Origin of the sequence: Sutcliffiella horikoshii, from assembly GCF_008180725.1 — a bacterium.
GTDB classification, from domain to species: domain Bacteria; phylum Bacillota; class Bacilli; order Bacillales; family Bacillaceae_I; genus Sutcliffiella_A; species Sutcliffiella_A horikoshii_B.
On the sequence record NZ_VTEV01000006.1, the window covers coordinates 57,672 to 171,032 of the forward strand.

A 113,361-nucleotide genomic window follows, 5' to 3' on the forward strand; every position below is an offset into this window, starting at 1 on the left:
TTCGAACATGCCAAAAAAGAAATTCAATACATTAAGGATCACTTCTTACATGATACCTTCCTATCCTCCTATGGTGATGGGGACTGGGATGACACGCTGCAACCGGCAAATGCGCAGTTGAAACAATACATGGTATCAAGCTGGACCGTTTCCTTGACATACCAGGTGCTGAACACTCTTTCCAAAGCACTTGAGGAAGTATTAACAGAGGAAGCAGCAGAATTAAAGGCTTTGGCAAAAGGAATTGAAATCGACTTTAACAAATACATGCTTGCATCTGAAGTGATTCCTGGTTTCGTCTATATGGAAGATCAGGACAAGCCGGAATTGATGGTACACCCAGAAGATACAAAAACAGGCATACATTATCGTTTGCTGCCAATGACTCGAAGCATGATCAGTGAACTATTAACACCAGAACAAGCGAAAGCACACTATGACCTGATTAAGAAGGAATTGTACTGCCCAGACGGCGTGCGCCTTATGAACCGACCGGCGAACTATGCAGGTGGTGTCAGCACCCACTTTAAGCGTGCAGAACAAGCCGCTAACTTCGGGCGTGAGATCGGATTGCAATATGTGCACGCACATATCCGCTACGTGGAAGCGATGGCCAAGCTTGGGAAGACGGATGAAGTGTGGAAAGGTTTGAATACCATCAACCCAATCAATATCCAACAGGCAGTGCCGAACGCAGAACGCCGTCAAAGCAACGCCTACTTCAGCTCTTCTGACGGTCAGTTCAACAATCGTTATGAAGCACAAGAACAATTCGGAAAACTGCGCGATGGTTCTGTTAAAGTAAAAGGCGGATGGAGAATTTACTCTAGCGGACCTGGAATCTACATGAACCAACTAATATCCAACTGCCTTGGCATCCGTTTCCAAGCTGGAGACCTTGTAGTGGATCCTGTACTGCCAGCAGAACTTGACGGATTGCACTTTACCTATAAAGTAAATGGACACGATGTTCAGTTTGTTTACCATTTAGGTCAAGAGCAGAAGGAAGTTCGTGTAAATGGAAAAGCAGTGAAGGGAGCAGAAGTTTCCAACCGCTATCGTAACGGAGGATTTATCATCGGCAAGGAAGAGTTATCACAACTCCTGTTTGAAGGGGAAAATATAGTCGAGGTATTCATCTAAGTTTTTTTACCACAAAAAGGATAAAATAGGAAAATACCAATCTAATAATGAAATACGGCGTAGATTTAAGTGCGCCGTATTTCTTTGTGAGGAGAGAATAGCTTGAAAAAAGTGAAAGTGGGAGTCATCGGTACAGGTACGATCAGTGGAATTTATTTAGAAGCACCAACCAAATTTTCCATTTTGGACATTGTCGCAGTAGCGGATTTGAACTTGGAACGCGCAAAAGAAAAGGCAGCACAGTATAACGTGGAGAAAGTCTACACGGTCGATCAAATGCTGGCAGATCCGGAAATTGAAATGGTCATCAATCTGACCATTCCTAAAGCACACTATGACGTGACACTTGCTGCACTTGAAGCAGGAAAGCACGTATTTGTGGAAAAGCCATTGACGATAGAAGTCGAAGAAGGAAAAAAACTTTTAGAACTGGCTGAACAAAAAGGACTTCGTGTTGGTTGTGCACCAGATACGTTCCTAGGCGGTGCGCTGCAAACCTGCCGCAAACTTATTGATGAAGCCATTATTGGTAAACCGGTAGCTGCAACAGGTTTCATGCTTGGAGCGGGTCCTGAAGGCTGGCATCCTGCTCCTGACTTTTACTATCAAAAAGGCGGGGGGCCGATGTTTGACATGGGGCCATACTATTTAACGGCGTTCATTCACCTATTGGGACCAATTAAACGAGTGACAGGCTCCACCCAATCAGCTTTTGAAAAACGGACCGTGACAAGAGCAGAAGATTACGGACGCCAAATTGATGTGGAAATACCAACACATGTCACCGGCTTGCTAGACTTTGAAAATGAAGCGGTTGGAACATTGATTACAAGTTTTGATGTAATGGGTGGAACTCAGCTTCCTTGCATGGAAATCTACGGGACAAAGGGAACCTTAAGTGTTCCAGATCCGAATAATTTTGGCGGTGCAATACGAGTCCGAGAAATAGGGACGAACGACTTTAAGGTATTTCCACTGGAGTATGGTTACTCAGATAATAGTCGTGGAATTGGAGCGGCTGATATGGCCCATGCTATCAGAGCAGGCAGACAGCACAGGGCAAATGGACATATGGCCCTGCAGGTTCTAGAGGTAATGCATGCCATCCACGAATCTTCAGTGGAGGGAAAGCATATTTTAATAAAAATTAGTTGTTCTCGCCCAGAAATCCTGCCTTTTGGATTAAGTCAGGACAGGCAGGATTTATTTGAAAAGTAAGTAGGATATGCTTTTGATGAGCCCCTCTTTGGAAGCTATCAGCTATTGAATATTAAGACCGTTTACATTATGCTAGAGATAGGAGATTGAAACGTTTCGAACAGAAGCAGTTCACAGGCCATTTTTGGATATGTGTCCTGTCTCTATAAGGGGGTTAAGCAAGGTGGCAACAATTAAAGATGTGGCAAAGCTTGCAGGCGTGGCTGTTTCGACGGCGTCCTATGCACTCAACAATGTAAACAAGGTCAGTCCTGCTACGATGAAAAAAGTGCAAGAAGCCGCAAGAGAGCTAAACTATATGAAAAATGGCTTTGCGTCTGATTTAAAAAGAACAAAAACAAACACGATTGCACTCATTTTAAGAGATTTATCAGGTCCATTTTATTCCGAGCTAATTAAAGGGGTACAGGAAGTTACAACAGCTAATGGTTATGACCTGATAGCATGCAGCTCTGTTGGTGGTGCACAGTCAACCGCTGCCAAATTTCTAAAAGAAAAAAGGGTGGATGGCGCAATCATCCTTGCCCATAATATTACAAATGATATTATCTTAGAATCAGCCCGTGAAGGTTTCCCCATCGTCGTACTTGATCGAAAGATTAATCATAAGTTTGTGTATCAAGTGGAAGTAGACAATTTTCATGGCGGGTATGCGGCTACAGAATACTTGATTAATAAAGGGTATCGTGAAGTCGGGTATGTAAGCGGTCCGATGAATTCTCACGATAACCAAATGCGTTTTGACGGGTACATGGCTGCCCTGAAGGAACATGGAATTCAGTACCAAAATAAATGGAAGCTATCCGGTGATTTTACTCGTGAGGGTGGCTACCGAGCAACAAAAATGTTGATTGCACAACGCCAGCTCCCGGAAGCCATTTTCTATGCCAATGATGAAATGGCGATTGGCGGTCTGCAAGCTTTCAAAGAAAACAAAATCAGCGTACCGGACGATATTTCCATCATCGGGTATGATGATATTCAGATGGCTGAATATGTGAACCCGCCGCTCACGACGGTAAGGCAGCCCAAGTATGAGGTTGGTGCTTTAGCGGTGCATGTAGTATTCCAAGCTTTGGCCAAAGAGGATACAGTAGAAAATTACTATAACCTTTCTACCGAGATTGTGGAACGCAAGTCTGTGAAGTAAGGTAATAATGAAGTTATGGTTGTGGCCTTTCCTGTTTATGTGACGGGGAGGGCTTTTTTGATTGGTTGTTGAGGAGTTTGCCGGCTTTAAACGTAGTTTTTATTGTATATTGGTCATCGCTGATTAAATTTGGCCATCTCCACTACCCGTCTTTTGGGAGGATCGGCGTTTATCCATTGTAAATTGATTATATCCATTGTTCAGAGCCATTTATCCATTGTAAAAAATTTATATCCATTGTAAAAGTGATTTATCCATGTATACAACGAACTTATCCATTATTCCTCATTTCCATCACTTACACATCAGTGTATTTTCCCACGTCCCCAAACTTACTCCCAACCTTCACTCGAGAAGTCGGAATTTTACCATCTAGTTCGGACTTTAACATTGAAAACGCTTTATTATCCATTTATAATGTAGGAGAGTTCTCTAGGAACGTTGCACATATCCCAATATGGAAACGTTCCCACAAACATAACCATAGCAAATTAATAGAGTTAGAGATTTTACAAATATTAAAGTAAGTAACCTAGCTGATGATTGGAGCGAAAGGCGGAGACTCCAGCAGGGCCCCGCGGAAAGCGAAGCCTGGCGCGGAAATCAACAGCGGTGTAACCAAAATAGACTGCAAGCAAAGAAAGGAGCAACAACAATGATTAAAGTAACTGTATGGAATGAAAACCGACATGAACAAACAAACGAAAAAGTGAGAGAAGTATATCCAGAAGGTATCCACGGTGCCATCGCTTCCTTCCTGAAAGAAGAAAACTACGAAGTAAGAACCGCAACATTGGACGAACCAGAGCACGGACTAACCGAAGAAGTACTAAACAACACGGATGTTCTTTTATGGTGGGGCCATGTCGCGCATGACGATGTGAGCGATGAGATCGTTACTCGCGTGAAAAATAGAGTACTAGACGGAATGGGATTAATCGTTCTTCACTCTGGACACTTCTCTAAAATCTTCAAAACATTGATGGGTACAACTTGTGACCTGAAATGGAGAGAAGCGGACGAGAAAGAGCGCATCTGGGTAGTATCACCGGGCCATCCAATCGCAGAAGGAATCGGGGAGCACATCGATATCGAGCGTGAAGAAATGTATGGCGAGCACTTCGATATTCCAGATCCGGACGAGCTAGTATTTGTGAGCTGGTTTGAAGGCGGAGAGGTATTCCGCAGCGGTTGCACATACAAGCGCGGAAGAGGGAAAGTATTTTACTTCCGTCCAGGTCATGAAACTTACCCGACGTACTACCATGAAAAGGTACAAAAAGTCATCAAGAATGCCGTTAACTGGGCAAAACCAACAACAATCGGCGATGTATATTACGGAAATGCAAAACCATTAGAAGAAATCAAAAGCAAATAAGGGGGATAACAAAATGAAGAAATTACGAGTTGGAGTAGTAGGATGCGGAAGTATTGCAAAGCACCGTCATTTACCGGAGTACCATGCAAACCAGAATGTTGAGCTTGTTGCACTATGTGATGTCGTATTAGCACGCGCGGAGCAAGCTGTAGAAACATTTGGCGGAAAAGCATATGAAAGCTATCAAGAGATGATTGACCGTGAAGAATTGGACGTGGTGAGTGTATGCACACCGAACTACCTGCATGCCCCTGTATCTATCTATGCTTCGAAAGCTGGAGCGCATGTTTTATGTGAAAAGCCGATGGCAACGTCCAAAGAAGAAGCGGACGAAATGATTGCTGCTGCTAAAGCATCCGGCAAAAAACTGATGATCGCGCACAACCAACGTTTTGTTCCATCCCACCAAAAAGCAAAGCAGCTGATCGAAAGTGGCGAGGTAGGGAAAATTTACAGCTTCCGTACTGCATTCGGACACCCTGGACCAGAAGGCTGGAGTGTGGACGGAAAAGACAGCTGGTTCTTCCGTAAAGAAGAAGCATTTATCGGCGCTATGGGAGACCTTGGCGTACACAAGTCCGATTTATTGCGATATCTTTTAGGAGAAGAGATCGTGGAAGTTGGAGCGTTCATTGAAACTTCTGCAAAAGAAAACACAGATGTGGATGACACGGCAGTTTGTGCGCTAAGAACAGAAAACGGCATCGTTGGAACACTTGCTGCAAGCTGGTCTTACAAGCGTGAAGATAACTCCACGATCATCTATGCGGAAAAAGCAGTTCTTCGTTTAGAAGACGATCCGACTCACTCTTTAGTTGTACAATACGCAACAGGCGAAACAGTTCGCTATGAGTTAGGTAAAATTCAAAGCAATGATGCAGGCGGACAAACTGGTTCTCATGTAATCGATCATTTTGTAGCAAGCATCCTAGAAGACAAAGAAGTACTTGTCGACGGAAATGAAGGAAAGAACTCCTTAATGGTTATTTTGGGAGCGCTTGAATCTAACGAAACGAAGAAGATTGTCAACATCCAAAACGAATTGAATTAAGGAGAGTGAACACTAATGAAACTAGGCGTATTTACCGTCCTTTTTGCCAATAAACCTTTTACGGAAATGCTTGATTATGTGAAAGCGGCAGGTCTGGATGCAGTGGAAATCGGTACAGGCTGCTACCCTGGCAACAATCATTGTCCTTTGGATACTCTTTTAGAAGACGAAGGGGCACGCAATGCTTATATGGAGGAAATTCATTCCCGCGGTTTACAAATCAGTGCATTCAGCTGCCACGGTAATCCAATTTCACCGGATGAGGGTTTTGCAAAAGAATCTCATGAAACGTTGCTAAAAACAATTGACCTTGCTGCTTTAACAGGAGTTGAAGTGGTAAATTGTTTCTCCGGCGTTCCTGGTGACAGCGAAACAGCAAAAGCGCCAAACTGGCCTGTTGCACCTTGGCCAAATGAGTATGGCGACGTACTTACATGGCAGTGGGAGACAAAGCTTGTGCCTTACTGGAAGGAAGTAGGGAAGTATGCAGAAGAGCGTAACATCAAAATCGGTCTTGAACTGCACGGCGGATTCTTGGTGCATACGCCTCATACGATGCTGAAACTTCGTGAGCTAACGTCCTCTGCAATCGGCGCAAACCTGGATCCAAGCCATCTTTGGTGGCAAGGAATTGACCCTGTTGCAGCAATCAAAATTTTAGGAAAAGCTGGCGCGATCCATCATTTCCATGCAAAAGACACGTATATTGATCAAGATAATGTGAACATGTACGGCTTGACGGACATGCAGCCATATGGTGAAGTTCAAACGCGTGCATGGAGCTTCCGTTCCGTTGGTTGCGGACATAGTGTCCAAGAATGGTCCGACATGATGAGTGCATTGCGCACGTACGGGTATGATTATGTAGTCAGCATCGAGCACGAAGACCCAATCATGTCAATTGAAGAAGGCTTTGCACGTGCTGTGACAAACCTTCAATCTGTATTGATAAAAGAACAACCTGCTGATATGTGGTGGGTGTAAAAAATTAGTGGCCAAGGGTGAATAACTCTTGGTTGCTTTTGTTTGAATGATTAAATAATGATCTTTAAAGGGAGGAAAGTAGAGATGAAGCATAAGATAGCTGCACAACTATATACGGTTCGAGATTTGTTGGAAGAAGATTTTCCGGGAGTATTAAGAGAGTTGAAAGATATGGGGTATGCAGGGGTACAAATATCCGGTATGTTTGGACATGACCCAGAGGAAATCTTTTCATTAATGAAAGAACTGGGACTTAAAACAGCTGGGATGCATGTTGATATTAATAGTTTCCGAAATGATCTTCCGAAAGTACTAGAACAAGCTGAATTGTTTGAAACGAAAGACTTAATTCTTCCATACCTGGTAGAAGAAGATAGAAATGTAGAGAGCTATATTGCTTTAAAGGCTGAATTGAACGAAATTGCTAGAAAACTTCATAAAGATGGGTACCGCATTAGTTATCATAATCATGATTTTGAATTTGAGACAGAGATTGAAGGGAAAAATGCGTTGGAGTACCTATTAGATCCAACTGATGACAACCTGTTGTTAGCTGAACTAGATGTGTATTGGGTGAAAAAAGGTGGCAAAGAAATAGTAAGCTTTTTAGAGACGTATTCCAACAGAATGCCAATAATTCATCTTAAGGACATGGCAAAAGATGAGGAGCAATCCTTTGCGGAAGTAGGGAATGGCACCATTGATTTTGAACCTATTTTACGTTGGGGAGAAAGAAATGGAATTGAATGGTATGCGGTGGAACAGGATGTATGTCCAGGAAATCCGTTAGATAGTCTGAGAGTGAGCATAGAAAATCTCCACAAGTTAATAGACTCCATGAATGAATAAACGACAGTATATAAAAAGGGACCGGCTCCGGGTGTGGAGAACGGTCCTTTTTGTTTTTTAGAGTATTTTATGGTTGAGGAGTCTAATGAGAAATGGTAAGATAACAACTATAATATAAATAAATTTAATGAATTAATTAATTATTTTTTAAAGTGAGGTGCAATCAAAGTGAAATTACGTATTGGCATTGTAGGAACAGGACAGACAATAGGAGTTGCTACCGATCACCTTAAAGGAATACAGGCAGTTCCTCAATGGGACTTAACGGCCGTTTTTGATATCAATGAAGAAAACGCCAGAAGCTGGGTGGAGCGAAACGCTTTATCTTCGGGAATTATCTGCCAAAGTCTCAACTCTCTTCTAGATAAGGTAGACGCCATTACCATTTGTACAGATAATTTGTCTCACGGGGCTATTGCTCGGGAAGCGATAAAGCGCAAATTGCACGTACTATGTGAGAAGCCTCTTTCCATTAACTATTACGAATCCAAACTTTTGGCAGATGAAGCAGAAAGTGCAGGGATTATTCATTACATGGGAATGCAATATCGTTATCATCCTTATGCACAATTAATTAAGGAATTAATTCAATCAGGAGAGCTGGGGGATATTTTCTCCTATCGACATAAGCTTGGTGGGTCTAGAATCGGAAACCCAAATGTCGGCTTGGAATGGCGTATGAAAAAAGAGTATTCTGGCCCTGGTTCCGTAGCAGATTTCGGCACTCACCAAGTCGATTTGATTCAATTTTTCTTGTCGGATGTTTGTGGAGAAATTCAAGATGTACAGGCAGCCCTTGGGACATTCATCACTTCCCGTCAGACAGATGAAGGGAAACAAGCTGTAACAAATGATGATTTGGCATCGGTAGTTTTGCGAATGGAGAATGGGGCTATTTGCACGCTGAATAATTCCAGGTTACTGCCACAGGAAGGCGATGGATTAGAAATTGTGGGGACAAAAGGGGCCGTTTCCATGAATAAGGATGGAGAGGTATATTTTCGAACTCGAACAGAGAATGGCGGATGGGCTGATGAATTAATACATATGACATTCCAAGAAAGACATGTATTTCCGGGATTGGCTCGCGGGAAGCAATATGCTGAATTTTATGATGCGATCGTACAGGATAAGCCTCATGAGCTTTCTTTTGCTTATGGAGCGAAAGCGGCTAAAGTGATTGATGCGGCTGTATTGTCTAGTGAAAAAGGAGTAAGAGTGCCGCTTTTGGAAAACTGATGAACGTTTAATTGAATCAAAATAAATGAAGTGAGGGGATTTAATATGGAGAGAACAATCATACAGGAAAATCAGGTAAAACTTGCACCATTATTTCATCCAGAGGAAGGAAAGACAGTGATAACCCCACTCGGAAACGAGACAGGCTATTGGGCAGGAGCACCTACCATCCTTTTTGATGAGAAAGATGATACCTTTTACTTATATTATCGATTAAGAAATCCTCGTGGCCTGGGAGAAAATGAACGAGGTTTTGAGGTTAGAATCGCAAGCAGTAAAGATGGAGAGAGTTTTACGGATGTGTGGAGTTTGCATAAAAAACAATTAAATTCAAGTTCCATTGAACGATCTGCACTGGTTAAGGTAAAAGACAACCTCTATCGTCTTTACGTCAGCTATGTGGATTCAGTAGATAATCGCTGGAGAATTGATGTAGTTGAAGCGGAGACTCCGTTTTCATTTGATGTCAATAATCAAAAAAAAGTGTTAACAGCATCCGACTATCCAGGTGTAGAAGGTGTAAAAGATCCATATGTAGTGAAGCATGAAGATTTATACTATATGTATTTTGTGTACGCTAAAGGAATAGAGGATGCGGACTTAAGCAACATGCATAACACTGGCGACGTCCATAATACAGGATTGGCTGTTGCCCCGACTGGCCTTGCTGTAAGTACGGATGGTGTGAATTTTGAATGGAAGGATACGGTTTTACCTGTAAGTGAATCAGGGTGGGACCGCTATCAATCTCGACTTACTTCCATTATCCCTTATGAGGGTGCTTACACTGTACTTTGGGATGGGAGTATCGGCGTCGAACAGAACTATGAAGAAAAGCTAGCATTGGCATTAACGGTGGATTTAAAAACCTTTGCGAAAATAAATGTAAACGGCCCTGTTCTTGAAACAAACTTAAAGAAGGCGGTTCGTTATGTGGATGCCATCATTCACGAAGATCAGATATGGTATTATTATGAATACACAAGAGAAGACGGTGCTCATGAACTTCGTTTATGTAAGGTAAGGGTTTAATAGACTTTCATCCTGAAATGTTAAACTCAGACCGTCTCCATAAAGAGGAGAACGTAAGATGTCATTTATTGGCCAGAATACATTAAGAACCAAACAACTGAATAGAGCCTTAGTATTTCAAACATTACTGCGTTTTGAAGCACCAACAAGACAGGAAATAGCAGCCTTTACCAAGCTAACGCCTGCCACGATAACCAACATTATAAGCGAGTTGATGGCAGAAGGATTTGTGGTAGAACTTGGAACCGGTGTAAGTGACAGAAAAAGAGCGGGTCGCAAAACAGTGGTACTTGGGTTAAATGAAGAGGTAAAAAGGGTAGCAGCGATACACATCAGAAGTGACCGGGTTGAAATGGGCATTGTCACGTTAAAAGGGAATGTATTAACATCAACTAGCTTTTCTATTCCTGAAAAAATAAACCAGGTTGAGTTTGTTCGACTTCTAATCGATATGCTGCAAAGCTTCCTTCAAAAAAACCAAAGATTATCTGTAAGCTGTATTGGAATCGGATCGGTTGGCATAGTGGACTTCGACAATGGGATCATACTGGAAGCGGAGCATCTAGGGTGGGAAAATGTCAACCTGGCTTCCGAGCTTTCGGATATTTTTCATGTACCTGTATACCTTGATCATAATGTACGCGGAATGGCACTCGGTGAGAAGATGTTCGGTTCGTGCAAAAACCACTCAGACTTTATGAGTGTTTATATCGGGCAGGGAATAGGGGCAGGTTTATTCCTTAATGACCAACTTTACCGCAGTGAGTTGACCGGGGCCGGGGAAATTGGCCATATGACCTATCAGCCGGAAGGGATTGACTGCTGGTGTGGAAATAAAGGATGCTTGGAGAGATATGCATCTGAAGAGGCTCTTTTACATGCGGTAAATCTAGAATCGGTGAGCAGTATCATTAAGGCCAGTCAGAATGGGGATGCAAAAGTGAATCACGCTCTTATAGAGGCAGGAGAGCGGATTGCAATTGTTCTTACTTCATTCCTTAATATGTTTCACGTACAAAAAATAGTTATTGGCGGTGAACTGGCCAAAGCAGATTTACCTCTCATCCAAGAAATTAGAGAGAAAGTCAATACTCTATCTTTTTTAGCCAAAAAAAGAAAGGTAGAAATTGTCACATCCGACCTCGGGGAACATCAAGGGGTAATTGGTGCAGCAAGTGTTGCGTTATTATATGGAGTATTTACGGCAAATAAATAATAGGGGGAAGAGGGGAAGCAACGATGGATATCGGTTATCTTACGAATTCGTTAGTTCACCATGGTGTGAAAGATATAGATAAAATAGTTGAATGGTCTTTGAAACATGGTTTTCAACACTTGGAAATCGGTCCCAACATTCCCTTTGAACATTTAGAAAAAGTGGTTTTAGAAGGGCAGGTTAAAATTACCGCTCTAACTTATTGCCGCAACTTCTTAAGTGAAAATCCTGAAATTGCGAAGGGTCATCGTCTGGAATTAATAAGCCGAATCCAAAAAGCAGGCGAGCTGGGTATTCCAACAGTGGTAACGTCAACTGGTATTTCTATGATTGCAGAGGGGGATAAATACGATAGCTATGATGCTATCCGTCCCAAACCCGAATACAGTTTAGATAAAGTGGAAGGTTTTTTTGAAGAAATGGTGGCATTGGCGGAAAAATGCAATGTGAAGATTGCTTTTGAAAATTGTCCATTGATGGGGAATATCGCCATTTCACCTGAGCTGTTGAGCAGGTTGTTCGAAAGATTGGATTCGCCTAATGTTGGATTGACTTATGATCCTTCCCATCTAATCTGGCAGTTTATTGATCCTTACTCGCCTATTAAAGAGTTTGGCAACCGGATCTTTCATGTTCATGCCAAGGATACGGAGATTGATGAGGAGCGGTTGAAGCGAGTGGGATTCCTGACAGATTATAGCTGGTGGAGATATCGATTGCCTGGACACGGTGCACTGGATTGGAGAAAATTTATTTCCGAGCTTTTAGAAGCAGGATACGACGGTGTAGTCAGCATTGAACATGAGGATCCTATATGGGGCGGTAATTTGGAAAAAACCAAGGAAGGGTTGCTAATCGCCAAAGGGTATTTGGAGAAGCTCCCAGGATTGGTGAAAGTTTAATGATACAAAAAATAAAAGAGGAATCGATTGACATAATTCGATTCCTCTTTTTAGTGAGTAAAAATAGTTATACAAATCTAACCACTAGTTGATCATCCACTTTTGCATGTTTGTTGGAAGTTAACGTCACCATAGAACCTTCTTTATTCATGGTGTAATCATTGCTGTCCATAACCGTTCGATCAGTATTTAAGCAAATGGTATCGCTGCTCTGTGTTAAACGGAATTCGATGAAGTTATCCGAGACATTAAATATTTCTGCTGTTGAATAAACAATTGTAACTTCTGGATGATCCAAAGCAACGTTTATTGGCAACATCACGCCGTCTTTGCTTTGAAGGGTGAACTTGCGGCCTTCAAAAATTTTCTCATTATCTAAAGTAAGTTCGATCTCTTTATCAAATCCATCAAGATTTAGAATGTGTACAAATCGTTCATTCCCGTTTGAAACAGACGTGGAGAAGATCCCATGGTACTCACAGTCATGAGTCAAGCCAGCCACCGCACCAAGTTGCTCCAGGGCTGTTTTGAAAAGGTCGATATCGCAACGATATGCAGTCGCAAGTACGATAGCCCGACCTCCGCCAACCTTCGCATCAAACCCACACACATCATCCGATTCGGTGACACGCATGATAGCTTCGGCATTCGAACCAAGTTCAAATGTCTGGTTAAAATAAGTGCGAATTTCAGGACGCTCTGCTGCCCATCCGTCTGCTGTTAAAGACATAAAGTGACCATGCTCATTGAATGTCACTCCTAAGGGCTTCACACCTAGGGCATCAGCTAAAGCGGTAAAAGGTTTCCCTTCCATATCAAAGGTCGGTACTTCCCCGTAAAGAAGAATTCCTCCACCACGCTGCAAATACTCAACCAATTTCAGCTGGACTTCTTTGTCCATATAACGAGCAGAAGGCAGCACAAGTGTCTTGGTTACTTTTGGATCCAATTCTTTATTTTGTACATCTACGGAACTGAATCGGTAGCTTGCAAGCAACATCGCACGAGCAACGATCTCCCATGCACCTGCGCCGCGATGCATCGTAATATTATCGACAATTTCACGCATTTTCCTACTATCAGGATAGCGATATTCCGTCATGTAATAGTCTGGGATAAACGCGAAAGCCACAGAGTCTCGGTCCTCATCCATTGCTGCCAACTTGTCCCCGACTGACATCATTGTTTTGATGGAACGGGCCATGCGAGGAAAGGTGTAGTTGAGTTTACCCTCCGGATTGACCGGCGCTGCAAATCCGTGACGCTCTCCAGTGGAAGCAATACGTCCATTTCCGTCGCCTGCTGCTTCATCCATTTTATAGTTGTAGCCGCCGGTAAACAGGTAATAGTTAATGAGACGATTTCCCTGTGCGACACACATTCTAGTTTTAAAATCTGCGGCAGAAACATCATAACGGCCGCCATATGTTTCCCCGAAATTGCCGTCGCCACAGTTGAACTCGACGCTAGTCAAAGGCTGGTCCGGATTATGAACGGCGTCCATAAAACCATTGATCAAGTAAAGATCCTGGAATGATTCCATATCTAAGTCTCCAAAGTAGATATCAGAACCGGACATATAACCCTCACTTTGGGTATAAGACTCATAAAGTTGGGAGATGCCAATTGGATAAGTTAAGCCGCGGCCACCGCCTGATCCATGAATATTGACAATGAAAGGAATATCTTTTACACCGAACTCTTCGGCAAATTCACGCAAAATAGCGACATAGCGTGCAAATCGATCTCTCATATAGTGTCCCAGGTCACGCATTAGTTCCGCTGCATATTCTTCCTTTGGAGAGCGGATGCCAGTGATTCTGTCGGTTGCATCCTGCAAATTAACCGGATATCGTTCTTTTAATTCTGCCTCTTCATAGTTCTCGTTTAGCCAGCGAACAAAGTCCTCCATCAACTGCTCCGTCAAATCAGGACAGTTGCTGACCCAAGATAGCATCCCGATCTCATTATCAAGCTGTACCCCAATAATATTCCCGCAGTTTGTATGCAAACGTGGAGCAATGACTGCCATTACTGCCTCATACCACTTTTTTGTTTCTTTCAAGAAGTTTGGAGCCAGGTAATCGAGTGTTGGCGTAGTTGCTGCATTGCCATCCCAACCGACTGGGACAACTTCCGGGTGCTTTTCAGATACCCAATGAGGTATCCCTTCATTTTTCATTTCCGCCATGATGAACGGGCCTGGTCTGGCAAAAAAGTAAAGATCATTTTCGGCACAAAGGTCGATAAATGCACCCAAGTCCAATTCCGGTCGATTTCTGCCATCTAGATCTACCTGTCCTTCCACCGGCTCATGACAAAGCCATGGGATATATGTGGCAACAGCATTGCAACCTGCATCTTTTAATTTATTGATGCGATCCTGCCAATCGTTCCGTTCCAAACGGTAATAATGTATCTCTCCGCACATAACAAGCACGGGTTTGCCATCTATGAGTATCTGTTTATTTTTAATTTCAATCATGTCTCTCCATCCCCTTAAAGTAAAGTAGAAAAGCGCTTACAAAACACTTTAAATCGAAACGTTTCGCTAATTAATATACAAGAATAATCCTACCACAAATAGATGATTGTTGAAACGATTTTATTTACTGATGGTTCCTTTACTAATGGTATAGAAGAGAGGAAGCAACTCCATTCTACATAATAAGGAAGTAAAAGAATTGTAATTAAAAGGGTTGACAATATACCCTTAGGGGTATAATATATGAGCATAGACATTGTTACTACATTATTTTCAACAGGAGGTGCATGTCTGTTATGGAATACACAAACCAAATGAAGAATCGATTGAAACGTGCCGAAGGGCAAATCAGAGGAGTTCTTCATATGATGGAGCAAGGCGAAGATTGCCGAGATGTCGTATCTCAGTTAAATGCCGCTACCACTGCAATTGAACGTGCCATCGGCGTCATTGTTAGTACAAACTTGGAACAATGCGTTCGAGAAAATGTACTAAAAGGTGAAGAAACAAGTGAAATGGTTCAGCAAGCGGTTGATCTACTCATTAAAAGCAGATAGTAAAAAAAGTACTTGATAATATACCCTAAGTGGTATATTATAGTGTTATAGATACCCACTAGGGTATTTAAACATAGGGTTGCATCATATTTTTTTGCATGCTATTATACCCCTAAGGGTATTTAGAACAACCCAGTATTTTTTTTGAAGAAAAATATACCCTACCAGGTATAAAAACACTAACCATATTTTTTTAACTTACAATATACCCCTAGGGGTAACAATTATAGGAGGAATAAAACATGAATGTAAACAAAGTATTAGACGCAAAAGGATTAGCTTGCCCAATGCCATTGGTTAAAACGAAGAAAGCTTTAAATGAAGTGAACAGCGGTGAGATTTTAGAAGTTATCACTACAGACAAAGGTGCGAAAACGGATTTGGCTGCATGGTGCAAAGCAACCGGAAACGAGTTGTTGGACATGAAAGAAGAAAACGACGTATTTACTTTCTATATTAAAAAAGCGTAACGACAGATATAACAATAACCAAAAGGAGAGGATCTTTTCATGGAAAAGAAAAAAACAACGATAGTACTTTTCAGCGGTGATTATGACAAAGCGATGGCAGCTTATATTATTGCAAACGGTGCTGCAGCATATGATCACGAGGTAACAATTTTTCACACTTTCTGGGGCTTGAATGCACTTCGTAAAGAGGAGCTTGTTCCAGTCAAAAAGAACTTTATTGAAAAAATGTTCGGTAAAATGATGCCACGCGGAGCTAACAAGTTGCCATTATCTACGATGAACATGGCTGGCATGGGTCCGAAAATGATTAAAGGCATCATGAAAAAGCACAACGTTCAATCTTTACCAAGCTTGATCGAAATGGCAAAAGAACAGGATGTTAAGTTAGTCGGTTGCCAAATGACGGTAGACTTACTTGGCTTGAAGCATGAAGAAATGATCGACGGAATTGAGTACGCAGGGGTTGGCGCATATTTAGGCGATGCTTCTGAAGGTAATGTGAACTTATTCATCTAAAAGGAGTGTGGCTAGATGGAGTTTCTTCCTTATATTTTAATGGGGCTGGCAGTAGTCTTTCTAATCAGCAGAATGAAGCCGACTGCCGGCGTCCGTCAGATAACAACGGCTGAATTGAAACAAGAGTTAAACGATAAGAACAAACAGTTCATTGATGTGCGTACACCGATGGAATACAAAGGGAATCACATTCGACAGTTTCAGAATTTCCCATTGAACACTATTGGAAAAAGCATGAATAAACTTTCTAAAGACAAAGAGACGATTGTCATCTGCCAAAGCGGCATGCGCAGTAATGCTGCCGTCAAGCAATTGAAGAAAGCAGGATTCACGAAGCTTACGAATGTCAAAGGCGGTATGAACGCCTGGTAATACTAAATAGAAAAGGAGCTGTTATTTATGAAAGAGATTACACCACAAGAATTAGAAGCAAAGCTTGCTGCAGGCGAGCAGATATCTATCATTGATGTACGGGAAGCAGAGGAAGTAGCTGCAGGAAAGATTCCTCAAGCCGTGAACATTCCATTAAGTTTATTGGAGTTCCGCACGCAAGATATTGATAAGTCTAAAACACATTTCATGGTCTGCCGTTCAGGTGGAAGAAGTGGGAAAGCCTCTATGTTTTTGACAGCCCAAGGTTTTGACGTCATCAATATGGTTGGCGGAATACTTGAGTGGGAAGGTAATGTAGAATAATAGTTTTTCTAAAAAAGGAGATGATCTACTGATGAATGTAAATATGACTGTAGATGCGAAAGGCTTGGCATGTCCAATGCCGATCGTGCGTACAAAAAAGGCAATTGACCAGGTTGAATCTGGAGAAGTTTTAGAAGTACTTGCAACAGATAAAGGGTCTAAAGCGGATATTAAAGCATGGGCAGATAAAATCGGCCATCAATATTTAGGTACACTAGAAGAAGGCGATGTACTGAAGCATTATATCCGTAAAGCAAGATCAGAAGAGGAAAAAGAAGAACAAAACTATCCTCATGTTGCAACGAACGAAGAGTTGGTTGCGAAATTAGAAACAGGCATTACGGTATTAGATGTTCGTGAACCAGCCGAGTATGCATTCGGACACATTCCTGGTGCAGTATCCATACCATTAGGTGACTTAGAAGGTGGCATTACTGAATTAGACAAAGAAAAAGAAACATATGTAATTTGCCGTACTGGAAGCCGCAGTGATATGGCTGCACAGAAATTGACTGATTTAGGTTTTACGAATGTGAAAAATGTTATCCCAGGAATGAGCAAGTGGGAAGGTCCTACAGCTTAACGATTATATAAATTTTTTTAAAATAAATTATACCATAGGGGGTATTTATTCATGTTAAACGCAATGACTGCAAAAGATGTAACGAAAAAGATTTTGGCTAATGAATCATTATTTATTTTAGATGTGCGAAACGAAGATGCATTTGCTGATTGGAAGATTGAAGGCGCGTCTGTCGAGCATAAGAATGTACCTTACTTTGAGTTGATGGATGGCGTGGAAGAAATCCTAGACCAAATTCCATCTGAAAATGTTTTGGTAGTATGTGCAAAAGAAGGTTCTTCTATCTTTGTTGGTGAGATGTTAGTGGAAGCTGGTGTGAAAAATGTTTCTTACTTGCAAGGCGGAATGAAGGCTTGGAGTGAGTACTTGGAGCCAGTTAAGGTAGCAGATTTAACAGATGGCGGTACGTTGTGGCAGTTCGTTCGTATCGGAAAAGGCTGCTTAAGCTACCTTGTTGAATCTGATGGTTCTGCAATGATCATTGACTCCACACGTATGGTGGATCAATATATCTCATTTGCGGAAGCGAAAGGTTTAAAAGTGGTACATGTGGCTGACACGCACTTACACGCCGATCACATTTCCGGTGGACGCATGCTTCGTGAAGCAACGAATGCGACGTACTGGTTACCTCCAAAGGATGCAGAAGAAGTAACATTTGATTATGCAGCATTGGAAGACGGTGTGGAAATCACAGTTGGTACAACAAAGGTTGCTGTACAGGCGATTTACTCTCCGGGTCACACAATCGGAAGCACATCATTTGTCGTGGATAACCGTTTCTTGTTAAGTGGTGACATCTTGTTCGTAGAATCTATCGGTCGTCCGGACCTTGCTGGAAAAGCAGAGGACTGGGTAGCAGATCTACGCGAAACACTATACTCTCGCTATAAAGAGTTGTCTGATGATCTAGTTGTGTTACCAGCTCACTTTGGCACGATGTCCGAAGTTGGTGAAGGTGGGCTAGTGGCAGCTCGTCTAGGCGACTTGTTCAAAAACAACGCAGGCCTAAACATCGAAGACGAAGCGGAATTCCGCAAACTCGTTTCCGAAAACCTGCCACCACAACCAAACGCATACCAAGAAATCCGCCAACTAAACATGGGCAAAATCAACCCAACCGAAGACGAACAACGCGACATGGAAATCGGTCCAAACCGTTGCGCGGTGCATGGGTAAAAAATAATTGCGAAGAGGGGTCAGACCCTCAAAGGAATTCCGCCCTTCGTGTCGAAGGGCGGAAAAACATTTAAAAAAGTTAGAAGAGGGGTCAGACCCCTCTAGGAGTTTTGGCATTCATGTCGAAACCCCCTCAACCTAGAAGGAGGGATGCTTTGTGGAATTTGATATTCTGTGGCTTTTTGCTTTGTTTGCGATAGGCTTTGTTGGTTCGTTTGTGTCGGGGATGGTTGGTATTGGTGGTTCGATCATCAAGTATCCGATGCTTTTGTACATTCCACCGATGCTCGGTCTTACTGCGCTCACGGCTCATGAGGTGTCCGGAGTTAGTGCAGTTCAGGTGTTTTTCGCCACCATCTCAGGTGTATGGGCCTACCGCAAAGGTGGTTATCTAAATAAAGATCTAATCATTTATATGGGAGTAAGCATCCTGATTGGTAGTTTTATCGGAGGATATGGATCCCGCCTAATGAGCGCAGACGGTATTAACATGGTTTACGGTATTCTTGCACTTATAGCTGTTATTATGATGTTCGTTCCTAAAAAAGGCATTGATGACATACCGTTAGATCAAGTTACTTTCAATAAAACGCTGGCTGCGATTCTAGCGTTTATCGTCGGAATCGGGTCTGGTATTGTCGGAGCGGCAGGGGCATTCTTGCTTGTACCAATCATGCTTGTGGTACTTAAGATTCCTACACGTATGACAATCGCGTCTTCACTTGCAATTACCTTTATCTCCTCCATCGGAAGTACTGTCGGGAAGATCACGACTGGACAAGTACTGTTGGTACCAGCTATCGTCATGGTCATCGCGAGCATTATCGCAGCACCAATCGGCGCTAAGCTTGGACAGAAAATGAATACGAAAGTATTACAGTGGATTCTAGCACTATTAATTTTAGCAACCACTATCAAAATATGGTTAGATATAATCTAATAAATATGTAACATTAATCTATTCGAGACGAAAATAAAAACTCCTGTCGGGGTCTGACCCCGACAGGAGTTTTTTTCTACACCAAATTCCACCAATACAGAAGATTGCTGTTGTATAATAAAATCAACAACGTAAAAAGAAGGTTGCCTTAGTATGCTTGATACATTGATGTTTTTCTACGTGGTCGTACCGCTCGTCCACCTGATTCATGAGACAGGCCATGTGAGTATGGCAAAATTTCATAAAGTGAAAAAAACGGAGATCGGAATTGGCATCGGACCCAAGGTTGTAGATCTAAATTTAAAGGGTACTCAGATAAGGGTAAACATTATCCCGTTTTTGGGAGGCTACTCCAGAAATGACATGACAAGGGAGTTATCCCATAAAGAGATTGCCTGGATTTCTTTTGGTGGACCTCTATTTAACTTACTATCCGTCCTATTAGTGCTACCGTTTTGGACACCATTCCAGTTTTCCTTCTCTGCCTTATTCGTCTATTTCAGCCTCTGGATTGGTTTCGTCAATCTTATCCCTTTTAAACTAGGAGAAAAATGTTCTGACGGCTGGCAGATCGCATCTTCGCTAATCAAACTAGTAAAAAATAGATAGATTGGGAGTGAATTAATGAACTATTTTATCGTTACAGGCTCTTCTAAAGGGCTTGGAGAAGCTGCTGTGAAATTACTGCTAAAAGAAAACCATCATGTTATTTGTATTGCCAGAAGTGAAAATGTGGAGTTGGAACACGCAGCAAAAGAGAGTGGAGCAGAATTTACTTTTCTACAAGAGGATTTAAGCAAGCATGAACGAGTGACCGGGATTGTACAATATCTTTTATCTAAAATTGAGAAAGACGGTCAGGCAGAAGGGATTTATCTAATAAACAATGCCGGAATGGTAGATCCGATTAAGCCGGCTGGGAAAGCGGACGAGTCCACTATGACCAAGGCTGTTCACCTTAACCTTTTAACTCCAATGCTGATGACCAACGAATTTATCAGACTCACCGAAGATTGGGACTGCAAAAAGGTGATTGTCAATATTAGTTCTGGAGCTGCCAACCGCCCGATTCATGGATGGAATACTTATTGCACGACAAAGGCTGGGCTAGATATGTTCACGAAATCAGTAGGTCTGGAACAAAGCCAAGCTGCACATCCAACAAACATTCTCTCTTTTTCACCAGGAGTGATGGATACAGATATGCAAGGAGTCATCCGCAGCTCTGACAAAGAGGATTTTACCAATGTGGAGACATTCAAATCCTACCATGATGAAGGCCAATTAAGAAGTCCATTGTTCGTAGCCGAAAAAATGATTGAATTAATATTTTCAGGAATTAATGAAAACGGAAAAGTATATGATATAAAAGAATTTCTCTAAGAAGCGCACTTATCGGTGTGCTTTTTTTACAGATCCCACAATATTAATAAATAGTCCTTTTATTGAGAATGGTTTTCAAAATCATTGACACTTCCTGCTAATTCTCCTAAACTTATATATAGTAAAAAAATTTGATTACTTTACAAAACGAGAAATATATAACGAGAGGTGGAAGTAACATGAGCGCTTTAGAAACCCAGTCACTTACATTATCCTATGGTGAATCCATCATTATAGAGGAATTAGATCTAAAAATCCCTAAAGGGGAAATTACGGTCTTTATCGGTGGGAATGGCTGTGGGAAATCCACCTTGCTTCGTTCGCTTGCTCGTTTGTTAAAGCCTAGACAAGGAAATGTACTCCTCGAAGGAAAAGCAATTTCTGGTCAATCCACAAAAGACATTGCCAAAAAGCTTGCCATTCTTCCACAGGGGCCTACTTCTCCGGAAGGATTATCCGTACTTCAACTGGTCAAACAAGGCCGTTATCCTTATCAATCATGGTTAAAACAATGGTCTAAGCATGATGAAAAGTTAGTGTGGGATTCGCTCCGTGCAACAGGAATGGAGGAATTCGCAGAAAGAACAGTCGACTCACTTTCCGGTGGCCAACGTCAGCGTGCATGGATTGCGATGACGCTTGCACAAGAAACAGATGTCATCTTATTGGATGAGCCGACAACTTACTTAGATCTTACACATCAAATAGAGATTCTTGACCTACTTTTTGAATTAAACGAAAAAGAAAATCGTACTATCATAATGGTTCTTCATGATCTTAACCTTGCCTGTCGCTACGCACACCATTTAGTTGCAATCCGTGATAAACAGATTTATGCACAAGGGAAACCAGAGGAAGTAATCAACTGCGATCTTGTCAAAAATGTATTTGATATGAATTGCCAGGTAACAACTGACCCGCTATTTGGAACACCATTATGCATTCCTCATGGTCGCGGCAGGTGCTTGGTACCCAATCTGGAAAAACTAAGAGCGTGATCAGGATGAGCACACTTACTGAACAGGAATTTCGTTTCCTTGAAGAAAGCTGCCGTTTTGTAGCAGGCGAAGCAGAAGTCGAGGATACTATCTCACTACATTCTCTTATTTATAGCGGAACAGAATCTTATTTAACAAAGGTAAAGGCTGGGTTGGGCACGAATGAAATGGACGTTGCAGCGTCTCTTCTCATGAAAAGACTTGGGTTTCTTGCAGTAAACTGTTTACTTTCCATGACAGCATTTAACAAAACATTAAAAGTAGATCCAGCCAACATTTGGATTGATTCTTATGTGGAGAATGATGTGTGGCTACCTAAGCTTCGATATACTGAGGTTCAAGCAGTTAAAGTCACGAAGTTTGAAACGCGTGAGGAATGGAGAACTCAGCATTTTAATGAGCTTTTCAACGGAGTGTTTGCCCCGCTGATTCAACGTATGTCCAAAGAGGCAAAGGTATCCCGCCAAACACTATGGGAAAATGTCGTGCTCTATATCTACTGGATGTATGAGTCCATTCTTCCTAACCAGCAGTTGGATGCACCGTATCAAGAAGAAGATTTTACTAGCCTGCTGGAAGCGGACCCGGCGCTATTTGGGATGAAAAGAAACCCTGCAGCAATGTTCTACAAGCCGAAAACCTTTGTGGAACAGCACCAAGCTGAGATTAGAATGCGAACAACCTGCTGCTATTATTATAAAACCAACAGCGAAGGTACCCGTTGCTCAACCTGCCCATTGAATTGTAATGTGTGAGGGACTTCACTATATTGGAACAAAAGCTTGAGGGGAGGTTCTGCAGATGAACGAAAAACTCGACCAGCAACTGGACGGTTTATTAGAAAAGTACACGGAACTTCTTTTAGGGGAAGTGACTGAAGAGCACAAGGAAAATGTAAAAGCATGGGTGCTCTATACATACATCGCAAAATCAATGCCACCACTTGTCAAACATTGGAATGAGCAATATCCAGACGCAAAGCAAGATATGATGACATTGATTAAGGAAATCAAAGAATTAAATGACGCCCACCGTGCGAAAAGTGGGAAATAGGGAAGAGCCTTGGATTGCTATTGAGCAAATCAAGGCTCTATTACTTGTTTAGGAAATTGTTAGGTATTTCTTGATCGTGGGTGTTTAAGACCTCGGTGACGAGGAAAAAGGGGTAGAGAGGCCCTATCGGTGTGATGAAGACCTCATTGACGAGAAAAAAGGGGTAGAGAGGTCCTCATAGGTGTGATGAAGACCTCAGTGACGAGAAAAAAGGGGAAGAGAGGTTCTCATTAGTGTGATGAAGACCTAGGTGACGAGAAAAAAGAGGTAGAGAGGTCCTCATAGGTGTGAGGAAGACCTAGGTGACGAGAAAAAAGAGGTAGAGAGGTCCTCATAGGTGTGATGAAGACCTAGGTGACGAGAAAAAAGGGGTAGAGAGGTCTTCTCCGCACCGATTATGAAGGCCTAATTCAAATTGGGCAATTCACCCGAGGGAAATAAATGATTACAAACAAACGTCTTTATCCTCACTGACACCACGTGAACATCTATACCGAACTTCCGCCTTCTCCACATACCAAAAACCATTTTCTTTCAACATCGTGAGCTTTATATCGCTGCCCCCAACAGAATCATCGCGCATTCCATAACTCATGATATACCCTTCAGCGTTATTTTCATCCGACAGATCAATCCTAGTGTTTATCTCCCACACATCCATACCAAGTCCACTGCTTAATCCTACGTCCAATATCCATGCATTCATTAGCAACCCAGGAGCATCCCAAGTTTGATTGGTGTTACCCAAAGCTTGTTCATATTCTCCATCCCACTCCCGCCAATTTGTAACGCCTTTCTCCCAACCGTTCTCTTTTGCTAGCGAATCATCTATCACGTAATCCCAAAGCTGTGCATCCACATCTCTCCATAGAAGAGGGACTTGATCTTTAGGAATTGTGATAAATTCTCCAGTTGCACTTTCCGCAGGTGGTTGGGATAGTGTTTCTATCTCCATTTCTTTCTCTTCTAGTTGCGCATAGACTTCCGCTATTTCATTTTCCAACTCTGTGACTTTTTCTTGATGAACATCTGTATTAGAGCAACCGCTAAACAATACTCCTACTAAAAATAGAATGATTACACGTTTCACCCAATCCCCCCCTAAAAAAGCAATTTGTTTAATTTTACCACAAATAATTGGAGTAATTTACCTAAATTAAGAAGTTTCGGGTTTCGGAGAATATGCTGAAGGGTAGAGGGGAAGATACGTTTTTTTAAAGACCTTAATTGAACAAAAAAGCAACGAAAGATACCGAATTTCTTGGCCTCATTCGTCGCTTTATCACTTACTGCATCATCCCGTTATTTCCATATGGAAACTGGTTGGAGTACCCTTGGAACTGCTGGTATTCCTGTTGAAGCTTTGTCTGATCAGCCGGCTCTAGTCCGTACCACCCTTTTTGAAACATGACATTATAAAGCTCACGCTGACAATTTTGAGTTTCATTAAAAATCGCAAGCAGGTCCGTGTAGATTTGTTGGTTGCTTGCTTCATTTAAAGCAGTGCAATATGAATCAGTCATGTATTTTTCTGTAGCCAACATATCGTTGATGAAATCGCGCTCATTCATTTGTGGTGTCTTGGCAACCTGTGTTTCAGGATTCTGGATTTTTTGTTGGTTCATATAGGTTGTTCTCCTTTCTATTGTAATGGCTGCTGTTGCTGCATTTGGTTCTGACCCTGGATGTGCGTCAAAATCTTCTGGTAATGTCTCTGATGCATCTGGCCGGCTTTTTCAATCGCAGTGACGACTTCCTGGTCCTGGCATTGGCTTGCAAAAAAGTGCGCTTTCTTCATCGCAAGTAAATTCCAGGAAAGCATATCTGCAAAGTATAAAGAATCTTTTGTCGTTACCACGTTTGGCGGCTGTGGGTAATAGCCAGGCTGCTGAGTAGTATTTTGCTGTGGTTGCTGCTGTTGCATACAACGACCTCCTATCATAATCTATCAAATGTAGAGTAACCTTTTAGCAAAAAAATATGTACGCTTGTAAAATCTACTACACCCAGAATGGAGAATAAAGCGACAAAAATCAGCACTATTTCCCGACAAATAATTTGTATTCAAAAATTTGAAAAGATGATAAAATGAGGGTGTAATTTTATTTTTACACTCAATGAAAGCGTTTACTATAAATTTCAGAAAATAGAATAAAGCAATCGGAGAGGGACACCAAGATAAAGCGGGAGGAATATCAAATGGAACAAGTAATGCGCAATACATTTTTGTATCTATCCAAAAGCAAATCGTTAACCAAAATGGCAAGAAAGTACGGATTGCGTTTTGGAGCTGGACGTTTTGTCGCAGGGGAAAGAATTGATCAAGCGGTAAAATGTATCCAAGAGCTTAACGAAAAAGACCTTTGCGTCACCATTGACTATTTAGGTGAGTTTATTGATACGGAAAAAGAAGCGAATGAAATGGCAGACAACTCCATTGAAGCCATTCGAGCAATCGGTAACGAAAACCTTGATTCTCAATTGTCTTTGAAAATGACATCCATGGGACTTGATATCTCAGAAGAAGTTGTGATGAAGAACATGCGTAGAATCCTTGATGCAGCAAAGGAACACGGTGTATTTGTCACGATTGACATGGAAGACTATTCCCGCTGCGGGAAAACCATCGATGTATTCAAAAAGCTAAGAGAAGAGTATGACAATGTCGGCACTGTCATACAAGCTTATTTGTATAGAACGGTAAAAGACATGGAAGACCTAAATCAATACAACCCAAATCTTCGTTTAGTAAAAGGTGCATACAAAGAGTCACCAGAAGTTGCTTTCCCAGACAAAAAAGATGTAGATGATAACTTTAAGAAAATCATTGAAATGCATCTGTTAAACGGAAACTACACTGCTGTAGCTACGCATGACGATGCAATGATTGAATACACAAAAGAACTCGTGAAAAAACATGGCATTTCCAAAGATCAATTTGAATTCCAAATGCTCTACGGCATCCGCCCGGAACGCCAACTAGAACTTGTAAAAGAAGGCTACAAAATGCGCGTATATGTTCCATACGGTACAGACTGGTATGGGTATTTCATGCGCCGCCTAGCAGAACGCCCAGCAAACGTAGCGTTCGTATTAAAAGGAATCATCAAGAAATAAGAAGAGAGCGTGCGATATGCACGCTCTTTACGTTTATAGAATAAGTAATTATATATAATCCGGTTGATTTCCGTTCTAGGCGCTTTGCTTGCCTGTGGGCGGTCCGTGACCCTTCTCGGCTAGCCTACGGGGTCTCCACCTAGCGCTATCTCCCTTAGGAGTCTTCGCCTTTTGCTCCAATAAACAGCGGCTCGTAACCACTAACTAATGTTTTATGCAAAAGAAGGAACGGGCGTTTTTTGCCCGTTTTTTTCTTATAACATCAGTCTTGCATGTTCTGTTTCCCGTACTGCTGATTGTTGCTCGTCTTTTTGCCGCTATAGTCCATCTCCACAGTTGGACCTGCGTTTCCTTTTACACTCGCAGCACTTTTTGCTGCATGAGAAGGTTGTTTTTTCAACTTTGCCATAATGTCTCACCTCCACAACTACATTTTTCCCACACCAATCAGCTACATGCAGTATACATTAGAAAATAATATGGAAAATTGCTATTTATTTATTGCGAAAATTTTCAAAATACTTTATAGTTAAAACCAAGGGAACTCTTACAAAGGAGATATTTTTTTGCGGTAAAAATGAATGAGCATTCATTCAAAAAAACTGTTACTTACTTTTAAAACCAACTATCAAGGGGGAGGAAGAATGAAACAAAGTATTAAAAAGGCTGCTGTAATCGGATCAGGAGTTATGGGATCCGGCATTGCCGCACACTTAGCAAACATTGGAATTCCTACAATCTTGTTAGATATCGTACCTAACAAATTAACGAGTGAAGAAGAACAAAAAGGCTTAACACTCTCTGATAAAGCAATCCGAAACAAATTTACAAGCACAGCTTTACAAAAATTATTAAAACAAAAACCAGCTCCACTTACATCCAAATCTAATCTTGCTCTAATTGAAGCAGGAAATTTAGAAGACGACTTGGCAAAAATTGCGGATTGTGACTGGGTAATTGAAGTAATCGTTGAAAACCTAGAAATCAAAAAGCAACTTTTTGAAAAGGTAGATGCTCACCGCAAACCTGGAAGTATTATCAGCTCTAACACATCTGGTATTTCCATTGAAGCGATGGCGGAAGGACGATCTGAAGATTTCAAAAAGAATTTTCTAGGAACGCACTTCTTTAATCCACCGCGTTATTTAAAGTTGCTTGAAGTGATTCCGACAAAGGACACAAATCCAGAGGTTATCAGCTTCATGAAATCATTTGGTGAAGATGTATTAGGAAAAGGCATTGTTCTTGCAAAGGATACGCCAAATTTCATCGCAAACCGCATTGGAACGTATGGCTTACTTGTGACAGTGAATGAAATGCTTGAGGGCGGTTATAGTGTCGGGGAAGTGGATTCTGTCACAGGTCCAGCTATCGGCAGACCGAAAAGTGCAACATTCCGTACACTTGACGTTGTAGGGTTGGATACATTCATCCATGTAGCCAACAATGTTTACGAAAAAGTCGAGGGTAAGGAACAAGAAGTATTCCGGATCCCAGACTTTATGAACAAAATGAAGGAAAAAGGCTGGTTGGGCTCCAAGTCCGGTCAAGGCTTCTTCTTAAAACAAGGAAAAGAAATTTTGGAACTCAACCCAGAAACGTTGGAATATGAGCCACGTAAAAAGTTGAAAACTCCAGCTCTTGAAATGAGCAAACAAGCAAAAGGCTACAGTAACAAAATGAAAGCGCTTGTATATGCTGACGACCGCGCTGGAAACCTGATCTGGAGCATACTTGCACCAGTATTGAGCTATTCTGCTGAATTACTAGGTGAGATCGCTGATGATATCGTGGCAATTGACCAAGCGATGAAATGGGGCTTCGGCTGGGATCATGGACCATTTGAAACTTGGGATGCCATCGGTCTAGAACAGTCAGTCTTGAAAATGAAAGAAGACGGAATCCCGGTTCCAAAGTGGGTCGACGAAATGCTAGCAAACGGCCATCGTTCCTTCTACAAAAAAGATGGTGGAACAACCTTATTTTATGACAACGGCACTTACAAAGCGCTTGAAGTAAATCCAAAAGTAGTTCACTTGAAAACATTAAAAGAAACAAATGGTGTAATCAAGAAAAACTCTGGAGCAAGCTTAATCGACCTTGGGGACGATGTGGCATTACTTGAATTCCAATCACCAAATAATGCAATCGGGCTAGATATTATCCAAATGGTGAACTACGCGCTTGAAGAAGTAGATAAAAACTACAAAGGGCTTGTCATCGGAAACCAAGGAAAGAACTTCTGTGTAGGTGCTAACCTTGCAATGATTCTGATGGAAGCGCAAGACGACAATTATTTTGAAATAGACATGGTTGTAAAGCATTTCCAACAAGCCATGATGAAAATAAAATACAGCTCCAAACCGGTTGTGGCAGCGCCATTTGGCATGACACTCGGAGGAGGAACAGAAATTTGCCTACCAACAAGCCAATTACAGGCATCCAGCGAATCGTATATGGGCCTTGTAGAAGTCGGAGTTGGATTGATTCCTGGTGGTGGCGGAAACAAAGAGCTTTACATGAAGCACTTGAACAGCATGCCACAAGGACTTGAGTATGATTTGCAAAAAGTTGCGAACAAAGTATTTGAACAAATTGCAACCGCAAAAGTCTCTACTTCTGCAGCAGAAGCGAGAGACCTGCACTTATTGAACAACAAAGATCAAATCAGCTTCAACGGGGACCACTTAATTCATGATGCAAAGCAGGCGGTTACAAGCCTATATGATGCAGGTTATACAGCACCTGTTCGCAGAAAAGTCCCTGTCGTTGGGGAAACAGGCTATGCAACCTTAATGCTTGGTGCACACAATATGCAATACTCTGGATTCATTTCCGAGCACGACTTAAAAATTGCTAAGAAGCTTGCCTATGTTATCGCTGGCGGAAATGTACCGTTCGGAACAGAAGTAGATGAACAGTACCTACTAGACCTTGAACGCGAAGCATTCCTAAGCCTAGTTGGAGAAGCAAAATCCCAACAACGCATGCAACACATGCTTGTAAAAGGAAAGCCATTACGTAACTAAACCAATTTAATACAACAGCGGTGTTACAAACAGAATCTACTAAACTACTAGAAAAGCGAGGGGAGCATTTTGAAAGAAGCGGTTATTGTTGCTGGTGCAAGAACACCAGTCGGAAGATCAAGAAAAGGATCACTAGCTACAGTTCGACCAGATGATCTAGGGGCATTAGTAGTAAAAGAAACACTTAAACGAGCAGGCAACTATGATGGTCCAATCGATGACCTCATTTTCGGATGTGCGATGCCAGAAGCAGAACAAGGACTGAATATGGCAAGAAACATAGGAGGATTAGCTGGACTTCCATCAAGCGTACCTGCAATTACCATCAATAGATATTGCTCTTCAGGTTTACAAACCATTGCCTATGCAGCAGAGCGAATTATGCTTGGGCACTCTGAATCCATCATTGCCGGTGGAGCAGAATCCATGAGCATGGTGCCAATGGTCGGCCATACAGTAAGACCAAATGCACGCCTTGTTGACTCTGCACCAGAGTATTACATGGGAATGGGACACACAGCAGAACAAGTAGCAATGAAATACGGAGTGAGCCGTGAAGACCAGGATGCATTTGCTGTACGCAGTCATGAGCGTGCTGCAAGAGCAATTCAAGAAGGGAAATTCGTGGATGAAATCGTACCTGTCGATGTAACAATGCGCAAGGTTGGAGCCAACCACAAATTGCAAGAATCGACATTTACATTCAGCCAAGATGAAGGAGTAAGAGCTGGTACTTCCATGGAAGTATTAAGCAAACTGCGTCCGGCATTCAATGTCAAAGGCTCCGTAACAGCAGGAAACTCTTCTCAAACAAGTGACGGAGCAGCATCTGTTCTTGTCATGGAAAGAGAAAGAGCAGAAGCACTTGGACTAAAACCAATCGCTAAATTCCGATCTTTCGCAGTAGGCGGCGTGCCACCAGAAGTAATGGGAATCGGTCCGGTAGTAGCCATTCCTAAAGCACTTAAACTGGCAGGCTTGGAACTTTCCGATATCGGCTTACTTGAATTGAACGAAGCATTTGCATCCCAAGCAATCCAAGTCATGCGCGAACTAAACCTAGATGAAGACAAAGTGAACGTAAACGGCGGAGCAATCGCCCTTGGACACCCACTTGGATGCACAGGTTCCAAACTGACCCTGACCCTTCTACACGAAATGCAACGCCGCAACGAACAGTTCGGTATCGTCAGCATGTGTATCGGCGGCGGAATGGGCGCAGCAGGAGTATTCGAACTACTGGCTTAAATTTATTTATTATAAAATAACTTAGCTGTTGATTGTAGCACAGGGCGAAGACTCTTGAGGGAGATAGCGTTAGGTGGAGACCCCGCAACGAAGTGAGGAGGCTCCAGCAACGCCCCTAGGAAAGCGAAGCCCAGTGCGGAAATCAACAGCGGCGTAAAAGTGATTCTGATATAGTAACCAAACGGGAGGAAAACAAAATGTCAAACACATTAGAAAACATAATCAAAGGCGGAAGCTTCCTACTGGACGACATCGCCGCAGAAAAAGTCTTCACACCAGAAGACTTCTCAGACGAACACAAACTTATCGCCAAAACAACCGAAGAATTCGTCGTAAACGAAGTAGTTCCAAACCTAGAAGAAATCGAACACCATAACTTCGATATCTCCGTAAAACTTTTAAAAGAAGCAGGAGAACTGGGCCTATTAGGAGCAGACGTACAAGAAGAGTACGGCGGATTCGGACTTGATAAAATCAGTTCATCCCTAATCACAGAAAAATTCTCAAGAGCTGGCGGATTCTCCTTATCCTACGGAGCACACGTTGGAATCGGATCCCTTCCTATCGTTCTTTTCGGTAATGAAGACCAAAAACAAAAATACCTTCCAAAACTGTCTTCTGGTGAAATGCTTGCAGCATACGCATTAACAGAGCCAGGTTCCGGATCTGATGCTCTTGGTGCGAAAACGACTGCCAAGCTGAATGACGAAGGTACACATTATGTATTGAATGGGGAAAAACAGTGGATCACCAATGCAGGTTTTGCAGATGTATTTGTTGTTTATGCAAAAGTCGATGGTGAACACTTCTCCTCATTCATCGTAGAACGCGGCTTTGGTGGGGTTTCCACTGGACCGGAAGAAAAGAAAATGGGTATCAAAGGCTCTTCTACACGTACATTGATCTTGGAAGATGCATTAGTACCAAAAGAAAACCTTCTTGGTGAAATCGGACGCGGTCACGTAATCGCATTTAACATTCTTAACATCGGACGTTACAAATTGGCAGTTGGAACAGTTGGTGGATCTAAGCGTGGAATTGAGCTTGCAGCAACGTATGCAAACCAGCGCCAGCAGTTCAAAACACCTATCGCAAAATTCTCTCTTATCCAAGAGAAGCTTGCAAACATGGCAGTTAAAACATATGCAACGGAAAGCTCCGTTTACCGTACAGTCGGCCTTTTTGAAGACAGCATGGGCCGCCTGACGAAAGAAGAAGAGAAAGATCCTAATGCAGTGGCAAAAGCTGTTGCTGAATATGCGATCGAGTGTTCTTTAAATAAAGTGTTCGGTTCTGAAACACTTGACTATGTAGTGGATGAAGCAGTTCAAATTCATGGTGGATACGGCTTTATGGCAGAGTACGAAGTAGAAAGAATGTACCGCGACTCCCGTATCAACCGTATTTTCGAAGGAACAAACGAAATCAACCGTTTATTGGTACCAGGAACTTACCTGCGTAAAGCATTAAAAGGTGAACTTCCACTTATCCAAAAAGCGCAAAGCCTACAAGAAGAACTAATGATGCTTATGCCTGAAGAAGTTGGCGATGGAGTATTGGAGCAAGAGAAATACCTTGTGAAAAATGCAAAGAAAATTGCTATCTTAATGACTGGCCTTGTAGCTCAAAAGTACGGAAAAGCATTGGAAAGAGAACAAGAATTGCTTGTTAACATTGCTGATATCATCAGCAACGTTTATTCCATGGAATCCGCTGTATTACGTACGGAGAAAGCAATCGCAAAATCCGGCGAAGACAAAAACAAATTGAAAGTCCTTTATACGCAAGTATTCTGTCAAGAGGCGTTCAACCAAATTGAAGCAGATGCAAGAGAAACATTGGTAGCTGCTGAAACTGGGGATACACTTCGCATGATGATCTCAGCACTGCGCAAATTCACTCGCCACACACCAATCAACGTAGTTGCAAAGAAACGTGAAATTGCAGCTGTCGTATTGGATGCTCAAAAATATACTGTATGAGAATCGAAAGCCAGGCTCCTGTTTTAGGAAGTCTGGTTTTTTTATTTTTTATTGAAATACTATCTCATCAAAAAGGAAAATAGAAAAATACGTCGAATTATAGAAAATAGAGTGTGTTGAAAATTAGGCGCATGCTTTGTGTTATGCTACAATATATGAGTAAAATCATGTATGCTAAGGTGGTGCAAAAAGGTTATGGCAGTATCGTTTTATTGGTATCCTAAATGTGGCACATGCCGCAATGCTAAAAAGTGGCTTGAGGCTAATGGTGTAGCGGTAGAAGAAGTACATATTGTCGAAAATCCACCATCACGTGAAAAGTTAGAGGAGCTTTACAAGAAAAGCGGCCTAGAACTGAAAAAGTTTTTTAATACAAGCGGCATGAAGTATCGCGAGCTTGGATTGAAGGATAAAGTGAAAACAGCCTCCGAAAAGGAATTGCTTGATATTCTTGCAACGGATGGCATGCTGATTAAGCGCCCGATTACTACAGACGGCAGCAAAGTAACAGTTGGATTTAATGAAAAGCAGTTCGAAGAAACATGGAAATAGGACAGGCTCTCTTTTTAAATAGGCATGCCTATTAGAAGAGCTAAAAATAAACAAGTTTGATGGAGGGAATTATTGATGAGCACACCTAAAGATTTACGTTATTCCGAAGAGCATGAATGGGTAAAAGTTGAAGGAGAAAAAGTACGAGTGGGGATTACGCATTTTGCTCAATCCGAGCTTGGCGATATTGTGTTTGTTGAACTTCCTGAAGTTGGAGATGAAATCTCTGCAGATGAACCGTTTGGAAGTGTAGAATCTGTAAAAACAGTATCAGAACTATACGCTCCAATCAGTGGTAAAGTGGTTGAAGTTAACGAAGATTTAAATGACAGCCCTGAATTTGTTAATGAATCTCCATACGAAAAAGCATGGATGATTGTTGTGGAACCTGCAGATGCTGGTGAAGTAGACAAATTAATGACTGCTGAGCAATATGAGGAAATGACAAAAGAAGACTAATTATCTAGACGCGGGGCAACCTAACTTTAGTTAACTTTTACTAAAGAGGTGACCGTAAATGACGTTGGATAACAAAAGGTTGGATATCACTGACAGAGTAAACGGGAAGTTGACAAACCAAGGCTTTGAGCTTTATGTGGAAAACGAATCCATAGGTCAAGTAACGTTTACCGAGCAAGGCAACCAGTACGCCTTAAAAAATGGCTATGAACAAGAAGGAAGCAAGATCTTTCAACAAGTTTCAGTGCCTTCTGAAAAAGATGCCAAATATGTAGATTGCGACTACGAAAATGGATGGTGTTAACCATCGGTGGGGTTGGGACTCTTATTAGTTCCGCCCCTTTTTCTTATTAAATGACGCCCTTATTTCTAATTATATGTGTACATTACCGCTATTCGGAATAGTTATAGTATAAAGCAACTTCTCTTTATACATCTTTTAGAACAGGTGATGGATATGATTTTAATACATGAGGAAAAAATTATTATTGTAGAGGGTAAATCAGATAAAAAACGCGTTCAGGAAGTCATCAATGAACCAGTTCATATTATATGTACCAATGGCACGATCAGTGTCACAAAGCTTGATGAATTGATGGAAGATATTATGGATAAAGAAGTATATATTTTGGTGGATGCGGATAGTTCTGGTGAAAAATTGAGGAAGCTCTTTAAAAGGGAGTTTCCAGAGGCAGAGCATCTTTATATTGATAAAATGTATCGAGAAGTGGCCTCTGCTCCACATCACCATATAGCTACAGTGTTACTAAGTGCAAATATCGATATTCATGCAGAATACTTGTAATAAGATTTAATGAGGATGAGATCATGAGGGATTGGACCAAGGGAGAACTTTTACAAGAAATTAATGAAAATAAACTAAGTGTGGTTTATTTTTACACGCCTATGTGTGGGACCTGTCAGGTTGCCAAGCGTATGCTGGATGTGACGAAAGAGCTTTTCCCTCATCTTACCTTTGGGATGCTTGATGTGAATTATATTCAAGATCTTGCTATAAAGTGGGAAATTGAGAGCGTCCCTTGTTTGATGGTTTTCGAAAATGGGGAGATGAAGGAAAAAATTTATGCCTTCCGTTCGGTGGAATATTTATATGGACTCATTAAACAATATGACGGAAAGTAAAAATCTCAAAACACCCATTGTGGTGTTTTTTTGTTATTTAAAAATTATAAATAATTGAGCTGATGATAGACTTCAAAGTAATTCTTTATGGCCGTTATGAAGACCTCAGTGACAAGGAAAAAAGAGGAGCGAGGTCTTCATCGGCCGTATGAAGACCTCAGTGACGAGAAATCAGAAGGAGCGAGGTCCTCATCGCCTGTATGAAGACCTCGGTTACAAGGAAAAAGAAGGAGGGAGGTCTTCATCGCCCGTATGAAGACCTCAGTGACGAGAAATCAGGAGGAGTGAGGTCCTCATCGCCGGTATGAAGACCTCAGTGACGAGAAATCAGAAGGAGCGATGTCCTCATCGCCCGTATGAAGACCTCGGTGACGAGAAATCAGGAGGAGTGAGGTCCTCATCGCCCATATGAAGACCTCAGTGACGAGAAATCAGGATGAGTGAGGTCTTCATCGCCCGTATGAAGACCTCAGTGACGAGAAATCAGAAGGAGCGAGGTCCTCATCGCCTGTATGAAGACCTCGGTGACAAGGAAAAAGAAGGAGGGAGGTCTTCATCGCCCGTATGAAGACCTCAGTGACGAGAAATCAGGAGGAGTGAGGTCCTCATCGCCGGTATGAAGACCTCAGTGACGAGAAATCAGGAGGAGTGAGGTCCTCATCGCCTGTATGAAGACCTCAGTGACGAGAAATCAGAAGGAGTGAGGTCCTCATCGCCGGTATGAAGACCTCAGTGACGAGAAATCAGAAGGAGCGATGTCCTCATCGCCCGTATGAAGACCTCGGTGACAAGGAAAAAAGACGAGCGAGGTCCTCATCGCCAAAATGAAGCCCTTGGTGATATTCTTTCAGTGGCCCACTTCGTTGAGGAGTCTCCACTTTCCCTTCCTCCCACGGGCATCCTTGCTCCTTCCACTCCAATCAACAATGTAATTGCAAATATTTTTATAATTCTACAAAAACACCTATTGCCATTTTTCTGAAAAAGGAGTAAGTTTGTTTAGGGAGACGAAATATTTATTCAACAAACAAACGAGGGGTATATTTATGTTGAAGAATGCAAACTGGTTTCAGTCATTTATGCGGTATGATCATACTATCCAGAAGTTATTTATTGTTAATATCCTTACTCAAATAGGGCTTGGGATTTTTATGATTGTTTATAACTTTTATATAAGAGAACTTGGGTTTGCGGAGACGGTAAACGGGAATGTCATCGCAGCTTCATCATTAGCAGCAGCTATCATCTTAATTCCAGCGGGGATACTAAGTGATCGCATTGGCCGCAAGAAAATGATGCTTTTTGGTGTGTTTTTTAGTGGGATCTTTATGTTCTTAAGAAGTATATTCGAATTAGAATCACTGCTAATGATCAGTGCTTTTATTGCAGGAATAGCTATGGCCTTCATTCAAGTCACAGCAGTACCATGGCTTGCAGAAAGCTCAACAAAAGAACAGAGGGTTAAGCTTTTTAGCTATCACTTTGCGGTTATGATGGGAGCAAACGTTGTCGGGAATCTTTTGGGAGGATCATTAACGGATTTACTTTTACATGTTGTAGGACTTACCCCAGTTTGGAGTATTAGACTAACGCTTTTACTAGGAAGTTTCATATTCATGTTGGGAATCATTCCTTTGTGGAAAACCACGGAAGTACAACGGGAAAAAGAGACCAAAGCATTTACTTTTAAAAACTTCCAATCATCTATCCCAAAAGGACAATGGAAGCTCATTTTTGCTTTTTCTTTTGCATCCATTTTGATAGGGTTTGGATCTGGACTGGTCATTCCTTATTTAAACATGTATTTTGCAGATCGTTTTGGGACCTCCAATTCTACCATTGGAATTGTTCTATCACTAGGTCAGGCGGTGACTGCCGTTGCGATGATTATCGGACCAGCGGTTGTCAGGAGAGTAGGTGAGATGAGAGCGGTTGTTATTTTACAGCTTCTTTCCTTACCGTTCATGTTAATAACCGCATTCACTCAAATTTTTTGGCTTGCAGCTCTTGGGTTTTTATTTAGGCAGGCATTGATGAATGCGGCAAATCCAATTATTTCTTCAATGATGATGGAGAAGGTAGATAACTCTTTGAAGGGTTTTGCGAACTCCATAAATCAAATGGTCTTTTCACTCGGATGGGCAAGCATGGGTCCGGTTTCTATGACCATCGTTCTTTTATATGGAGAATATTGGGGATATTCGATTGTTTTCTCCATCACGGCTGTGCTTTATCTGACAAGTTCTATTTTCTTTTATTTAATGTTTAGGGAAAAAACGACGGCAACCTACCAAAAGGCTATGGTAAAGACATCATAGTCTGACATATTTCTCGGGAAATGAGGAACAGTTATCGAAAAATACGCGGTAATTGTTCTTTTTTTATTGCAGGGATTAGGCTGACAGGCAGGGAAATTAATAGAAAAGGGGGCTGGTTTGTAATGGTAATAGAGAACCTAGAAATGTTTCTTCTTAAAGCCAAAAGTAAGTCGCATGTAATGGAGATTTTGCCTTACTACAGTCTGCGCTGCTGTTTAGTGGCCCAAGGGGAGCGGTCGTTTTTTTCATTAAGTAAAAATAACGTACAAGTGGAACATGGTGCAACAGTGGCTGATGTTGTAATTGAGGGTTCTGCAGACGATATAATGGAGCTTCTAAATGGAACGAAAATGAGAGATGTGAAAGGTCTAGCATTTAAAGGCTCCTTTAGACATTTCTTGCTGATGGATTCCCTGTTTACTCTTGTAAATCGTTCAGAAAGAAAAGAAGTATCTTAAAGGAATTGTACTCGCCTATAACGAATTAGTGTATATAGATAGAGAGAAATTATAGGCGGTGTAGGGGTAGTGTATTATATTATTGTCAACGAGATGGCTGGTAACGGAAAAGGACTGCGAATGTGGAGAGAAACAGAAAAGCTCTTACAGGAGAATAGTGTACCTTATCAAGTCTCTTTTACTCAGTATGCAGGTCATGCCAGTGAATTATTAGAAAATGTAGAAGAGAATTTGGTCAAAGCTGTCATCGTAGTTGGTGGGGACGGTACCATTCATGAAGCGGTTAATAAATTGGTTTACAGTAAAGTGGCTCTAGGGATTGTTCCTGCCGGTTCTGGAAATGACTTGGCAAGAAGCCTTGGAGTCCCTTTTGATGTGGTAGGGGCTTTGGCTCGTATATTAAAGGGAACTCATCATCTAATAGATGTACCAAAAGTAGGTAAAGAGTATTATATATCGATTGCAGGGCTAGGGTTTGACGGTAAGGTGGCAGAAGTAACCAACCGCTCAAGATCCAAACGCTTCATGAATAAATTAGGCTTAGGCGGTTTGTCATATGTGCTGAATATTTTCAGAGTTCTTTTCACCTATCAACCATCTGATGTTACAGTGGAAGTAGATGGAAGGGTAAAAAAGTTTGAGGATGTTTGGTTGATAGCGGTTGCCAATCTCCCATATTATGGTGGGGGGATTATGATTTGCCCTGATGCCAGTGGAAATGATGGGGCATTGGATGTTTGTGTGGTTTCTGGTATCGGAAGATGGGAGTTATTATTTGTGTTTCCACTTGCTTTTAAAGGAAAACATATTAAACACCGAAAAGTCACAATGCTTAGAGGTGCGTCCATTAAAATAAGCCAGAATTCATCCATGGTCATGCAGTGTGACGGAGAAATTGTTCAGAATAGCACCACAGATTTTAGTATAAAAGAGAAAGCTTTAAAAATTTTTTAAAGGTAGGAAGAAAGTTTTTAATTGACAGGCTATTTATCACCGTGATACGATTACACTCGTTAATTCGAATTGCCCAAATACTTAATTTTAATTATATATGTTTATCTCTTATCGAGAGAGGTGGAGGGACGTGCCCGATGAAACCCGGCAACCGTCAACAAGGAATTGTTGAAATTGGTGCCAATTCACACAAAGCAATTTGCTTTGATAGATGAGAGAAAGGACTTTTCTCATTAAATCCTTTCTGCTCATCTTTGCAGAAAGGATTTTTTATTTTCAAAGAGTAAACAAACGTTTGATTAATCTTTATTGGGAAAGCTAAAACAAGGAATTGTAAGAAGGTAGGTGCGAGCATGATTTCACTTCAAGGTGTAAAAAAAGTTTTTAAAACGAAAAATGGATTAGTAACAGCTGTTGATAATATAGATTTATCCATTAACCAAGGGGAGATTTTCGGAGTTATCGGATACAGTGGAGCTGGGAAAAGTACACTGATTCGTATGCTAAATGGACTCGAAACTCCAACGGATGGAGTGGTGGATGTTGCAGGAAGAAATCTTGCCAAAGTAAAGGGCAAGGAACTGAGAGAAGCACGCCAGGAGATAAGTATGATCTTTCAGCACTTCAATTTATTATGGTCAAGGACGGTAAAGGAAAATATCGCGTTTCCACTTGAGATTGCAGGAGTAAGCAGGTCAGAGCGGAACAAACGAGTTGAAGAACTTATCAAGCTTGTAGGCTTAGAGGGAAGAGGAGACTCTTACCCGTCTCAACTAAGCGGAGGTCAAAAGCAACGTGTCGGAATTGCCAGAGCGCTTGCGAATAACCCGAAAGTGCTTTTATGTGATGAAGCGACTTCAGCTTTGGATCCGCAGACAACAGATTCTATCCTGGACCTCTTAGTCGATATCAATAAACGACTTTCTCTGACTATCGTTCTGATTACACATGAAATGCACGTTATCCGTAAAATCTGTCATCGAGTTGCGGTAATGGAAAATGGAAAGGTTGTGGAAAAGGGAGATGTTCTAAATGTATTCCGTAAGCCTGAGCAACCTATCACGAAACGCTTTGTCAAACAGGTGACAGAACCAGAAGACACGCAAGAAACCGTAGAACACTTGTTAGCGGAATATCCACAAGGAAAAGTAATTCAATTAACATTTGTAGGAACTTCGGCAGAACAACCTTTAATTACGAATTTGATTCGTAGATTCCCAATTGATGTGAACATTCTTCAAGGGAAAATCTCACAAACTCAAAATGGAGCATATGGCACGCTTTTTGTACACCTAGATGGGGAAGAAACGCAAGTACAAGAGGCATTGAGTTTTATCCGTGAGCAGCAAGTGGAGTTGGAGGTGATGACACATGCTTGAGAGAGTTAATTGGGATAAGATGTGGGAAGCAACCTTAGAAACTCTTTATATGAGCAGTATATCGGTTGTCGCTACGTTTATATTAGGAATTGTTTTAGGACTATTATTGTTTTTAACAGCAAAAGGAAACATATGGGAAAGTCGATTCGTTAATGGATTAGTTGCAGCGTTCGTAAATATTTTCCGTTCCATACCATTTGTCATTTTAATCTTTCTACTTATCCCTTTTACAAGGTTCATTATGGATACCATTATCGGTGCGAACGCAGCATTGCCGGCTCTAATCATAGGAGCAGCACCTTTTTATGCACGAATGGTGGAAATCGCATTACGTGAAATTGATAAAGGTGTCATTGAAGCAGCACGATCAATGGGCGCCAAAACTTCAGAAATCATCTGGAAAGTACTCCTTCCGGAATCGATGCCAGCATTGGTTTCCGGTATAACAGTAACAGCCATTGCCATTGTAAGTTACACAGCAATGGCAGGAATCATCGGTGCAGGTGGATTGGGTAACCTCGCATTCTTAGATGGGTTCCAGCGTAATAACTGGGAAGTAACACTAGTATGTACTGTCATCATCCTAATCATTGTATTTATCATCCAATTTATTGGAGATCTAATAACAAATAAACTAGACAAACGCTAAGAAAGAGGGGACGAATATTATGAAAAGAGTATTAAGTTTAGCTGTTGTATCATTGTTAGTACTAGTGCTTGCTGCATGTGGCGGCGGTGAAAAAGGTATTGAGGAAGGCAAGCTAGTGATAGGTGCATCAAATGTTCCTCATGCAGAAATCCTTGAAGAAGCAAAGCCAATTTTAGAGGAACAAGGCATTGAATTAGATATTCAAACATATACGGATTACATCATTCCGAACCAAGCTTTACGTGATAAAGACATTGACGCAAACTTCTTCCAGCATGAGCCATACTTGAAAAGTCAAATCGCAGAAAATGATTACAAATTTGTAAGTGCAGGCGGCGTTCACATTGAACCAATCGGTGTTTACTCACAAGAATATGACAGCTTGGAAGAACTTCCTGAAGGTGCAGAAATCTTAATGAGTAACTCTGTTGCCGACCATGGCCGTATCCTTGCAATGCTTGAAGAAAAAGGGCTTATTACGTTAAAAGAGGGTGTAGAAATTACATCTGCATCTGTTGATGATATCGATGAGAACCCGAAGAATCTTGAGTTCAACACTCAATTCGAAGCGGCTTTCCTACCGCAAGCATATTTGAATGGCGACGGAGATGCAGTACTGATTAACGGTAACTATGCACTTGGCGCTGACATCGATCCAGAAAAAGAAGCAATCGCTTTAGAATCAGGTGAAAACAATCCTTACGTAAACCTTATCGTTGTTCGTGAGGAAGATAAAGATAATGAACAAATCAAAGCATTAGTTGAAGTACTTCAATCTGATGAAATTAAAGCATTCATTGAAAAAGAATACAAAGGATCCGTGCTACCGGCAAAGGCATCTGACGAACAATAAGGCTTTCATGAATGACTCCGTACGATATTTGTGGTGCGGGGTTATTTTTTTTGTAATACTTGAATACTAACCTCCCCCCTAAACAAATACTAACTTTGTGAAAAATAAGGATGGGAGTTGTCTTCAATGGAACAACATTATGAGCCGAAAAACTATGCAGAAGCAGCACTTCATGATTATAAAGCGGGATTAGGAGTTTTCACAGAAAAGATGCCTGAACTTGCACACCACTATAACGAGTTTACAGAAGCTTGTTTTAAAGAGGGCGTACTCGATAAAAAGCAAAAGCAATTGATTGCACTTGGTGTCAGTGTGTATTCCCAAGATGAATATTGCATTGTTTATCACACAAAAGGTTGCTTAGATCAAGGTGCAACAGAGCAGGAGATCTTGGAAGTGTGCGGCGTAACAGCAGCATTCGGAGGCGGCGCGGCAATGAGTCAATCCGTGACATTGGTGCAGTCTTGTATAAGTGATTTTAATGAGTTGAAGCATTGATTTTGGAGAGTCTGACCTTTTGGGGTTGGGCTTTTTCCATTTACAGGATCCTATTAGCCTGGAGGCTATTGAAAAACCTATGAATTTTCTCATAGACTGTTTCTATACGCCCGAAGCTCTTTTGAATACTGGTGAAGTGACTAATAGAAGCGCTCTATACGCCCGAATGCCTACGAAAACCGGTTGAACTGTCTAATAGAAGCGCTCTATACGCCCGAATGCCCACGAAAACCGGTTGAACTGTCAAATAGAAGCGCTCTCTATTTCCGAAGGCCCTCGATATTAGGTTGAACAGTCCAATAGAATCAAATCCTATTCAACTTAACGCCTTAGAACATCAGGACAACCAGAACGCCCCAGCATTTCAGAGAAATAGTAAGCTTCCCATCAACCATCTTTCCTAACTCCGCTACACCCCTCAATATCCCCAGTAATCGCCTCATACCTCATTTGGATAAATTAACCACCCCTGTTATGATTAATAAAGTGTTTATTACAAATACTTTGAGGGTATCAGTAAAACTGGTACGAAAAATAAACACTTATAAATAGGAAGGGAATGGTTTATTATCCATCAGGTACATGTGAAGTACACAGGTGAAATGGAGAAGGCAATGTATCAAGCTTACGGTTTTGGTTATGAGGAGTACTCAAATAAGCTCTCGAAACTCATAGAAGTTGAACAAAAGCGAGAAAAGGATTACCAAAAAAGCTTGGAGATTGTCGAAGAAGTAGACCGTAATTTCCACCCATAAAACCTGCTCAGCAGCAAACTGTCAGGTTGACCATATAATTATAGAAGAAAAGGGTTCGTGTTATTCTCTAACAAAATGAGAATAATGCAGACCCTTTTTTGTTTTTTAAATATCCCCGGTTAATTGTAGTGCAAGTTATGAGACTCCGGCGGGAGGTAGAGGCAGGTTGAGACCCTGAAGCGTTGTGAGGAGGACCAAGCATCGCCCGTGGAAAGCGAATCACAGGAACGAAAATTAACAGGGAGTTAAACAAATAAAAAAATCCTCCCGAAAATTCGACTTTCCCCCCTCATATTCGTTATAATTTGAGGGTATCTTACACAAGGCGGAAAAGGTTGCTATCACTTTCTATTTGTTATAAGATTGTAATGAGAATAAAATGAGAATTAAAACAAGAATGTGTTTTCATATAGGAACACAAGAACATTGGAGGTTACAGTTATGGGTTCAACGTTAACGATTAAAGATTTACATGTATCCATTAATGATAAAGAGATTTTAAAGGGTGTAAATCTTGAAGTAAAAGGCGGAGAGATTCACGCAATCATGGGTCCTAACGGAACAGGAAAGTCAACGCTTTCTTCTGCAATCATGGGTCACCCTAAATATGAAGTAACAAGCGGAAGCATTACATTTGATGGTAAAGATGTTCTTGAAATGGAAGTGGATGAGCGCGCGCAAGTTGGCTTATTCCTTGCAATGCAATACCCAAGTGAGATCAGTGGTGTAACAAACGCGGACTTCTTGCGTTCTGCTATCAACGCTCGCCGTGAAGAGGGCGATGAGATTTCCCTAATGAAATTCATCCGTAAAATGGATAAAAACATGGATTTCTTAGAAATGGATCAAGCAATGGCACAGCGTTACCTAAACGAAGGGTTCTCTGGTGGGGAAAAGAAGCGTAACGAGATTCTTCAATTAATGATGATCGAGCCTAAGATCGCAATCCTTGATGAGATTGATTCTGGTCTTGATATCGATGCATTGAAAGTTGTTTCTAAAGGAATCAACGAAATGCGCGGAGACGACTTCGGTTGCCTTATCATCACTCACTACCAACGTTTATTGAACTACATCACTCCTGACCACGTTCACGTTATGATGCAAGGGCGCATTGTGAAGTCTGGTGGCAAGGAATTAGCGCAACGTCTAGAGGCAGAAGGTTACGATTGGATTAAGCAAGAACTAGGTATCGAAGACGAAACAGTCGGTCAAGAAGCGTAAGCAAGGAGGATTATCATGACGTTAGAGACGAAATTACCGTTTGATCAAGACTACCTCACTAACTACTCCAAAGAGTCAGGGGAGCCTCAGTGGCTGTTAGATCTTCGCTTACAAGCTTATTCCTTGGCAGAAGAGCTGCCATTACCTAAGCCTGATAAGACGAAGATTACAAACTGGAATTTTACAAACTTCCAAAAGCACACTGTAGAAACTTCCATTACTTCTTTGGATCAATTGCCTGAAGAGGTAAAGGCGTTAGTAGATGGAGAAAATATATATGTTCAAGTGGATAACACATCAGTGGTATCTACACTTAAAGAAGAATTAAAAGCACAAGGCGTTATCTTCACAGATATCATCACTGCTGCAAAAGAGCACAGTGACCTTGTGAAAAAGTACTTTATGCAAGACGGTGTTAAAGTTGATGAGCATAAGCTTTCGGCTTTACACGCTGCATTAATGAACGGCGGAGCATTCCTTTATGTACCGAAAAATGTTGTTATTGAAGAACCGATTCAAGCGATCTACCTTCAAGACCAAGCAGAAGCTGTGTTCAACCACGTATTAATTGTGGCAGAAGACAACAGTGCGGTTACTTATGTAGAGAACTATCTTTCTAACAATGATGGAGAAGGATCTATCTTCAATATCGTGACAGAGGTTATCGCTAACGGCAACTCTAAAGTGCAATACGGTGCTGTAGACAACCTTGGAAAAGGTGTAACAACTTATGTTAACCGTCGCGGAGTAGTTGGACGTGACGCAACACTTGAGTGGGCGCTTGGCCTTATGAATGATGGCGACACGATTTCTGAGAACGTAACAAACCTAATGGGTGACGGCTCTGTTGGAGATACAAAAACAGTAGTGGTTGGACGTGGAGAGCAAAAGCAAAACTTTACAACGAAGGTTGTACATTTTGGCAAAAACTCTGACGGTCAAATTCTTAAGCATGGCGTTATGAAAGACAGCGCAAGCTCTGTATTTAACGGTATCGGTAAAATTGAGCACGGTGCTTCTAAGTCTAATGCCGAGCAGGAATCTCGCGTGTTAATGCTTAGTGAAAAAGCTCGTGGGGACGCTAACCCGATTCTTCTAATCGACGAAGATGATGTAACAGCAGGACACGCAGCATCAGCGGGCCGCATCGATCCACTTCAGCTTTACTACCTGATGAGCCGCGGAATTTCCAAGAAAGAAGCGGAGCGCTTAGTAATCCACGGATTCTTGGCACCTGTAGTAAATCAATTGCCAATCGAAAAGGTTAAGAACCAGTTGATTGATGTAATTGAAAGGAAAGTGAAGTAATGAATATCCAGGAGATACGTCAGCAGTTTCCGATTTTGCATCAAGAGGTCAATGGAAATCCGCTTGTGTATCTGGATAGTGCTGCTACATCTCAAAAGCCGCTCGCGGTCATTGAGGCGTTGGAGAAGTACTATAAAGGGTATAACTCCAATGTTCATCGAGGAGTTCATACTTTAGGTACGAGAGCGACAGACGGTTACGAAGGTGCACGTGATAAGGTGAAGAACTTTATCAACGCAGCCCACAGAGAAGAAATAGTCTTTACTCGTGGAACAACGACCGCTCTGAACCTTGTAGCTGGCAGCTATGCACGCGCCAACCTGAAGGAAGGCGACGAAATAGTTATCACCTACATGGAGCATCATAGTAATATCATTCCATGGCAACAGGCGGCAAAAGCCACTGGCGCTACTTTAAAATATATCCCTTTAACCGAAGACGGAAGCCTGTCCTTGACAGATGTGGAAGCTACCATCACGGAAAACACGAAAATAGTTTCTGTGATGCAGGTTTCCAACGTATTAGGAACCATCAACCCGATTAAAGAGATTGCTGAGATTGCCCACCGCAATGGTGCAATCATGGTGGTTGACGGTGCTCAGAGTACTCCACACATGAAAGTGGACGTACAAGATTTAGACTGCGACTTCTTCGCACTGTCTGGTCATAAAATGGGTGCTCCAACGGGAATTGGTGCCCTTTACGGGAAAAAGCATCTGCTTGAGAACATGGAACCAATTGAGTTCGGTGGGGAAATGATCGACTTTGTCGGACTGCAGGAATCCACTTGGAAGGAGCTGCCTTGGAAGTTTGAAGGAGGTACCCCGATTATTGCGGGTGCCATCGGACTTGGCGCAGCAATTGACTTCCTGGAGCAGGTGGGAATGGACAATATCCTTGCCCATGAACATAAGCTTGCAGATTATGCGATGAACCGCATGTCCGAGATTGAAGGAATCACGATTTACGGTCCGCAAAAAAGAGCGGGACTTGTTACATTCAATATAGAAGACGTACATCCACATGATGTAGCTACAGTGCTGGATGCTGAAGGTATTGCTGTTCGTGCAGGACATCACTGTGCACAGCCATTAATGAAGTATCTAAACGTTTCTTCGACTGCACGTGCTAGTTTTTACCTGTACAACACAGAGGAAGAAATTGATAAGCTAGTAGCATCATTAGTGAAAACAAAGGAGTACTTTAGTAATGTCTTTTAACAATTTAGATACTCTCTATCGTCAAGTGATTATGGATCATTATAAAAATCCGCGTAACAAAGGGTCGATTGAGTCTGACAGCATCACTGTCGACATGAATAACCCTACATGCGGTGACCGCATCCACTTGACACTTCAAGTAGAAGATGGAAAAGTGAAGGATGCAAAGTTTGACGGCGAAGGATGCTCCATTTCCATGGCATCTGCATCCATGATGACCCAAGCAGTAAAAGGGTTAGAAGTGGAAAAAGCTTTAGAGCTATCCCAGATTTTTTATGATATTATGTTAGGCAAAGAGTATGACGACGAAGCGATGGACTTAGGGGACCTCGAAGCACTTCAAGGTGTGGCGAAGTTCCCGGCACGTATCAAATGTGCCACTCTTGCATGGAAAGCCATGGAAAAGGGAGTCAAATCGGAATAAGCAAGGCAAGATAGGGAGTGATAGTGCGGCAAAACAATGCTGCACTGTTGCTCACCTCTTGAATGGAGGGAATAAAAATGGCGAAAAAAATGCCTGAAATCGGCGATTACAAGTATGGTTTTAAGGACAAAGACGTTTCCATTTTCCGTTCCGGCCGTGGTCTTACGAAAGAGATCGTTGAAGAAATCTCTCGTATGAAGGAAGAGCCTCAATGGATGCTGGATTTCCGTCTTAAATCATTAGAACATTTCTATAACATGCCAATGCCACAATGGGGCGGCGATTTAAACAGCTTGAACTTTGATGAAATTACGTATTACGTAAAACCATCTGAGAAGTCTGAGCGTTCTTGGGATGAAGTACCTGAAGAGATCAAGCAGACGTTTGACAAATTAGGTATCCCTGAAGCAGAACAAAAATATCTTGCAGGTGTATCTGCTCAGTACGAATCTGAGGTTGTATACCACAACATGCAAGAAGACTTAGAAGATCTTGGTGTAGTGTTTAAAGACACAGACACAGCGTTAAAAGAAAATGAAGACATCTTCCGTGAGCACTGGGCGAAAGTAATTCCGCCAACAGACAACAAGTTCTCTGCATTGAACTCTGCAGTATGGTCTGGTGGATCTTTCATTTACGTTCCTAAAGGTGTTAAAGTGGAAACTCCACTTCAAGCATACTTCCGAATCAACTCTGAGAACATGGGTCAATTCGAACGTACGCTTATCATCGTAGACGAAGGCGCACACGTACACTATGTAGAAGGCTGTACAGCACCTGTTTATACAACAAACTCTCTTCACAGTGCGGTAGTAGAAATCATCATCAAAAAAGATGCATACTGCCGTTACACAACGATTCAAAACTGGGCGAACAACGTATACAACCTAGTAACGAAGCGTGCAGTGTGTGAAGAAAATGCGACAATGGAATGGATTGATGGTAACATCGGTTCCAAGTTAACAATGAAATACCCAGCGGTCATCCTTAAAGGAGAAGGCGCTCGTGGTATGACTCTATCCATCGCGTTAGCTGGTAAAGGGCAGCACCAGGATGCAGGTGCGAAAATGATTCACCTTGCACCAAACACGTCTTCTACTATCGTTTCTAAATCCATCTCCAAGCAAGGTGGTAAAGTAACATACCGTGGAATCGTACACTTTGGTAAAAAAGCATCCGGCGCACGCTCCAACATCGAGTGTGACACGTTAATCATGGATAACCAGTCAACTTCTGATACAATTCCTTACAACGAAGTGTTCAACGACAACGTTTCTCTTGAGCACGAAGCAAAGGTATCCAAAGTATCCGAAGAGCAACTGTTCTATCTAATGAGCCGTGGTCTATCTGAAGAAGAAGCAACAGAAATGATCGTAATGGGCTTCATCGAGCCATTCACAAAAGAACTACCAATGGAATACGCAGTAGAAATGAACCGTCTGATCAAGTTCGAGATGGAAGGTTCTATTGGGTAACATATAGTCATAAAAAAAACCTTGGCGTGCTTGCATGCCAAGGTTTTTTATTTATGGATAGCTATTTTGTTATTTGGCTTGATAGAGCCATTCCCCTTCACCCGCTTCAACGTCGCCACAATAAGAAAGCTGACAATCACTAGCAATAGCCAGGAACTGACCTTGCCTAAGTGGACAAGGCTCCAGGCCTCTGTTTGATTCGGATATTCCCAAGCCCCGAAAAATGTTGCGATATTTTCTGCGACCCAAATAAAAAAACCGATGAGCACAAAGGAAAGTGCGATTGGCATACGATATTGAATTCCGCCAACCTCATAGTTGACCCAAGACTTCCAAAACAGAATAATAACTAAAGCAGATAACCACCAACGAATATCAATCCAATAATGATGGGTGAAGAAATTTAGATAAATGGCTGCTGCGAGCGATACAACGGCCCAAAAAGGCGGCCAGTCAATGAGATCAACATTCAACCTTCTCCATGCCTGACAAAGATAACTTGCCACGCTGGCATACATAAACCCGCTGTATAATGGCACTCCAAAAATCTTGGAATAGCCTTCCTCTGGATAAGACCAAGACCCCATATGCACCTTGAAGATCTCAAGTGCCAGCCCGATAAGGTGAAACAAGGTAATGACTTTTAATTCATCGCGTGTTTCAAGTCCAGACCTAAGCATCCACCATTGCATCAGAATGCAGATAACCAGAAGCCAATCATACCTTGGCAGGAATGGTAGAGGAATCACTTGGGTTAAGGCTAGAGAAGCAAATATGACGACAGGAAACACACAGGATAATGCTTGTTGCCAACCAAAACGAACAAGTTGCATGAACGCGCCAACCATGAACCATTCCTTCTTTTTTAATGCTGAGCCAAATTCCAATGGTTCGCGAATCATAAACAACACCTCACAATCAATCTTTGTATTGAATTTAGCATAAAATTTATTGAAAAACAATAAATAATTATTGAAAATAAAAAGCATCCCCCTAAAATGGGAATGCCTCAACTATCAAACACTCAATCACCTTACCAATTCCGTATCATCAGAATCCGGTGTCTTATCTTCTTTCTGCTTTTCCAAATACTCATTAACCTTCAAGCTAGAATATATAAACCCAGCAGCAATTAACACACCAAACACCCAGCCGTTCACCTTCATGAAAAACAAGATTCTATCATACCCTTGAACACCGTAAACACCAATCAGATAGTATTTCAAGCCGGCAGCAACGAATCCCCGCAAGGCAAATATTCCTGTTAGGATGTAAAAAGCGGGCAGGATCGTTTTTTGACGGTAAAGTCTTAAGCTGTCTTTACGCTTGTGGCCCTGAAGATAAGAGATATCTACACCAAAATAAAGAGCTAACGGTTTTTTTACAAGCATAGTTCCTAGGAGGAATAATCCGAATCCAGCAGACACATAAACAGAGTTCTGCAGCATGGTAAAGGCATCTCCTGAAAGGATATCAACAAGCGTGCTGACAAACAAAGAAGCCATAATAAACATCCCTGTCACATTGAACTGCCTCTCTACGGCGAAACGAACAATTGTGTAGATAAACCCCGGCGCAGTGGAAAGTAATATCGCATAATAGTCCCCTAGTGGTTCTTGTCCAAATTTCCATATTAAATAAGGTAAAGCCAAGTAGAATAGCAAGTCGAAAACAACAATTTTGTTTTTCATAGGACCTCCGTAAAAGATAAATGATACGATTATCATACCAATTACTCCCATATTCTGCACTATAAACATGAGAAATTCCCTCAATATATGATAAAATGAAAAAAATGAGGTGAAACGGATGATTTATGTTGGTGTGACAGGCTGGGGAGATCACGATTCATTATATGTTGCTGGCACAGCGCCGAGAGACAAACTGCAAGAATATGGAGCTCATTTTCCTGTTGTTGAAGTGGATGCTTCCTTTTATGCCGTGCAGCCAAAGCAGAACGTGGAAAAATGGGTGGCGGATACACCGGAAACCTTTAAGTTCATTGTAAAGGCTTACCAAGGAATGACAGGGCATCAGCGTGGAGAGATTCCTTTTGACACGAAAGAACTAATGTTTAATGCTTTTAAGCAATCTATTGAACCCTATGAAAAGGCCAGAAAGATGGCGATGGTTCTTTTTCAATTTCCACCATGGTTTGAATGCAAGAAGGAAAATGTCGATTATTTGAGATGGTGTAAAGAGCAGATGGGAGACACGAAGGTAGCGCTTGAGTTCCGCAATCAGACATGGTTTCAGCCTGCCTACCATGACAGAACGCTGAAGTTTATGGAAGAAGAGGGGTGGATTCATAGTATCTGTGATGAACCGCAAGCGGGAAGAGGGTCAATTCCGACCGTCCTGCATCCCACAGATCCAGATAATACCCTTATTCGTCTCCATGGGAGGAATGTTCATGGCTGGACGAAACCTGCAGCAGGGAAGGACTGGAGAGAGGTCCGTTACCTGTATGATTATAACCTTAACGAACTAATGGAATGGAAAGGAAATCTCGAGAGGTTAGCTCCTTCATCTAGGAACATTTATTTGTTATTCAACAATAATTCTGGAGGCCATGCAGCTGGAAATGCCAAACAAATGATTGACCTATTAGGTGTCGAGTATACAGGATTGGCACCAAGGCAACTAGATTTATTTTAGAGGAGAGAATCGGTGTGCAGCAAATTAGAATTTTACATACAAACGATATCCATAGTCATTTTGATGCCTATCCAAAGCTTGCGACTTTTTTAAAAGAACAGGCGTCCACACAGCCATCGGCTCTTGTCGACATTGGTGATAATATGGACCGTTTTCACCCAATTACCGAGGCTACAAGTGGAAAGGCTAACACGAAACTATTAAACATGCTTCACTATGACTATGCCACGTTTGGTAATAATGAAGGAATAACTTTGGACTATCAAGGGTTATCAAAGCTATATGAGGATGCGGAATTTCCCGTTTTGGCTGCCAATCTATTTGAAGAAAATGGAGATTATCCGGATTGGGTAAAACCTTATGATGTGAAAAGCATGGGGAATGTTAAGGTTGCATTTATCGGAGTAACTGTTTTCTACCAGCATTTCTATTCGCTGCTTGGCTGGAAAATAGATGATCCTTTTAATATTTTGGAAAAACACCTTCCTGTATTAAAAGAAAAGGCAAATATTATTGTGGTGCTTTCCCATCTTGGTATTTCTGATGATGAGGAGATGGCAAGGAGGTTCCCTGATATTGATGTCATCCTTGGTGGACATACTCATCATGTTTTGCCTGAAGGGAGACGAATTGGAAATACGTTAATATGTGGAGCAGGTAAATATGGGCAATACATAGGTCAGGTCGACATTGCCTACGATAAAGATTCAAAATCACTTATTCAATCCACTGCAAAGCTTTTTAAGTTGGAACTCTATGAGCCAGATCAGCAATTAACAGAATGCATAAAAGACATGGAAGCAGTAGCGGAAAAGCATTTGAATAAAATAGTAGGAAGTATTGAAGAATCGCTACCGGTAGAATGGTTCGCGCCTTCTATATTTCCAGATTTCCTTGCTGAGAAGTTAAGAGAATGGTGTCAGGCAGATATCGGAATGGTCAATGCCGGTGTATTGCTTGATGGACTAGCTAAAGGGGAAGTAACCTTTGGTATGCTTCACCGTATATGTCCTCACCCAATTAACCCTTGCAGAGTGACGCTGACAGGCGAGGAGTTAAGGGAAGTTGTCCAGCAGGCTCTGCACCCTGATATGGTAAACTTGAGGGTGAAAGGCCTTGGGTTCCGTGGTGAGGTAATGGGGCGTATGGCGTTTAGTGGCGTTAGATTCGACACAGAGGTCATAAAAGACGGAAGCGTTCAGGTGACTGATATATATATAGGGGCTAAGCGACTGAATGCAACAGACCATGTAACAATCGGTACCATTGATATGTTCACTTTTGGTAGAATGTATCCAAGCATCATCCGTGCAAAAGAAAAGAAGTTTTTTCTGCCAGAACTGCTTCGAGATGTGTTAGCACATTCATTTTCTAATAATTGACCTATTTTTCACACCCTTTCCATGCACACACCATAAATTGATATGGGAAGGGAGCGTGACAATTATCTATGATTGAAATGACACCAATTACAATCGAAGGCCATACGTTTACAGCAATTACGGTACGATTGCCAAAGACCAATTTTTTGGCGGTGACTAGTGATAAAGGTTATATCATGTGCGGTGCGCTTGATGTCGGCTTATTGAATGCCAAGCTAAAGGACCGTAAAATCATTGCAGGGCGGGCAGTTGGAGTGCGTACTATCGAGCAATTAATAGAGGCCCCTTTGGAATCCATTACGTATGAGGCGGAGAATGTGGGCATTACGGTTGGAATGCCTGGGAAAGAGGCTTTGTTAAAAATGCTATAGAGGGTTGTGGCGCTGGTTGTTGCTTGCAGCCTATACCCCAAATATATAATACCATCGTGCTTAAACGGTGGTATTTTTATGTTGCTACAAACTTTTCAAAACTTTTTTTTATTTTATCAAGCTTTATCCCGGAATTTTTACTATAATAGGAAATATATAGATTTTGTCGAAATGTGAAGATAGGAGAAGTTATGAGACTATTACCTACAAAATCAATGAAACCGGGAATGGTGTTGGCCAGGTCTATCTACAATGATTCTGGAAGAGTACTGTTAAGTGAAGGGATCTCTGTTACTTCACGGATGATCACACGTCTGCAACAATTGAATGTAACGTATGTATATATAGAAGATGCCCGGACAAGCGGGATGGAAGTCCCGACTTTTATTTCGGACAAAACGCGTAAAGAAGCAGTAAAAACTATTACGGATACCTTTAAATCTGTGGAACATGAAAAAGAGTTAAGTAAGTGGTTTGTCATGGACAAATCTTCGAAAAACATTAAATCACTTATTCAAAACCTTCTTTCAGACATGAAATCAAATGATGAAGTGTCCGCGCTTTTAACGGATGTGTATGTACACGACAATTATGTGTTTACCCATTCGTTAAATGTGACACTTTATTCCCTATCCATAGGATTAAAGTTAGGATTGTCCCAAAAAGATTTAGAGACACTAGGGCTTGGCGGTATACTTCATGATATTGGAAAAATGTTGATCCCTAATGAAATTCTCTTTAAGCCAGGAAAGCTAACAAGTGATGAGTTTGCTGAAATGAAGCGGCATGCGACCTATGGTTACGATATCCTTCGCAACATGCAGACCATTCCTTTAATGGTTGCTCACTGTGCTTTCCAGCATCATGAGCGCCTAAACGGCAGTGGCTATCCTCGTGGCATTAAATCGGACGATATCCATCTGTTTGGTAAAATCCTTGCTGTAGCGGATGTTTTTGATGCAGTGACCTCCCACCGCATATACCGGAGCGCGATGCTACCGCATGAAGGACTCGAAATTTTATATGCAGGTTCGGGCACTTTGTATGAACCTGAGATTATTGAAGCCTTCCGTAAATCGGTGGCCATCTATCCATATGGCTTAATGGTTACCTTGAATGATGGGAGAAAAGGGCTTGTTGTTGGCCAAAATAAGGATCTTACAGAACGACCTGTCATCAGGGTGGTGGAAGAAGAAGGAGAAGAGCTGGAAACACCTTACGATATTAACTTAAAAGACCATCTGAATTTAGCGATTGTGGACTGCGACTCTCTCGAAAAAATAGCAGCAGTCAGTTAAAAGGAAAGAGTAGAGAAAAAAGAAATATATTTCCTTTGTCCTATAGGAGGATATATGGTATAGTGAATTCATAAAATAATATACTTCCCTTATCATACGATGAGGTAGAGGCTGCATAGCATAAGAGTAAAACTACTGGAGGTTGACACCTAAGATGGTAGAAAGAAAGGATGCTGTGCCGAAGCAATATGAGCGGTCGAACTCATGTTGCTGGGGTTATCTTGAATAAGGATAACACTGCCATTATGACCGGTACGGACGGTTTTTATAATGGAGGGCTACTGATCGGATGGAGGATAACACATTACATAGGTAATGATAGTTATTTTCTATCATTACTTTTTATTTTGTTTTCTTTCAGCGCCTTCCATTGTTGTAAAACCGTTTGATTCCAGTCAAACATATTACAGCTTAATGGGGGTTTTTTTGTGGAAGGAACAATTTATTCTTTAATTCCTCCAGTGCTTGCAATCTTGATGGTTATTTTGACCAGAAGAGTATTGCTTTCACTAGGAGTAGGTATTCTGGCGGCAGCCTTAATGTTAGCGGATTTCAATCCGGTGACGATGGTTGTATTAATCTGGGATATGGTTTTAGGACTTTTTTATTCCGTAGATGATAAAGAGTTGAACTTATGGAATATATATATCCTTGTATTCTTAATCATTCTAGGGATTATTACTGCATTTATTTCTATTACTGGTGGCAGCAGGGCATTTGCTGACTGGGCACAGACAAAAATTAAGACAAGAAGAGGATCAAAATTTTTAACTGCTATTTTAGGTATCGTTATTTTTATTGATGATTATTTTAACGCATTGGCAGTTGGTCAGATAAGTAGGCCGGTAACGGATCGTTACAAAGTGTCACGTGCCAAATTAGCGTACTTGATTGATTCCACATCTGCACCGATTTGTGTCATTTCACCGGTTTCAAGTTGGGGTGCTGTTATTATCGGTATTATCGGAACGGATGTAATCGTAAGACAGAATATTAGTGATTTAACAGCAATCAGTGCTTTTATGCAAATCATACCAATGAACTTATACGTTTTTTCAGCATTAATCATGGTATTCTTGGTAAGTTATTTTAACTTCAATATTGGTCCAATGAGAAAGCATGAGCAACGTGCAATGGAGACTGGTGAATTATATGATCCAGAAAAAGAAGTACCAGGAGAATTATCAGACGAGCTTCCTACTAGCACAAAAGGAACGATTGGTAATCTTGTGTGGCCGATTGTAGCACTTTTTGTTGGTGTTATTGGAGCGATGATTTGGACAGGTGCTTCTGCAATTGAAGGGGATATCACGGTTTTAGGTGTTTTTGAAAATACAGACCCGTCTGCAGCATTATTTTATGGTGGATTATTCGCTTTAGTAGTTTCTTTCATCTTACTTTTCGGTCAAATTTCTAAAGGTGGAGTTTCAAACAATGTAGTGGTTCGCGGTTTAGTAGAAGGAACAAAATCCATGCTTCCTGCCATCTACATTCTATTATTTGCATGGACCATTGCAGGCCTAATTGATGGTCTAGGAACTGGAACATATATTGCAGAACAAGTAGAAAACTCAAATATTAATATTGCCTTCTTGCCGGCAATCATTTTCGTTATTGCTGGTTTTACAGCTCTTGCAACAGGTACTTCATGGGGGACTTTCACGCTATTACTTCCTATCGCAGGACAGATAGCAGCAGCAACAGATGTAACCATTCTATTACCTGTTCTTGCAGCAGTATTGGCTGGAGCAGTATTCGGTGATCATTGTTCACCAATTTCTGATACAACAATCCTTTCTTCCACTGGTGCAGGATGTAACCATATTGACCATGTCCTAACACAGCTGCCATATGCGTTAATCAGTGCAGGTGTCGCGATTGTAGGATATATCGTACTAGGATTGACAGGAAGCACATTACTTGGTCTGCTAGTAGTGTTAGTGGCATTTGTAATCATTGGCTTTAGTTTTAGAGCAGTGAAAACAACAGCAGAATAACCAAATGAATACTTTTCAAATAAAGTAAAAAACACCTCCTTTTTATCTACTTTTTAGTAAGAGATAAAAAGAGAGGTATTTTTTTTTGAAAAAAATAAATGAATAAATATTCACACCAAAACTCAAGTGTATCAGTATATGCAGGTTTTTATAGTCAATAAGTAGAATATAAATACATTGTTGAGAATTGTCACATGGTGTCGATTAATATAACGGAAAAGTTTGTTTTGACATAGTCATAAAGTCTAGTTATACTATGTATAAATTATATTAAATAATCAGAAAAAATAAAACATTTAGACTCTTTTATCTATTTTTTGGTAAAAAAGAGTCTAAGTAGGGGGAGAAAGAGAATGGAAAATCGACCGCAATGGGGGACAAGAGCAGGATTTATTTTAGCAGCGGTTGGATCGGCCATCGGGTTAGGAAACATTTGGCGTTTTCCAGCAACTGCGTATGAAAATGGAGGAGGAGCTTTCTTTGTACCATATTTATTCGCTCTTCTGACAGCAGGGATTCCATTATTGATCCTTGAATTCACTATGGGTCATAAGTACCGCGGATCCGCACCACTTTCTTATGCAAGGATGAACAAAAAGTATGAATGGCTTGGCTGGTGGCAAGTTGGTATTGCATTTGTAATTTCTACTTATTATGCCGTCATCATCGCTTGGGCCATGTCCTACTCCGTTTTCTCGCTGAATTTAAAGTGGGGAGACGATACTGGAGGATTCCTGATTGGAGAGTATCTTCAAGTGTCTGCGCCGGGTGAGATCGGGGGACTTGTCCCTTCCGTATTACTCCCATTAGTTATCGTTTGGGTTGTAACACTGGGAATTCTCTTTAAAGGCGTTAAGAAAGGTGTAGAGGTGGCTAATAAAATTTTCATCCCTGCACTAGTCATATTGTTCTTGATCATCGTTGTTCGCGCTTTGACTTTAGAAGGTGCAGCAACAGGATTAAACGCATTCTTCAAACCGGACTGGAGCACAATTGCAGACGGTAAGGTTTGGGTAGCTGCATATGGACAGATTTTCTTCAGTTTATCCATTGCATTTGCCATCATGATCACGTATTCCAGCTATCTTCCGAAAAAAGCTGATATTACGAATAACGCATTTATTACTGGTTTCAGTAACTCTGGATTTGAATTATTAGCAGGTATCGGAGTATTCAGTATTTTAGGATTTATGGCTGTGCAGCAAGGCGTTGGAGTAGATGAAGTGGTAGCAGGCGGTGTTGGATTGGCATTCGTCGTGTTCCCGCAGATCATTAATGAATTCCCGGCATTTAAAGAATTGTTCGGATTCTTGTTCTTTGGATCTCTAGTTTTGGCTGGACTATCATCACTCATTTCAATTGTCGAAACTTTTGTTGCAGGGGTGCAAGACAAATTTAAAGTGTCCCGTACGAAAGCAGTTGCATTCGGTGGTGGATTATCTGCAGTTATCTCCATTCTATTTGCGACAAAAGGCGGTTTGAATTTCCTTGATGTTGCAGATTACTTCATCAACCAATTCGGTGTGGCACTTGCAGGTCTTGTTCAAGTTATCGTGGTTGTATATTTTGCAAGACAGCTTAAATCATTGCGAGACCATGCGAATGAAATTTCTGATATTAAATTAACAGGATTCCTAGGTCATTGGTGGACTTGGTCCTTAGCGGTCATTACACCAATTGTACTTGGTTATATGATGATTGATCTTATTCGTACAAATATTGCAGAAGTATACGGAGATTATCCACGTATCTTCACGATTCAATATGGTGTAGTTGTCGCAGTACTTGCATTGCTCGTAGGTATTGCCTTCTCCATTATTAAATGGAAAAAAGACGCGTTGGAGCTTCCAGCTTCCTCGTCAAAGGAGGTCAATAAATAATGGAAACAAGTGCGATTATCATGATGGTTGTCGGAATTGTCATCATTTGGGGTGGCCTTGCTGGTAGTATCCTTTGGGCTATGAAGAAGAGTAAGGAAGCGTAAAAATAATTAAGCTGCTGATCGAGTGTGAATTCTCGGGTCAGCAGCTTTTTTATGTTATCATGTGTGGTTGATTTCCGTTTCAGGCGCTTCGCTTGCCTGCGGGCGGTCCGTGAGCCTCCTCAGGCTTGCGCCTTCCGGGGTCTCACCTGTCCCTTCCTCCCGCGGGCGTCTACGCGCCTTCCACTCCAATCAACAAGGTAACTTCATTTATTTAAAGGGTAAAGGAAAAGTATCTAAACGAGTTAACTGAATTTCTAGCTGTGTATTGGAGCAAATGGCGAAGACTCCTGCGGGGAAAGTAGCGACATTGTTGAGACCCCGCAACGAAGTGAGGAGGCTCAAGGTCGCCCCGCGGAAAGCGAAGCCATTTGCGGAAAGGAACAGCGGCGTTTAACCAAACTAATAAAGTTTTTATCTCAAATCCTTAACGCTTTCTTCTATCCACTCGTTCCCAGGATTTCAAGTGTGGGAACGGGTCAAAGGACCATTCAGAATAGCCGTTGTCTTTGTACATGCCATAGTGAAGATGTGGAGGGAATTTCCCTGCCGTTCCAGGCGGTCCATAACCAGAGCTGCCTACTGATCCGATAATTTGCCCTGGTTCAACCACCTGTCCTACTTCTAAGTCTTTAGCAAAGCCGTTTAAATGCGCAAAATAATGGTAGGTATTATTTATATCACGAATTCCAAGGCGCCATCCGCCGAACTTGTTCCATCCTTTAATCTCTATGACACCATAACAAGTGGAACGAACTGGGACACCGTAACTTGCAAATATATCTGTACCCTCATGCATTCTTCTACCACCCCAGCCGCGTGCATCTCCCCACGTATTTTTGTAGCTGAAATTGGACCGAATTGGTAGAGGAAAAGCATGTGTATCAAGCTTGAGTGTTTTATAAGTACTATAAAGTTTCATATGGTTCATAATAAGCCCGACCGTTTTATCGCGCTGATAATACTCCCACAAGGCAATTTTTATATTTTCCTTATCTGTACCATAAGATTGGAGATAATTAGCAAATGTAAACAATACATCTTCATCATTTGTGGAATCAGCAACTCCATCCCCGTTTCCATCCATCCCCATTCCACCAAAGAATTGGATGCTCATAGGGTTGCTGTCCTGTGTATTTGGATTTAAAGGACCTGCCCACACTTCAGGTTTGTAATAAATACCTGTAACTCCTTTTGCCTTGGGAATATCTCGTCTTACTCTGCGGACATTTCTTTCATATTGATCAACAGCTGCGAAATAGTACCATGGAATCTGGGTGAAAGATTGCATTCGGTTATAAAGGTCCTGCCTTTTGGCATATATCTGTTCGTCTGTTAATTTTGTTTCTTCAGCAAAAGCATCTGCAGGAATCATACTAAATAGGATAATCACACACAAAAGTAGCCGTATCAAATCCTCACTCCTTCCTTTTCTTTCATTTCCTACTTTTAGTTTGGTAAGTTTTCCTCATTTCATAAATACTAATTCATGGAAGATTGTCAGGAGTATGTTTGTGGAAGGTTTTGGACTTGTTTCTTTACCAGATGTTTGATAAAGTGACAGGTGTGAATATGTCATTTTCCCTATGTGATAAGTTAGAATAGTGAAAATATACAGATAAAACATTGATGAAGTCATCTTGAAAATAAGACAAGTTGGAGTTGATCATATGGCTAAAAAAGAGGAGTACATACGTAAACCAGATTGGCTGAAAATCAAGCTGAATACGAATGAAAACTATACTGGACTAAAGAAATTGATGAGAGAGCACAATCTTAACACAGTCTGTGAAGAGGCAAAGTGTCCAAACATTCATGAATGCTGGGCAGTAAGACGTACAGCTACATTCATGATTCTTGGTGCCGTCTGTACGCGTGCATGCCGTTTCTGTGCAGTCAAGACAGGATTACCAACAGAACTTGATACACAAGAGCCGGAACGTGTAGCAGAGTCCGTTAGACTAATGAACTTAAAGCATGCCGTGATTACAGCCGTTGCCCGTGATGATCTAAAAGATGGCGGCGCTGCCATCTTTGCAGAAACAATTAGAGCGGTTCGACGTGAAAACCCTTTTACCACGATTGAAGTATTACCTTCTGATATGGGCGGAGTGTATGAGAACATTGAAATGTTGATGGCAGCAAGACCAGACATTCTGAACCATAACATTGAAACTGTTCGTTCTTTAACACCTCGAGTTCGTGCGAGAGCTACCTATGACCGTTCTCTTGAACTATTGCGTCGTGCAAAAGAATTACAACCTGACATTCCAACAAAATCAAGCATCATGATTGGCCTAGGAGAAACGAAAGAAGAGATAATTGAAACAATGGATGATCTTCGTGCCAACAATGTAGATATTATGGCAATTGGTCAATATTTGCAGCCGTCTAAGAAACATATTAAGGTGCAGAAGTATTATCATCCTGATGAGTTTGCGGAGTTAAAGGAAATCGCGATGACAAAAGGATTCAGTCATTGTGAAGCTGGTCCGCTTGTTCGTTCTTCTTATCATGCCGATGAGCAGGTAAACGAAGCTTCTAAAGCAAGACAAGCACAGGCGTAATAAAAAAAGGTACAGCTCCGCTTAATGGGCTGTACCTTTTTTGTTAGTCGTTTTTCATTTGTTTTCTGAACTCACTTTTATCTGATTCTTCGTTCATCTCACCATCTGCTTCTCCGTTGCCGTTTTCGCCAGTGTTCAGCTGTTTGCCTTGCGGAGATTTGAGCATTTCATTTATAGTGGTTTCTAAAATTTCATCTACCCTAGGACTTGTTACACCAAGGGAACGAAAACGTTCAATATCATGAATCATTTCTGGATTATCAGAAATGTAAACATGATAATAACGTGGTACGATGGATAATCCTGTTTTACTTACCTGATCAGCTGTTAGCTCGCGGTCTTCACTGTTTGTTTCATAAGCAATAAGTACTTCTTCATCTGTAACAAGTGTCGCAGAATCCTCTATTGCAGGTAATTGAACAACCATTTTGTTGATGATATTGGCAATTTCACCGTAATCCACCGCAGCAATATTTTCATTGTAGCGCTGAGAATTTCTCACTGGCTCAGCTTGGTCGCGAACGTAACCGAAGCGAGTTTGATCATGGTTATTGCTGTCTCTTACATCATACATATCGTAACGGTGTCCTGTATTTGTATTCATTGGTTGCCCATCACGCCCGTATATGGCGCTTCTGGCTTGGCGTTCCTCTGGTGTAGGGTCAAAAGCACAAGCTGAAGTGATTGCAGTAACTAAACTGCATGCTGCAAGAATTTTTATTGTTTTCCTCAATGGAAACACCTCCTTACGTATAGGATTGCCCGTTGAAAAAAATTTTGACTTAGAAATTAGTGGAGAATGGTCTATAATGTAAATAAGAGCAGAAATGGAGGAGCGGAAAATGATTTGTATTGGAAACCATTGCTACGAACTGTTGGAAGAAAATCGAAACGGTTTCAACGAAGAAACCTTTCGCGCTAGATATATTGATGTATTAAATAAATACGACTATATTGTCGGTGACTGGGGTTATAACCAATTGCGGTTGCGAGGATTTTTCGAAGACCAAAATCATAAATCCACCCATGACACAAAGATCAGCACCCTTCCTGACTACATTTTGGAATATTGTAATTTTGGATGTGCCTACTTTGTATTGAAGAAAGTAAAGAAACCAGCAACGGAAGTGAAATAATTATAGCAAAAAGGACCCCATTAAAAATTGCTGGGGTCCTTTTATTAGTCATTTTCATTCCCATATGGAGTCTCTTCGTTCATATTCTTGTCATCATGGGTAGGATGAGCACCGGGATGCTGTCTTGGGATATCCTGGTGAAGGTTTTTGTTTTCATAATTAAAGGCACTGTAATAGCGCTGGCCTTCACGCCATGGAGTACTTTTATTTTCCACTGGTGTATCCTTACCGCGTGGAGCGCCATAAGGTCCTTCCGGTGTAATTTCTGGGACTATATAGTTCCGCTGTGTTTCTACATTGGAGAAGTCGGTATAATGCTCTTCTTCTTTATCCTTTTCATCAGTAAACATGAAAAAATCCCCTTTGTCTTAGAGTAAGATTAGTTTTTCCGAGACAATAGAGGATTATGATGAATTTCAAGTGTTTAGATTACTTCATATAAAAAAGAACGTAATTCTGCTGCATCTTCTTCTGATAGCTGGTATGCATGCTCCAGATAGCCTGGCTCATCCAGGTCATCACTGCCGATGATAGCAAAACGGTTGCCTTGGATATCGAGTACAAGACTTTTTCCATAATAGCGATCGGATTTCACTATTGCCAAGTCAAAGCGATTATTTTCCCCCATAAAGCTCACAAAACGGGTTTTGGTATCGACTGTATCGTCATATAAAAAGAATTTTTCTCCCATATTGAAACCTCCTTCTTGCATCTTTTTCTAGTATAACAAATACAACGTCTTTCTTGTTATCGGATATTTTCAATTATATCTACGCTATGTAAGAAATGGGACAATTTTCTTATTTTTTGTGATAAAATAAAAGAAATACAACTTACTGTTTTTTGTCTAGAGAGAAGGGAGCCACTTCATGGGGCGAGGCTGGAATCGCATAAAGAGATTCTATAAAAAGAATGGCTCACATCTAGTAAAAATAATCCTTCCGTCCAAATATCTGCGTTATTATCCGCCAGTCTTTATATTGAGAAATCCAATTGAACAACGTGTGAAGCATACCTTAAAAAAAGGGTTTCAGGTAGCGGTAATTTCATTTTATTTTCCTGACTTGGAGAATATCATTTCAAAAATAGGCAGGCGTAAATATTTATCGTGTCGTGAAGTTATCAAGGCGCAGCTTAGAAAAGTCATTGGGCAAACATTTGTAGATGAAGAAATCGTGTGTTTACATGAACAATATAGTGATGGAATTTCTTTGTTATTGAAAGTAGATGCAAGGTTTCACAGTACAACAGAACTTGAGGATAGGCTTGCTAAAGTAAAGACTATAATAGAAGGACGCAAGTATAAACAGCTGGATAACCAGCATTTGTGTGTGCAATCTGGTTATGTATTCTTGGAGTCAGGGGAGTATTCGTTGTCTGAATGCATGCTTAAAGCGCATGTACAGGCAATGGCCATGGCCGAGAAACAGGATAAATTACAGTACCAGCAATTAAAGTTTCAAATAAATCAAATCATTGCATTTAAAGATATCACGCTATTGGCCCAACCAATCATGGATGTGTCTAAAGGAGGCATCAAGGCGTGGGAGTTGCTGACTCGGGGCCCTAAAGGGTCATTGATGGAAAATCCTTTGCAGTTATTTTCCATCGCCAAACAAACTAACCGGTTATTTATGCTGGAATTACTCATATTAGAAAAGGCATTTCAACTAATTTATCAGTGCAAAATGAAGGAAGCAATTTTTATCAATTTTACTCCTACTACATTAAATGAGGTAGAGTTAATAGAGAAAATGCTGACCCTACTGAAAAAGTATCCAGAAATTATACCGCAGAATATTGCCGTTGAAGTGACGGAACAAGATTCTATCGATGGCTTGAAAAATTTTGAGCGAAACATTGTCGCGCTCAGGGAATTAGGCTTTCAAATTGCCGTCGATGATACGGGTGCCGGTTATGCGAGTTTTCATACCATCAATAGAATTATGCCTGATATCATAAAAATTGATCGTTCTGTTATTCAAGATATTGATAAAAATATGGTCAAAGAAAAAATGCTGCAGGGACTTTTGTTAATAGCAAATGAGACAGGCTCTCTCGTGGTTGCAGAAGGAATCGAGCGTCCCGAAGAGGTTCAGATTCTTTCCAAACATAAAGTGGACATGGCGCAAGGTTATTTTTACGCCAGGCCAAAACTGCTGCAACCGATAACATAACAACAGCCAAGATGACATACAAAGGAGAATACAGAATGTACTTTGTGGATCGAGAAAAAATTGAGCAAACGTTAATCTATATTGAAGAGAATATCGCATTGTATCAAGAGCATGCCTCATGGAATACCTCCATTGAAAAAAAGGCGCTTGAACGTGTTGCGGTAGCAATCATTGAAGGTATACTGGATGTGGGTAATGCGATGATTGACGGCTTTATCATGCGGGACCCTGGCAGTTATGAGGACATCATCGACATCCTTGAAGATGAAAAAGTAGTGACTGGTGACATGGCACAGCAGTTAAAGAGACTTGTTCGACTCCGAAAAACACTAGTACAAGAATATCTTCTGATTTCTCACGAAGAGGTGGAAACGTGCTTAGCGGATGTACAAGAGACAGTGGTTGGTTTCTGTGGTGCTGTCCGCGTTTATTTGGAAAATGAATTAGGGCCTGTTTCGGCTTTTAGAAATTAATGCAGAGTGAGAACGCTTTCTTTTATGAGAGCGTTCTTTCTTGCTTTTATCGGGCTAGTAAATTGTGCTAACATGAACAGGTTGAAAGAAACCTAAACTAATGAAATGACTATAGTGGAGTGTGAAGATAGATGAAAAAGTACCAAGGATATTTAATTGACCTTGACGGCACGATGTATCGTGGAAAAGAAAAGATTGAAGAGGCAAGCCATTTTGTAAAAGCTTTATATGATAAAAAGATTCCATATCTTTTTGTAACGAATAATTCCTCTAGAACACCACAACAGGTTGCTCAAAAATTAAGAGACTTTGGCATACCGACTTTAGATGAACAAGTTTTTACAACAAGCAATGCCACGGCCAATTATATTTATGATTACAAGCCTGAGGCGAAAATCTATGTTATCGGCGAGGAAGGAATTAAAACGGCATTGCTGGAGAAGGGGTTCGAATTGGTTGATGAGGGTGCAGATGTGGTAGTAAGCGGAATCGACCGATCGATCAGTTATGAAAAGTTGGCTCTTGGTGCAATTAATATTCGTAATGGTGCGCGTTTTATTTCTACTAACGGTGATATTGCGATTCCGACGGAAAGAGGGCTACTTCCTGGAAACGGGTCGCTGACTTCTGTATTGACGGTATCAACGGAAACTCAACCAACGTTTATCGGTAAGCCGGAAAAGGTCATCATGGAGCAGGCCCTGAAAGTGTTGGGGGTGCCTCGTGAAGAAACGCTGATGGTGGGAGATAATTACCATACAGATATTAAGGCTGGAATGAATGCAGGGATGGATACGTTGCTTGTGCATACGGGTGTGACGACAAAGGCGCATTTAGAAACGTATGAGGAGCAGCCGACCTATACGGTGGATTCGTTGGAAGAGTGGATAGAAAGAATTTAATTTTTGATGGATAAACATAAAGAAACCAGGCAGCTGGGGGAAGGGTAGCTGCCTGGTTTTCCTTTTAATTGGTCATTGATCATTCGGTATTTGCTGCTCTATGTGCCAAACGGCTTGAAGCTGCAGCAGCAATTGCTCCGACGATATCATCTAGGAAGGTATGAACTTTCCCAGAGCTCTTGTCATTTAGGTGTTCGAGTATGCCTGGTTTCAATTTATCAATATATCCGTAGTTCGTGAAGCCGATGGAGCCGTACACGTTTACAATGGATAATGCCAAAACCTCATCCACTCCATACAATCCTTCATCATCACGCAATATTCTTAAGAGAGGCTCTTGAATTTTTCCTTGCTCAGCCAATATGTCTAATTCAATTGCTGTTAGGACGGTATTTTGAACTTCACGCTTAGAAAGAACGCGGTCTACATTCTCCAGACACTCGGAACGCTCAAGGGAAGGGTGATACTTCGACTGCAAAAAATACACTAAATCCGCAATATCATCCATTGTCACCCCGCGCTCCCCCAATAACGCCCGTGCCTTCTTCTCCACATCATCCATACTCTCAAAATTCTTCATACAACTCACCCATCTTTTATAATATAGTCGAGGGGGATTTAGGTCCCTCTTTAGTACTTTAGAGCGGTGAGGGTCAGACCCCTCTTTAATTCTTTATCTCTCTAATGCATTAGAACAGTGAGGGTCAGACCCCTTTTATTGTTTTTGTTTCTTTATCTTCCCTTTATGCCCTAATTTGGTGGAATTAATAGCTTTTTGGTGTGATTTATCTGTGTGGTGGTGTTTTGGTCATTATGTTTAGGAAGATGGCTATTTGTAACAAGTTTTCTCTGTTTTCTTCATATAGTTGGTACTAGGGAGAAGGAGGGAACAGAGTTGAAGCAGATTATTTATGATCAATATGAGTTAAGGGTGGAAAGGAAGCAAAGGGTACGACAGTTTGATGCTTTTTGGTCTAATCGCGTACTTTATATCATGGTACCTGTTGCTCACTTGGAAGCAGAAGAAATTGATGAGCTTCAAAAGATAAGTGACTATATGATACGCACGCATAAAGATATATATGTTAGTTCTTTTGTGAAAAATAAGAATGATACCTATACGACGGAGATAGATGGCCGGCAAATCGCCCTCTTCCGGATGCCGTATGATTACAGTTCAAGGAAATTAGTTGTTGGAAAAGAACTGGCTGCCTTTCATACGCATGCTAGAAGCTATCCTTCTAAAGTGACAGCTATTAATCGAATCGGTCAATGGAAAAGCTTATGGGTAAAAAGGATTGACCAAATGGAGAGTTTTTTCAGAGAAAAAGTAAGAAGCAATCCAGTTGATGTTTTTGATACCCAGTTTGTTGAGTCCTTTCCTTACTATTTAGGATTGACCGAAAATGCCATTCAGTATCTAGTGGACACAGAGCTTGATGATAGTCCGATGATGAATGATGCCGCTACGCTCTGCCACCACCGCTTCACAGATCTCACCTGGCAGCAGGCGCAATGGATGAAACTCCCGACAGATTGGATTTTTGATCATGCAAGCAGAGACCTTTCGGAATGGATACGGGTAGAATGTCGCAAAGGAAAAGACATGAACCCAACGAAGATCCAAACTTTTTTACAAGACTATGAAAGGGTATCGCCGCTATCAAGCTTTTCATGGCGACTCTTGTATGCAAGATTGACATTTCCCGTTCACTATTTTGAATGTGTAGAGGACTATTATACGAGCGGACCTGTTGCGGATAAAAAATGGCATGAGGACCGGATGAAAGCAATACTGCATTCTTCCACTCACTATGAACAGCTTCTCGGAAGTTTCTATGATCTCGCAGGCGTGCCTGCTAAAAACTATGGAATCCCCGTATTAGATTGGGTGAAAAAATAAGCGCTTGCCCTATATTTGTATGTTTTGGAAAAGCTATGAGTGATAAAATAACAGATAGCTTGAGTAACTATTCCAGACAACAAGATGTAGGGAGAGAAACAGAGATGAAAAGGCCGTATGTGTTTATAACAAGAAAACTTAACGAAGAAGTATTCACCCCTCTTATGGAGATTGCAGATGTGGAGATGTGGGACAGTGAAAGCGAGCCTGTTCCAAGGGAGTTGTTGATGAAGGAAGCTAAAAAAGCAACGGCTCTATTGACGATGCTTTCAGATAAAGTAGATGAAGAACTGTTAGAGCAAGCGCCAAACCTTAAGGTTGTGGCTAACCTAGCAGTCGGATATGACAATATTGACATAGAGGCAGCAATAAAGAGAGGTGTGACTGTTTGCAACACACCTGATGTGCTGACAGAAACGACTGCAGACCTTACTTTTGCGTTGATGTTAGCAACTGCAAGAAGAATTACGGAAGCTCAAGAATTTGTAAAAGAGGGGCACTGGCAAAGCTGGAGTCCCTTCCTGCTTGCAGGTGCCGATGTCCATCATAAAACAATTGGTATTGTAGGCATGGGTAAAATAGGACAAGCTGTTGCTAGAAGAGCTAGTGGCTTTGGAATGGAGATTCTCTATCATAATAGAAATCGCCATGTGGAAGCTGAACAGGAACTCGGGGCGGCATACCGCAGCTTTGAACAGTTGTTAGAGGAATCAGATTTTGTTGTCTGCTTAACACCGTTAACAGATGATACGAGGCATCTTTTTAATCAAGGAACATTCAGGCGTATGAAGAATTCTGCCTTCTTCATTAATGTAGGCAGAGGGCAGGTGGTGGATGAGGAAGCGCTTATCGCTGCGTTAAAGCAAAATGAAATTGCAGGAGCCGGTTTGGACGTTTTCTATGAGGAACCTATAGGTTCCGACCATCCATTGCTTCGTTTTCCTCAAGTAGTGGCCATTCCTCATATCGGAAGCGCAAGTGTAGAAACCAGGACAACGATGATAAAGCTATGCAGAGATAATATTGTCGCAGTGCTACAAGGAAATCAAGTGAAGACAAAGGTATAGTGAGGACCGGATCCCTTCTCCAAAAAGAAATGTGGAGAAGGGATCCGGTCCCTATTTTTTTCTCGTTACTCCCCCAACAAGTTAAGCGCTTACAAGGAAAAAACGCAAAAATATCCCCTTGTCAAGCAAACAAAACCCCTCTATAATGTCCATTATACAAAAACAAATGTACACACAGAAAAGACAAAAGCGAAAAAAGGGGAGTCTCTTTAGTGCTTTAGAGGAGTGAGGGTCAGACCCCTCTTTAATCCTTTAACGCACTGAGGGTCAGACCCCTTTAAAGGGGAGTGGAGCGCAGTGAAGGTTATTTCGGTTGGTTTGTTGGGGTTGGGTACGGTTGGTTGTGGTGTGGTGAAGATTGTGGAGGGGCATCAGGATAAGTTGATGCATCAGGTTGGTTGTCCGGTGCGTGTGAAGAAGGCTCTGGTGAAGGATTTGCATAAGGAGCGGTTGGTGGATTTGAATCCGGACTTGTTGACTTTGCATGCAGAAGAGGTGCTTGATGATCCAGAGATTGACGTGGTAATTGAGGTCATGGGAGGAGTAGAAGAGACTCGTCATCATATTTTAAGAGCGCTGCATAACAAGAAACATGTTGTTACTGCAAATAAAGATTTAATGGCCGTGTATGGATCGGAACTGCTAGCGGCAGCTGCCCAGAACAATTGTGACCTATTTTACGAGGCCAGCGTGGCAGGTGGCATTCCGATCCTAAGAGGTTTGGTTGATGGGCTTGCCTCAGATAGAATTACGAAGATGATGGGAATTGTGAACGGAACAACCAATTTCATCCTTACAAAAATGAACAATGAAGGCTCTTCCTATGAAGAAGTACTGAAAGAAGCACAGGAACTTGGATTTGCGGAAGCCGATCCGACAGCGGATGTGGAAGGAATTGATGCGGCAAGGAAAATGGCCATCCTTTCCACGTTAGGGTTTTCGATGAATATCGAACTCAAAGATGTCCAGGTGAGAGGAATCAGTTCTGTCTCTGAAGAGGATCTGAACTATAGCAAAAAACTTGGGTACACAATGAAACTGATCGGCATCGCGCATCGTGAAAAGGAAAAAGTTGAGGTCAGCGTTCAGCCGACTCTTCTCCCGCATGCACATCCATTAGCGAGTGTCCAAAACGAATACAATGCGGTCTATGTATACGGGGAAGCAGTAGGTGAAACGATGTTTTACGGACCAGGCGCAGGAAGCTTGCCTACTGCGACAGCAGTGGTGTCCGACCTTGTCGGAGTGATGAAAAACATGCGTCTCGGCGTGAATGGCAAAAGCATGGTATCCCCTCAGTTCCAAAAGACACTTAAAGAAAAAGAAGAAATTCAAGCAAAACACTTCCTCCGAGTACATGTTCAAGATGAAGTAGGAGTACTCTCACACATTACCAATCTGTTTTCGCAAAAGGGAGTCAGCTTTGAAAAAATCTTGCAGCTCCCACTAAAAGAAGAGGCGTTGGCAGAAGTGGTGGTCGTGACGCATCACGCATCTCTAGAGCGCTATGACAATCTACTTCAAGAGCTGGCAGATATGAAGTATGTGAAAGAAATAAAAAGCAGTTATCGGGTGGAAGGGGAAGTCGCAGTATGATGTGGAGAGGACTAGTCAAGGAATATAGCAGATTTCTACCAGTTAGTGAGCAAACGCCAAACGTCTCCCTTCAGGAAGGAAGCACGCCACTCTTGTTTCTCGAAAACCTGTCAGAACAACTTGGAGTAGAGTTGCATGTAAAAGTGGAAGGGGCCAATCCAACGGGCTCCTTCAAGGACAGAGGAATGGCTCTGGCAGTTGCAAAAGCAAAAGAAGAAGGAAGTACAACAGTTGTCTGTGCGTCTACAGGTAACACATCAGCATCTGCGGCCGCTTATGCAGCAAGAGCGGGAATGAAGTGTATTGTCGTTATTCCGGACGGTAAAATAGCGCAAGGAAAGCTTGCACAGGCCGTCATGTATGGCGCAGAGATTTATTCCTTGGACGGAAACTTTGATGAAGCTTTGCAAATGGTTCGGCAATTATCAGAGGAGCTTCCTATTACGCTCGTAAACTCTCTAAATCCCTACAGAATTGAAGGACAAAAGACAGCTGCATTTGAAGTCTGCGATCAGCTTGGAAAAGCACCAGAGGTCCTCGCTCTGCCTGTCGGAAATGCAGGGAACATCACCGCATATTGGCGGGGGTTTCAAGAATACCATAGAGACCGTGGGACTGGACTACCTGAAATGCGAGGTTTTGAAGCGGAGGGAGCTGCGGCCATCGTACAAAATAGGGTCATTCCTAACCCGGAAACAATCGCGACAGCCATTCGGATCGGAAATCCTGCCAGTTGGGAGTATGCGGTTCGGGCAGCGGAGGATTCAAAAGGAAAAATAGATTTTGTCACAGATGAAGAAATGCTATATGCCTATAAGCTACTTGCTCAAACAGAAGGGGTGTTTGCAGAACCAGCATCTAGTGCATCCATAGCAGGAGTTATCAAACAGCTAAAAACAGGCGAACTGGCAAAAGGTAAGCAGGTCGTTGCAGTACTGACTGGAAATGGTTTGAAGGATCCGGTGGCGGCTACGAGTTACGCAGATGTAAACGTAAAAAAGATTCCCAATGACTATTCCCAACTCGTCAAATCGTTCGAAGGTGTAACAGTATGAACGGATATAGAGATGGAATTGTGATCAAAGTACCCGGAAGCTCTGCCAATCTTGGACCTGGATTTGACTCTATCGGAATGGCTGTAAACAAATACGTTACCCTTTTTGTCAATCATTCTGATGAATGGAGGTTTACAAGTGTTCCACCTCTCTCCATAAAAAAGGAGGAAAACATTCTCTACACCGTCTGTCAAGAATTGCAGAAGCTTTGGAACGTTGAGGCTCCTCCTGTACACGTTTTGACCATGAGTGATATTCCGCTAGCAAGAGGTCTTGGCAGCAGTGCAGCAGCCATCGTAGGAGCCATTGAAATCATGAATGTACTATGTGAGAAAAATCTTAGTCCTGATGAAAAACTGCAACTTGCAGCAAGATTTGAAGGACATGCGGATAATGTAGCGGCCTCTCTCTATGGAGGGCTTGTCGTCTCTACCTATCAAAATAAAAAATGGGAATATGTCAAACTTCCAGTGGAAGAGTTGGAATTGGTTGCGGTTATTCCAGAATTTGAAGCGAAAACAAAGGAATCAAGAGCTTTATTGCCAGACAGACTTTCATTTGTTGAGGCAGTGACCGGTAGTAGCCATGCCAATGTCATGCTTGGGGCATTTATGCTCAAAAAATGGGATCTTGTCGGCCAGATGATGGAAAATGATATTTTCCACGAGCCATATCGCCAAAAGTTGTTTCCTAATTTCCAACAACTAAAAGAGAGAGCAGGGGAGGCAGGTGCGTTTGGTGTGACAATCAGCGGTGCCGGCCCTACTGTTATCTGCTTTTGCGAAAAAGGAAAAGGGAAAAAAGTCGTTAGCACGCTGTCTTCGGAGTTCTCACACCATAAAGTGGAGCTTTTGCAAGTAAGTAAATCAGGCAGCGAGGTGCATTCTAATCATTTATGTAACGTGTCATCCATATAAAAGCTGTTTTCGTAAGCATTGTTGCTGTTTCGTACACTCAAATCAACCCTTATAATACTTACTGTCGTGCTCTTTCCCCTGTTATAGTAAGGACCCTAATTGTAATTTCTAAATATGTGAGCAGTAAAAAGTCCAATAGCCGACTTTTTACAAATGAATATCAACAATCTATGAGGAAAGAGCTATATAAAAAACCGGCAAGCTGACTGGAAATGTCCGCTTGCCGGTTTTGTTTAAATGTCAGGACTGTAATACACCGCTGTTAATTTCCGCACCGGGCTTCGCTTTCCACGGGTGCTTGAGGAGCCTCCTCGGCTATGCCTGCGGGGTCTCCTCTAAGCACTACCTCCCGTAGGAGTCTGCGCCGTATGCTCCAATCAACAGCTACAAATCCCTTAACTTTAGAATACTTGCTCTACTTCAATGATGCCTGGTACTTCTTCCAGTAATGCACGCTCAATACCAGCTTTCAACGTGATAGTGGAACTTGGGCAAGAACCGCATGCACCTAATAGACGCAACTTTACGATGCCGTCTTCCACATCTACTAATTCACAGTCCCCTCCGTCACGAAGAAGAAATGGACGTAATTTATCTAGTACTTCCTGAACTTGCGCATTGATTTCCGGGTTAGACATAGTTATCGCTCCTTTCCTTACATAATTCTATTATAAAGAAAACCTTTCAAAAAATCTATTGCTCTGCACTGGGTCTTTTTAGGAAATCGAAATTAATTCCATGAAAAAGTAAGCGTTTTACGATAAAATAAAGAAAAAGTTATGAATATTGGGGGATGTCGGCTTATGAAGAAAAAGGTAGAAATTTGTGTATATGGTGCAGAGGTGCTATGTCCTAGCTGTGTTAACCTTCCATCATCTAAAGAAACTTACGAATGGTTAGGAGCTGCTGTAGCAAGAAAATATCCAAATCAAGCATTCACCATCTCTTATATAGATATTTATAAAACGGAAGATTGTGACGGTGAAAAGCGAGAATTTGCCGCTAGAGTCGTGGAGGAAGATATGTTTTATCCAGTAGTGGTCATCGAAGGGGAGATTGTGGGAGAAGGCAATCCGAAGTTGAAAACCATTTATTCTGAGATGGAGAAGTATGGATACGCGGCATCATAAAAAATAATCCCCAAGAGTCAAATCGACTTTTGGGGATATTTTTTAGCCATTATGATATTTACAACGGTTGATGTTATCGAGATTACTGATATATCAAGGGTTTTAAGTGGTTGAGGAGTTTTTCCCCGCCATTTCCCTGCCCTAATTAAGAATTAATTAAGTTTCCGAATGTTTGTGATAGTTTATCCGCCGCGTTCGTTTTCATCTGGTTGGTAACATGAGTATAAACAGAAAGAGTTGTTTTTGCATCACTATGACCTAAACGCTGCATAATGGACCTGATATCTACTCCAGCTTCGGTAAGCAAAGAAGTGTGAGTGTGACGTAATATGTGCGGGTGTAGTTTTTTATCGAAGCTGCATTGTTCAAGAAGAAGTTTTTCAATTCTTTTGATCCTGTAATGTACGAACCTTGGACTAAAGGGATAGCCATCAGATCTAGTTAGTACAAAATCTTGATCATGCCAAATCGAGCGTACTTTCATTTTTTGCTCACTTTGTTCAATTCTGTGCTGCTTTAAGAGTTGTATTATCTTTTCATCAACAGATATTTTTCTTATGGATTTCTTCGTTTTGGGTGTTAGTAGTTTGTATTCATCTTTTTTACCATCGATATTAAATATGGTTTTGGTTACGCTAATTTCTTTCTTCTCGTAAGAAATATCCGTCCATTTTAACGCTAGTAGTTCTCCTACCCTCATTCCAGTAAAAGCTAGTAAGGTGAATATCACTTCATCACTTGGCAATCCTTTATTCTTAACAGTGCTTAAAAAGAGTTTGAGTTCATTCTTTTCAAGGTAATTTTCCAGAATCTCTTCCTTTTCAATTTCTTCAATAGTTGCTTGTTGTTTCGGTAAAATAACCATTTCAGCGGGTGAAGCTTTAATAATGTCCCATATCATCGCCTGCTTAAAGATTTTTTTAGCAATGTTGTGTGCTGCATAAATGGTGTTATAAGAGTAACCGTCACTTGCGAGTTTATCGATCACATTTTGATACATCTTCTTAGTAATATCCCGAACAGGTATTTTAGAAATGTACTTCCCGAACCTCTTCACATGAAACTCTCTTGACCTATGGGCGCTTTGTTTTGAATTCTTTTGGTTGGCTTTTAGCCACTCTTTAGCTAGTTGTTCAAAGGTAATGGAACTTTGGGTAGGATCTGTAGTCAATCCAAATTCTGTGACATCTCTAATCTTTATTTCTAGTTTGTGCTTTGCTTCAGGTCGAGTCTTCCCACGAGCTGATAGCCTTTTCCGTTTTCCTGTCACAGGATCCTTTGGAAGTTCCTCAAAACACTCCCAGGCTTTTCCCTTCTTTGTGTCTACCTTTCGACAGTACATAAATAATCACTCCTTATATGTCAAACCACTCCACAACGCCCAATGGATTAAAACATATGGTAACACCTTCAAAATCAATTACATCGCCATATTTGTCCTGGTACCGTTTTAGTGCAGCCTCCACGAACTCCTCTGTCACACCGATATATTCAGCCAACTCGTATTTGTTTCTTATCCCTTTTTTATGTGCCTGTACAATTTTGGATAATGGAAACAGCTTTTTATATGCCCATTGCCTTGCTCGTAGCTCTTGCTTTTTATTCTGAACACATGATTGATCTAGGATATTCCCGTAACTCGTGTGATAATGCCCCAGCTCCTCTGCTAGGATGGTGAGCTTCTCTCTCTTGGTAGGAATGCCCTTATTAATCCAAATCACGTTGTCCGCTTGCAATCCTTTAATGTTTCGATTCAAAACCTTCTCATATATGTACACTTGCCCCTGGGCTTCCTCAAGTAACGTCTCATACTGCATGTCATTGCCCCTTTTGTGGATGGTCTTTTCTCTTCATTCTGACAAATTCTTTGAAACGTTCAATTTCCTCTAGTTCTTCTTCTGTCCACTCTTCACCCACATGGTGGGCTGCTACGGTTTCTATATCTACAATGTGCTTCTTGTCAGTACGGCCTAAAAGGTAGTCGGTGGAGACTTGTAAATAATCAGCTACTTTTATAAGGTTACTTCCCTTTGGAGTATTTTTCTTCCAAGAATACAAAGTATTTTTCCCTAGACCAATCCTTTCTTCTAACACATTCACGGATATCCCTTGTTCATCACAAAGTTTTTTTAAACGATCAAACGCAGTCATATCAAAGCTTCCTTCCACTTCTCCCTATCCTACATAAAAACTAGTTTTAAAAAACGTTTGACTTTTAAAACTAGCTTTAATATACTACAGGTAAGCTATTTAGTTAGCGAAAAAGACAACAAAAAAGCATAACCTATATAAATACAATTTGACGCTGGGGAGCAGATAAACTGTATATTAACGGGCTTTTAAAAGTCTTATTTAGCTATGCTTTTATATTAAAACTAGTTTTAATATATGTCAATACTTTTAGCTAATTAAATAGCTATATTTGCCAATTAATGCGCTGTGGTACCGAGCCGATGACGGTACACAACAAGATGAATGGAGGTAAGAAACTTGAAAGATATAAAAATTAACGTCGATTATTCAGCTATAGACGAAGTGAAAGAAAAAGTTGAAGAACTGGTTTCTCATTTAGAAAAAGCCAATTCATTGGCGGATGAATTGGCAGCAAAAGATATTTCGATATCAATATCAATTAATGATTAACTTGAAGATCAATTTTGTTTTTACAGTAAGGACAAACATTAAGACCAGTTTTCATAGTAATGACTTTTTTACAGTGAGGGCATTCACGGTTAACCCCTGAATTACGGAGTTTATCTTCTGCAATTTTCTTAGCCTTTTGCATTATTTCTTTTTCAAGATTTTTATTCATTTTAATCTTTATAGACATACTCGATCACCTCCTTTCATCAATTCTAAGTTTACTAGAAAAAGATGGGAGTGAGAAGAAAGGAGAACTACAACATGACAGAAGAATTAGGAGCAAAAGTTCGTTCTGAACTATTCAAACGAAAAATGAGACAAAAGCAATTAGCGGATTTACTTGGGATTTCAAATGCATACCTATCAGACATTATTAATGGTCGTAAGGATGGCCCAAAGGCTCAGGAACATGTAAAGCATATTCGTAAGATTTTATCTATCTAAGGAGGGGGGAACAGTTGATTAATGTTCAGATAAATGAACAAGAAGTAAGACAACTATATTTTCAGAAGCTAGAAGAAAAAATGATGGAAATCGATGCAGAACTTATTTTCTGGGATAGCAAAGAACTCATGAGAAGAACCTGCTTGTCTTGGAATAACATACAAGAAAAATTCTTTTATGATCCTCGCTTCCCAAAACATAAAGTTGGCCAGAAATGGATGTTCCCTGCGAAACAAACAAGGGACTTCTTACTAACCTGGCTTTCCGAACAACCAACCAATTAGGAGGATGTATATGACTGATAAACAAAAAGATGCCCCGGTGGCAGCCGAGGCATTAAACAATCATATTCCTTGTAAAGCGTGCCTGAAGTTAATTGTTAAAACAGATAATTATTGCAGTTGGTGTGGAATAACTAACCAACCAAATTAGGAGGATTAATATGACTCATAAACAAAAAGACGCCACGGTGGCAGCCGAGGCATCTTACGAAAATAAACTAGAAAAATTTTTACCTACATCACAAGAAATGGAGAACATGAACCTTTCTCAATTTGAAGAATGGGTTGACATTGCTATTCTCAAGATTCCTGAAAGAGAAATTTCAAGAAATCCGTTACTCCATTTGCAAAAACAAATTGTTCGAACTTTAGAGGATACTTTATCCACAGAACAACAAAAAGAAACAAAAGTTTATGAAAGTATCAAGTTGTATTACAAGATTACTAATCGTTGATTTCAACTATTGAAATTAATTTAATCAACTCATCTTTCAAATAAATAAAAGGTAGTTCTAGAGTATTATCAATTTTCCTTGCGTTATGAAGATACGGGAAAATTGAGGAATCTTCATTATCCACCTCTGACGAACTAAGTAGCCAAAGCAAGGTATCAAAAAGTAATGGTAAATCGCTTATTGACTTAAAAGGATTACTAAAATAATGATAACCTTCACTTCCTTTTGTAGCCTCAGTATAAGCTTTCCATATCTTAGAGAGTGTAGGTACAGCATTAGATCCTGTGACCGAAAAATTATTAACTTCAACGTCACCAGCGTTGTCAATGTAATACTGAAAGACTTTTGAACCTTCCATTCTTACAAAATCGCCATACCAGTAAGAATCATTAATTTCTACCACGAGTTTCAAGTTCTTTTTGTATAACAATGGGTAATCACTATTTAATGTTATACGTTTCAATATAAAGTCTATTGATTGCAGTTGTTGTATTGATAGATTCATTTCTATCACCTCCTCCCCAAGAAAATTATACCAAAAGGGGGAGACAAGGAGGGAAATGTTTTCAAGATACTGGATTTTATCATTTTAGAAATTGGATATCCAAAGGAGGGAATAACGATGCCAGTGAAACCTAAAGAAGTGGAAGAAGTTAGTTTTAATCAATTATTTAGAAATGAGTTTCAATCACTCTCCACCGAAGAACAAAGCTCTGTTGCTGCTTACATCATTGGTGTAATGGAAAGCATGTTCGATTATCGAGGAGAGAAAAGCATATCAAAGGAAAATTTACATCATTGGTTTGAAAAAGCAATTGCTCACTCTAAGAGGAATCGATTATGAACAATCATTTAGTTTTAATGATCCGACAGCTGCAGAACCAACTAGTGGACCTCTACTCCGGAATTAATTCTGGGGACAGCGATTTGGAACAAGTAAAGCTAGAACTAGAAACAATGATTCTATCGATTGATCGCAATAACCCTGCATATGATTTTGAAGAATGAGCGTCAAAGTGCTTATTATGCTTTTACTGGTTGCATCCACAGGGACACTGGGACTTACTTATCTCATATATAAGGTTGATAGACAGGGCTAACCACCCTACTTTTTTTACCCTTCGTGGCGAAAATTGTAAGTTCTTAGTGGAGAACAGAGTCGGAATTTATAAGAAACAATTAATCTTGTCGCTTTACGAAAAGAGAATGTCGAGAGGAGAGGGATTATGGATAACTTGAAAGTGATTGTTAACGAGTTTTTTCCGGTGTATGAGAGTGATACTGGTGCGCGATTAGTAAATGCTAGAGATCTTCACACTCAGCTAGTAGTAGGGAAGGATTTTACAAATTGGATTAAAGGCAGAATTGAGAAATATGGCTTTGTTGATAAAGAAGACTATTTTCTAACGGTCATCAAAACTGGCGAGCGTAAAAATGTTCTCAAACATGAGTATTGGATAAGGCTAGATACGGCCAAAGAATTAGCCATGGTCCAGAACAACGAAATGGGTCGAGCCATCAGGAAGTATTTTATCGAAGTAGAAAAACGTTTTAAAGAATCTCAACCTAAGACACAAGCAGAAATGCTCCTGCAGTATGCAGAGCAAATGGTGAGAAATGAACGAGAGAACGCAGAACGAGATCAGAAAATCCGACAGCTAGAAACAGGCGTTGAAACCCTAGCACAAAATTTAACCGCGGTGCCTGACCATCGGAAAGTGATAGACAATGTGAATGAATATGCCAGGTGGACAAGGGTTGGTCATAACGAAGTATACAACAGCATTTACTCCATCTTAAAAGCTCAGCACGGCATCGATGTAAAAGCGAGAGTGGAGAACGAAAGACGCAAGCTTAACGCTGAATACTATCAACGGACCGGAAAGCTTTATGCAGAATCAACTCTCAAGCAAAAGGTGAATGGTATAGACGTTATGGTCCGCATGTCCTGGCTGGACAAATTCAATCAGATCCTTGCCGGGTTCCTAACGAAAGCGAAGGTGCCAACAACATGAACTTACATACAAAGGTGCACCCAAACGATTTAAGACAGGCTATCAATTTATATGAATGTTGTTTCAGCTGCTTGAACAGAGCTCGAATGGAAATGTATCGAGAGAACCTGGACGAAAGTGAACGATGGATGATTGAATTCCAGCGATGTAAAAAAGAACTGGATCAACTGATGGAAAAAAAGAATTTGAAAGACCGTATGGAGAAATTGGTTAAGGATATGCAAGAACAAGGTTATAAGGTTGAAATCCAAGTATGGAAAGGGAGAAGTGAATATGCAAATTAGTAAAGAGCTTTTGAATTATGTAGCCGATGGGGATGCTCATATCAAATTGGAGGCAGTCAAGCATTCTACGAATCTACGGGAGATAGTAACAGTCGGGTATATGGTGGACCACTATAAAAAAGAGGATTAAAAAATGAGCAGCTAGTGCGTCCAACACTTTAACAGCTGCTCGGGAATAAAGGAATGTGTTTATCCTAGCATAAAATTTATGCTCCGGCAATTTCTGATGTGCCGGGCTGAGTATGAGGTCTTTGTTCCCCCCTTTTCAAAGCCTTCCTTGTACTTGGCCCGGTGCACCAGAAGCACCAATCGCATAGGAAGGAGGTTAAGGATGGAACATCCGACAGTAACAAAATTGCAGAAAGAAGGACTTCCAGAAAGCAAGATTTATGGTACCGATGCTTGTGGGGATGAAGTATTTGAAGGAGATTACATCCTAGAGCATGAGGGCGAAATAATCCTAGAGTGCAATGCGTTGGATTACCTAGTGGACATTCTAGGAGCAGAAAGAAAGACGGCGGGAAAATAAAAGATCCGTGCTGGAACACGGATCCACTAAAGGGGGTTGAACCTAGTAGGTTAACCCCATGATATCGAGTTTATGCCTAAAAATCAATGGGAGGTAAGTATGAAACAAGTAACATTTATCAAATTAGAATTAACTAATTTTAAAAACCATGCCTCATTAAAGGTGAAATTCAGCGACATCACAAACATTCGTGGAAAGAATGGAGCAGGTAAATCTTCTATAGGTGATGCCATTACCTGGTGCCTGTATGGGAAGGATGTAATGGGCTCTAAATTAGAGCCGCAGCCAATTGGAACGGATTTAGAAACGAAAGTGGAATTGCTCCTGCAAGTAGATGGTAAGCAATACCTCTTAGGTCGTAGCCAAAAGAAAACGGCCAAGTATTACATTAACGAAGTTCCAGAGAAAGCGACTGTTTTTAAAGAGTTTATGGATTCTATATTGGATGAGAAAGTGCTCTTCTCTTTATTCACACCAAGCTTCTTTCCTTCCCAAAAGTGGACAGAGCAACGCGAACAGTTGCTCCAATACATCAGCGAACCATTGAACAAAGAAGTATTAGCCGGGATGACGGAGGTCGAGAGAGAAACGCTTGAGGAAAGTTTAAAAAAGCATTCATTAGATGACTTGGAAAAGCTGAATAAAGATAAAAAGCGTCAACTAGATGTTACCTATGAGCGAGCAGCTGAACGTTACCTCACCTTGAAAGAGCAATTAGAACAAGTATCTGCTGAAAACGTAGATGTGGCAGCCATTCAAAAAGAATTGGCTCCTTTAAATTCTAAAAGAACTGAGATAGAAGAGGAAATCGACACTATTTATCAAAGAAAAAGTGCCCGTGGGCGCATTGAACATCAAATAGAATCCTTGGAAGAACGTATTGAAAGACAAAAATCTGTTGTACAAGGTATTAAAAGTGAAGAAATTCAGGAAGCATGCCAAACATGCGGCCAAGCCCTTGATGAAAAGTCCATCAGCCAAGTGAAAGAAAATAGACAGGCTCGATTTGATAAAGAAGTTTCAACCGGAAAAGAGTTAATAGAAAAATTAAATGTATTGAAAGAATCACTCGGAGCTATGCCGGCCCCAGAAGATATAGACCGTACAGAACTTAACGAAATAGACGAGAAGATTGTGAGTTTACAAGTAAAGCTGAATGTTGTTGGCAGAGTGGAGCAACTTAAACAGGATGTATTGGCTGCTGAATCCCATAAAGAAAAACTTCGTAAGGATCGAAACACATCTATCAGCATTCTGGATGCCATTAAATCATTCCGGTCTGTCCGTTCGGAGCTGATGGTGAACAAAGTAGATGCACTCTTTACCAAGATTTCTGTGAAGCTTTATGAACAACTTAAGAATGGTGAGGAAAAGGCAACATTTGAAATCGAAATGGACAGCAAACCATACAGCAAGCTCTCTACCGCAGAGAAGATAATAGCAGGGTTGGAACTTATAGAGGTCCTATCCAGCCAGTCGCAAGTAATTGCACCGTGCTTTGTGGATAATGCTGAGTCTATTCTCCACTTCACCTCTCCTCCTGGCCAGCTGATCGTTGCGAGAGTGGTAGATGAAGAGTTTAGTATAAATACAGTTTCTTTGAAGGGAGAATCTTCAGTTGACTCACATAACTAATCAGCACTTGCAATTTGTAGAAAAAGCAAAAGATGCATTTCAAAATAACCCAGTATTGGAAACGTACAGAGATCATCCGACAAGTGAAATGATTGCCCTTCGAATGGGAGCTGACAGGGATTGTGTTCATGTTTTTGAACTAGGTAACGAGGTTGCTAACTTTGTTCAACAAATGGATCCGCAACCTGGGCCCAGAAAAGAAGTAAGAGAGTTTGCTCAAGCAATGGAATTGATGCTTGCTTCGAACGAACATAAAGGACACTGGCGTAGAGAACATCAAGAGTATCTTCTTAGAGAGCTCGGGAAGAACGCTGTGCAGTTAGAAAAAGAGCTTAAAAAAGAAGATCATGACAAGTATGAAATCACACTAAGATGTGCAAATATGGCTAACTTCGCCATGATGATTTCGGATAACTATGGAGGTGGCAAGTTGTAATGGGGAAAGAGACGAAGGTTTTGATTAATCGTGTGAAGGTGTATTACTCAGTACATGTTGGTAAGTTCTTTCTGACCGGTGGGGATAGAAAAAGAGGAGATTTCTTTCTCTCTTCAAATCCTGAAAGAGAAAGGGCTCATAAATTCTACGATGAGAAAGATGCAAAGGAATTTGCAAAGGAACTAAAGGGGACCATCATAAAACACACGATTCATGAATTAACAACTGAACTAATTGAGGAGGTAACTATTAATGAGTAACCAATTGGCAGCCATCAACACAAAGGAATTTGAAAACTACTTTACCCAGAAAGAATTGGAGGTAGTAGTCAACAGTATTGCTAAGAACGCCACCAACGAGGAGCTTGCTCTCTTCATTCAAATCTGCAAACACAACGGTCTGGATCCATTTAAGAATCATATTTACTTTATCAAATACGGAAATCAAATGAGCATTCAGGTGTCCGTGGAAGGAATTCAATATCTGGCACAGCAGCGTGATGATTATAAAGGTGTTACTACTCAACTGGTCCATGAGAACGATGAGTTTGAAGTGGAGATTGATTCTGAAACGCAAGAACTTAAAATCACCAAGCACTCTATTAAATTTCCTCGAGGGAAAGTAGCTGCAGCCTACGCCATTGCCCGCAGAGAAGGTTATCCGGATAAAGTAATTATCATTGAATCCGAAGAGGTGGAACACTTACGGAACAAGCAAGGTAGCCAGTGGAAAACATACTACAATGACATGTTCAAAAAGCATGCACTGAAACGAGCTCTTAAACTACAGTTCGGGATTGAAGTAGATGACGATCAGACTCAGCAAGAGTCTTATGATCCATACGAACCGCGTCAAAGGGTTGATATTACACCTGAGACAAAGGGTGTTGACACTGGTGACAATGTGATTGATCCGGAAGAGGAGCTTGCGAAAGTTTGGGCTGAAATTCAGAAAAAGACCAAAGAACGTGGTGTTTCCAAGACCGATTTGAACAAATTCGTCCAGGAGAAGTTTGAAAAGAAAGGCAAGGAACTAACACTGCAGGAAACAGTTGCCCTTAATAAGTTGATAGATTTTAGTTTTCCTAAACAAGAAGAAAAGCAGGATGCAGAAGCTATGAGCTTTGACGATTTTGAGGGAATGACGCTGGAATAAGATGGACAAGCAGGTGCAGATTCCATACACCTACAAATGGTTAGCAGCCGGGGACAAGAATCTTTATGTCAGATACATAAAGGGCTACATGAATCTCTATCACCCCAGGCTGTACCCAATGAAAATCATACCTAGAGGTAGTAACTTGTCAGACATTGTAGTTTGCATCAAAAAGTAAGGAGGTGTTGGGCTTGGCGAATGTGCAACTAGAAAACGGATTTACAAGAATAGCAAACGATATATTCGAGCAGATGGCAAAAACAAAGCTAAGCCCAATACAGTATAGAATACTTTTTGTCATCTGGAGATACACATATGGATTTAACAGAAAAGAGCATGAATTTTCATTAAGCTTTATAGGAACTGCAACAGAGTATGATCAAAGACAATTGCAAAGAGAATTAGTAAAGCTAGAGCAAAGAAAGATAATCGTTCAAAAAGTTAAAAGAGGAAAACCCAGGATTATAAGCTTCAACAAAAATCATGATGAATGGCTCGATAATGAAACTATTGGTAGTTCTACCATTGGTAATTCTACCAAAGGTACTATTGGTAAAGTTACCAAAGGCACTATTGGTAGTTCTACCAAAGAAGAAAGAAAGAACTTAAAGAAAAATATAAAGAAAAATAATAAAGAGGAGGAGGTAAGCATCTTGGAAAAAATAATTGATTTACTTCAAATTAGTGGAATAGTACCTCCCAGAAAAATAAATAGGTTTCTAAGGGAAGATATTGAAGATGTTATAGAAAACTTTGGTTTTGAAACACCAATAGAAGTTATTGAGGAAGCCATTAAAGACGCCGCAAGAGGAAACGGGGAAACATGGAAGTTTGTATATAACAAATTAAACACCTGGAGGAAGAGTGGAGTAAAAACTCTAGCTGACTTAGATCACCTTCAAGAAAATAAGAAAGTGCAACATAAAGCTAGTAACGTGGATTATGATTCCTTAGCAAAGGAGTTTGAGAATGAATAAGAAAGAAGTCTTAGATATTATTCAACTTATTGAAAAGATGTATAACAATCCTTTCACAAAAAATGTTATACCGTCCGAACAAAATAATAAGATTAAGACCATTGTCGAAGCCTGGCATGAATTCCTTGAAAACCAAGACTTTAACCAAGTACGAGCAAAAGTTAAAAAACATATTTTCACTAGCAAGTTCCCACCTACTATTGCTGACATATATGAAGAACCCTCCGATTCCAAAGTAAATCATGAACACTTGGAATATATGAGAAAGTTACGGAGTGGATCGCGTGATTAATAACTACGAAGCAGAATGTGCCCTACTAGGCTGCATACTCATTGATAACAGCATATTGAACGAATTAGTAACGAAACCTGAACACTTCCAGCACTATCAAAATAAAGAATTGTTTACTGCCATGAGGAAGATAGCAGAAAAGGATGAACCGATTAATGCCATAACAATCATCGAATTGATTGGACGGAACAACCTTTCTCGATTAGGTGGAACGGGTCATCTTTCCCTCTTAAAAGAAAGTGTCCCTTCTATCCATGCCTTCCGGAATTATGAAGCAGCTGTCATTGATGCCTGGAAGAAACAAAATATCCACAACATCTTAAAGCCGATTGTGGATAAACAGGAATTTGACTCAAATGACATTCAGAAGATGATTAAACAGCTGAACGACATTGATAAAACAGGCACTAAGGAAAAATTCGACCTTAAAGAGCACCTTGTTCAAATGTATGAACTGCCACTCATCAAGAAGGAAAAAGGCTATTCCGGAATCCCGAGTGGTTTCCAAGACCTCGATGACATGACAGACGGCTTTCAGGATGAAGACAGTATTATCATCGGAGCAAGACCTTCCATGGGTAAGACAGCCCTCATATTGAACATCGCAGCCAATGCAGGATTTAAAGGAGCCATACCAGTCATCTTCTCCCTAGAAATGAGCGCGGAAAGCCTGATTAAGCGCATGTTATGCCTCTTAGGTGGAATAGAAGGAATCAAAGCCAGGAACCCATACCACTATTTTGATGACAAGGATCATGAGAATTGGGTTGCTGCCATTGGGTTGTTGGAACGGATCAACATGCAGATATTTGATAAGCCTGGTCAGACGGTGAATGAAATGCGTGCTCAAATACGAGACTTTAAACGGGAGAATCCGGATAAAAAGGTTCTGGTGATGATTGACTATCTCACCTTAATCAAGCCGGAAGAAAGCCACAATGGGAACGCTCACCTTCAGGTATCAGAAATAAGTGCTGCATTAAAAGGGATGGCCAAAGAGTTTAAGTGTCCTGTCCTTACGCTGGCTCAATTGTCTCGAGGGGTAGAGCAAAGAGCTAACAAAAGACCGGTAATGTCCGACTTACGAGAAAGTGGAAGCATTGAACAGGATGCGGACGTAATTGGATTCCTTTATCGGGATGAATATTACAATGCTGATTCCGAAAAGAAGAGCATTTTAGAAATTGATATTGCCAAACAACGTAATGGTCCAACAGGAAAAGTGGACATTTTCTATAACAAAAAGACACAAAGAATGCGGGATTTACATGACCGACACGCAAACGCAAATTAGAGATTGGTATCTGGATGCTGTTGATTACAACCAGGAGCCTCTTTTATTACTTCTTGATTTCCTCATCTACGAAAAAAAGGTTCTAATCTTCGATGATCCGGAAGAAAAGTTGCACTTCTACTTCCAAGATAAATTTCGAGGGAAAATGAACAGGCATCTTGCCCAATACAAAGCCAAATTAGAGGAGGAAGCCAGTGGAACTAAGGAGACAAGTAATGCTTCATGAACTCTCCTTGAAGGGGATACACGAGGCCAGGGACGGGAGACTTCTAAGGGATCTCACCGTTGATGAACTAGAAACAGAGTTTAGTAGAGCACAAGAGGAGGAGAACATGTGAGATTTTTAGGAATAGATCCAGCATCCAAAACAGGATTCGTGGCACTGGATGAACATGGGGAAGTGCTCAGAGCGAAAGAACTAACAGGCGTAGGTGGTGTTGACCCGAAGAGAATGGTCACACTGATCAACGAGGTTGTGGACCACCTTAGACCAGGAGACGTCATCTGCATTGAGGGATTCCCTTTTGACACGCAGAAAGCCATGTTTGCTGGGGGATTACACCACGGCATTAGAAACGAGCTCTACAAGCGAAAATTGAGCTACTACGAGGCAGCACCAAATGCAGTAAAGAAGTTTGTAAATGTTACAGGTTGGACTGGAGAAGTTGGTAGCAAGAAACGGCTTACCGGCCCTCAGAAAAAGAAAGCAGTCATGAAAGCAGTAGAAGAGCACTTTGATTTTACTCATTCCAGTGACAACGTGGTGGATGCTTATATCATGGCAAGGATAGCCATGGAATGCTTCTTTGTTCAAGAAACCAATTCTTCCTTACTATCAAATTATCAAACGGAAGTAATTCGAAAAATCCTAAAAGGAGCGTGCTGAAAATGCAAGTGACTGTAAAAGCCAACTTCAATAAACAAACTAAGGATAGTAAGAAAGAGCTCATTCAATTTTATGTAAAGGGTGAGGATGAGAAGAAACAGGAATTGTCTCAGATGACCCGGGAAGTAGTGGAGCTGCAGATTGAAGGTGTGGAGGAAAAGCTAACTTGTGAGTTTAGTAAGACCACCAAAGACGGCAAAAAAACCACTCTAGAGTTTATCGTCAAAGGTGATACTTCTGCAGAACAATCTTTCAATTTTTATAAGAAGGCAGGATCTGATGTGACTCTAAGCATTGTCGAGTCTCAGATGAGCATCGATGAGTTTAATGAAACACACGAAGGTATTGAGTACAAAGTGGAAAAAGACGGCTCTGTGAAGGTGGAGGACGGCCAGCTGACACTTGAAGAGTACCAGGAGGAAGACGAAAAGACGGACCCGGAGAATGTTCACTAATGAGATACAGTAAAAAAACAAAAGAGGCGGCTGGGCAAAGCACTTGCCCGCCGTCATAAGCAGAGTGTGGCCAGGGCTTGGAGGAACATATTCATAAAGTCAGGAATTTTGAGAGGAGGAAAAAGTGATTGGCAAAGTAACTGAGTGGAAAATGACTCCGGAAGAGTTAGAGGCATACAGAAAGAAGTATCCACCAAAAACGGATCAAAAGAACCTCAAGAAAAAAGCTGAAGCATTTTCAAACATCCATACTTATGGGAGTCGAAGCAAGAAAAAGTAATCATCCTCGCTTGTCCGGTCATACTACATTCGAGGTGATAATGAATGGACTTAATACTAAAAAGTGAAATCGTGGAAGTAAAACAGATGCTTATAAGCGTTGTCTTGGATATCCAGTCAGGGGAGTGCCAACGGGATCCTCAACGTTTAGGAGATAAGGTTGAAGCAGTCATTAAGAGGCTGGATGAAATAGAGCCTAAATAAAAAAAGCCGAGATTTCTCCCGACTAAGCCTAAGAATATTTTACCATAGGGGGAATCTTGATGCTTGCAGAACAACTTTCTTTTCTATCCAATGTGAATGAAAGAGAAGTTAGGAAACTTGTGATTAGAGAATTAAAAGATTATCGTGCCCTTAAAGTTCAAATAGAGAATAAAAATGAAAGGGTTTCAGCTGGAGTAAACTTATTTCCATCTTTGCGAAATTCCCATGTAATAAATGAACTAAAGGTAAAACAGATTGAAAGGGCATTAAATGATAGCTTGGACGAAGAAGAGCTGCTGATCATTAAGAAAAAATACCTAACTTCCATTAAAACCAAGGATATTGAAATATACCTGGAACTAGGTTTCAAAAAAGACACATATTATGAGGTCAAAAATAGAGCTATCAACCGTATAGCAACAGCACTTGGAATAATCTGAGTGCTGTTTTTTATCGACAAAAAACCGAGAAAAAACCGAGAAAACTGGGGATAAAACTGGGGACTAATTATTTTTCCATCAAAGGTAAGATTTTCTTATCAGGTTATTTCCTGATGGGAGACGCATCTTTCCCTTATCAATGGTGTACTCGATCAGCTGATGGTTGTGACACCTTAGCAGCATTTGTTTGCGTAGGTTGATGAAGAGGCAAGGAGGTAAGAGCACTCCGTTTTACAATTTATTTAGCTATTAGCGTAATGGGGTGATTTTTAGACAAAGCAGATGTGAGCCACTATTGTATAATTTACTTATAACGGAGTTAGTAACTAAAGGATTTATCATCCAAGTAGCTACTAACTGCTATTGTATGTTTTAAACAAAAACAATAGCAATTAACAATAAAATCTCATAATGAATTGTTAACTCAACTTTAAGTGAAATTATATTCAAGTGGCTCACCACCGTTCCTATGTAATACTTTAATATCTTGTGCAGACAAAAATATTTTAAACATATGAATACTTAAATAAATTGGGTAAACAACTTTCTTGGGGATAAAACTTACAATAATTAACAGTATAGAAGATTAGTAGAACATACAGCTTTATGAATAAATATTAAATAAATAATTATACAAATAAACTTATAAATATTAGGAGGAGTCAAATGACAATTAACCAAGGAATGATGTCGAGTAATACTGATATGTGGGCTACACCACAATATTTTTTTAATCAATTAAAGGAGGAGTTCAGCTTTACATTAGATGTGTGTGCTGTTCCTGATAATGCTAAGTGTAATAAGTATTTCTCTCCTGAACAGGATGGACTACTGCAAGATTGGAATGAGCCTTTTGTCTGGATGAATCCACCATACGGTAATCCTGAACACCCATGCAAAAAGAACTGTAAGAAAAAGAAATGCGTTGAACGTGGGCATCACATTAAACACTATGTACCTGGAATTATTGACTGGATGCAGAAGGCTTATGAGGAAAGTCAAAAGTGGGGCAACACTGTAGTCTGCTTAGTTCCTGCGAGAACAGATAATACATGGTGGCATAGATACGCCATGAAAGGTGAAGTCCGTCTTGTTGAAGGCAGATTGAAATTCAATGATGGGAAAGGTACAGCCCCTTTTCCAAGTGCTGTAATAGTTTTTGGGAACCAAGCTAAAACCAATACACTCATAGCAATGTAGTTATTGCAGTTATACCTCTGTTTGCCGATAACTATAATATGGCATCATAAGAAAACAGGAGGTATAACAACATGAATGTACTTGATTTAGAGGAATTTAACGTAATAGAAGGATGGGACAGTGAGGAGTATTACAAATTCGTTGTAGAGGCTAAAGAACCGCCAGTATTCTGTACGCTATGCGGTTCATTCATAGAGGAAGGTCAGCATTTCAAGGTACACGACAAGCGACCTCGTACCGTTGCTGATGTAGACCTAAGAGGTAAGAAGGTTGTAATAGATATTATTCAGAAGCGTTACAAGTGTCCTAACTGCGGAGATAACTTCACTGAATACTTCAAGTCTATCGAAAGAAACGACAGAGTTACACAGCGATTATTTAAGCGTATGGGCGAGGATTCAATTAAAGGTAAGAATACTTTCAAGAGTATAGCTGAACAGCATGGAGTGACCGACACAACGGTTAAGAGAGCCTTCTGGCAACACGTTGATGAACTATATAGAGGTCGTGTCTTAATAGCTCCAAGAGTGCTTGGAATTGACGAGGTTTATCTTCATGAGGAAGGTGTTCACCGTAAACAACCTTATGCAGTATTCACTGACATTGAGAACAACGAAATCATTGAGTTTCTTGCAGGTAATAGTAAAGAACTTGTGATAGATGTTATTAAGCAAATGAAAGGCTATGAGAACATCGAGATAGTCGCTATGGATATGAACTCTGGTTATCGTAGTGCAGTCAAAGAAACCATACCTGATGCTTACTGTGTAGTGGATCACTTCCACGTTATACAGAAAGCTAATATGCGACTGAATGAGATAAGAGCCAAGATACAAAACAAACTTAATAAAGGCGAGAAGAAAGAACTATACAAAGTAAAGTGGCTAATCACTTCTAATCGTGAGAATTTAGACGAGGAAGCCATATTCCGCCTTGATAGTGAGTTAGAAAAGTATGAAAGACTTCATACTGCCTATTGGCTTAAAGAAGGCTTACGAGATGTCTACAAGCAGAAAACGAAGTATGACGCTTTCCAACAGTATTTTAAATGGGAGCAATCATTTCCGCCGAAAGGTGCTAATGAAATGAGGAAAGTCCAGAAGATGATTGAAAAGATTAAGCAAGAGGTATTCGCATATTTTGACGGTAGAATCACCAATGCTTATACAGAGTCATTTAACAATGTAATCAAACGAATTGTAAGGCTTGGTGTTGGTTATAGCTACGATGTTCTAAGAGCAAAGATACTCTTCGGAACGAAAGCAACAGAGGTTAAGAAACTAAAGGATATGAATTTCAATCGTATATTCAATGAATTAGCACGCAAGTCAGGTAAGGTTATCTGGACTGATCCTAATAGTGAATATGCAGAAAATTATTCGTATAGGGTGAATATTGATGACTTATTACAAGCAATGGAGGAAGGGGAATTATAGTCCCTTTTCTCTACAATTCCCAACGAAAGTTGAATACCCAATAAATTGTCTAATCGTGTCAAATAATGACGAACGATAAAGGTTGTCTGTCTAGTTCCTCTGTCTCATACTTATAGGGCGGAGGTGGAGTAAAATGGCAACTAAAGAGGTTAAATTTGATTATTTTTTAGTAAAAACACCTGGTCAAACTCACGATGTGTTTGACCAGAATTTAATCAATGAAAATCAATTGATAAATAAAACAGAAGTTGATGTATTTGGATACACATTAAGGATAGGCTCTATGCGAAAGTTAAAAAGAAATATTTCTTTACCAGATTTAGTAGATAACTACCTCTGGGTAGTTTCTGTTGAAAGAATTAATCTTACTGATGAAGCATATGTTGGTAAAAAAGGTAAAGCAGGAAGAGCAACTTACGCAGCAAATCCTGATGAAGGACCATTAAGTGATACTGTATTTTTATATGATCCAAAAACTGCAGTGATAATAGTTCAAAGAGCCAGAGGCGGTGTAAATCAATCTGGTATGATTAACTATATTTCTAAGTTGTGTAAAGTTGATGAAGTAGAATTAGAAGTAATGATAGATCCCAAAGTGTTAGATAAATTGGATAAAATACCTATGGTTAAATCCATTGAATATTCAATAGCGACTCCTACCCAACTCGGGGAATATAAAGATGATCAAAGAGGGATTTTTGGTGATATTAAACTCGCCAAACTACTAGGAGGTAGTAATTTAAAATTAGTAATTGGTGCAGATAAGAATGAATACCTAGAAACAAAAAAAGCCATTGAAAAGGTGAAAATGATTTTAAAAACAAGTCAAAAAGTGTCAGTTATGAAAGTGAACGGTACTAAAGATGGTGAAGAAGAAATTTTAGACTTGATAAATAAAAGAATACAATATAAAGAAAGAATAAACCCTGGTAGAGGAAAAAAGGTATCCTATGTACACATTATGGATACCATTGAAAATGCATATCGATCCAGGGAGAAAATAATTATTGATTATACGAAATAAGTACTTTGATGGAGGCGGTTAAATGAAAAGAACTATCTCTATTGCTATAATAATAGGTCTTTTTATTGAAGTAATTGTTCTTTATTTCAGATTAGAAATAACAGATATTCCACTATTCAAGGACTTACTTTCGGCGACAATTTCAATGGGATCTATAGCAGTTGGTTTTTTAGCAGCTGCTATCACTCTTATGCCTTCTCTAGAGGGGAATAAGTTTTTAAGTAAGTTGAAGCAGCTTGGTGGCTATAAGAAGATACTTAATGCTTTGTTACTTGCTATTGCATTGCTCTTCATACTTTGTCTAATTTCCCTGGTAGGATTATTTTTTGATTTGGAAACGGTAAGCACCATTACAAGTTTATTTCTTTATTTGTGGATATTTTTCTTTATAGTAGCTATCTACTCGGTTTCAGTAGTAATTGTCACGTTCTTATTTTACTTAAGATTATCAGCCGATGATTATTAATCACCCTTGAAAGGGTGATTTTTTCTTGCAGGAAATCTTATCCTTTTGTCGAATTATAGATTGCAGAAGATTAAAGGAGAGATGAAAATGGAAGGATACTCACTTACGAATAGGTCCATAAAATTCGCCGCCTACAGCATTCTGGTGATAGGCATATTAGGTTTTCTTATGTTAGGTAATACTCTAACCACAACAGAACCTGATATCGAGTTAACCTTAACAGGTGGAGTCATAGAGGGTGATGAAATTCCTCATCCACAGAGATGGTTATTTGCAGTTATTTTCTTGGGAACAGGAATATTTTATGCCTTAATTTTATTTGCGATTAGTGAAGCATTAACCAGACTTCATGATATGGCTGATTATTCTCGGGAATCAAGTAGACACTTAACAAGTTTAAATCAAAAAGCATCCATCTAATAAGCATCCATCTAATGGGTGCTTTTTATATTGTCTAAAAGAAGGTGAATTTATTGAAACTTGCTGATCATTTGTCTAGAGAGCAAATAAAACTATTCAAATGAGGAGGGAGAAGCGAACAATTAAACCAGTGAAACTAAATGAGCAGCTGTTTAGGAGAGAGCGGGAAGAAGTAATGGGTAGGAACCGGGATATTTACAAAAGGGTGGGAGGAGTTGTAAGAAGGAAGTAAATTGCCTTTTGTCGAATGTATGTTATACGAAAGGAGGTATAAAAATGAAAAGAGATATGGAAATTGTAAGGGGAATGCTATTAGAATTTGCAAGTGGGGAAGGTCGTACGAGCTTTAATACTGTTATTGAAGAAGATAAAGTGTATATTTACCACTTAAAAATAATGAGAGAAGCTGGATTAATAGATTATAAAGAAAGTGGTTATAAAGGTGGAATGGTCTTGTTAGATATCCCAACCTTAACTTGGTTTGGTAATGATTACTTAGATACAGTAGCTAATGAATCAGTTTGGAGCAGAACCAAAGCAGGATTGAAAGAAAAAGGGTTTGAATTAAGTGGAGTACCATTCCAAGTCTTGAAGGACTATGCCGCATTTCAACTAAAACAATTTATGGGAATAGAATAATTTATTAAGACATCTCATCTGAGTTGTCTTTTTTTATGAGGTGATCAATTGCCTGAATACCAATCCAAGCTACAGAAACGAAAGTTCTACGATAGCAAAGCCTGGAAACTTATTCGAGAAACAATAAAGAAGCGAGACAACTATGAATGCCAGGAGTGTAAGAGACAGGGTAAGGTATTCCTAGATACGAATGAGTATAGCGAGAAGGCAAAGCGAAAGAAGATACAGTTGGTTGTGGATCACATCGAAGAACTTGAGGACCGTCCTGATTTAGCGCTTGATGAAGAGAACCTTCAGACACTTTGTGTGAATTGTCATAATAAAAAGCATGGTCGATACTTTCGAAAGTTTGTGTGGAAAGAAAACAAATGGGCACAAGACGAACGATGGTAGGTACCCCCCCTTAAAAACTTTGCGTTATTATTCGAAAGGGACACCGGTGTAAGGGTATTGCAACTGTCGAGATTTCCAGAGAAAAATTCTTACGTAAGGGGGGGTGTGAATGGCTGTTGCTATATCTAAACTACTAAAACAATTGATGAGTCGAATTGATAACGATGATCTTGTAGAAGTAGAAAAAGTAGAAAGATATATAAGCTTGGTCAAATTAAATAAAGAGTTGGACAAAGATATCAAGCGAGAAGGGGCCACCGTGGTTACGGAGAACGGCAATCAACGCTTTGTTAAAAGCCATCCGGCAGTCAATGACAAAATGAAAGTCAATGCACAGTTGTTGGCCATTGAAAAATCATTTAACTTCATTAGCGATGGAGCACCCCCTTCATCAGAAAGTGATGATTATTCAGAGGCTGATCTAATTTGATATCGAATAAGTATGTTGATGAATATATAGAACTCTGGAAATCAGGAAAAATAAAACTAAATAAAGAACGCATCTTACTTATTGAGTATCTGGAAGAGCATGTTTTAAGTCGAGAAGATTTATATTTTAATGACGAAATGATTGAAAACTGTATTCGTTTTGGTGAGAAGTGGTATTTTCCATTGCAGCCATTTCAGCGGTTTTTAATTGCTTTCGTCTTTTTGTTTTTCAAGCAAAACAACCGAGTGTTTTATCGGAAACATTTTTGGATGAAAGGGAGAGGGGCAGGTAAGAATGGTTTAATTTCTGTTGTGACTCACTTTCTAATTAGCTCATTACACGGAATAAGAGAATATCACATATCCATTGTTGCAAACTCAGAAGACCAAGCAAAAACATCCTTTGATGAATCATACAATGTTATTGGTCGGTCAGGACCCTTAAAGTCCATGTTCAGAAGAACTAAGACGCAAATAACCTCTAAGAAAACTGATGCAGTATTAAAGTTCCGAACTTCTAACGGTGAGACAAAGGACGGCTTGCGTGATGGGGCTGTTGTGTTTGATGAAATTCACCAATACGAATCAAACAAAGATGTCCGTGTCCATATAAGTGGTCTTGGTAAGAAGCAGCCACCGAGGGAATTTTATATTGGTACAGATGGATATGTTCGTGATGGCTTTCTCGACAAAATGAAAGAAAAGGCAATGAAGGTGTTAAAGGGAGAAGCAAGACCAAACGCTTTATTCCCTTTCATTTGTAAGCTAGACGAAGAAAGTGAAATAAACGATCAGGACAATTGGGAAAAATCAAACCCTATGTTAAGTCATCCTCGAAGCCAATACGCCCAAGGGCTCTTCGATACAATTATGGAAGAGTACGAAGATCTGGAAGATGATCCGAGCAACCGGGAAGAGTTCATGACTAAGCGTATGAACTTGCCGGTCACTGACTTGGAAAGATCTGTTGCGAAATGGGAAGAGATTGAAGCTACTAATCAACCACTTCCGGATTTGTTGCATAAGGAATGTATGGGCTGCATAGACTTCGCGAGCATTCGTGACTTTGCGTCATGTGGTCTAGTGTTTAGGTATGAAGGAAAGTACCCATTCATTACGCATTCTTATGTAAGAAAAGAGTTTGCTGATAAATATTACAGCTACTCTAAAAAGCAAGATGCCGAAATGGCGGGTAAGAGGACATTTGCTCCTATTCGTGAGTGGGAAGAAGAGGGCCTGCTATCTGTGGTTGATGAGGAAACAATTAACCCACAAACAATTGTCGACTGGTTTGTTGAGAAGCGTGAATACTATCACATAAAAAAAATAATAGGAGATAACTTTCGAATGGAAGTGTTAAAGCCGTTGTTTGAGAAGGCCGGATTCGAAGTGGAAGTGATTCGGAATCCAAAAGCAATTCATAGTTTACTGGCGCCGCGCGTGGAGTTAGGTTTCGCCAATCGATTATTTATCTTTGGAGATCATCCTTTGATGCGATGGTTCACTAATAATGTTCTAGTTAAAATCAAGAAAGATGGTAACAAGGAATATGAAAAAAAAGAGCCTGTCCGCAGAAAGACAGATGGGTTTCAATGTTTTGTACATGGATTATATCGGGTGGACGAGCTTCCTGATGGAGAAGAGGAGTTTGTCCTGGATGATATTACATTTTAGCTAGAAGGAGGTGAGACATTGGGACTGCTGGATATAATTAAAAAAAATAGTGAGTTGGAACACCTTTATGATTTTGAACTGATCGGAGAGACCTCAACCAGAATTCACATGAAAAAGCTGGCCATACAAATATGTGTCAATATGATTGCTCGTACAATCAGTCAGACGGAATTTTATGTGAAGAAAGACAAAAAAATCTTGAAGGATGAAATGTATTACAAGTTGAATGTTCGACCTAACAGGAATATGTCCTCAAGTGAGTTTTGGCAAACTGTGGTCCATAGAATGATTCATAATAATGAGTGCCTTATTGTTCAGTCAGACAGCGGAGATTTACTAATAGCTGAATCTTTCAAGCGAACGGAATACGCAATGATTGACGATACATTCAAAGAAGTGAAAGTAAGGAATTATGAGTTTTCACGTACATTTCAAATGAGTGATGTCATTTATATTCCATACAGTAATACGAACCTGACAAAGTTATTGGATAGTCTTTACACGGATTACGGTGAACTATTTGGCAGAATCATAGAGTTCCAGAAACGGAAAAATCAGATTCGCGGGAAGGTTAAAATTGATGGAGTTAACGAAAAAGGAGAGGCCTTTAAAGTAAAGCTACAAAACTACATCAATAAAGTCTATGAAGCATTTTCCACAAAATCAGTTGCTCTTGTTCCGGAACAAAAGGGATTCAGTTATGAGGAAATCAACAACTCTTCCCAAACACAAAGTGTGGATGAAGTAAATAAAGTGACTGATGGTTTCCTCAATCAAGTAGCTAAATCATTGGGGATTCCTATACCACTTATTCATGGGGACATGGCTGATGTCGAAAAGGTAACCCGTAACTATATGACTTTCTGTATCGATCCTTTCTTGAAAACTATCAAGGATGAAATGAATGCAAAGGTAATAGACAAAAAAGATTATCTGGCAGGCAGGAAGTTGGAAAGCAAGCGAGTTTCTTACAGCAACATGTTTGACGTGGCTACAGCCGTTGACAAGCTTAGGTCTTCAGGGGTTATGAGTGGTAATGAACTTCGAGAAGAGTTAGGTAAAGAGAGAGAGGATGATCCGATGCTGGACAAGTTTGTTATTACTAAGAACTACCAGGAAAGCGGAGAAGCACTTAAAGGAGGTGAGAAAGAATGAAGCATAAGATAAAAGGGGATATTATCAGCTGGAACTCAAGTATTTGGGATTTTAACAATAAGATGAAAACGATTAAGGAAGATGATGACATTGACCTTGAAATCAATTCTTATGGCGGAGATGTTTTCTTAGGTATAGACCTTATGAACACATTACGAGGTCATAAGGGTAAGGTGACAGTCACAATAACCGGAATTGCAGCAAGTGCTGCATCAGTAATTGTGATGGGTGCTGATGTCATTAGGGCATATAGCAACACCCAATTGATGCTCCACAATGCATGGACTTATGCTGTGGGAAATGCAAAAGAGCTTAGGAAGGTTGCAGATGACTTGGATAGTATAGGCGAATCTGTATTGGCTTGCTATACGCATAGAATTGACGAGGATGAGGCGAAAAAGCTTCTTGATGATGAAACATACTTATCGGCGAAAAAAGCGCTGGAAAAGGGCTTGATTGACGAAATTGTTGATTCTAAACCTGAAGAAGTTGAATCATCTATCTTTGAAAACAAAGCGAAGGAATTTAACAATCAAATTTCAAAGCCTGCCTTGTCCCAACCAGCTGTTGCATCTGCAAGCATCGATGCGGAAACATTAAAACAGATGTTTACCGAATTTAAAAATGAAATAAAAAATGATTTTAAACCAAAAGAAGAGCCAGCTCCTAAACCTGCTGAACCTAAGCAGAATATGAGCTCGCTCTTTTTACATTTGAAGGGAGAATAAAACATGCCACCAATTAGATTTAATAATTTTGAAGAGAAGAAACTAGCTTTTGCACAAGCAACACAGAATGGAACTCCAGAGGAACAAGCAGCAGCGTTAAACGCTATGCTCGAAGCCCTTGCACAAGATGTACAAGGTGATATTATGGCCCAGGTCAATACACAAATGGCAGATAGCGCAATTATGCAAGCTCGTGGTGCCAATGTACTTACTAGTGATGAAACAAAATTCTTCAACGCTGTCATTGAACAAGGCGGATTTACAGATAACGAAGTACTTCCGAAAACTACTCAGGAACGAATCTTTGACGACCTGGTTGAAGCTCATCCATTACTCCAAGAAATCGGCATTCAAAACCTTGGAGCCGTGACAGAATTCATTTATGGCGATCCTGAGGGTATGGCTATTTGGGGCCCATTGTTTGGCGATATTAAAGGTCAGCTAAATGCTACATTCCGTAAAGAGAAAATTGAACAACTCAAGTTAACAGCTTTCATCCCGTTATCCAATGATATGTTGAAGCTTGGACCAGTTTGGATTGAGCGTTATGTCCGTACTATGATTTCAGAAGCAATGGCAGTGGGTCTTGAAAAAGGATATGTTACAGGTACAGGGAAAGACATGCCTATTGGTCTTTTGAAGGATCTGCAAGGTGCTGTGGTAGATGGAGTATACCCTGACAAAGCTTCTGTTGGAACGCTAACATTTGAGCCGGGTAGAACGACTATCAATGAATTGAAAGGTGTAGTAGAGAAGCTTTCTATTCGAGTCGTTGGAACTGGTGAAAATGCCAAAGAGAAAGTAAGAAATGTTGCAGGTAAAGTAGTTATGGTAGTAAATCCGTTTGACAACTTCGGTGTCCAAGCTAATGCAACAGTTCAAAACGCGGCAGGTGTCTATGTAACAAGTCTACCTTTTAACCCGAAAATCACAGAATCTATGTTTGTACCTAAAGGAAAAGTCGTTTTCTTTGTCCGTGGCGAGTATCTTGCAGCTATAGGCGGAGCAATGGAAGTGAAGAAGTTTGATCAGACACTAGCACTTGAGGATGCGACACTTTATATCGCGAAGCAATTTGCAACAGGTAAGCCGAAAGATAACTACGCCGTCCAAATATATGACTTGAACCTTGATCCGGTTGAAGAACCAGCAGTTTAAAACAGGAAAGGAGAATGATAGTCTATGAAAACTTATAAAGTAGTAAATGGATTTACCGACACTAAGGATAAGAATAGAAGATATAAAATTGGTGATGCCTACCCTAAAGGTAGCTATAAACCTACTGATAGTCGTATCAAGGAATTGTCCTCTATTCATCCAAAACATAAGCGTATTTTCATTGAAGAGTTGGAACAGGTTCCTGTCTCCAAAGAAAAAGATGTTGAAGCGGAACAGGTCTCTGTTTCCAATGAGCAAGATACTGAAACTGAAAAGGAAGCCATTAAAAAGGAACTGGAGTCTCTAGGTGTTTCTTTTCACCCGAATACAGGTCTTGAAAAGTTGAAAAGCAAGCTAGAAGATGCTAAATCGGAGCAAGAAGGCAAGGAGTGATCTAGTTGGAAATATCAACGGAGCTTCTTAAAAAGTTTAAGGACAAGATGCATATCACACATTCAAGTGAGGACGACAATTTAAAAGAATTGTTGTCCTTTTCTATTGTGGCCATTCGGGGGACCTGTGGAGATTTCGAGGTGGAAGGTACTACTGATATCGATTTTCGGGCAAGGGAATTGGTGTTTGAACGTACCAGGTACGTATATAACGACGCTCTCGAATATTTTGAAGATAACTTTTTAAGTGAGTTAACTAGCTTGGGACTGGACATAGCCTTTAAAGCAGGTGATTTCGATACAACCATTTAAGTATAAGCCACCCCGTGTGAAAACAGGGGACCTTAGGACCCCTGTTGTTTTTTACGAATATGAAGCCAATTCAGGACCTTTACCAGGAGAAACAGAAAAACAAGTTTTATATGACGCCTGGGCGAAAGTGGACAACGTTTGGCTGAAAGACATGGAAATGGCCAAGTCAAACGGTACTCTTTCCGATATCACATTGACCATCCGAGACCCACAAGCGGAGTTTATTCCTACCAATAAACACTATATTTCTATTGATGCCCCTGAGTATATGGACAAACGATATAACGTAAAACATGTACAGCCGGACCTACAGAATCATGCATTCATCAATGTGATTGCGAGGTTGGTAGAATGAGCGTGAACATCAAAGGCATGGGTAAACTTTTGAAGGACTTAGAAATCCGTTTAGGCAAAGAGAAAATTCAACGAATTACGGACCAGGCACTTCAAGAAGGTGCAGAGGTTTTCATCAAAGAGCTCAAGCAAGAATTTGAGCAGTTTAAGGACACCGGAGGATCAATAGAAGAGATGACCTTCTTCCCTCCTTCTACTGAGAATGGTGTAAGGACAATCAGAATACGTTGGAGAGGTCCTAAAAACCGTTACCGTATTATTCATCTCAATGAATTTGGTACTATAACAAATCCGAACCCAGCTGGTAAAGGTGCTATTGCCCGCGCAATGAGAAATGCTGAGAAACCATATCGCCAAGTAATCAAACGGATACTGAAGGAGGGAATGCGTTGATTTATAAAATTCATGACGCATTTCTTGCAGATTCTTTTATACAGTCTAAAGTGAACGGAAGAATAAAGTTTTACGAGTACCCTGCTGCAGGTGATGTCAGTGGGCCCTGCATCGTCATTGATCCAATTGCCTCACCAGTTCCCGGGGATTATGCAGATAATCAGTGGCTAACAGATGATTACCTATTTCAGATTGAAGTGTGGTCGAAAAGTCTGGAAGACACGGGGTCTATTGCTAAACAAATTCGGAGTGTGATGTGGAAGGTGCTTGGCTTTTCACAAACAGGTACAGGGGTCGATGAATGGGACCCTGATACAGGTGTATATCGAGATGCAAGAAGATACCGTGGCAAAATTTATATCGATTAATAGGAGGTTTATAAATGAATAATGATACAGATTTAAAGTTTGATCTACAGTTTTTTGCAGAGAAGAATTATAAAGCTACCACTGGAGTAGACGAGTTTTATTATGCTGTCTTGGGTGGAACAGATCCAGCAATTATCTCAGGGACCGTTGAAAGAGTGAAGTTTTTACAAAACATCACGGTAGAGATGCCTCAAACGGCGGTTCGAGCTTATGGAGACAATACCACTGCTGAGATTGCCGTAGCTTCAGGCAACATCACTGTGAATGGGGCGTTTCACAAACTACCTATCGAAGACAAAAAAGTATTGTTTGGACTGGAATCTACGACTGAGGGGTTGCATTCTTTCGGTAGTGAAGATACGCCTCCTTATGTTGCGTGTGTATTTGCAAAAACCGCAGAAGACGGTAGTAAGGAATGGGTTGGCCTAACAAAAGGAATATTCTTACGTCCAGCAATCAATGGGCAAACCAAGCAAGGCGAAACACAGTTTCAAGGGGAACAAATCACAGCTGAGTTTATGGATCGTGAAGTAGAAGGATTCGATAAAGATAAATCCGTCATATTCGGGTTTGACGAGTCCGGGTTGAACACTCAACGGGATGCTTTATTTATGGCTGTATTTGGTGTACCACATCCGGATGCAACACCTGAAGTCTAATAATTGAGATGGAATCTATTAAAGCGGGCTTCGGCCTGCTTTTTTATTATGTGAAGGAGAGATTCATGTGGCTAAATTGAAACGTAATATGATTGAAATTGTGAAAGAAGTTAAAGAGGGGGAAATCGTTACAGAAAAATATCTGACCCCTGTGTTTATTCCTCTAGCAACAGTATATCAAGCAATTGACCTGTCTAACGATTTAGAGAAAAACACGGGGCTCAATGAAAAGGAACTCATTGAAAAACTACTCGACTTCGTTGCCAATGATATTTACAAGGGGCAATTCACAAAAGAAGAGCTAACAAAGGGCCTACATGCACCGGATGCGGTTCAAACTTTATATGAGCAAATCCTTTTCATCGCTCGAGGGCAACAAAGTGAAGAGACAAAAAAGTACCTGGCGAAGAAGAATTGAGTGATGCCGATTATACTCCTCAAAAACAAAAGGAATACTTGGATAAACTAATTCTTGATTTAGTTAAAGACGGCAAAGATATTAACGAAATTTTAGCGATGCCGTTTCATTTCCTAGTAGAAATTCTCCACGAGAAAAACAAGCCTCGAAAAGAAAAATCTCTTATTGCTGCTTTTGGCGGCTAGTCATTCACTCAAAATAAGAAGGGAGGTTAACCCATGACAGAACGTATTGAAGGTCTCTCTATAGGCTTATCATTAGATACCTTGAAAATGGAGAGCGGGCTCACTGACCTTCGCTCCAAAATGGCCCTGGTCAGCAGTGAAATGAAAGCAAATCTTTCTGCCTTTGACAAAGGAGACAGGTCTCTGGATAAGTACCAAACCACCTTAAATGGACTTAATAAGAAGCTTGAAGTCCAAAAGACAATTACTGAGAGTGCAATGAAGTCTTACCAGAAGATGGTCAAGGAACATGGAGAAGGATCTAAGGAAGCAGAGAAGGCTGCCAAAGAATATAACAATCAGAGAACGTACCTAAACAATTTATCCCGTTCCATTGATCGGACAACTGAAGAAATGAAGCAATTCCGTAAAGAACAGGAGCTCAGCGAATCCAGGCTTGTTTCTCTTCGAAAGTCTCTAAATCAAACAGGTGATGCACTTATTGATATTGGAGATAAGACAAAGAACGCTGGTCAGTCCTTGTCGATGCAGCTGACTGCCCCTCTGATAGGTTTTGGCGTTGCTGCCGGTAAAACTGCGCTTGATTTCGATAAGGCTTCTGGTGAGATTCAAGCTGAACTTGGTCTTTCTGAAAAAGAAGCGAAAGCACTTCACGAAACGGCAAAAGATTTGTGGGAAGATGGATTTGGAGATAGCATTGGGTCCGTTTCGAATAAGGTAGCCGGAGTTACCAAAGCGCTTGGAGACTTAAGTAGAGTCGATCTCTCCTATGTAACTAAAGGTCTAGAACTATTTGAATCACGGGGATGGGGAGACCAGCGTGAGACATTAAGAGCAATGAAGGTCCTTATGGAACAGTTCGGTATGTCTTCTCAAGAAGCGATGGACTATTTAACTAAAGGGTTCCAGGAGAACCTGAATTATAGTGATGAATTCCTCGACACTGTCTCTGAATACTCCACGTACTTTGCCGAACTCGGTTTTACAAGCGATGATATGTTTGCGAAGTTGAAAAGTGGTGCTGAAACAGGGGCGTTCCAGCTAGATAAAGTCGGAGATTCCATGAAGGAGTTTTCTGTAAGAGCAAAGGACGGCTCTAAAACTAGTACAGAAGCCTTTCAAGCACTTGGTCTAAATGCAGATAAGATGACTAAGGAATTTAATAAAGGCGGAGACACTGCTAAAAAAGCATTTGAGAAAGTTCTTAAAGCTCTCCAAGAAACTGATGATGAAACAGTTCAGAATACAGTATCAACGGACCTTTTCGGGACACAGTATGAGGACCTTGGAGAAAAGGCTTTTGATGCCATGTTAAAAGCCAGTAACGGGTTAAGTAATGTGGAAGGATCTACGAAAAAGGCGAGTGATGCTTTACGTGATAATTTCGGCACAAGAGCATCGAAAGTATGGCGTGACTTCTTAACGGACATGGAACCGGTTGGAGAAGAGCTTTTAGATATTGCAGAAGACATTCTCCCTAAAGTAGCAGACACCATTAGCGACGTAACAGATGCGTTTAATGATCTGTCACCTGCCGGAAAAGATGCAGCTCTAATGGTTGGAGGAATAGCTTTAGCAGCTGGCCCCACTTTAACCACATTAGGATTCATGGCTACTGGCTTAGGTGCAATCACGAAGGTTGTTAGTCCATTATTAGGACTTCTTGGAGCTGGTAAAGGGTTAACTGGCATCTTAGGAAAAATACCGGGTCCAATAGGGTTGGTGGTCACTAGTGCCACCGTTCTAACAGGTGGAGTTGCACTACTGAATAATGCCATTGAAAAGTCGAAAGAAGTGAACCTTGAACATGCGGATACCCTTATTGACCAGAAGAACAAACTAGATGATTTAACAACGAAATATACTGCTCTTCAGGAGAAAAACAAACTTTCTAACGATGAGCTATTGCGTTTCCGGGATATTCAGAGCGAAATGGATTTGGCGAAATCAGCTGAGGAAATTGCCAAATTAAAAGATGAGGCTGAAGAACTTCGGAAGAAATCCGGTATGAGCAATGATGAGCTAGTAGAAATGCTTAGATTGAATGACAAAATCATTGAAACTACACCGGAAATTAAACAGTCCTATTCAGACCGAGGAAATGCGATTATAGAAAGCAAAGGTGCTATTGAAGAAGTCAATAATTCCTTGAGAGAAAGCATCAAGCTTGAACTTGAAAATCAAAGGATAAAAGCAGAAGAAACGATGGATGATGATATCCAAAAGCGAATCGACGCCCAGAAAGAACTAAACAAGACAATAAAAGAGAGAAATGATGCTGAATTAGCTGCAGCGGAAACAGAAAAGCAGATTGAAGAGGCAAGAGTGCTTTTGGCCGAAAACAAACGTTTAGAAGATGAAGGGGCAGTTTGGGCTACTGAGGAACACATACGTCAGTTAGAGATTCAGCGCGACTTGGATGGGCAGGCCATTATAGATGCAGCTGATCGCGTGATCGAAAAGCAAAAAGCAGTCAAAGAGGCCGACAAAGAAATTAACAAGACTATTGAGTTATATAATCAAATGATAAACTTGCAACTAGCTCAAGTTGGCATCAATGAAGAAGGTTCCAAAGGGCTCTCACAGTTGGACGAATCTATTAAAAAGACACAAGGGAAAATCCAAGAACTTAATAACATTCGAGATGCCCAGGGCGGGTTGAACGAACAGCAGCAGGAAGAACTAAATAATTTAAGAGAGGCTTTGAATAGTTACCAAAGTGCAAAAGGCGAAATTCGTGACATGCAGGGTGAACAGGCCGAAGTCAACAAAAGAATTGATGAAGGAACCGGGAAGGCAAGAGAGTTGACGAAGGAAGCTGGAAAGGGTGTAACCAAACAAGTTGATATAGATGACAAGGGGGGTACCTCTAAACTTCAAAGAGCAGCCGAGAAGGACGCTAGGAAAAGTGTTAGTATTTCTGATCATGGAGACAACACTCGAATCCATAGGGATGCTCAAAAAAGTGCGACCAAAGGCATCAGACTCACGTTATTAAACACTCTCAGAAGTTTAATTTCCAGCACAGTTAGTGTTGGTGTAAACCTCCTTGGCATTGGAAAAAACGCGAAAGGAACTCGTAATTGGCGAGGGGGTCTCTCCTGGGTAGGGGAAGAAGGACCTGAGCTACTGCACTTACCACGAGGCTCTAAAGTGATTCCAAATGAAGACAGTATGTCTCTTCTGAAAAAATGGGATATCCCTGTTGCCGAAAAAGGATTTGCTACTGGTGGCCGTATCAATACAATGGGACTCTACCCTATTGCGGAGGATGGTTGGCCAGAATGGGTGATACCTACTGATCCAAGTCGCAGAACTGACGCTATGAAGTTACTAGCATTGGCTGGCAGAGATATAAGTGGAAATAAACGCCCGTCTCAACTTCCTAATGTGGGTGGACATGATAACTCTACTTTAAATGAAATTCTGCAAGCTACATTGCAACAGAACAAAATATTAATGGGAATCCTTCAAAAAGAGAGTTCATCATCCGGTATTGATTTTACAGAATTGGCAAACAGGATATATGAACCAATGAAAGAAATTATGGATTTTGAAGAATACAGAACAAGCAAATTTTAAAAGGGGGTGAAGCGATGCTTTACTCTTTTTCATTTAACTCTATTAAAAAATCTTATGTAATCTGTGAAACAGGCAAAAGACGGTCTGCATTTGCACCAATTAGAAGGAACTTTGTCACCCTAGCAGGATTACCTGGTGCGCATTTAGAGAGTACCGATACAGAAGTGAGAATTATTCAACAGCCAATTGTGATAAACGGCAAAGATAGATTTGATGTGCGAAATCTTGAGGAAGACCTTGCGGACTGGTTAATAACCAAAGATCCGGTCAAACTTATTTTTGACGATGAACCAAACCGTGTATATTTTGCTGTTATTGACGGTTCGTTAAATATTGAAGATATTGCAAGGTTTGGCAAGGGAGTTATCACTTTCATTTGCCCTGACCCTTATAAATACGGTTCTGAACTAACTTTTACCACACAAGCATCCACAGAAGAAGTTAATACATTAGTAATGAACAACCCTGGGACGAGAGAAACCTACCCAGTGTTCACTATGATTACTAAGAAACCTATAACACATTTGGATATTATCGGACCGGATGGATATATGAGGATAGGGCGCCCGGTATCTGTAGAAGAGACTGTAATTAATCCTCGAGAGTCTATTTTGAACGACACTATGTCTACATTAGTGGGTTGGACAGATGCACACACCATTGATGGAGGCGTTCGTACAGGTAGTTTTCAAGCGGACGGAAACGGCTTCTCTGCTAGTGACTTTGGAGAAGGAACCTCGTGGCACGGACCGTCCCTTCAAAAATCTTTATCACAGCAGCTTGATAATTTCGAAGTGGAAATAAATCTAACGTTACAATCCTTAAGAAATACAGAAGTGGGGCGTGTGGAGCTTTATCTTCTTGATGAAAATGGCCAACACATCGGAAAAGTAGCAATGAAAGATATCTTAACTGGTGATTATCTTAATCAGGTAGAGGCAAGAGTAGGACCTTTAGTTAGTGGTACCTATATTGCTACCGGAACTCCACCTAGACCTAGTGACTGGATTCCCTTTAAGGGGATTATTCGAATTACTCGTATAGAAGGTAAATGGAATGTATATATAGCCAACATCGGAAGCCGACATATAGGGCCTTTGCATGGTTCATACTTGGAGTCTGGCGATTTGAAAAAGCTTGCAGCCATACAGGTTCATATTGGAGTTAGCAAAGATAGACAGCCATCCAAAATGCAAATTCACAACGTGAAGGTATTTAAGCGTAATATCATCACAGAAGATATAGTCCCGTATATCGCTCACGAGGGCGATGAAATTATTATCGATCACAGAAATGATTCCATCATAGTTAACGGTGAGGAAATGCAGAAGCTTAAAGGTGACTTTATGGCATCCTTTTTCTCGATTCAAAGTGGGGATACGGCTTTAGTCATCTCACCAGGTGATGCAGTGGATATTGAAGGAAGAGTAAGGGGGGCTTACCATTAGTCAGATTCATATTCTGGATCACCAAACAGATGAGATTCGTTGTACGTTGGTGAACAAGGTAAATAACCCATCTTTCTTTGAAGACACACATGTGTTAAGTATTAAGAACTTGGAAACCTATGATTTTACCATGTTAGCAACGATACCAGCTGCAACACATGCATCCAAAAGAAATCGAGTAATCATTCCGGATGATGATGGAAACTTACGTGAATTTATTATCCTAGAAACGGCTCAAAGGGACAAAAAGAAAAAAATCAAGACTATTGCCTCCTATATTGAGCTAAAGAAAGGCAAACGCATATCTCCATCGATCCTCGATTCCCAAACAGTCAATATGGCTGTAGATTGGACGCTGGGTGGTACTGGTTGGCAACGTGGTATCACAGAATATGCAGGCATCCGTAAGGTAACAATAGACGGATACAAGGATCCATACCAGGTGCTTAAACAACTTGCTAGTTTGTTTGAATTAGAGCTTCGTTTTCGAATCGAAGTAGATGGCAACCGCATTATAGGTAGATACGTTGACTTGATTAAGCGCAGGGGTGAAGACACCAAGAAAGAGACAAGGCTCGGCAAAGACCTCATTGGTGTGGAACGGATTGAAAACTCTGATATTGTTACTGCTCTTAGGGTGCTTGGGCCGGAACAAGAAGATGGGACTAGGTTAGTCGTAGAAGTGAAAAGCGAGGAAGCGAAACAACGTTGGGCAAGGGATGGGGAACATCTTTGGGAGGATTATGAACCAGTTTTTAATGAAGACAACGTAACTTCCGAACGTCTCACGGAACTTGGTGAAGTGCAGTTGGCAAAGAGGATAAACACCACTGTCCAATTTACAGCTGACGTAGTTTCAATGGAAGAGATATTCGGCTACACACATGAAAAGGTTCGTTTAGGTGATACCAACCGGATTAAAGACACTTCTTATGAACCACCTTTATATCTGGAAGCGAGAGTCATAGAAATCCACCGATCTATTTCAGGCAAGACAAAACGAAAATACGTACTGGGGGATTTTATTGAATACGCAGAAGAAGATTTGATGAAGACCTTCCTCCAACTGCAACAACTATACGGCGCCAAAATTATCCGAAGCAACACGCCTCCACCTAATCCGAAAGCTGGCATGGTGTGGGTAGATACAAGTGGCGAACGTGATGTCATCTACACTTGGAATGCTGCAATCAAGGACTGGGACAAGGCTACTCCTACCTTTGCAGATGAGGTTGGGGCTTACGATAAGGAAACGTCTGACCAGAAGGAACAAGCTTTACATGATGAATTAACCCATTACACCGACATTGTAGCCGAAGAAAAAAAACAGCAAGCGATTGGTGAGAGTAAAGGCTATACCAATGCCGAACTGGAAGCTAAACGGTTAGCGCTAGAAGCAAGTATGGATATCATTCGAAACGATCTTTTGCTAGTAGAGCAGCAAGCCACTAACGATATTCTCGCACTACAAACAAGAGCAGATGAAGTATTAGCCCTTGCAGAGGCGAATCAAGCAGGCTTGGAATTGGCAAATGGAAGGATCGTCACTGTAGAGCAGGATATCAATACGGTTGATGGTAGGGTGACCACCACCATTAACCAGCTGACAAGCTTGGACGGGGTAGTGAGTCAACATGAGACAATCATACAGCAACACACGGACGAGATAGCACTCAAGGCTAATCAAACAACCGTAGAAACCTTAACCGGGCGAGTGACCGATACTGAGGCTAGTATTACCGTGTTAAATGACCAAGTGTCATTAAAAGCTAACTCTGCAGACGTTTATACTAAGGCTCAAGTGAACACAGAACTTGGTAAAAAAGTCGACACTACTATCTATAATAACAAGATGTCACAACTAGATGTAAGCATTTCAGGCATCTCCAGTCGAGTTTCAAGCACAGAAACGTCCATAGAAGATCTAAGTGGAGAAATAATTTCAACTAAAAGTGATGTGGCCAGCTTAGACATTAAAGCTGATAGCATCATTTCAGATGTTAGCAGTTTAACTCAAACTGTCACCAATCAGGGCAATCAGATTACAAGTGCAAACAGTAATATCTCTCAACTGTCTGATCAGATTACGCAAAGGGTGACGAAGACGGAGTTTGATGCGCTTAGTATTGGTGGGCGGAATCTAATAGTTGACAAAAATCTTAGTTCTATAGGGACTATTGATAAATCAACATACATCATAAACGGTTATATAAAAATATCTGCAGTTGGAACTTCTGACGGTGCGAGGGTTTCTATACCGAACATTAAACCAAATAGTAAATATGTTCTCTCGTATTCTTACAGAAAAATAAGTGGTTCGCTAGTTGCTTTTGGTGGTCATACTGATGGGAGTTTCTCAAACAACTTTGTAATTGTAAACGGAATTAAACGTGGTATGAGCTACAGTCAAGGGTCATCTGTATTTACGTCGGATGATACTGAAATTCATAAGGTAGAGGTGCATATACAAACAGGTGCCAGTGTGACCCCTACTCACTTGATTTATATTCAACCAAACAGGGGTGTAGAGACTTCTGCAGTAGTGGATATATTTGATTTAGTTTTTGTTGAAGGAAACCGCGCCACAGACTGGACACCAGCCCCCGAGGACGTCCAAGGTCAAATTGACGGACATGCAGGAAGAATCACAACTGCAGAGACTAGCATTCTACAACAAGCTAACCAGATTGCTCTTAAAGCTTCTCAGACATCTCTAGATACATTGTCAGGGAGAGTGACTACTGCAGAAGCCAATATCAATCTCTTGTCGGATGAGATTGATTTGCGAGTCGAAAAAGATGGAGTAATTTCATCTATCAATCAATCGGCTGAAACCATTAGAATTTCGGCGAGTAAGATACACATTGATGGGAGTGTTACGTTTGCAAATGGGTATGACCCTACGACCAAAGTTAAACAAACATCAATAAGTTGGGAAACAGGTGATGTAAATGATTGGGTGATACTACTATGTGGGATTGGTTCTGGCTCTAGCAACTATGTCTTAGGAAGACTATACGGAAAGCGTGTGAGTGGACATGCTAATGCGGCTGTTATTGATGTTGTCGTTAACCATACAAGTACAAGCTTACCTTCTGCCTCTTTTCGTAGTGTAGGAGTACAAAGTGCTGACAAATATGAGCTAATTACATGTGATTACAATGGATCTAGTTATGTTGGATTAAGGTATATAGGCGGGAGTATGTATCAAATCTGGAACAACGGTGCTTATTTTGATGGAGAGTACAACAGTACAGCTGGCTCGCACGCAATGGTCGCTTTAAGCACGTCATCCTTAAGTAATGTATCCACTTTAAGTAATCATTATATGCCAAGTGAACAAAGTAGTGGGAATATTAATTGGCCGGGCGGTAGTTCAAATGGTGCAAACTTTGCTAAGGAGAGAGTAGACCTTTGGCAAATGTCAGGTAAAACCACCATAAACGGCGGTCAAATCGAAACAGATACCATCACCGCCATCCAAATAAAAGCAAACGAAATTGAAGCGTATCACATCAAATCCCTAAACGGCCTAAACATTAACAATCAGTTTGTAGTAGCTTCAAACGGTCTTGTTACAATGCGTGGCCATTTAGACGGAGCAACCGGTACTTTTTCAGGAGCTGTAGTTGGAGGAAGTTTTGAGAGAACTTCTACATCAGCTGGAAACCGAACTATCATTAATGAGAACGGTATTTTCGTACAATATATTAACAGTTCTGCTACTACCGTGGAGCAAGTAAGCTTGCAAGGTAACAGCGTAGCCTGGCTGAATAACACAGGTTCAAGCGTACTTGCAACCATGCGCTATAGCTTGAATTCCTTGCGAATTAATTCGAGCATTGTAGCAATAGATGGTAGTTTGACCACTGATCAAATCAATACTTCTGATTATCTTTGGGTCAGAAGAAATAGTGTTAACTCAGCAGCATACTTTACCAACCAGAACTCTGGTAGAATCGCAGAATTTAGGTCTGGTGCTGGAGACGGATCAACAAAGGCATACTTTGAAAACGATGGCACTTTAGTAACTAATCGTATTCGTGGGTTGTCTTCTGCAAACACGGTTCATATCGGAACTACAGGTGTGGTCACTTTTGAGTCCAAGGAGGCCGAGCAACATGCTGTTCTTAGAATGGGTACAGTACTTCTAAAAGGACTTAATGGATCATCAGAAAGATTCCAAATCCGTAATGCTGCAGATACGGTTTATAGTCTATTACAATTAGGAACATTGCAGTATCAAGAACTTAGTCAATTTTCCAGAAGAGAATACAAGAAGAACATATCGGATGTTTATATCAATCCTATTTCACTTTTGAATGAGTTGAACTTCAAGGAGTTCCATTATAAGGAGCAATCAGACAGTGTAAGGAGGCATTTAGGATTAATTCTGGATGAAACAGACTTATACTTTCATGATGCTACTGGGGATGGGATAGATACACTCCGGCTCTTACACGTTAACACCATGGCTATCCAAGATTTAGACAAGCGTGATAATGAGCAACATGAAGAGATTGAAGCATTAAAGAAGCAAGTGGCAATGCAACAGCAACGTATAGTCACGCTTGAAAACCAAATAGCATCTTAAGCAGACAAGGAGCAATCTTTGTCTGTTTTTTATTCTTAAAAATTGGAGGAACTTATTATGCAAATCAAAATCAAACATGAATTTATCGGTGAGATTATCAACTTTTTAGTCGCTTTAAATGTGAAAGGAAAACAGAATAGGCACCGCATCCGTTTTGTCAACGCTTTGCAGGATAGATATAAGCAAATCGCAGAGGAAGAAATGGAACTCATTAAAGAGTATGCAGGTGTGGATGACGAAGGACTACCTAAACGGAAAGATAACGATGCATTTGATGTCCACGATGTTAAAGGGTTCAAGAAACAGCAAGAGGATCTATTTGCAGAGGAATTTGTTCTTGAAGGTGGTGATAACCATGGCATGCTTAAAACCATGAAATCCATAGTTTTTAACTATGACGAAGAAGTAAGTGGAAGGACTGCCTTTGTATTTAATCATCTTTACGAGGCATTTGATAATGCAAAAGAAGAAAAGGAGAGTGCAGAGTGATGAAGATCCAAATCAAATCAACAAACGTCCAGTATAACGATCAGGGGGAAGTAAACACTGTCCAAGTACACTTTTCCGGTCATAATGATTCCCGTACCATCCACATTAATGGTTATATTCCATTGACAGCTGAAGAGTACACAGGTAACGAAGGACTTGCTGCGCTGACAGGCATGGTAAGGCAAAACTTAGCTGACCAATTAGCCGTAGTGTAACAAACAGAGAAAAATAGGGACAGAAATGTCCCTATTAGGTTAGGGGGCGTCATGTTGTTGTCATTGGAGGCGGAGCAAGATATGAGAGAGCAAGATGTAAAAGAGCTGAAGGATGGCATTAAAGAAATACAGAAAACCCTTCACGGAGTGGATAAAATAGTCTTCAGTCATACGGAAAAATTCGAGAACCTGAAGAACATAAAGGAGCAAACAGAACGCACATCTGAGAGTGCAAAATCTGCCCACAAACGCCTCGACAAAGTGGAGGTTGACATAAAGAAGCAGTTCGATGAATTTAAAGAACTGGTTGAAAACTCCAATAAAATGCATGAGCAAAACTATAAAGGAATGAAGACTTTCGCCTGGAAAGTCTTTTTTCTTTTCGCCACACCGTTTGCTGCAGGGTTAGGTGTATTTTGTTGGATGGTTTTTCGAAATGGATTAGGAATGGGAGGACAATAATATGTACACAAAACCACAAACTTGGAAAGACTGGGGTATTTTATTAAGCGCTTGGGGTTCTGCGGTTGCAATCTTCTTAACTGCAGTATTTGGATGGGACCTAGAGAAGTATGTTGGTCCATTTGTAGCAGCTGTCATGATGTCCGCATTTTTAGCGTGGAATCTGTGGGGGATTTGGAAAAATACCTATGTCAGCAAACAGGCTCAACAACTGAAAGAGAATGCATTAAAAGCGCAAGGATTAATGAAGAAGTAAAGCTACCTATTTTGGTGGCTTTTTATTTTGAAAGGAGAGGATTTACATGGTTACTTTGAATTATAAAAAAAGACACATCCGGAAACATCCAACTACCAGGCCAGGTATTAAACTGCTAAGAGTTCAGGCAGGGATTGACCATGCTACTGCAAATCATGGTGCGACAGCTGCCAACCACTTTACCTACTTTGATAGTTCATTGCCGGATTTAAATGATAATCCGCCAAAAGGGCATAAGACTCGTTATGCTAGTGCTCATATCTTCGTAGACAGATTTGAAGCATTAGAATTAATCCCTTTAGATGAAGTTGCATTTCATGGGAATGAACGAAAGGCAGGTCCTTTACTTTCTACTCTAAGAGCAACCAGTCGTGATTATCCAGGTGGTAACGCAAACCTGCTCACTATTGGAATTGAAATGTGCCAGGAGAGGGATGGGTCCATACATCCAGACACCTTAAAACGTACTGCGCTGGTTCATCAGATGTTGCAGAAGCGTTTCCCACAACTGAAAGACACTTACAATCGTTTTGTTCGACACTATGATGTCACAGGTAAGAATTGTCCGGCTCCTATGGTAACGAAAGCTTCTAGGTACAAACAATTACTGGACATGACGCACGGTGTAATTCCTATTAATCCTGCACCAGTTAAACCAGCCCCAACACCAGCACCACCAAAAAAGGAGGAACCATTTATGAACGAGAAAGCAATTGTTATCAATTCCGAAGCCGATATTCCGGCAGCTCGTAGATTATCAAGACGTATTGGAGCAGTCATCGTAGAACGAATCTTAGCAGAAGAAAAGCAGTTAGCGAAAGAGATCTTCATAGTTGGCGGAGGGAGAGGTAAATTGAAAGCAAACAAGTTCACCGATTTATCCGGTAAAGATTTCTTTGAAACAGTAGCTAATGTGAAAAAATATATAGGATAACTAAAAAAAGCCCTTCCTGATGGAGGGGCTTTTTTTCTATTTAAATAATTTCCCTAAAGCTCTACCTGTAGCCTTGCCAGCTGTCCGCCTTGCAACTCTTTTTCCTACCTTTCCCTTTTTAACCGCATTTACATCTCCTAAAATCTTGGCCAAGAAATATAAGAATCCTCTTGTTTTATTAATTGACACTCTCTTTA

General features: G+C 40.8%; 136 protein-coding genes, 1 pseudogene and 2 riboswitches (2 of these 139 running past the window's edge). Of the genes and pseudogenes, 117 read left to right on the top strand and 20 right to left on the bottom strand.

From position 1 onward, the window contains the following. The 11 genes from FZC76_RS15565 to FZC76_RS15615 all read left to right on the top strand — a co-directional run. Positions 1 to 1,143, top strand: partial view of a GH36-type glycosyl hydrolase domain-containing protein gene (locus FZC76_RS15565; RefSeq protein WP_148989100.1) — the 3' end only. Its footprint begins 2,202 nt before the window's first position; 1,143 of the gene's 3,345 nt are visible here — the last part of the coding sequence; its start codon lies off the left edge, out of view; it ends in the stop codon at positions 1,141 to 1,143. A gap of 102 nt (positions 1,144 to 1,245) precedes the next feature. Beyond that, complete coding sequence (locus tag FZC76_RS15570) at positions 1,246 to 2,361, top strand: Gfo/Idh/MocA family protein (RefSeq protein ID WP_148989101.1); 1,116 nt, start codon at positions 1,246 to 1,248, stop codon at positions 2,359 to 2,361. 163 nt (positions 2,362 to 2,524) lie between these two features. After that, the gene (locus tag FZC76_RS15575; protein WP_148989102.1) at positions 2,525 to 3,511 is read left to right on the top strand and encodes a LacI family DNA-binding transcriptional regulator; all 987 of its coding nucleotides are present in this window, start codon (positions 2,525 to 2,527) and stop codon (positions 3,509 to 3,511) included. Between the two features lie 655 nt (positions 3,512 to 4,166). Further along, positions 4,167 to 4,889: a ThuA domain-containing protein gene (locus FZC76_RS15580; protein ID WP_148989103.1), complete on the top strand. Its 723-nt coding sequence runs from the start codon at positions 4,167 to 4,169 to the stop codon at positions 4,887 to 4,889. A 13-nt stretch (positions 4,890 to 4,902) separates the two neighbouring features. Continuing rightward, positions 4,903 to 5,940, top strand: a complete 1,038-nt coding sequence (locus tag FZC76_RS15585; protein ID WP_148989104.1) for a Gfo/Idh/MocA family protein — start codon at positions 4,903 to 4,905, stop codon at positions 5,938 to 5,940. A 15-nt stretch (positions 5,941 to 5,955) separates the two neighbouring features. Next, the gene (locus FZC76_RS15590; RefSeq protein ID WP_148989105.1) at positions 5,956 to 6,924 is read left to right on the top strand and encodes a sugar phosphate isomerase/epimerase family protein; all 969 of its coding nucleotides are present in this window, start codon (positions 5,956 to 5,958) and stop codon (positions 6,922 to 6,924) included. An 84-nt stretch (positions 6,925 to 7,008) separates the two neighbouring features. Further along, positions 7,009 to 7,773, top strand: coding sequence for a sugar phosphate isomerase/epimerase family protein (locus FZC76_RS15595; RefSeq protein WP_148989106.1), 765 nt, complete (start codon positions 7,009 to 7,011; stop codon positions 7,771 to 7,773). A 168-nt stretch (positions 7,774 to 7,941) separates the two neighbouring features. Beyond that, positions 7,942 to 9,012 (top strand): Gfo/Idh/MocA family protein, encoded by a 1,071-nt coding sequence (locus FZC76_RS15600; RefSeq protein ID WP_148989107.1) that lies wholly within the window; start codon positions 7,942 to 7,944, stop codon positions 9,010 to 9,012. A gap of 45 nt (positions 9,013 to 9,057) precedes the next feature. Beyond that, entirely contained in the window at positions 9,058 to 10,044 is a 987-nt protein-coding gene (locus tag FZC76_RS15605; protein WP_148989108.1) for a glycoside hydrolase family protein, read from the top strand. 58 nt (positions 10,045 to 10,102) lie between these two features. Then, a complete protein-coding gene (locus tag FZC76_RS15610) occupies positions 10,103 to 11,260 on the top strand; it encodes an ROK family transcriptional regulator (protein ID WP_148989109.1) in 1,158 nt (385 codons plus the stop codon). 23 nt (positions 11,261 to 11,283) lie between these two features. Further along, a complete protein-coding gene (locus FZC76_RS15615; RefSeq protein WP_148989110.1) occupies positions 11,284 to 12,162 on the top strand; it encodes a sugar phosphate isomerase/epimerase family protein in 879 nt (292 codons plus the stop codon). A gap of 67 nt (positions 12,163 to 12,229) precedes the next feature. Here FZC76_RS15615 and FZC76_RS15620 read toward each other — a convergent pair whose 3' ends face one another. After that, on the bottom strand, positions 12,230 to 14,647 hold the full coding sequence (locus FZC76_RS15620; protein ID WP_148989111.1) for a beta-galactosidase: 2,418 nt from the start codon (positions 14,645 to 14,647) through the stop codon (positions 12,230 to 12,232). 296 nt (positions 14,648 to 14,943) lie between these two features. On the opposite strand from FZC76_RS15620, the gene FZC76_RS15625 reads away from it, so the two are divergent. From FZC76_RS15625 to FZC76_RS15685, 13 genes are all read left to right on the top strand, one after another. Continuing rightward, the gene (locus tag FZC76_RS15625) at positions 14,944 to 15,204 is read left to right on the top strand and encodes a metal-sensitive transcriptional regulator (RefSeq protein WP_010196754.1); all 261 of its coding nucleotides are present in this window, start codon (positions 14,944 to 14,946) and stop codon (positions 15,202 to 15,204) included. 242 nt (positions 15,205 to 15,446) lie between these two features. Further along, positions 15,447 to 15,674 (top strand): sulfurtransferase TusA family protein, encoded by a 228-nt coding sequence (locus FZC76_RS15630; RefSeq protein WP_148989112.1) that lies wholly within the window; start codon positions 15,447 to 15,449, stop codon positions 15,672 to 15,674. Between the two features lie 39 nt (positions 15,675 to 15,713). Further along, on the top strand, positions 15,714 to 16,190 hold the full coding sequence (locus tag FZC76_RS15635; RefSeq protein ID WP_010196750.1) for a DsrE/DsrF/DrsH-like family protein: 477 nt from the start codon (positions 15,714 to 15,716) through the stop codon (positions 16,188 to 16,190). A 15-nt stretch (positions 16,191 to 16,205) separates the two neighbouring features. Further along, positions 16,206 to 16,562, top strand: coding sequence for a rhodanese-like domain-containing protein (locus FZC76_RS15640; protein WP_148989113.1), 357 nt, complete (start codon positions 16,206 to 16,208; stop codon positions 16,560 to 16,562). Between the two features lie 27 nt (positions 16,563 to 16,589). Continuing rightward, on the top strand, positions 16,590 to 16,886 hold the full coding sequence (locus FZC76_RS15645; protein ID WP_148989114.1) for a rhodanese-like domain-containing protein: 297 nt from the start codon (positions 16,590 to 16,592) through the stop codon (positions 16,884 to 16,886). Between the two features lie 28 nt (positions 16,887 to 16,914). Then, complete coding sequence (locus tag FZC76_RS15650) at positions 16,915 to 17,469, top strand: sulfurtransferase TusA family protein (RefSeq protein WP_148989115.1); 555 nt, start codon at positions 16,915 to 16,917, stop codon at positions 17,467 to 17,469. A gap of 51 nt (positions 17,470 to 17,520) precedes the next feature. Then, positions 17,521 to 18,648 (top strand): MBL fold metallo-hydrolase, encoded by a 1,128-nt coding sequence (locus FZC76_RS15655; protein WP_148989116.1) that lies wholly within the window; start codon positions 17,521 to 17,523, stop codon positions 18,646 to 18,648. A 157-nt stretch (positions 18,649 to 18,805) separates the two neighbouring features. Continuing rightward, positions 18,806 to 19,588: a sulfite exporter TauE/SafE family protein gene (locus FZC76_RS15660; RefSeq protein WP_148989117.1), complete on the top strand. Its 783-nt coding sequence runs from the start codon at positions 18,806 to 18,808 to the stop codon at positions 19,586 to 19,588. A 153-nt stretch (positions 19,589 to 19,741) separates the two neighbouring features. Then, the gene (locus FZC76_RS15665; protein WP_148989118.1) at positions 19,742 to 20,197 is read left to right on the top strand and encodes a site-2 protease family protein; all 456 of its coding nucleotides are present in this window, start codon (positions 19,742 to 19,744) and stop codon (positions 20,195 to 20,197) included. A gap of 15 nt (positions 20,198 to 20,212) precedes the next feature. Then, positions 20,213 to 20,971: a (S)-benzoin forming benzil reductase gene (locus FZC76_RS15670; protein ID WP_148989119.1), complete on the top strand. Its 759-nt coding sequence runs from the start codon at positions 20,213 to 20,215 to the stop codon at positions 20,969 to 20,971. 179 nt (positions 20,972 to 21,150) lie between these two features. Next, on the top strand, positions 21,151 to 21,969 hold the full coding sequence (locus tag FZC76_RS15675) for an ABC transporter ATP-binding protein (RefSeq protein ID WP_148989120.1): 819 nt from the start codon (positions 21,151 to 21,153) through the stop codon (positions 21,967 to 21,969). 5 nt (positions 21,970 to 21,974) lie between these two features. Then, positions 21,975 to 22,724, top strand: coding sequence for an IucA/IucC family C-terminal-domain containing protein (locus FZC76_RS15680; RefSeq protein WP_187442096.1), 750 nt, complete (start codon positions 21,975 to 21,977; stop codon positions 22,722 to 22,724). 46 nt (positions 22,725 to 22,770) lie between these two features. Further along, entirely contained in the window at positions 22,771 to 23,022 is a 252-nt protein-coding gene (locus FZC76_RS15685) for a YusU family protein (protein WP_060665444.1), read from the top strand. Positions 23,023 to 23,467: 445 nt separating this feature from the next. Here FZC76_RS15685 and FZC76_RS15690 read toward each other — a convergent pair whose 3' ends face one another. The 3 genes from FZC76_RS15690 to FZC76_RS15700 all read right to left on the bottom strand — a co-directional run bounded on the left by FZC76_RS15690 (position 23,468) and on the right by FZC76_RS15700 (position 24,946). Continuing rightward, positions 23,468 to 24,112, bottom strand: a complete 645-nt coding sequence (locus tag FZC76_RS15690; RefSeq protein ID WP_148989122.1) for a hypothetical protein — start codon at positions 24,110 to 24,112, stop codon at positions 23,468 to 23,470. 196 nt (positions 24,113 to 24,308) lie between these two features. Then, positions 24,309 to 24,647, bottom strand: a complete 339-nt coding sequence (locus tag FZC76_RS15695) for a spore coat protein (RefSeq protein ID WP_148989123.1) — start codon at positions 24,645 to 24,647, stop codon at positions 24,309 to 24,311. A gap of 17 nt (positions 24,648 to 24,664) precedes the next feature. Then, a complete protein-coding gene (locus tag FZC76_RS15700; protein ID WP_148989124.1) occupies positions 24,665 to 24,946 on the bottom strand; it encodes a hypothetical protein in 282 nt (93 codons plus the stop codon). 275 nt (positions 24,947 to 25,221) lie between these two features. Between FZC76_RS15700 and FZC76_RS15705 the strand changes: the two genes are divergently transcribed. Continuing rightward, positions 25,222 to 26,139: a proline dehydrogenase family protein gene (locus FZC76_RS15705; RefSeq protein ID WP_148989125.1), complete on the top strand. Its 918-nt coding sequence runs from the start codon at positions 25,222 to 25,224 to the stop codon at positions 26,137 to 26,139. A gap of 262 nt (positions 26,140 to 26,401) precedes the next feature. On the opposite strand, the gene FZC76_RS15710 is transcribed toward FZC76_RS15705, so the two are convergent. Beyond that, positions 26,402 to 26,548 carry a YuzL family protein gene (locus FZC76_RS15710; RefSeq protein WP_148989126.1) on the bottom strand — a complete coding sequence of 49 codons (147 nt, stop codon included), beginning with the start codon at positions 26,546 to 26,548 and terminating at the stop codon, positions 26,402 to 26,404. 235 nt (positions 26,549 to 26,783) lie between these two features. Between FZC76_RS15710 and FZC76_RS15715 the strand changes: the two genes are divergently transcribed. The 21 genes from FZC76_RS15715 (at position 26,784) to sufB (ending at position 48,067) form a co-directional block, all read left to right on the top strand. Next, a complete protein-coding gene (locus tag FZC76_RS15715; RefSeq protein ID WP_148989127.1) occupies positions 26,784 to 29,168 on the top strand; it encodes a 3-hydroxyacyl-CoA dehydrogenase/enoyl-CoA hydratase family protein in 2,385 nt (794 codons plus the stop codon). A 69-nt stretch (positions 29,169 to 29,237) separates the two neighbouring features. Continuing rightward, a complete protein-coding gene (locus tag FZC76_RS15720) occupies positions 29,238 to 30,416 on the top strand; it encodes an acetyl-CoA C-acetyltransferase (protein ID WP_148989128.1) in 1,179 nt (392 codons plus the stop codon). A 197-nt stretch (positions 30,417 to 30,613) separates the two neighbouring features. Next, the gene (locus FZC76_RS15725; protein ID WP_148989129.1) at positions 30,614 to 32,398 is read left to right on the top strand and encodes an acyl-CoA dehydrogenase family protein; all 1,785 of its coding nucleotides are present in this window, start codon (positions 30,614 to 30,616) and stop codon (positions 32,396 to 32,398) included. A 195-nt stretch (positions 32,399 to 32,593) separates the two neighbouring features. Further along, positions 32,594 to 32,950, top strand: a complete 357-nt coding sequence (locus FZC76_RS15730; protein ID WP_148989130.1) for an arsenate reductase family protein — start codon at positions 32,594 to 32,596, stop codon at positions 32,948 to 32,950. Positions 32,951 to 33,025: 75 nt separating this feature from the next. Next, complete coding sequence (gene gcvH, locus FZC76_RS15735) at positions 33,026 to 33,409, top strand: glycine cleavage system protein GcvH (protein ID WP_060665453.1); 384 nt, start codon at positions 33,026 to 33,028, stop codon at positions 33,407 to 33,409. Between the two features lie 58 nt (positions 33,410 to 33,467). Continuing rightward, on the top strand, positions 33,468 to 33,713 hold the full coding sequence (locus tag FZC76_RS15740; protein ID WP_148989131.1) for a YusG family protein: 246 nt from the start codon (positions 33,468 to 33,470) through the stop codon (positions 33,711 to 33,713). Positions 33,714 to 33,866: 153 nt separating this feature from the next. Next, positions 33,867 to 34,214, top strand: coding sequence for a toprim domain-containing protein (locus tag FZC76_RS15745; protein ID WP_148989132.1), 348 nt, complete (start codon positions 33,867 to 33,869; stop codon positions 34,212 to 34,214). Between the two features lie 23 nt (positions 34,215 to 34,237). After that, the gene (locus FZC76_RS15750; RefSeq protein ID WP_148989133.1) at positions 34,238 to 34,552 is read left to right on the top strand and encodes a thioredoxin family protein; all 315 of its coding nucleotides are present in this window, start codon (positions 34,238 to 34,240) and stop codon (positions 34,550 to 34,552) included. A gap of 1,046 nt (positions 34,553 to 35,598) precedes the next feature. Continuing rightward, positions 35,599 to 36,870, top strand: a complete 1,272-nt coding sequence (locus FZC76_RS15755) for an MFS transporter (protein WP_148989134.1) — start codon at positions 35,599 to 35,601, stop codon at positions 36,868 to 36,870. Between the two features lie 122 nt (positions 36,871 to 36,992). Further along, on the top strand, positions 36,993 to 37,328 hold the full coding sequence (locus FZC76_RS15760) for a hypothetical protein (protein WP_148989135.1): 336 nt from the start codon (positions 36,993 to 36,995) through the stop codon (positions 37,326 to 37,328). Positions 37,329 to 37,397: 69 nt separating this feature from the next. Next, positions 37,398 to 38,282 carry a diacylglycerol/lipid kinase family protein gene (locus FZC76_RS15765; RefSeq protein WP_148989136.1) on the top strand — a complete coding sequence of 295 codons (885 nt, stop codon included), beginning with the start codon at positions 37,398 to 37,400 and terminating at the stop codon, positions 38,280 to 38,282. 105 nt (positions 38,283 to 38,387) lie between these two features. Then, a riboswitch (SAM riboswitch) is annotated at positions 38,388 to 38,500 on the top strand. Between the two features lie 135 nt (positions 38,501 to 38,635). After that, positions 38,636 to 39,661 carry a methionine ABC transporter ATP-binding protein gene (locus FZC76_RS15770; protein ID WP_148989137.1) on the top strand — a complete coding sequence of 342 codons (1,026 nt, stop codon included), beginning with the start codon at positions 38,636 to 38,638 and terminating at the stop codon, positions 39,659 to 39,661. Beyond that, entirely contained in the window at positions 39,654 to 40,310 is a 657-nt protein-coding gene (locus FZC76_RS15775; RefSeq protein WP_148989138.1) for a methionine ABC transporter permease, read from the top strand. The genes FZC76_RS15770 and FZC76_RS15775 overlap by 8 nt, the downstream gene beginning before the upstream one ends. 19 nt (positions 40,311 to 40,329) lie before the next feature. Beyond that, positions 40,330 to 41,163 (top strand): MetQ/NlpA family ABC transporter substrate-binding protein, encoded by an 834-nt coding sequence (locus FZC76_RS15780; RefSeq protein WP_148989139.1) that lies wholly within the window; start codon positions 40,330 to 40,332, stop codon positions 41,161 to 41,163. 126 nt (positions 41,164 to 41,289) lie between these two features. Then, the gene (locus FZC76_RS15785) at positions 41,290 to 41,661 is read left to right on the top strand and encodes a carboxymuconolactone decarboxylase family protein (RefSeq protein WP_060665463.1); all 372 of its coding nucleotides are present in this window, start codon (positions 41,290 to 41,292) and stop codon (positions 41,659 to 41,661) included. Between the two features lie 614 nt (positions 41,662 to 42,275). Next, the gene (locus FZC76_RS23140; RefSeq protein WP_187442097.1) at positions 42,276 to 42,416 is read left to right on the top strand and encodes a hypothetical protein; all 141 of its coding nucleotides are present in this window, start codon (positions 42,276 to 42,278) and stop codon (positions 42,414 to 42,416) included. Between the two features lie 441 nt (positions 42,417 to 42,857). Further along, positions 42,858 to 43,640, top strand: coding sequence for a Fe-S cluster assembly ATPase SufC (gene sufC / locus FZC76_RS15790; RefSeq protein WP_060665465.1), 783 nt, complete (start codon positions 42,858 to 42,860; stop codon positions 43,638 to 43,640). Positions 43,641 to 43,655: 15 nt separating this feature from the next. After that, entirely contained in the window at positions 43,656 to 44,948 is a 1,293-nt protein-coding gene (gene sufD / locus FZC76_RS15795; RefSeq protein WP_148989140.1) for a Fe-S cluster assembly protein SufD, read from the top strand. After that, on the top strand, positions 44,948 to 46,168 hold the full coding sequence (locus tag FZC76_RS15800; protein ID WP_148989141.1) for a cysteine desulfurase: 1,221 nt from the start codon (positions 44,948 to 44,950) through the stop codon (positions 46,166 to 46,168). The genes sufD and FZC76_RS15800 overlap by 1 nt, the downstream gene beginning before the upstream one ends. Continuing rightward, complete coding sequence (gene sufU, locus FZC76_RS15805; protein WP_148989142.1) at positions 46,158 to 46,592, top strand: Fe-S cluster assembly sulfur transfer protein SufU; 435 nt, start codon at positions 46,158 to 46,160, stop codon at positions 46,590 to 46,592. Before FZC76_RS15800 ends, sufU begins: the two co-directional genes overlap by 11 nt. A gap of 77 nt (positions 46,593 to 46,669) precedes the next feature. Continuing rightward, on the top strand, positions 46,670 to 48,067 hold the full coding sequence (gene sufB, locus FZC76_RS15810) for a Fe-S cluster assembly protein SufB (RefSeq protein WP_060665469.1): 1,398 nt from the start codon (positions 46,670 to 46,672) through the stop codon (positions 48,065 to 48,067). Between the two features lie 47 nt (positions 48,068 to 48,114). On the opposite strand, the gene FZC76_RS15815 is transcribed toward sufB, so the two are convergent. Further along, positions 48,115 to 48,915 carry a DUF817 domain-containing protein gene (locus tag FZC76_RS15815; protein WP_148989337.1) on the bottom strand — a complete coding sequence of 267 codons (801 nt, stop codon included), beginning with the start codon at positions 48,913 to 48,915 and terminating at the stop codon, positions 48,115 to 48,117. Between the two features lie 180 nt (positions 48,916 to 49,095). After that, on the bottom strand, positions 49,096 to 49,794 hold the full coding sequence (locus FZC76_RS15820; protein ID WP_262372657.1) for a VC0807 family protein: 699 nt from the start codon (positions 49,792 to 49,794) through the stop codon (positions 49,096 to 49,098). An 82-nt stretch (positions 49,795 to 49,876) separates the two neighbouring features. On the opposite strand from FZC76_RS15820, the gene FZC76_RS15825 reads away from it, so the two are divergent. The 7 genes from FZC76_RS15825 to FZC76_RS15855 all read left to right on the top strand — a co-directional run bounded on the left by FZC76_RS15825 (position 49,877) and on the right by FZC76_RS15855 (position 57,757). Continuing rightward, positions 49,877 to 50,725 (top strand): DUF72 domain-containing protein, encoded by an 849-nt coding sequence (locus FZC76_RS15825; protein ID WP_148989143.1) that lies wholly within the window; start codon positions 49,877 to 49,879, stop codon positions 50,723 to 50,725. A gap of 14 nt (positions 50,726 to 50,739) precedes the next feature. Then, the gene (locus FZC76_RS15830; protein WP_148989144.1) at positions 50,740 to 52,107 is read left to right on the top strand and encodes a bifunctional metallophosphatase/5'-nucleotidase; all 1,368 of its coding nucleotides are present in this window, start codon (positions 50,740 to 50,742) and stop codon (positions 52,105 to 52,107) included. Positions 52,108 to 52,175: 68 nt separating this feature from the next. Next, a complete protein-coding gene (locus FZC76_RS15835; RefSeq protein ID WP_088019418.1) occupies positions 52,176 to 52,478 on the top strand; it encodes a YunC family protein in 303 nt (100 codons plus the stop codon). 191 nt (positions 52,479 to 52,669) lie between these two features. After that, positions 52,670 to 53,776, top strand: a complete 1,107-nt coding sequence (locus FZC76_RS15840; protein ID WP_148989145.1) for an HD-GYP domain-containing protein — start codon at positions 52,670 to 52,672, stop codon at positions 53,774 to 53,776. Between the two features lie 97 nt (positions 53,777 to 53,873). After that, positions 53,874 to 54,065: riboswitch (Lysine riboswitch) on the top strand. 139 nt (positions 54,066 to 54,204) lie between these two features. Beyond that, positions 54,205 to 55,773, top strand: coding sequence for a Na+/H+ antiporter NhaC family protein (locus FZC76_RS15845; RefSeq protein WP_148989146.1), 1,569 nt, complete (start codon positions 54,205 to 54,207; stop codon positions 55,771 to 55,773). A gap of 353 nt (positions 55,774 to 56,126) precedes the next feature. Beyond that, the gene (locus tag FZC76_RS15850) at positions 56,127 to 57,653 is read left to right on the top strand and encodes a sodium-dependent transporter (RefSeq protein WP_148989147.1); all 1,527 of its coding nucleotides are present in this window, start codon (positions 56,127 to 56,129) and stop codon (positions 57,651 to 57,653) included. Continuing rightward, entirely contained in the window at positions 57,653 to 57,757 is a 105-nt protein-coding gene (locus FZC76_RS15855; protein WP_010196622.1) for a methionine/alanine import family NSS transporter small subunit, read from the top strand. Before FZC76_RS15850 ends, FZC76_RS15855 begins: the two co-directional genes overlap by 1 nt. Before the next feature lie 424 nt (positions 57,758 to 58,181). Here FZC76_RS15855 and FZC76_RS15860 read toward each other — a convergent pair whose 3' ends face one another. Beyond that, the gene (locus FZC76_RS15860) at positions 58,182 to 59,165 is read right to left on the bottom strand and encodes a M23 family metallopeptidase (RefSeq protein ID WP_187442118.1); all 984 of its coding nucleotides are present in this window, start codon (positions 59,163 to 59,165) and stop codon (positions 58,182 to 58,184) included. Between the two features lie 259 nt (positions 59,166 to 59,424). Between FZC76_RS15860 and lipA the strand changes: the two genes are divergently transcribed. Continuing rightward, positions 59,425 to 60,321 (top strand): lipoyl synthase, encoded by an 897-nt coding sequence (lipA, locus tag FZC76_RS15865; protein ID WP_148989148.1) that lies wholly within the window; start codon positions 59,425 to 59,427, stop codon positions 60,319 to 60,321. A gap of 43 nt (positions 60,322 to 60,364) precedes the next feature. On the opposite strand, the gene FZC76_RS15870 is transcribed toward lipA, so the two are convergent. Beyond that, on the bottom strand, positions 60,365 to 61,054 hold the full coding sequence (locus tag FZC76_RS15870; RefSeq protein WP_187442098.1) for a YhcN/YlaJ family sporulation lipoprotein: 690 nt from the start codon (positions 61,052 to 61,054) through the stop codon (positions 60,365 to 60,367). A gap of 109 nt (positions 61,055 to 61,163) precedes the next feature. On the opposite strand from FZC76_RS15870, the gene FZC76_RS15875 reads away from it, so the two are divergent. Continuing rightward, a complete protein-coding gene (locus FZC76_RS15875) occupies positions 61,164 to 61,457 on the top strand; it encodes a YutD family protein (RefSeq protein ID WP_148989150.1) in 294 nt (97 codons plus the stop codon). A gap of 44 nt (positions 61,458 to 61,501) precedes the next feature. On the opposite strand, the gene FZC76_RS15880 is transcribed toward FZC76_RS15875, so the two are convergent. Continuing rightward, a complete protein-coding gene (locus FZC76_RS15880) occupies positions 61,502 to 61,807 on the bottom strand; it encodes a cytosolic protein (protein ID WP_148989151.1) in 306 nt (101 codons plus the stop codon). Positions 61,808 to 61,881: 74 nt separating this feature from the next. Beyond that, the gene (locus tag FZC76_RS15885; protein WP_060665480.1) at positions 61,882 to 62,148 is read right to left on the bottom strand and encodes a DUF3055 domain-containing protein; all 267 of its coding nucleotides are present in this window, start codon (positions 62,146 to 62,148) and stop codon (positions 61,882 to 61,884) included. 178 nt (positions 62,149 to 62,326) lie between these two features. On the opposite strand from FZC76_RS15885, the gene FZC76_RS15890 reads away from it, so the two are divergent. From FZC76_RS15890 to FZC76_RS15900, 3 genes are all read left to right on the top strand, one after another. After that, positions 62,327 to 63,634, top strand: coding sequence for an EAL domain-containing protein (locus FZC76_RS15890; protein ID WP_148989152.1), 1,308 nt, complete (start codon positions 62,327 to 62,329; stop codon positions 63,632 to 63,634). A 35-nt stretch (positions 63,635 to 63,669) separates the two neighbouring features. After that, entirely contained in the window at positions 63,670 to 64,107 is a 438-nt protein-coding gene (locus FZC76_RS15895; protein WP_148989153.1) for a DUF86 domain-containing protein, read from the top strand. A gap of 131 nt (positions 64,108 to 64,238) precedes the next feature. After that, positions 64,239 to 65,009: a TIGR01457 family HAD-type hydrolase gene (locus FZC76_RS15900; protein ID WP_148989154.1), complete on the top strand. Its 771-nt coding sequence runs from the start codon at positions 64,239 to 64,241 to the stop codon at positions 65,007 to 65,009. 79 nt (positions 65,010 to 65,088) lie between these two features. Here FZC76_RS15900 and FZC76_RS15905 read toward each other — a convergent pair whose 3' ends face one another. Continuing rightward, the gene (locus FZC76_RS15905) at positions 65,089 to 65,571 is read right to left on the bottom strand and encodes a phosphatidylglycerophosphatase A family protein (RefSeq protein ID WP_148989340.1); all 483 of its coding nucleotides are present in this window, start codon (positions 65,569 to 65,571) and stop codon (positions 65,089 to 65,091) included. Between the two features lie 333 nt (positions 65,572 to 65,904). Between FZC76_RS15905 and yutH the strand changes: the two genes are divergently transcribed. The 5 genes from yutH (at position 65,905) to thrB (ending at position 71,547) form a co-directional block, all read left to right on the top strand. Further along, positions 65,905 to 66,912 (top strand): spore coat putative kinase YutH, encoded by a 1,008-nt coding sequence (gene yutH, locus FZC76_RS15910; RefSeq protein WP_187442100.1) that lies wholly within the window; start codon positions 65,905 to 65,907, stop codon positions 66,910 to 66,912. 104 nt (positions 66,913 to 67,016) lie between these two features. Further along, on the top strand, positions 67,017 to 67,979 hold the full coding sequence (locus FZC76_RS15915) for a 2-hydroxyacid dehydrogenase (protein ID WP_148989156.1): 963 nt from the start codon (positions 67,017 to 67,019) through the stop codon (positions 67,977 to 67,979). 297 nt (positions 67,980 to 68,276) lie between these two features. Then, complete coding sequence (locus tag FZC76_RS15920; RefSeq protein WP_148989157.1) at positions 68,277 to 69,575, top strand: homoserine dehydrogenase; 1,299 nt, start codon at positions 68,277 to 68,279, stop codon at positions 69,573 to 69,575. Continuing rightward, complete coding sequence (gene thrC, locus FZC76_RS15925; RefSeq protein ID WP_148989341.1) at positions 69,575 to 70,630, top strand: threonine synthase; 1,056 nt, start codon at positions 69,575 to 69,577, stop codon at positions 70,628 to 70,630. The genes FZC76_RS15920 and thrC overlap by 1 nt, the downstream gene beginning before the upstream one ends. After that, positions 70,627 to 71,547, top strand: coding sequence for a homoserine kinase (gene thrB, locus FZC76_RS15930; protein ID WP_148989158.1), 921 nt, complete (start codon positions 70,627 to 70,629; stop codon positions 71,545 to 71,547). The genes thrC and thrB overlap by 4 nt, the downstream gene beginning before the upstream one ends. Positions 71,548 to 71,948: 401 nt before the next feature. Here thrB and FZC76_RS15935 read toward each other — a convergent pair whose 3' ends face one another. Continuing rightward, complete coding sequence (locus tag FZC76_RS15935) at positions 71,949 to 72,185, bottom strand: NifU family protein (RefSeq protein ID WP_010196573.1); 237 nt, start codon at positions 72,183 to 72,185, stop codon at positions 71,949 to 71,951. A gap of 165 nt (positions 72,186 to 72,350) precedes the next feature. On the opposite strand from FZC76_RS15935, the gene FZC76_RS15940 reads away from it, so the two are divergent. Further along, entirely contained in the window at positions 72,351 to 72,677 is a 327-nt protein-coding gene (locus FZC76_RS15940) for a YuzD family protein (protein WP_148989159.1), read from the top strand. Between the two features lie 145 nt (positions 72,678 to 72,822). Here the strand turns inward: FZC76_RS15940 and FZC76_RS15945 are convergent, their stop codons facing one another. From FZC76_RS15945 to FZC76_RS15955, 3 genes are read right to left on the bottom strand one after another with little or no spacing between them, the layout of a single operon-like run. Further along, positions 72,823 to 74,019: a tyrosine-type recombinase/integrase gene (locus FZC76_RS15945; protein WP_148989160.1), complete on the bottom strand. Its 1,197-nt coding sequence runs from the start codon at positions 74,017 to 74,019 to the stop codon at positions 72,823 to 72,825. A gap of 13 nt (positions 74,020 to 74,032) precedes the next feature. After that, positions 74,033 to 74,494 carry an ImmA/IrrE family metallo-endopeptidase gene (locus tag FZC76_RS15950; protein WP_148989161.1) on the bottom strand — a complete coding sequence of 154 codons (462 nt, stop codon included), beginning with the start codon at positions 74,492 to 74,494 and terminating at the stop codon, positions 74,033 to 74,035. A 1-nt stretch (position 74,495) separates the two neighbouring features. Then, positions 74,496 to 74,828 (bottom strand): helix-turn-helix domain-containing protein, encoded by a 333-nt coding sequence (locus FZC76_RS15955; protein WP_148989162.1) that lies wholly within the window; start codon positions 74,826 to 74,828, stop codon positions 74,496 to 74,498. A 339-nt stretch (positions 74,829 to 75,167) separates the two neighbouring features. Between FZC76_RS15955 and FZC76_RS23145 the strand changes: the two genes are divergently transcribed. Further along, positions 75,168 to 75,320 (top strand): hypothetical protein, encoded by a 153-nt coding sequence (locus tag FZC76_RS23145; protein WP_187442101.1) that lies wholly within the window; start codon positions 75,168 to 75,170, stop codon positions 75,318 to 75,320. Here the strand turns inward: FZC76_RS23145 and FZC76_RS15960 are convergent. Beyond that, on the bottom strand, positions 75,310 to 75,507 hold the full coding sequence (locus FZC76_RS15960; protein WP_148989163.1) for a hypothetical protein: 198 nt from the start codon (positions 75,505 to 75,507) through the stop codon (positions 75,310 to 75,312). The two genes, FZC76_RS23145 and FZC76_RS15960, sit on opposite strands and share 11 nt — an antisense overlap. A 74-nt stretch (positions 75,508 to 75,581) precedes the next feature. On the opposite strand from FZC76_RS15960, the gene FZC76_RS15965 reads away from it, so the two are divergent. From FZC76_RS15965 to FZC76_RS15975, 4 genes are read left to right on the top strand one after another with little or no spacing between them, the layout of a single operon-like run. Beyond that, on the top strand, positions 75,582 to 75,764 hold the full coding sequence (locus FZC76_RS15965) for a helix-turn-helix domain-containing protein (RefSeq protein WP_148989164.1): 183 nt from the start codon (positions 75,582 to 75,584) through the stop codon (positions 75,762 to 75,764). Between the two features lie 14 nt (positions 75,765 to 75,778). After that, positions 75,779 to 76,048 carry a group-specific protein gene (locus tag FZC76_RS15970; RefSeq protein ID WP_148989165.1) on the top strand — a complete coding sequence of 90 codons (270 nt, stop codon included), beginning with the start codon at positions 75,779 to 75,781 and terminating at the stop codon, positions 76,046 to 76,048. Positions 76,049 to 76,058: 10 nt separating this feature from the next. After that, a complete protein-coding gene (locus FZC76_RS23150; RefSeq protein WP_187442102.1) occupies positions 76,059 to 76,196 on the top strand; it encodes a hypothetical protein in 138 nt (45 codons plus the stop codon). Positions 76,197 to 76,206: 10 nt separating this feature from the next. Beyond that, entirely contained in the window at positions 76,207 to 76,500 is a 294-nt protein-coding gene (locus FZC76_RS15975) for a hypothetical protein (protein ID WP_148989166.1), read from the top strand. Here the strand turns inward: FZC76_RS15975 and FZC76_RS15980 are convergent. After that, on the bottom strand, positions 76,490 to 77,005 hold the full coding sequence (locus FZC76_RS15980) for a hypothetical protein (RefSeq protein WP_148989167.1): 516 nt from the start codon (positions 77,003 to 77,005) through the stop codon (positions 76,490 to 76,492). The genes FZC76_RS15975 and FZC76_RS15980 overlap by 11 nt on opposite strands. A gap of 117 nt (positions 77,006 to 77,122) precedes the next feature. Between FZC76_RS15980 and FZC76_RS15985 the strand changes: the two genes are divergently transcribed. From FZC76_RS15985 to FZC76_RS16200, 48 genes and pseudogenes are all read left to right on the top strand, one after another. After that, positions 77,123 to 77,344, top strand: coding sequence for a hypothetical protein (locus tag FZC76_RS15985; RefSeq protein WP_148989168.1), 222 nt, complete (start codon positions 77,123 to 77,125; stop codon positions 77,342 to 77,344). Then, positions 77,341 to 77,508 carry a hypothetical protein gene (locus FZC76_RS23155; protein WP_187442103.1) on the top strand — a complete coding sequence of 56 codons (168 nt, stop codon included), beginning with the start codon at positions 77,341 to 77,343 and terminating at the stop codon, positions 77,506 to 77,508. Before FZC76_RS15985 ends, FZC76_RS23155 begins: the two co-directional genes overlap by 4 nt. Before the next feature lie 218 nt (positions 77,509 to 77,726). Beyond that, positions 77,727 to 78,515: an antA/AntB antirepressor family protein gene (locus FZC76_RS15990; protein WP_148989169.1), complete on the top strand. Its 789-nt coding sequence runs from the start codon at positions 77,727 to 77,729 to the stop codon at positions 78,513 to 78,515. Further along, on the top strand, positions 78,512 to 78,799 hold the full coding sequence (locus tag FZC76_RS15995) for a hypothetical protein (protein WP_148989170.1): 288 nt from the start codon (positions 78,512 to 78,514) through the stop codon (positions 78,797 to 78,799). Before FZC76_RS15990 ends, FZC76_RS15995 begins: the two co-directional genes overlap by 4 nt. Continuing rightward, positions 78,789 to 78,929: a hypothetical protein gene (locus FZC76_RS23160; RefSeq protein WP_187442104.1), complete on the top strand. Its 141-nt coding sequence runs from the start codon at positions 78,789 to 78,791 to the stop codon at positions 78,927 to 78,929. The genes FZC76_RS15995 and FZC76_RS23160 overlap by 11 nt, the downstream gene beginning before the upstream one ends. A 201-nt stretch (positions 78,930 to 79,130) precedes the next feature. Next, complete coding sequence (locus tag FZC76_RS16000; protein ID WP_148989171.1) at positions 79,131 to 79,328, top strand: YqaI family protein; 198 nt, start codon at positions 79,131 to 79,133, stop codon at positions 79,326 to 79,328. A gap of 99 nt (positions 79,329 to 79,427) precedes the next feature. Beyond that, on the top strand, positions 79,428 to 80,963 hold the full coding sequence (locus FZC76_RS16005; protein WP_148989172.1) for an AAA family ATPase: 1,536 nt from the start codon (positions 79,428 to 79,430) through the stop codon (positions 80,961 to 80,963). After that, positions 80,947 to 81,399: a hypothetical protein gene (locus FZC76_RS16010; protein ID WP_148989173.1), complete on the top strand. Its 453-nt coding sequence runs from the start codon at positions 80,947 to 80,949 to the stop codon at positions 81,397 to 81,399. Before FZC76_RS16005 ends, FZC76_RS16010 begins: the two co-directional genes overlap by 17 nt. After that, the gene (locus FZC76_RS16015) at positions 81,399 to 81,659 is read left to right on the top strand and encodes a hypothetical protein (protein WP_148989174.1); all 261 of its coding nucleotides are present in this window, start codon (positions 81,399 to 81,401) and stop codon (positions 81,657 to 81,659) included. The genes FZC76_RS16010 and FZC76_RS16015 overlap by 1 nt, the downstream gene beginning before the upstream one ends. Next, positions 81,652 to 82,554 (top strand): RecT family recombinase, encoded by a 903-nt coding sequence (locus tag FZC76_RS16020; protein WP_148989175.1) that lies wholly within the window; start codon positions 81,652 to 81,654, stop codon positions 82,552 to 82,554. Before FZC76_RS16015 ends, FZC76_RS16020 begins: the two co-directional genes overlap by 8 nt. Positions 82,555 to 82,754: 200 nt before the next feature. Continuing rightward, positions 82,755 to 83,531, top strand: coding sequence for a replication protein (locus tag FZC76_RS16025; protein WP_262372680.1), 777 nt, complete (start codon positions 82,755 to 82,757; stop codon positions 83,529 to 83,531). Next, positions 83,524 to 83,823, top strand: coding sequence for a replicative helicase loader/inhibitor (locus FZC76_RS16030; protein ID WP_148989177.1), 300 nt, complete (start codon positions 83,524 to 83,526; stop codon positions 83,821 to 83,823). The genes FZC76_RS16025 and FZC76_RS16030 overlap by 8 nt, the downstream gene beginning before the upstream one ends. Next, positions 83,816 to 85,117 carry a replicative DNA helicase gene (gene dnaB, locus FZC76_RS16035; protein ID WP_187442106.1) on the top strand — a complete coding sequence of 434 codons (1,302 nt, stop codon included), beginning with the start codon at positions 83,816 to 83,818 and terminating at the stop codon, positions 85,115 to 85,117. Before FZC76_RS16030 ends, dnaB begins: the two co-directional genes overlap by 8 nt. Continuing rightward, the gene (locus FZC76_RS16040) at positions 85,092 to 85,343 is read left to right on the top strand and encodes a hypothetical protein (protein WP_262372659.1); all 252 of its coding nucleotides are present in this window, start codon (positions 85,092 to 85,094) and stop codon (positions 85,341 to 85,343) included. Before dnaB ends, FZC76_RS16040 begins: the two co-directional genes overlap by 26 nt. Positions 85,344 to 85,451: 108 nt before the next feature. Beyond that, complete coding sequence (locus tag FZC76_RS16045) at positions 85,452 to 86,003, top strand: RuvC family protein (RefSeq protein ID WP_148989179.1); 552 nt, start codon at positions 85,452 to 85,454, stop codon at positions 86,001 to 86,003. A 2-nt stretch (positions 86,004 to 86,005) separates the two neighbouring features. Next, on the top strand, positions 86,006 to 86,458 hold the full coding sequence (locus FZC76_RS16050) for a hypothetical protein (RefSeq protein ID WP_148989180.1): 453 nt from the start codon (positions 86,006 to 86,008) through the stop codon (positions 86,456 to 86,458). A gap of 30 nt (positions 86,459 to 86,488) precedes the next feature. After that, positions 86,489 to 86,572 (top strand): annotated as a pseudogene (locus FZC76_RS16055) (DUF3983 domain-containing protein); the annotation flags it as partial. A 10-nt stretch (positions 86,573 to 86,582) separates the two neighbouring features. Then, the gene (locus FZC76_RS23165) at positions 86,583 to 86,738 is read left to right on the top strand and encodes a hypothetical protein (RefSeq protein WP_187442120.1); all 156 of its coding nucleotides are present in this window, start codon (positions 86,583 to 86,585) and stop codon (positions 86,736 to 86,738) included. A 44-nt stretch (positions 86,739 to 86,782) separates the two neighbouring features. After that, complete coding sequence (locus tag FZC76_RS23170) at positions 86,783 to 86,941, top strand: hypothetical protein (protein WP_187442107.1); 159 nt, start codon at positions 86,783 to 86,785, stop codon at positions 86,939 to 86,941. A 59-nt stretch (positions 86,942 to 87,000) separates the two neighbouring features. Then, the gene (locus FZC76_RS16060; RefSeq protein WP_148989181.1) at positions 87,001 to 87,381 is read left to right on the top strand and encodes an ArpU family phage packaging/lysis transcriptional regulator; all 381 of its coding nucleotides are present in this window, start codon (positions 87,001 to 87,003) and stop codon (positions 87,379 to 87,381) included. Between the two features lie 666 nt (positions 87,382 to 88,047). Further along, a complete protein-coding gene (locus FZC76_RS16065; RefSeq protein WP_148989182.1) occupies positions 88,048 to 88,581 on the top strand; it encodes a DNA N-6-adenine-methyltransferase in 534 nt (177 codons plus the stop codon). Positions 88,582 to 88,652: 71 nt separating this feature from the next. Then, a complete protein-coding gene (locus tag FZC76_RS16070) occupies positions 88,653 to 90,017 on the top strand; it encodes an ISL3 family transposase (protein WP_148989183.1) in 1,365 nt (454 codons plus the stop codon). Between the two features lie 133 nt (positions 90,018 to 90,150). Continuing rightward, entirely contained in the window at positions 90,151 to 91,041 is an 891-nt protein-coding gene (locus FZC76_RS16075; RefSeq protein WP_148989184.1) for a DUF6731 family protein, read from the top strand. Positions 91,042 to 91,063: 22 nt separating this feature from the next. Further along, on the top strand, positions 91,064 to 91,507 hold the full coding sequence (locus tag FZC76_RS16080) for a hypothetical protein (RefSeq protein WP_148989185.1): 444 nt from the start codon (positions 91,064 to 91,066) through the stop codon (positions 91,505 to 91,507). Positions 91,508 to 91,594: 87 nt separating this feature from the next. Continuing rightward, positions 91,595 to 91,927, top strand: a complete 333-nt coding sequence (locus tag FZC76_RS16085; protein WP_148989186.1) for a hypothetical protein — start codon at positions 91,595 to 91,597, stop codon at positions 91,925 to 91,927. 276 nt (positions 91,928 to 92,203) lie between these two features. Beyond that, a complete protein-coding gene (locus FZC76_RS16090) occupies positions 92,204 to 92,566 on the top strand; it encodes a DUF2513 domain-containing protein (RefSeq protein ID WP_148989187.1) in 363 nt (120 codons plus the stop codon). Positions 92,567 to 92,614: 48 nt separating this feature from the next. After that, on the top strand, positions 92,615 to 92,959 hold the full coding sequence (locus tag FZC76_RS16095; RefSeq protein WP_148989188.1) for an HNH endonuclease: 345 nt from the start codon (positions 92,615 to 92,617) through the stop codon (positions 92,957 to 92,959). 109 nt (positions 92,960 to 93,068) lie between these two features. Beyond that, positions 93,069 to 93,389, top strand: a complete 321-nt coding sequence (locus FZC76_RS16100) for a P27 family phage terminase small subunit (protein WP_148989189.1) — start codon at positions 93,069 to 93,071, stop codon at positions 93,387 to 93,389. Then, positions 93,386 to 95,062, top strand: coding sequence for a terminase TerL endonuclease subunit (locus tag FZC76_RS16105; RefSeq protein WP_148989190.1), 1,677 nt, complete (start codon positions 93,386 to 93,388; stop codon positions 95,060 to 95,062). Before FZC76_RS16100 ends, FZC76_RS16105 begins: the two co-directional genes overlap by 4 nt. An 18-nt stretch (positions 95,063 to 95,080) precedes the next feature. Continuing rightward, positions 95,081 to 96,217 (top strand): phage portal protein, encoded by a 1,137-nt coding sequence (locus tag FZC76_RS16110; RefSeq protein ID WP_148989191.1) that lies wholly within the window; start codon positions 95,081 to 95,083, stop codon positions 96,215 to 96,217. Further along, a complete protein-coding gene (locus FZC76_RS16115) occupies positions 96,214 to 96,945 on the top strand; it encodes a head maturation protease, ClpP-related (RefSeq protein WP_148989192.1) in 732 nt (243 codons plus the stop codon). The genes FZC76_RS16110 and FZC76_RS16115 overlap by 4 nt, the downstream gene beginning before the upstream one ends. A gap of 3 nt (positions 96,946 to 96,948) precedes the next feature. Next, positions 96,949 to 98,103 (top strand): phage major capsid protein, encoded by a 1,155-nt coding sequence (locus FZC76_RS16120; protein WP_148989193.1) that lies wholly within the window; start codon positions 96,949 to 96,951, stop codon positions 98,101 to 98,103. A gap of 24 nt (positions 98,104 to 98,127) precedes the next feature. Next, positions 98,128 to 98,496: a hypothetical protein gene (locus tag FZC76_RS16125; RefSeq protein ID WP_148989194.1), complete on the top strand. Its 369-nt coding sequence runs from the start codon at positions 98,128 to 98,130 to the stop codon at positions 98,494 to 98,496. 5 nt (positions 98,497 to 98,501) lie between these two features. Further along, positions 98,502 to 98,807, top strand: coding sequence for a phage gp6-like head-tail connector protein (locus FZC76_RS16130; RefSeq protein WP_148989195.1), 306 nt, complete (start codon positions 98,502 to 98,504; stop codon positions 98,805 to 98,807). Between the two features lie 16 nt (positions 98,808 to 98,823). Next, a complete protein-coding gene (locus FZC76_RS16135) occupies positions 98,824 to 99,162 on the top strand; it encodes a phage head-tail adapter protein (RefSeq protein ID WP_262372660.1) in 339 nt (112 codons plus the stop codon). Further along, a complete protein-coding gene (locus FZC76_RS16140; RefSeq protein WP_148989196.1) occupies positions 99,159 to 99,554 on the top strand; it encodes a hypothetical protein in 396 nt (131 codons plus the stop codon). Before FZC76_RS16135 ends, FZC76_RS16140 begins: the two co-directional genes overlap by 4 nt. Further along, complete coding sequence (locus FZC76_RS16145) at positions 99,551 to 99,922, top strand: tail completion protein gp17 (protein WP_187442108.1); 372 nt, start codon at positions 99,551 to 99,553, stop codon at positions 99,920 to 99,922. Before FZC76_RS16140 ends, FZC76_RS16145 begins: the two co-directional genes overlap by 4 nt. Positions 99,923 to 99,936: 14 nt before the next feature. Continuing rightward, positions 99,937 to 100,581, top strand: coding sequence for a major tail protein (locus FZC76_RS16150; protein WP_148989198.1), 645 nt, complete (start codon positions 99,937 to 99,939; stop codon positions 100,579 to 100,581). 67 nt (positions 100,582 to 100,648) lie between these two features. Next, entirely contained in the window at positions 100,649 to 100,999 is a 351-nt protein-coding gene (gene gpG / locus FZC76_RS16155; protein ID WP_262372661.1) for a phage tail assembly chaperone G, read from the top strand. After that, positions 100,996 to 101,184 (top strand): phage tail assembly chaperone GT, encoded by a 189-nt coding sequence (gene gpGT, locus FZC76_RS16160; protein ID WP_148989199.1) that lies wholly within the window; start codon positions 100,996 to 100,998, stop codon positions 101,182 to 101,184. Before gpG ends, gpGT begins: the two co-directional genes overlap by 4 nt. Before the next feature lie 33 nt (positions 101,185 to 101,217). Beyond that, positions 101,218 to 104,766 (top strand): phage tail tape measure protein, encoded by a 3,549-nt coding sequence (locus tag FZC76_RS16165; protein WP_148989200.1) that lies wholly within the window; start codon positions 101,218 to 101,220, stop codon positions 104,764 to 104,766. 14 nt (positions 104,767 to 104,780) lie between these two features. Continuing rightward, positions 104,781 to 106,214, top strand: coding sequence for a distal tail protein Dit (locus FZC76_RS16170; protein ID WP_148989201.1), 1,434 nt, complete (start codon positions 104,781 to 104,783; stop codon positions 106,212 to 106,214). Positions 106,215 to 106,263: 49 nt separating this feature from the next. Further along, entirely contained in the window at positions 106,264 to 110,808 is a 4,545-nt protein-coding gene (locus tag FZC76_RS16175) for a phage tail spike protein (protein WP_262372681.1), read from the top strand. 57 nt (positions 110,809 to 110,865) lie between these two features. Continuing rightward, positions 110,866 to 111,297 (top strand): hypothetical protein, encoded by a 432-nt coding sequence (locus tag FZC76_RS16180; RefSeq protein WP_148989203.1) that lies wholly within the window; start codon positions 110,866 to 110,868, stop codon positions 111,295 to 111,297. Continuing rightward, complete coding sequence (locus tag FZC76_RS16185; RefSeq protein WP_148989204.1) at positions 111,294 to 111,512, top strand: hypothetical protein; 219 nt, start codon at positions 111,294 to 111,296, stop codon at positions 111,510 to 111,512. Before FZC76_RS16180 ends, FZC76_RS16185 begins: the two co-directional genes overlap by 4 nt. A 51-nt stretch (positions 111,513 to 111,563) precedes the next feature. Then, on the top strand, positions 111,564 to 111,974 hold the full coding sequence (locus tag FZC76_RS16190; protein WP_148989205.1) for a hypothetical protein: 411 nt from the start codon (positions 111,564 to 111,566) through the stop codon (positions 111,972 to 111,974). Between the two features lies 1 nt (position 111,975). Next, on the top strand, positions 111,976 to 112,230 hold the full coding sequence (locus FZC76_RS16195) for a hypothetical protein (RefSeq protein WP_148989206.1): 255 nt from the start codon (positions 111,976 to 111,978) through the stop codon (positions 112,228 to 112,230). A gap of 46 nt (positions 112,231 to 112,276) precedes the next feature. Further along, positions 112,277 to 113,164 (top strand): peptidoglycan recognition protein family protein, encoded by an 888-nt coding sequence (locus FZC76_RS16200; RefSeq protein WP_148989207.1) that lies wholly within the window; start codon positions 112,277 to 112,279, stop codon positions 113,162 to 113,164. A 36-nt stretch (positions 113,165 to 113,200) separates the two neighbouring features. Here FZC76_RS16200 and FZC76_RS23175 read toward each other — a convergent pair whose 3' ends face one another. Next, a complete protein-coding gene (locus tag FZC76_RS23175) occupies positions 113,201 to 113,353 on the bottom strand; it encodes a hypothetical protein (protein ID WP_187442109.1) in 153 nt (50 codons plus the stop codon). Beyond that, positions 113,343 to 113,361, bottom strand: the final stretch of a protein-coding gene (locus tag FZC76_RS16205; RefSeq protein WP_148989208.1) for a hypothetical protein. Its footprint extends 188 nt past the window's final position; the window shows 19 of its 207 coding nt (coding positions 189-207); its start codon lies beyond the right edge, outside the window; it ends in the stop codon at positions 113,343 to 113,345. The genes FZC76_RS23175 and FZC76_RS16205 overlap by 11 nt, the downstream gene beginning before the upstream one ends.

Bases quoted from the DNA above. Each gene is read 5' to 3' on its own strand.
- FZC76_RS16195 (WP_148989206.1), top strand. From the start codon at position 111,976: ATGTACACAAAACCACAAACTTGGAAAGACTGGGGTATTTTATTAAGC.
- FZC76_RS15630 (WP_148989112.1), top strand. From the start codon at position 15,447: ATGAATGTAAACAAAGTATTAGACGCAAAAGGATTAGCTTGCCCAATG.
- FZC76_RS23150 (WP_187442102.1), top strand. From the start codon at position 76,059: ATGACTGATAAACAAAAAGATGCCCCGGTGGCAGCCGAGGCATTAAAC.
- FZC76_RS15950 (WP_148989161.1), bottom strand. From the start codon at position 74,494: ATGCAGTATGAGACGTTACTTGAGGAAGCCCAGGGGCAAGTGTACATA.
- FZC76_RS15885 (WP_060665480.1), bottom strand. From the start codon at position 62,148: ATGGGAGAAAAATTCTTTTTATATGACGATACAGTCGATACCAAAACC.
- FZC76_RS16060 (WP_148989181.1), top strand. From the start codon at position 87,001: ATGCTTGCAGAACAACTTTCTTTTCTATCCAATGTGAATGAAAGAGAA.
- FZC76_RS15700 (WP_148989124.1), bottom strand. From the start codon at position 24,946: ATGCAACAGCAGCAACCACAGCAAAATACTACTCAGCAGCCTGGCTAT.
- sufU (WP_148989142.1), top strand. From the start codon at position 46,158: ATGTCTTTTAACAATTTAGATACTCTCTATCGTCAAGTGATTATGGAT.
- FZC76_RS16170 (WP_148989201.1), top strand. From the start codon at position 104,781: ATGCTTTACTCTTTTTCATTTAACTCTATTAAAAAATCTTATGTAATC.
- FZC76_RS16150 (WP_148989198.1), top strand. From the start codon at position 99,937: ATGAATAATGATACAGATTTAAAGTTTGATCTACAGTTTTTTGCAGAG.
- FZC76_RS15835 (WP_088019418.1), top strand. From the start codon at position 52,176: ATGATTGAAATGACACCAATTACAATCGAAGGCCATACGTTTACAGCA.
- FZC76_RS16180 (WP_148989203.1), top strand. From the start codon at position 110,866: ATGCAAATCAAAATCAAACATGAATTTATCGGTGAGATTATCAACTTT.
- FZC76_RS15615 (WP_148989110.1), top strand. From the start codon at position 11,284: ATGGATATCGGTTATCTTACGAATTCGTTAGTTCACCATGGTGTGAAA.
- FZC76_RS16085 (WP_148989186.1), top strand. From the start codon at position 91,595: ATGGAAGGATACTCACTTACGAATAGGTCCATAAAATTCGCCGCCTAC.
- thrB (WP_148989158.1), top strand. From the start codon at position 70,627: ATGAACGGATATAGAGATGGAATTGTGATCAAAGTACCCGGAAGCTCT.
- FZC76_RS16190 (WP_148989205.1), top strand. From the start codon at position 111,564: ATGTTGTTGTCATTGGAGGCGGAGCAAGATATGAGAGAGCAAGATGTA.
- FZC76_RS15815 (WP_148989337.1), bottom strand. From the start codon at position 48,915: ATGGTTGGCGCGTTCATGCAACTTGTTCGTTTTGGTTGGCAACAAGCA.
- FZC76_RS15620 (WP_148989111.1), bottom strand. From the start codon at position 14,647: ATGATTGAAATTAAAAATAAACAGATACTCATAGATGGCAAACCCGTG.
- FZC76_RS15610 (WP_148989109.1), top strand. From the start codon at position 10,103: ATGTCATTTATTGGCCAGAATACATTAAGAACCAAACAACTGAATAGA.
- FZC76_RS15875 (WP_148989150.1), top strand. From the start codon at position 61,164: ATGATTTGTATTGGAAACCATTGCTACGAACTGTTGGAAGAAAATCGA.
- FZC76_RS16000 (WP_148989171.1), top strand. From the start codon at position 79,131: ATGGAACATCCGACAGTAACAAAATTGCAGAAAGAAGGACTTCCAGAA.
- FZC76_RS16165 (WP_148989200.1), top strand. From the start codon at position 101,218: ATGACAGAACGTATTGAAGGTCTCTCTATAGGCTTATCATTAGATACC.
- FZC76_RS16125 (WP_148989194.1), top strand. From the start codon at position 98,128: ATGAAAACTTATAAAGTAGTAAATGGATTTACCGACACTAAGGATAAG.
- FZC76_RS15975 (WP_148989166.1), top strand. From the start codon at position 76,207: ATGACTCATAAACAAAAAGACGCCACGGTGGCAGCCGAGGCATCTTAC.
- FZC76_RS16140 (WP_148989196.1), top strand. From the start codon at position 99,159: ATGAGCGTGAACATCAAAGGCATGGGTAAACTTTTGAAGGACTTAGAA.
- FZC76_RS23155 (WP_187442103.1), top strand. From the start codon at position 77,341: ATGAACAATCATTTAGTTTTAATGATCCGACAGCTGCAGAACCAACTA.
- FZC76_RS16080 (WP_148989185.1), top strand. From the start codon at position 91,064: ATGAAAAGAACTATCTCTATTGCTATAATAATAGGTCTTTTTATTGAA.
- FZC76_RS15740 (WP_148989131.1), top strand. From the start codon at position 33,468: ATGACGTTGGATAACAAAAGGTTGGATATCACTGACAGAGTAAACGGG.
- FZC76_RS15880 (WP_148989151.1), bottom strand. From the start codon at position 61,807: ATGTTTACTGATGAAAAGGATAAAGAAGAAGAGCATTATACCGACTTC.
- FZC76_RS15890 (WP_148989152.1), top strand. From the start codon at position 62,327: ATGGGGCGAGGCTGGAATCGCATAAAGAGATTCTATAAAAAGAATGGC.
- FZC76_RS15590 (WP_148989105.1), top strand. From the start codon at position 5,956: ATGAAACTAGGCGTATTTACCGTCCTTTTTGCCAATAAACCTTTTACG.
- FZC76_RS15670 (WP_148989119.1), top strand. From the start codon at position 20,213: ATGAACTATTTTATCGTTACAGGCTCTTCTAAAGGGCTTGGAGAAGCT.
- FZC76_RS16005 (WP_148989172.1), top strand. From the start codon at position 79,428: ATGAAACAAGTAACATTTATCAAATTAGAATTAACTAATTTTAAAAAC.
- lipA (WP_148989148.1), top strand. From the start codon at position 59,425: ATGGCTAAAAAAGAGGAGTACATACGTAAACCAGATTGGCTGAAAATC.
- FZC76_RS16090 (WP_148989187.1), top strand. From the start codon at position 92,204: ATGAAAAGAGATATGGAAATTGTAAGGGGAATGCTATTAGAATTTGCA.
- FZC76_RS15825 (WP_148989143.1), top strand. From the start codon at position 49,877: ATGATTTATGTTGGTGTGACAGGCTGGGGAGATCACGATTCATTATAT.
- FZC76_RS23170 (WP_187442107.1), top strand. From the start codon at position 86,783: ATGGACTTAATACTAAAAAGTGAAATCGTGGAAGTAAAACAGATGCTT.
- FZC76_RS16115 (WP_148989192.1), top strand. From the start codon at position 96,214: ATGAAGCATAAGATAAAAGGGGATATTATCAGCTGGAACTCAAGTATT.
- FZC76_RS15840 (WP_148989145.1), top strand. From the start codon at position 52,670: ATGAGACTATTACCTACAAAATCAATGAAACCGGGAATGGTGTTGGCC.
- FZC76_RS15995 (WP_148989170.1), top strand. From the start codon at position 78,512: ATGAACTTACATACAAAGGTGCACCCAAACGATTTAAGACAGGCTATC.
- FZC76_RS15675 (WP_148989120.1), top strand. From the start codon at position 21,151: ATGAGCGCTTTAGAAACCCAGTCACTTACATTATCCTATGGTGAATCC.
- FZC76_RS15665 (WP_148989118.1), top strand. From the start codon at position 19,742: ATGCTTGATACATTGATGTTTTTCTACGTGGTCGTACCGCTCGTCCAC.
- FZC76_RS15945 (WP_148989160.1), bottom strand. From the start codon at position 74,019: ATGTACTGTCGAAAGGTAGACACAAAGAAGGGAAAAGCCTGGGAGTGT.
- FZC76_RS15820 (WP_262372657.1), bottom strand. From the start codon at position 49,794: ATGATAATCGTATCATTTATCTTTTACGGAGGTCCTATGAAAAACAAA.
- FZC76_RS16050 (WP_148989180.1), top strand. From the start codon at position 86,006: ATGCAAGTGACTGTAAAAGCCAACTTCAATAAACAAACTAAGGATAGT.
- FZC76_RS15775 (WP_148989138.1), top strand. From the start codon at position 39,654: ATGCTTGAGAGAGTTAATTGGGATAAGATGTGGGAAGCAACCTTAGAA.
- FZC76_RS15625 (WP_010196754.1), top strand. From the start codon at position 14,944: ATGGAATACACAAACCAAATGAAGAATCGATTGAAACGTGCCGAAGGG.
- FZC76_RS15715 (WP_148989127.1), top strand. From the start codon at position 26,784: ATGAAACAAAGTATTAAAAAGGCTGCTGTAATCGGATCAGGAGTTATG.
- FZC76_RS15645 (WP_148989114.1), top strand. From the start codon at position 16,590: ATGAAAGAGATTACACCACAAGAATTAGAAGCAAAGCTTGCTGCAGGC.
- FZC76_RS15855 (WP_010196622.1), top strand. From the start codon at position 57,653: ATGGAAACAAGTGCGATTATCATGATGGTTGTCGGAATTGTCATCATT.
- FZC76_RS15760 (WP_148989135.1), top strand. From the start codon at position 36,993: ATGGTAATAGAGAACCTAGAAATGTTTCTTCTTAAAGCCAAAAGTAAG.
- FZC76_RS15730 (WP_148989130.1), top strand. From the start codon at position 32,594: ATGGCAGTATCGTTTTATTGGTATCCTAAATGTGGCACATGCCGCAAT.
- FZC76_RS23160 (WP_187442104.1), top strand. From the start codon at position 78,789: ATGCAAATTAGTAAAGAGCTTTTGAATTATGTAGCCGATGGGGATGCT.
- FZC76_RS16065 (WP_148989182.1), top strand. From the start codon at position 88,048: ATGACAATTAACCAAGGAATGATGTCGAGTAATACTGATATGTGGGCT.
- FZC76_RS15935 (WP_010196573.1), bottom strand. From the start codon at position 72,185: ATGTCTAACCCGGAAATCAATGCGCAAGTTCAGGAAGTACTAGATAAA.
- sufC (WP_060665465.1), top strand. From the start codon at position 42,858: ATGGGTTCAACGTTAACGATTAAAGATTTACATGTATCCATTAATGAT.
- FZC76_RS15900 (WP_148989154.1), top strand. From the start codon at position 64,239: ATGAAAAAGTACCAAGGATATTTAATTGACCTTGACGGCACGATGTAT.
- thrC (WP_148989341.1), top strand. From the start codon at position 69,575: ATGTGGAGAGGACTAGTCAAGGAATATAGCAGATTTCTACCAGTTAGT.
- FZC76_RS15800 (WP_148989141.1), top strand. From the start codon at position 44,948: ATGAATATCCAGGAGATACGTCAGCAGTTTCCGATTTTGCATCAAGAG.
- FZC76_RS15940 (WP_148989159.1), top strand. From the start codon at position 72,351: ATGAAGAAAAAGGTAGAAATTTGTGTATATGGTGCAGAGGTGCTATGT.
- FZC76_RS23140 (WP_187442097.1), top strand. From the start codon at position 42,276: ATGTATCAAGCTTACGGTTTTGGTTATGAGGAGTACTCAAATAAGCTC.
- FZC76_RS15680 (WP_187442096.1), top strand. From the start codon at position 21,975: ATGAGCACACTTACTGAACAGGAATTTCGTTTCCTTGAAGAAAGCTGC.
- gcvH (WP_060665453.1), top strand. From the start codon at position 33,026: ATGAGCACACCTAAAGATTTACGTTATTCCGAAGAGCATGAATGGGTA.
- FZC76_RS15605 (WP_148989108.1), top strand. From the start codon at position 9,058: ATGGAGAGAACAATCATACAGGAAAATCAGGTAAAACTTGCACCATTA.
- FZC76_RS16040 (WP_262372659.1), top strand. From the start codon at position 85,092: ATGACCGACACGCAAACGCAAATTAGAGATTGGTATCTGGATGCTGTT.
- FZC76_RS16100 (WP_148989189.1), top strand. From the start codon at position 93,069: ATGGCTGTTGCTATATCTAAACTACTAAAACAATTGATGAGTCGAATT.
- FZC76_RS16120 (WP_148989193.1), top strand. From the start codon at position 96,949: ATGCCACCAATTAGATTTAATAATTTTGAAGAGAAGAAACTAGCTTTT.
- FZC76_RS15980 (WP_148989167.1), bottom strand. From the start codon at position 77,005: ATGAATCTATCAATACAACAACTGCAATCAATAGACTTTATATTGAAA.
- FZC76_RS15745 (WP_148989132.1), top strand. From the start codon at position 33,867: ATGATTTTAATACATGAGGAAAAAATTATTATTGTAGAGGGTAAATCA.
- sufD (WP_148989140.1), top strand. From the start codon at position 43,656: ATGACGTTAGAGACGAAATTACCGTTTGATCAAGACTACCTCACTAAC.
- FZC76_RS15705 (WP_148989125.1), top strand. From the start codon at position 25,222: ATGGAACAAGTAATGCGCAATACATTTTTGTATCTATCCAAAAGCAAA.
- FZC76_RS15785 (WP_060665463.1), top strand. From the start codon at position 41,290: ATGGAACAACATTATGAGCCGAAAAACTATGCAGAAGCAGCACTTCAT.
- FZC76_RS16020 (WP_148989175.1), top strand. From the start codon at position 81,652: ATGAGTAACCAATTGGCAGCCATCAACACAAAGGAATTTGAAAACTAC.
- FZC76_RS15710 (WP_148989126.1), bottom strand. From the start codon at position 26,548: ATGGCAAAGTTGAAAAAACAACCTTCTCATGCAGCAAAAAGTGCTGCG.
- FZC76_RS15990 (WP_148989169.1), top strand. From the start codon at position 77,727: ATGGATAACTTGAAAGTGATTGTTAACGAGTTTTTTCCGGTGTATGAG.
- sufB (WP_060665469.1), top strand. From the start codon at position 46,670: ATGGCGAAAAAAATGCCTGAAATCGGCGATTACAAGTATGGTTTTAAG.
- FZC76_RS15895 (WP_148989153.1), top strand. From the start codon at position 63,670: ATGTACTTTGTGGATCGAGAAAAAATTGAGCAAACGTTAATCTATATT.
- FZC76_RS15695 (WP_148989123.1), bottom strand. From the start codon at position 24,647: ATGAACCAACAAAAAATCCAGAATCCTGAAACACAGGTTGCCAAGACA.
- FZC76_RS15585 (WP_148989104.1), top strand. From the start codon at position 4,903: ATGAAGAAATTACGAGTTGGAGTAGTAGGATGCGGAAGTATTGCAAAG.
- FZC76_RS15905 (WP_148989340.1), bottom strand. From the start codon at position 65,571: ATGGATGATGTGGAGAAGAAGGCACGGGCGTTATTGGGGGAGCGCGGG.
- FZC76_RS15750 (WP_148989133.1), top strand. From the start codon at position 34,238: ATGAGGGATTGGACCAAGGGAGAACTTTTACAAGAAATTAATGAAAAT.
- FZC76_RS16070 (WP_148989183.1), top strand. From the start codon at position 88,653: ATGAATGTACTTGATTTAGAGGAATTTAACGTAATAGAAGGATGGGAC.
- FZC76_RS15770 (WP_148989137.1), top strand. From the start codon at position 38,636: ATGATTTCACTTCAAGGTGTAAAAAAAGTTTTTAAAACGAAAAATGGA.
- FZC76_RS15725 (WP_148989129.1), top strand. From the start codon at position 30,614: ATGTCAAACACATTAGAAAACATAATCAAAGGCGGAAGCTTCCTACTG.
- FZC76_RS15955 (WP_148989162.1), bottom strand. From the start codon at position 74,828: ATGACTGCGTTTGATCGTTTAAAAAAACTTTGTGATGAACAAGGGATA.
- FZC76_RS16030 (WP_148989177.1), top strand. From the start codon at position 83,524: ATGAATAAGAAAGAAGTCTTAGATATTATTCAACTTATTGAAAAGATG.
- FZC76_RS15580 (WP_148989103.1), top strand. From the start codon at position 4,167: ATGATTAAAGTAACTGTATGGAATGAAAACCGACATGAACAAACAAAC.
- FZC76_RS15780 (WP_148989139.1), top strand. From the start codon at position 40,330: ATGAAAAGAGTATTAAGTTTAGCTGTTGTATCATTGTTAGTACTAGTG.
- FZC76_RS16200 (WP_148989207.1), top strand. From the start codon at position 112,277: ATGGTTACTTTGAATTATAAAAAAAGACACATCCGGAAACATCCAACT.
- FZC76_RS15755 (WP_148989134.1), top strand. From the start codon at position 35,599: ATGTTGAAGAATGCAAACTGGTTTCAGTCATTTATGCGGTATGATCAT.
- FZC76_RS15965 (WP_148989164.1), top strand. From the start codon at position 75,582: ATGACAGAAGAATTAGGAGCAAAAGTTCGTTCTGAACTATTCAAACGA.
- FZC76_RS15685 (WP_060665444.1), top strand. From the start codon at position 22,771: ATGAACGAAAAACTCGACCAGCAACTGGACGGTTTATTAGAAAAGTAC.
- FZC76_RS15635 (WP_010196750.1), top strand. From the start codon at position 15,714: ATGGAAAAGAAAAAAACAACGATAGTACTTTTCAGCGGTGATTATGAC.
- FZC76_RS15960 (WP_148989163.1), bottom strand. From the start codon at position 75,507: ATGTCTATAAAGATTAAAATGAATAAAAATCTTGAAAAAGAAATAATG.
- FZC76_RS15915 (WP_148989156.1), top strand. From the start codon at position 67,017: ATGAAAAGGCCGTATGTGTTTATAACAAGAAAACTTAACGAAGAAGTA.
- FZC76_RS15595 (WP_148989106.1), top strand. From the start codon at position 7,009: ATGAAGCATAAGATAGCTGCACAACTATATACGGTTCGAGATTTGTTG.
- FZC76_RS16075 (WP_148989184.1), top strand. From the start codon at position 90,151: ATGGCAACTAAAGAGGTTAAATTTGATTATTTTTTAGTAAAAACACCT.
- FZC76_RS15850 (WP_148989147.1), top strand. From the start codon at position 56,127: ATGGAAAATCGACCGCAATGGGGGACAAGAGCAGGATTTATTTTAGCA.
- FZC76_RS16015 (WP_148989174.1), top strand. From the start codon at position 81,399: ATGGGGAAAGAGACGAAGGTTTTGATTAATCGTGTGAAGGTGTATTAC.
- FZC76_RS15640 (WP_148989113.1), top strand. From the start codon at position 16,206: ATGGAGTTTCTTCCTTATATTTTAATGGGGCTGGCAGTAGTCTTTCTA.
- FZC76_RS15655 (WP_148989116.1), top strand. From the start codon at position 17,521: ATGTTAAACGCAATGACTGCAAAAGATGTAACGAAAAAGATTTTGGCT.
- FZC76_RS15985 (WP_148989168.1), top strand. From the start codon at position 77,123: ATGCCAGTGAAACCTAAAGAAGTGGAAGAAGTTAGTTTTAATCAATTA.